Origin of the sequence: Rhizobium sp. BE258 (assembly GCF_031457345.1) — a bacterium.
Classification (GTDB): Bacteria; Pseudomonadota; Alphaproteobacteria; order Rhizobiales; family Rhizobiaceae; genus Rhizobium.
The window spans coordinates 56,883-171,895 of the sequence record NZ_JAVDWL010000006.1; the positions used below are offsets into that span (position 1 = coordinate 56,883).

Annotated in this window: 102 protein-coding genes (2 of these 102 cut by a window edge); 48 read left to right on the plus strand and 54 right to left on the minus strand. The window is 61.3% G+C overall.

The window, feature by feature from the left end; genetic code table 11:
• Nucleotides 1-210, plus strand: partial view of a TetR family transcriptional regulator gene (locus J2X43_RS20870; protein ID WP_310296805.1) — the 3' portion only. It extends 366 nt beyond the left edge of the window; only the last 210 of its 576 coding nucleotides appear in the window; its start codon lies beyond the left edge, outside the window; it ends in the stop codon at nt 208-210.
• On the opposite strand, the gene nth is transcribed toward J2X43_RS20870, so the two are convergent.
• Entirely contained in the window at nt 175-954 is a 780-nt protein-coding gene (nth, locus tag J2X43_RS20875; protein ID WP_310296806.1) for an endonuclease III, read from the minus strand. The two genes, J2X43_RS20870 and nth, sit on opposite strands and share 36 nt — an antisense overlap.
• 22 nt (nt 955-976) lie before the next feature.
• On the opposite strand from nth, the gene J2X43_RS20880 reads away from it, so the two are divergent.
• Nucleotides 977-1,474, plus strand: coding sequence for a DUF2244 domain-containing protein (locus J2X43_RS20880; RefSeq protein WP_310297524.1), 498 nt, complete (start codon nt 977-979; stop codon nt 1,472-1,474).
• A 70-nt stretch (nt 1,475-1,544) separates the two neighbouring features.
• A complete protein-coding gene (locus tag J2X43_RS20885) occupies nt 1,545-2,417 on the plus strand; it encodes a bifunctional helix-turn-helix domain-containing protein/methylated-DNA--[protein]-cysteine S-methyltransferase (protein ID WP_310296808.1) in 873 nt (290 codons plus the stop codon).
• Nucleotides 2,418-2,423: 6 nt separating this feature from the next.
• On the opposite strand, the gene J2X43_RS20890 is transcribed toward J2X43_RS20885, so the two are convergent.
• Nucleotides 2,424-3,404 (minus strand): sugar-binding transcriptional regulator, encoded by a 981-nt coding sequence (locus J2X43_RS20890; protein WP_310296810.1) that lies wholly within the window; start codon nt 3,402-3,404, stop codon nt 2,424-2,426.
• 434 nt (nt 3,405-3,838) lie between these two features.
• On the opposite strand from J2X43_RS20890, the gene tal reads away from it, so the two are divergent.
• Entirely contained in the window at nt 3,839-4,804 is a 966-nt protein-coding gene (tal, locus tag J2X43_RS20895; protein ID WP_112385645.1) for a transaldolase, read from the plus strand.
• Nucleotides 4,805-4,897: 93 nt separating this feature from the next.
• The gene (locus tag J2X43_RS20900; RefSeq protein WP_310296813.1) at nt 4,898-5,563 is read left to right on the plus strand and encodes a DUF1345 domain-containing protein; all 666 of its coding nucleotides are present in this window, start codon (nt 4,898-4,900) and stop codon (nt 5,561-5,563) included.
• An 18-nt stretch (nt 5,564-5,581) separates the two neighbouring features.
• On the opposite strand, the gene J2X43_RS20905 is transcribed toward J2X43_RS20900, so the two are convergent.
• The gene (locus J2X43_RS20905; RefSeq protein WP_112385643.1) at nt 5,582-5,755 is read right to left on the minus strand and encodes a DUF1328 domain-containing protein; all 174 of its coding nucleotides are present in this window, start codon (nt 5,753-5,755) and stop codon (nt 5,582-5,584) included.
• A 275-nt stretch (nt 5,756-6,030) separates the two neighbouring features.
• On the opposite strand from J2X43_RS20905, the gene J2X43_RS20910 reads away from it, so the two are divergent.
• A complete protein-coding gene (locus J2X43_RS20910; RefSeq protein ID WP_310296816.1) occupies nt 6,031-6,663 on the plus strand; it encodes a YjbE family putative metal transport protein in 633 nt (210 codons plus the stop codon).
• Here J2X43_RS20910 and J2X43_RS20915 read toward each other — a convergent pair.
• The 7 genes from J2X43_RS20915 to J2X43_RS20945 all read right to left on the minus strand — a co-directional run bounded on the left by J2X43_RS20915 (nt 6,660) and on the right by J2X43_RS20945 (nt 14,537).
• Complete coding sequence (locus tag J2X43_RS20915; RefSeq protein WP_310296818.1) at nt 6,660-7,757, minus strand: helix-turn-helix transcriptional regulator; 1,098 nt, start codon at nt 7,755-7,757, stop codon at nt 6,660-6,662. The two genes, J2X43_RS20910 and J2X43_RS20915, sit on opposite strands and share 4 nt — an antisense overlap.
• Before the next feature lie 173 nt (nt 7,758-7,930).
• Nucleotides 7,931-9,358, minus strand: a complete 1,428-nt coding sequence (locus J2X43_RS20920; protein WP_310296820.1) for a gamma-aminobutyraldehyde dehydrogenase — start codon at nt 9,356-9,358, stop codon at nt 7,931-7,933.
• Nucleotides 9,359-9,406: 48 nt separating this feature from the next.
• Nucleotides 9,407-10,222 (minus strand): ABC transporter permease, encoded by an 816-nt coding sequence (locus tag J2X43_RS20925; RefSeq protein WP_112385640.1) that lies wholly within the window; start codon nt 10,220-10,222, stop codon nt 9,407-9,409.
• On the minus strand, nt 10,212-11,174 hold the full coding sequence (locus tag J2X43_RS20930) for an ABC transporter permease (protein WP_310296823.1): 963 nt from the start codon (nt 11,172-11,174) through the stop codon (nt 10,212-10,214). Before J2X43_RS20930 ends, J2X43_RS20925 begins: the two co-directional genes overlap by 11 nt.
• Nucleotides 11,171-12,154 (minus strand): ABC transporter ATP-binding protein, encoded by a 984-nt coding sequence (locus tag J2X43_RS20935; protein WP_310296824.1) that lies wholly within the window; start codon nt 12,152-12,154, stop codon nt 11,171-11,173. Before J2X43_RS20935 ends, J2X43_RS20930 begins: the two co-directional genes overlap by 4 nt.
• Before the next feature lie 189 nt (nt 12,155-12,343).
• Complete coding sequence (locus J2X43_RS20940; protein ID WP_310296826.1) at nt 12,344-13,504, minus strand: ABC transporter substrate-binding protein; 1,161 nt, start codon at nt 13,502-13,504, stop codon at nt 12,344-12,346.
• A gap of 121 nt (nt 13,505-13,625) precedes the next feature.
• Nucleotides 13,626-14,537, minus strand: a complete 912-nt coding sequence (locus tag J2X43_RS20945; protein WP_112385636.1) for a LysR family transcriptional regulator — start codon at nt 14,535-14,537, stop codon at nt 13,626-13,628.
• 179 nt (nt 14,538-14,716) lie between these two features.
• On the opposite strand from J2X43_RS20945, the gene J2X43_RS20950 reads away from it, so the two are divergent.
• Nucleotides 14,717-15,466, plus strand: a complete 750-nt coding sequence (locus tag J2X43_RS20950; protein ID WP_310296828.1) for a hypothetical protein — start codon at nt 14,717-14,719, stop codon at nt 15,464-15,466.
• Nucleotides 15,467-15,553: 87 nt separating this feature from the next.
• On the opposite strand, the gene lysS is transcribed toward J2X43_RS20950, so the two are convergent.
• The 4 genes from lysS to J2X43_RS20970 form a co-directional block, all read right to left on the minus strand.
• Nucleotides 15,554-17,050, minus strand: coding sequence for a lysine--tRNA ligase (lysS, locus tag J2X43_RS20955; protein ID WP_310296830.1), 1,497 nt, complete (start codon nt 17,048-17,050; stop codon nt 15,554-15,556).
• 16 nt (nt 17,051-17,066) lie between these two features.
• Nucleotides 17,067-18,524: a glutamate--tRNA ligase gene (gene gltX, locus J2X43_RS20960; protein ID WP_112516845.1), complete on the minus strand. Its 1,458-nt coding sequence runs from the start codon at nt 18,522-18,524 to the stop codon at nt 17,067-17,069.
• 194 nt (nt 18,525-18,718) lie between these two features.
• Entirely contained in the window at nt 18,719-20,488 is a 1,770-nt protein-coding gene (locus tag J2X43_RS20965; RefSeq protein ID WP_310296833.1) for an SLC13 family permease, read from the minus strand.
• Between the two features lie 91 nt (nt 20,489-20,579).
• Complete coding sequence (locus J2X43_RS20970; protein WP_310296835.1) at nt 20,580-21,335, minus strand: hypothetical protein; 756 nt, start codon at nt 21,333-21,335, stop codon at nt 20,580-20,582.
• A 134-nt stretch (nt 21,336-21,469) separates the two neighbouring features.
• Between J2X43_RS20970 and J2X43_RS20975 the strand changes: the two genes are divergently transcribed.
• A complete protein-coding gene (locus tag J2X43_RS20975; RefSeq protein WP_310296837.1) occupies nt 21,470-22,015 on the plus strand; it encodes a glutathione peroxidase in 546 nt (181 codons plus the stop codon).
• Here J2X43_RS20975 and J2X43_RS20980 read toward each other — a convergent pair whose 3' ends face one another.
• Entirely contained in the window at nt 22,016-22,849 is an 834-nt protein-coding gene (locus J2X43_RS20980; protein ID WP_310296838.1) for an AraC family transcriptional regulator, read from the minus strand. It abuts the gene before it with no gap.
• Nucleotides 22,850-22,942: 93 nt separating this feature from the next.
• Between J2X43_RS20980 and J2X43_RS20985 the strand changes: the two genes are divergently transcribed.
• A complete protein-coding gene (locus J2X43_RS20985; RefSeq protein WP_310296840.1) occupies nt 22,943-23,866 on the plus strand; it encodes a phytanoyl-CoA dioxygenase family protein in 924 nt (307 codons plus the stop codon).
• A 33-nt stretch (nt 23,867-23,899) separates the two neighbouring features.
• Here the strand turns inward: J2X43_RS20985 and J2X43_RS20990 are convergent, their stop codons facing one another.
• A complete protein-coding gene (locus J2X43_RS20990) occupies nt 23,900-24,649 on the minus strand; it encodes a TerC family protein (RefSeq protein ID WP_112537067.1) in 750 nt (249 codons plus the stop codon).
• 158 nt (nt 24,650-24,807) lie between these two features.
• A complete protein-coding gene (locus J2X43_RS20995) occupies nt 24,808-25,485 on the minus strand; it encodes a TetR/AcrR family transcriptional regulator (RefSeq protein ID WP_310296842.1) in 678 nt (225 codons plus the stop codon).
• A gap of 155 nt (nt 25,486-25,640) precedes the next feature.
• Here J2X43_RS20995 and J2X43_RS21000 point away from each other — a divergent pair, with 155 nt between their 5' ends.
• From J2X43_RS21000 to xylA, 6 genes are all read left to right on the plus strand, one after another.
• Complete coding sequence (locus tag J2X43_RS21000) at nt 25,641-26,861, plus strand: HlyD family efflux transporter periplasmic adaptor subunit (RefSeq protein WP_310296844.1); 1,221 nt, start codon at nt 25,641-25,643, stop codon at nt 26,859-26,861.
• Between the two features lie 22 nt (nt 26,862-26,883).
• Complete coding sequence (locus J2X43_RS21005; RefSeq protein WP_310296846.1) at nt 26,884-28,473, plus strand: DHA2 family efflux MFS transporter permease subunit; 1,590 nt, start codon at nt 26,884-26,886, stop codon at nt 28,471-28,473.
• Nucleotides 28,474-28,564: 91 nt separating this feature from the next.
• Entirely contained in the window at nt 28,565-29,557 is a 993-nt protein-coding gene (locus tag J2X43_RS21010) for an alpha/beta hydrolase (protein ID WP_310296848.1), read from the plus strand.
• Between the two features lie 100 nt (nt 29,558-29,657).
• Nucleotides 29,658-30,683 carry a LacI family DNA-binding transcriptional regulator gene (locus J2X43_RS21015; RefSeq protein WP_310296850.1) on the plus strand — a complete coding sequence of 342 codons (1,026 nt, stop codon included), beginning with the start codon at nt 29,658-29,660 and terminating at the stop codon, nt 30,681-30,683.
• Nucleotides 30,684-30,701: 18 nt separating this feature from the next.
• Nucleotides 30,702-32,156, plus strand: coding sequence for a xylulokinase (gene xylB / locus J2X43_RS21020; RefSeq protein ID WP_310296852.1), 1,455 nt, complete (start codon nt 30,702-30,704; stop codon nt 32,154-32,156).
• Nucleotides 32,157-32,352: 196 nt separating this feature from the next.
• Nucleotides 32,353-33,663, plus strand: a complete 1,311-nt coding sequence (xylA, locus tag J2X43_RS21025) for a xylose isomerase (RefSeq protein WP_112516837.1) — start codon at nt 32,353-32,355, stop codon at nt 33,661-33,663.
• A gap of 75 nt (nt 33,664-33,738) precedes the next feature.
• Here xylA and J2X43_RS21030 read toward each other — a convergent pair whose 3' ends face one another.
• The 3 genes from J2X43_RS21030 to J2X43_RS21040 all read right to left on the minus strand — a co-directional run bounded on the left by J2X43_RS21030 (nt 33,739) and on the right by J2X43_RS21040 (nt 37,486).
• On the minus strand, nt 33,739-34,122 hold the full coding sequence (locus J2X43_RS21030) for a response regulator (RefSeq protein ID WP_310296855.1): 384 nt from the start codon (nt 34,120-34,122) through the stop codon (nt 33,739-33,741).
• A 3-nt stretch (nt 34,123-34,125) separates the two neighbouring features.
• Nucleotides 34,126-36,132 carry a GAF domain-containing protein gene (locus J2X43_RS21035; protein ID WP_310296857.1) on the minus strand — a complete coding sequence of 669 codons (2,007 nt, stop codon included), beginning with the start codon at nt 36,130-36,132 and terminating at the stop codon, nt 34,126-34,128.
• Between the two features lie 322 nt (nt 36,133-36,454).
• Complete coding sequence (locus tag J2X43_RS21040; protein ID WP_310296859.1) at nt 36,455-37,486, minus strand: LacI family DNA-binding transcriptional regulator; 1,032 nt, start codon at nt 37,484-37,486, stop codon at nt 36,455-36,457.
• Between the two features lie 165 nt (nt 37,487-37,651).
• Here J2X43_RS21040 and J2X43_RS21045 point away from each other — a divergent pair, with 165 nt between their 5' ends.
• From J2X43_RS21045 to J2X43_RS21070, 6 genes are all read left to right on the plus strand, one after another.
• Nucleotides 37,652-39,175, plus strand: coding sequence for a sugar ABC transporter ATP-binding protein (locus J2X43_RS21045; RefSeq protein ID WP_310296861.1), 1,524 nt, complete (start codon nt 37,652-37,654; stop codon nt 39,173-39,175).
• Nucleotides 39,176-39,255: 80 nt separating this feature from the next.
• Nucleotides 39,256-40,260, plus strand: a complete 1,005-nt coding sequence (locus J2X43_RS21050) for an ABC transporter permease (RefSeq protein WP_310296863.1) — start codon at nt 39,256-39,258, stop codon at nt 40,258-40,260.
• An 87-nt stretch (nt 40,261-40,347) separates the two neighbouring features.
• Nucleotides 40,348-41,295, plus strand: coding sequence for a substrate-binding domain-containing protein (locus J2X43_RS21055; protein ID WP_112385616.1), 948 nt, complete (start codon nt 40,348-40,350; stop codon nt 41,293-41,295).
• Between the two features lie 249 nt (nt 41,296-41,544).
• Complete coding sequence (locus J2X43_RS21060; RefSeq protein WP_112385615.1) at nt 41,545-42,597, plus strand: sugar phosphate isomerase/epimerase; 1,053 nt, start codon at nt 41,545-41,547, stop codon at nt 42,595-42,597.
• Between the two features lie 171 nt (nt 42,598-42,768).
• Nucleotides 42,769-43,956, plus strand: a complete 1,188-nt coding sequence (locus tag J2X43_RS21065) for a Gfo/Idh/MocA family protein (protein WP_112385614.1) — start codon at nt 42,769-42,771, stop codon at nt 43,954-43,956.
• A 113-nt stretch (nt 43,957-44,069) separates the two neighbouring features.
• Nucleotides 44,070-44,435: a hypothetical protein gene (locus J2X43_RS21070; RefSeq protein ID WP_310296866.1), complete on the plus strand. Its 366-nt coding sequence runs from the start codon at nt 44,070-44,072 to the stop codon at nt 44,433-44,435.
• Between the two features lie 46 nt (nt 44,436-44,481).
• On the opposite strand, the gene J2X43_RS21075 is transcribed toward J2X43_RS21070, so the two are convergent.
• The gene (locus tag J2X43_RS21075) at nt 44,482-44,886 is read right to left on the minus strand and encodes a DoxX family protein (protein WP_310297526.1); all 405 of its coding nucleotides are present in this window, start codon (nt 44,884-44,886) and stop codon (nt 44,482-44,484) included.
• 239 nt (nt 44,887-45,125) lie between these two features.
• Here J2X43_RS21075 and J2X43_RS21080 point away from each other — a divergent pair, with 239 nt between their 5' ends.
• From J2X43_RS21080 to J2X43_RS21090, 3 genes are all read left to right on the plus strand, one after another.
• Nucleotides 45,126-46,724 carry an ABC-F family ATP-binding cassette domain-containing protein gene (locus J2X43_RS21080; protein ID WP_310296868.1) on the plus strand — a complete coding sequence of 533 codons (1,599 nt, stop codon included), beginning with the start codon at nt 45,126-45,128 and terminating at the stop codon, nt 46,722-46,724.
• 164 nt (nt 46,725-46,888) lie between these two features.
• Nucleotides 46,889-48,262 carry a GH1 family beta-glucosidase gene (locus J2X43_RS21085; RefSeq protein ID WP_310296870.1) on the plus strand — a complete coding sequence of 458 codons (1,374 nt, stop codon included), beginning with the start codon at nt 46,889-46,891 and terminating at the stop codon, nt 48,260-48,262.
• 320 nt (nt 48,263-48,582) lie between these two features.
• Complete coding sequence (locus J2X43_RS21090) at nt 48,583-50,790, plus strand: EAL domain-containing protein (RefSeq protein ID WP_310296872.1); 2,208 nt, start codon at nt 48,583-48,585, stop codon at nt 50,788-50,790.
• Here J2X43_RS21090 and J2X43_RS21095 read toward each other — a convergent pair.
• The 3 genes from J2X43_RS21095 to J2X43_RS21105 all read right to left on the minus strand — a co-directional run bounded on the left by J2X43_RS21095 (nt 50,787) and on the right by J2X43_RS21105 (nt 53,153).
• Nucleotides 50,787-51,716: a rhodanese-related sulfurtransferase gene (locus tag J2X43_RS21095; RefSeq protein ID WP_310296874.1), complete on the minus strand. Its 930-nt coding sequence runs from the start codon at nt 51,714-51,716 to the stop codon at nt 50,787-50,789. The two genes, J2X43_RS21090 and J2X43_RS21095, sit on opposite strands and share 4 nt — an antisense overlap.
• A 62-nt stretch (nt 51,717-51,778) precedes the next feature.
• On the minus strand, nt 51,779-52,687 hold the full coding sequence (locus J2X43_RS21100) for a CHAD domain-containing protein (protein WP_310296876.1): 909 nt from the start codon (nt 52,685-52,687) through the stop codon (nt 51,779-51,781).
• The gene (locus J2X43_RS21105; protein ID WP_310296878.1) at nt 52,665-53,153 is read right to left on the minus strand and encodes a CYTH domain-containing protein; all 489 of its coding nucleotides are present in this window, start codon (nt 53,151-53,153) and stop codon (nt 52,665-52,667) included. The genes J2X43_RS21100 and J2X43_RS21105 overlap by 23 nt, the downstream gene beginning before the upstream one ends.
• Nucleotides 53,154-53,304: 151 nt before the next feature.
• Here J2X43_RS21105 and J2X43_RS21110 point away from each other — a divergent pair, with 151 nt between their 5' ends.
• The 4 genes from J2X43_RS21110 to J2X43_RS21125 all read left to right on the plus strand — a co-directional run bounded on the left by J2X43_RS21110 (nt 53,305) and on the right by J2X43_RS21125 (nt 55,726).
• The gene (locus J2X43_RS21110) at nt 53,305-53,943 is read left to right on the plus strand and encodes a 2-dehydro-3-deoxy-phosphogluconate aldolase (protein ID WP_112385606.1); all 639 of its coding nucleotides are present in this window, start codon (nt 53,305-53,307) and stop codon (nt 53,941-53,943) included.
• 104 nt (nt 53,944-54,047) lie between these two features.
• A complete protein-coding gene (locus J2X43_RS21115; RefSeq protein ID WP_112385605.1) occupies nt 54,048-54,770 on the plus strand; it encodes a tellurite resistance TerB family protein in 723 nt (240 codons plus the stop codon).
• A gap of 63 nt (nt 54,771-54,833) precedes the next feature.
• A complete protein-coding gene (locus J2X43_RS21120) occupies nt 54,834-55,523 on the plus strand; it encodes a GNAT family protein (RefSeq protein ID WP_310296880.1) in 690 nt (229 codons plus the stop codon).
• Nucleotides 55,520-55,726 (plus strand): hypothetical protein, encoded by a 207-nt coding sequence (locus tag J2X43_RS21125; RefSeq protein ID WP_112385603.1) that lies wholly within the window; start codon nt 55,520-55,522, stop codon nt 55,724-55,726. The genes J2X43_RS21120 and J2X43_RS21125 overlap by 4 nt, the downstream gene beginning before the upstream one ends.
• 3 nt (nt 55,727-55,729) lie before the next feature.
• Here the strand turns inward: J2X43_RS21125 and J2X43_RS21130 are convergent, their stop codons facing one another.
• The 5 genes from J2X43_RS21130 to J2X43_RS21150 all read right to left on the minus strand — a co-directional run bounded on the left by J2X43_RS21130 (nt 55,730) and on the right by J2X43_RS21150 (nt 58,999).
• Nucleotides 55,730-56,776 (minus strand): nickel/cobalt transporter, encoded by a 1,047-nt coding sequence (locus J2X43_RS21130; RefSeq protein ID WP_405049633.1) that lies wholly within the window; start codon nt 56,774-56,776, stop codon nt 55,730-55,732.
• A gap of 20 nt (nt 56,777-56,796) precedes the next feature.
• On the minus strand, nt 56,797-57,438 hold the full coding sequence (locus J2X43_RS21135; RefSeq protein WP_112385601.1) for a DUF1007 family protein: 642 nt from the start codon (nt 57,436-57,438) through the stop codon (nt 56,797-56,799).
• A 102-nt stretch (nt 57,439-57,540) separates the two neighbouring features.
• On the minus strand, nt 57,541-58,434 hold the full coding sequence (locus tag J2X43_RS21140) for a LysR family transcriptional regulator (protein WP_310296884.1): 894 nt from the start codon (nt 58,432-58,434) through the stop codon (nt 57,541-57,543).
• Between the two features lie 26 nt (nt 58,435-58,460).
• Nucleotides 58,461-58,787 (minus strand): type II toxin-antitoxin system PemK/MazF family toxin, encoded by a 327-nt coding sequence (locus J2X43_RS21145; protein ID WP_310296885.1) that lies wholly within the window; start codon nt 58,785-58,787, stop codon nt 58,461-58,463.
• A complete protein-coding gene (locus J2X43_RS21150; protein WP_310296888.1) occupies nt 58,784-58,999 on the minus strand; it encodes an antitoxin MazE-like protein in 216 nt (71 codons plus the stop codon). Before J2X43_RS21150 ends, J2X43_RS21145 begins: the two co-directional genes overlap by 4 nt.
• Nucleotides 59,000-59,551: 552 nt before the next feature.
• On the opposite strand from J2X43_RS21150, the gene odc2 reads away from it, so the two are divergent.
• Together odc2 and J2X43_RS21160 are read left to right on the plus strand one after the other, a co-directional pair.
• Nucleotides 59,552-60,685 carry an ornithine/lysine decarboxylase gene (gene odc2, locus J2X43_RS21155; protein WP_310296890.1) on the plus strand — a complete coding sequence of 378 codons (1,134 nt, stop codon included), beginning with the start codon at nt 59,552-59,554 and terminating at the stop codon, nt 60,683-60,685.
• A 188-nt stretch (nt 60,686-60,873) separates the two neighbouring features.
• Nucleotides 60,874-61,464: a GNAT family N-acetyltransferase gene (locus J2X43_RS21160; protein WP_112385598.1), complete on the plus strand. Its 591-nt coding sequence runs from the start codon at nt 60,874-60,876 to the stop codon at nt 61,462-61,464.
• 45 nt (nt 61,465-61,509) lie between these two features.
• Here J2X43_RS21160 and J2X43_RS21165 read toward each other — a convergent pair whose 3' ends face one another.
• Nucleotides 61,510-62,466: an NAD(P)-dependent oxidoreductase gene (locus J2X43_RS21165; RefSeq protein WP_310296892.1), complete on the minus strand. Its 957-nt coding sequence runs from the start codon at nt 62,464-62,466 to the stop codon at nt 61,510-61,512.
• Between the two features lie 179 nt (nt 62,467-62,645).
• Here J2X43_RS21165 and J2X43_RS21170 point away from each other — a divergent pair, with 179 nt between their 5' ends.
• Nucleotides 62,646-63,611, plus strand: coding sequence for a serine hydrolase domain-containing protein (locus tag J2X43_RS21170; protein ID WP_405049634.1), 966 nt, complete (start codon nt 62,646-62,648; stop codon nt 63,609-63,611).
• Between the two features lie 23 nt (nt 63,612-63,634).
• On the opposite strand, the gene J2X43_RS21175 is transcribed toward J2X43_RS21170, so the two are convergent.
• The 3 genes from J2X43_RS21175 to J2X43_RS21185 form a co-directional block, all read right to left on the minus strand.
• The gene (locus tag J2X43_RS21175) at nt 63,635-64,624 is read right to left on the minus strand and encodes a WD40 repeat domain-containing protein (RefSeq protein WP_310296896.1); all 990 of its coding nucleotides are present in this window, start codon (nt 64,622-64,624) and stop codon (nt 63,635-63,637) included.
• Nucleotides 64,624-65,733, minus strand: coding sequence for a GTP-binding protein (locus J2X43_RS21180; RefSeq protein WP_310296900.1), 1,110 nt, complete (start codon nt 65,731-65,733; stop codon nt 64,624-64,626). Before J2X43_RS21180 ends, J2X43_RS21175 begins: the two co-directional genes overlap by 1 nt.
• A gap of 127 nt (nt 65,734-65,860) precedes the next feature.
• Nucleotides 65,861-66,652 (minus strand): creatininase family protein, encoded by a 792-nt coding sequence (locus J2X43_RS21185; RefSeq protein ID WP_310296903.1) that lies wholly within the window; start codon nt 66,650-66,652, stop codon nt 65,861-65,863.
• A gap of 72 nt (nt 66,653-66,724) precedes the next feature.
• Between J2X43_RS21185 and J2X43_RS21190 the strand changes: the two genes are divergently transcribed.
• The 3 genes from J2X43_RS21190 to J2X43_RS21200 all read left to right on the plus strand — a co-directional run bounded on the left by J2X43_RS21190 (nt 66,725) and on the right by J2X43_RS21200 (nt 69,357).
• Complete coding sequence (locus J2X43_RS21190; RefSeq protein ID WP_310297528.1) at nt 66,725-67,237, plus strand: MarR family transcriptional regulator; 513 nt, start codon at nt 66,725-66,727, stop codon at nt 67,235-67,237.
• Nucleotides 67,238-67,356: 119 nt separating this feature from the next.
• Nucleotides 67,357-68,379 carry a LacI family DNA-binding transcriptional regulator gene (locus J2X43_RS21195; RefSeq protein WP_112385593.1) on the plus strand — a complete coding sequence of 341 codons (1,023 nt, stop codon included), beginning with the start codon at nt 67,357-67,359 and terminating at the stop codon, nt 68,377-68,379.
• Nucleotides 68,380-68,394: 15 nt separating this feature from the next.
• Nucleotides 68,395-69,357, plus strand: a complete 963-nt coding sequence (locus tag J2X43_RS21200; protein WP_310296906.1) for a 2-hydroxyacid dehydrogenase — start codon at nt 68,395-68,397, stop codon at nt 69,355-69,357.
• On the opposite strand, the gene J2X43_RS21205 is transcribed toward J2X43_RS21200, so the two are convergent.
• Nucleotides 69,354-70,124, minus strand: a complete 771-nt coding sequence (locus J2X43_RS21205) for a gamma-glutamyl-gamma-aminobutyrate hydrolase family protein (protein WP_112538061.1) — start codon at nt 70,122-70,124, stop codon at nt 69,354-69,356. The two genes, J2X43_RS21200 and J2X43_RS21205, sit on opposite strands and share 4 nt — an antisense overlap.
• Before the next feature lie 293 nt (nt 70,125-70,417).
• Between J2X43_RS21205 and J2X43_RS21210 the strand changes: the two genes are divergently transcribed.
• Entirely contained in the window at nt 70,418-71,524 is a 1,107-nt protein-coding gene (locus J2X43_RS21210) for a TRAP transporter substrate-binding protein (protein ID WP_112385590.1), read from the plus strand.
• 57 nt (nt 71,525-71,581) lie between these two features.
• Here J2X43_RS21210 and J2X43_RS21215 read toward each other — a convergent pair whose 3' ends face one another.
• Nucleotides 71,582-73,120 carry a TRAP transporter large permease subunit gene (locus J2X43_RS21215; RefSeq protein WP_310296910.1) on the minus strand — a complete coding sequence of 513 codons (1,539 nt, stop codon included), beginning with the start codon at nt 73,118-73,120 and terminating at the stop codon, nt 71,582-71,584.
• Between the two features lie 21 nt (nt 73,121-73,141).
• On the minus strand, nt 73,142-73,681 hold the full coding sequence (locus J2X43_RS21220) for a TRAP transporter small permease subunit (protein WP_112385588.1): 540 nt from the start codon (nt 73,679-73,681) through the stop codon (nt 73,142-73,144).
• A gap of 321 nt (nt 73,682-74,002) precedes the next feature.
• On the opposite strand from J2X43_RS21220, the gene J2X43_RS21225 reads away from it, so the two are divergent.
• The 6 genes from J2X43_RS21225 (at nt 74,003) to J2X43_RS21250 (ending at nt 80,647) form a co-directional block, all read left to right on the plus strand.
• Nucleotides 74,003-76,300 (plus strand): EAL domain-containing protein, encoded by a 2,298-nt coding sequence (locus J2X43_RS21225; protein ID WP_310296913.1) that lies wholly within the window; start codon nt 74,003-74,005, stop codon nt 76,298-76,300.
• Between the two features lie 143 nt (nt 76,301-76,443).
• Nucleotides 76,444-77,196, plus strand: coding sequence for an N-acyl amino acid synthase FeeM domain-containing protein (locus J2X43_RS21230; RefSeq protein ID WP_310296916.1), 753 nt, complete (start codon nt 76,444-76,446; stop codon nt 77,194-77,196).
• A 178-nt stretch (nt 77,197-77,374) separates the two neighbouring features.
• Nucleotides 77,375-77,599: an aa3-type cytochrome c oxidase subunit IV gene (locus J2X43_RS21235; protein WP_112385585.1), complete on the plus strand. Its 225-nt coding sequence runs from the start codon at nt 77,375-77,377 to the stop codon at nt 77,597-77,599.
• A 96-nt stretch (nt 77,600-77,695) separates the two neighbouring features.
• The gene (locus J2X43_RS21240; RefSeq protein WP_310296920.1) at nt 77,696-78,844 is read left to right on the plus strand and encodes a Re/Si-specific NAD(P)(+) transhydrogenase subunit alpha; all 1,149 of its coding nucleotides are present in this window, start codon (nt 77,696-77,698) and stop codon (nt 78,842-78,844) included.
• Nucleotides 78,844-79,242 carry a proton-translocating transhydrogenase family protein gene (locus J2X43_RS21245; RefSeq protein ID WP_112385583.1) on the plus strand — a complete coding sequence of 133 codons (399 nt, stop codon included), beginning with the start codon at nt 78,844-78,846 and terminating at the stop codon, nt 79,240-79,242. Before J2X43_RS21240 ends, J2X43_RS21245 begins: the two co-directional genes overlap by 1 nt.
• Before the next feature lie 10 nt (nt 79,243-79,252).
• The gene (locus J2X43_RS21250; protein WP_310296923.1) at nt 79,253-80,647 is read left to right on the plus strand and encodes an NAD(P)(+) transhydrogenase (Re/Si-specific) subunit beta; all 1,395 of its coding nucleotides are present in this window, start codon (nt 79,253-79,255) and stop codon (nt 80,645-80,647) included.
• 117 nt (nt 80,648-80,764) lie between these two features.
• Here the strand turns inward: J2X43_RS21250 and J2X43_RS21255 are convergent, their stop codons facing one another.
• From J2X43_RS21255 to rpsU, 5 genes are all read right to left on the minus strand, one after another.
• Nucleotides 80,765-81,247, minus strand: a complete 483-nt coding sequence (locus tag J2X43_RS21255) for a DUF992 domain-containing protein (RefSeq protein WP_310296926.1) — start codon at nt 81,245-81,247, stop codon at nt 80,765-80,767.
• A gap of 62 nt (nt 81,248-81,309) precedes the next feature.
• A complete protein-coding gene (locus J2X43_RS21260; protein ID WP_310296929.1) occupies nt 81,310-82,968 on the minus strand; it encodes a sensor histidine kinase in 1,659 nt (552 codons plus the stop codon).
• 210 nt (nt 82,969-83,178) lie between these two features.
• On the minus strand, nt 83,179-84,243 hold the full coding sequence (locus J2X43_RS21265) for an FAD-dependent oxidoreductase (RefSeq protein ID WP_310296932.1): 1,065 nt from the start codon (nt 84,241-84,243) through the stop codon (nt 83,179-83,181).
• Between the two features lie 24 nt (nt 84,244-84,267).
• Entirely contained in the window at nt 84,268-85,140 is an 873-nt protein-coding gene (locus tag J2X43_RS21270; protein WP_310296935.1) for a tetratricopeptide repeat protein, read from the minus strand.
• A 137-nt stretch (nt 85,141-85,277) separates the two neighbouring features.
• On the minus strand, nt 85,278-85,490 hold the full coding sequence (gene rpsU / locus J2X43_RS21275; protein WP_003585885.1) for a 30S ribosomal protein S21: 213 nt from the start codon (nt 85,488-85,490) through the stop codon (nt 85,278-85,280).
• Nucleotides 85,491-85,768: 278 nt separating this feature from the next.
• Between rpsU and J2X43_RS21280 the strand changes: the two genes are divergently transcribed.
• A complete protein-coding gene (locus J2X43_RS21280; RefSeq protein WP_310297586.1) occupies nt 85,769-87,946 on the plus strand; it encodes an adenylate/guanylate cyclase domain-containing protein in 2,178 nt (725 codons plus the stop codon).
• Here J2X43_RS21280 and J2X43_RS21285 read toward each other — a convergent pair.
• On the minus strand, nt 87,943-88,992 hold the full coding sequence (locus tag J2X43_RS21285) for a FecR domain-containing protein (RefSeq protein WP_310296938.1): 1,050 nt from the start codon (nt 88,990-88,992) through the stop codon (nt 87,943-87,945). The genes J2X43_RS21280 and J2X43_RS21285 overlap by 4 nt on opposite strands.
• A gap of 244 nt (nt 88,993-89,236) precedes the next feature.
• Between J2X43_RS21285 and J2X43_RS21290 the strand changes: the two genes are divergently transcribed.
• The 6 genes from J2X43_RS21290 to J2X43_RS21315 are packed head-to-tail and all read left to right on the plus strand — an operon-like array spanning nt 89,237 to nt 95,206.
• Nucleotides 89,237-90,490 (plus strand): sarcosine oxidase subunit beta family protein, encoded by a 1,254-nt coding sequence (locus J2X43_RS21290; RefSeq protein ID WP_112516807.1) that lies wholly within the window; start codon nt 89,237-89,239, stop codon nt 90,488-90,490.
• Nucleotides 90,490-90,891 (plus strand): hypothetical protein, encoded by a 402-nt coding sequence (locus J2X43_RS21295; RefSeq protein WP_310296941.1) that lies wholly within the window; start codon nt 90,490-90,492, stop codon nt 90,889-90,891. Before J2X43_RS21290 ends, J2X43_RS21295 begins: the two co-directional genes overlap by 1 nt.
• Before the next feature lie 12 nt (nt 90,892-90,903).
• Nucleotides 90,904-91,263, plus strand: a complete 360-nt coding sequence (locus J2X43_RS21300; protein WP_310296943.1) for a sarcosine oxidase subunit delta — start codon at nt 90,904-90,906, stop codon at nt 91,261-91,263.
• Nucleotides 91,260-94,253 carry a sarcosine oxidase subunit alpha gene (locus tag J2X43_RS21305; RefSeq protein WP_310296946.1) on the plus strand — a complete coding sequence of 998 codons (2,994 nt, stop codon included), beginning with the start codon at nt 91,260-91,262 and terminating at the stop codon, nt 94,251-94,253. Before J2X43_RS21300 ends, J2X43_RS21305 begins: the two co-directional genes overlap by 4 nt.
• Nucleotides 94,246-94,794 (plus strand): sarcosine oxidase subunit gamma, encoded by a 549-nt coding sequence (locus tag J2X43_RS21310; protein ID WP_310296948.1) that lies wholly within the window; start codon nt 94,246-94,248, stop codon nt 94,792-94,794. The genes J2X43_RS21305 and J2X43_RS21310 overlap by 8 nt, the downstream gene beginning before the upstream one ends.
• Before the next feature lie 13 nt (nt 94,795-94,807).
• A complete protein-coding gene (locus tag J2X43_RS21315; RefSeq protein ID WP_310296951.1) occupies nt 94,808-95,206 on the plus strand; it encodes a VOC family protein in 399 nt (132 codons plus the stop codon).
• 14 nt (nt 95,207-95,220) lie between these two features.
• Here the strand turns inward: J2X43_RS21315 and J2X43_RS21320 are convergent, their stop codons facing one another.
• From J2X43_RS21320 to J2X43_RS21375, 12 genes are all read right to left on the minus strand, one after another.
• A complete protein-coding gene (locus J2X43_RS21320; RefSeq protein ID WP_112385570.1) occupies nt 95,221-95,706 on the minus strand; it encodes a MaoC family dehydratase in 486 nt (161 codons plus the stop codon).
• 90 nt (nt 95,707-95,796) lie between these two features.
• A complete protein-coding gene (gene glgX / locus J2X43_RS21325) occupies nt 95,797-97,767 on the minus strand; it encodes a glycogen debranching protein GlgX (RefSeq protein WP_310296957.1) in 1,971 nt (656 codons plus the stop codon).
• Between the two features lie 10 nt (nt 97,768-97,777).
• Nucleotides 97,778-99,409, minus strand: a complete 1,632-nt coding sequence (locus J2X43_RS21330) for an alpha-D-glucose phosphate-specific phosphoglucomutase (protein ID WP_112385568.1) — start codon at nt 99,407-99,409, stop codon at nt 97,778-97,780.
• Between the two features lie 6 nt (nt 99,410-99,415).
• Nucleotides 99,416-100,858 (minus strand): glycogen synthase GlgA, encoded by a 1,443-nt coding sequence (gene glgA, locus J2X43_RS21335; protein ID WP_310296961.1) that lies wholly within the window; start codon nt 100,856-100,858, stop codon nt 99,416-99,418.
• Nucleotides 100,859-100,862: 4 nt separating this feature from the next.
• A complete protein-coding gene (glgC, locus tag J2X43_RS21340) occupies nt 100,863-102,125 on the minus strand; it encodes a glucose-1-phosphate adenylyltransferase (RefSeq protein WP_310296965.1) in 1,263 nt (420 codons plus the stop codon).
• A 22-nt stretch (nt 102,126-102,147) separates the two neighbouring features.
• Nucleotides 102,148-104,355, minus strand: coding sequence for a 1,4-alpha-glucan branching protein GlgB (glgB, locus tag J2X43_RS21345; protein ID WP_310296968.1), 2,208 nt, complete (start codon nt 104,353-104,355; stop codon nt 102,148-102,150).
• Nucleotides 104,352-106,814, minus strand: a complete 2,463-nt coding sequence (locus J2X43_RS21350; RefSeq protein WP_112516797.1) for a glycogen/starch/alpha-glucan phosphorylase — start codon at nt 106,812-106,814, stop codon at nt 104,352-104,354. The genes glgB and J2X43_RS21350 overlap by 4 nt, the downstream gene beginning before the upstream one ends.
• 277 nt (nt 106,815-107,091) lie before the next feature.
• Nucleotides 107,092-108,318, minus strand: coding sequence for a pilus assembly protein TadG-related protein (locus J2X43_RS21355; protein WP_310296972.1), 1,227 nt, complete (start codon nt 108,316-108,318; stop codon nt 107,092-107,094).
• Between the two features lie 193 nt (nt 108,319-108,511).
• The gene (locus J2X43_RS21360; protein WP_310296975.1) at nt 108,512-109,567 is read right to left on the minus strand and encodes a pilus assembly protein; all 1,056 of its coding nucleotides are present in this window, start codon (nt 109,565-109,567) and stop codon (nt 108,512-108,514) included.
• A 22-nt stretch (nt 109,568-109,589) separates the two neighbouring features.
• The gene (locus tag J2X43_RS21365) at nt 109,590-110,471 is read right to left on the minus strand and encodes a transglutaminase family protein (RefSeq protein ID WP_310296978.1); all 882 of its coding nucleotides are present in this window, start codon (nt 110,469-110,471) and stop codon (nt 109,590-109,592) included.
• Between the two features lie 4 nt (nt 110,472-110,475).
• Complete coding sequence (locus tag J2X43_RS21370) at nt 110,476-112,890, minus strand: circularly permuted type 2 ATP-grasp protein (protein WP_310296981.1); 2,415 nt, start codon at nt 112,888-112,890, stop codon at nt 110,476-110,478.
• 11 nt (nt 112,891-112,901) lie between these two features.
• Nucleotides 112,902-115,013, minus strand: partial view of a transglutaminase family protein gene (locus J2X43_RS21375; protein WP_310296983.1) — the 3' portion only. 1,212 nt of this gene lie beyond the right edge of the window; 2,112 of the gene's 3,324 nt are visible here — the last part of the coding sequence; its start codon lies off the right edge, out of view; its stop codon occupies nt 112,902-112,904.

Below are 115,013 nucleotides of genomic sequence, written 5' to 3' on the forward strand. Positions count from 1 at the left end.
ATCGACCGGGAGAATGCGGAGGAAAGCCTGCGCCGGGGTTTGGCGGCGATGCTGCCCGCCGCGGCGGCGCAGCTGGGACCGCTGACGGCATTGTTGTCGGCCGCCTTCGACCGTGCTGCGATCGAGATCGAGCAGGGTGGGGTGCGGGCAGATTACGAACAGGCGATCGCCGGCCTAGTCGACGGCCTCGCCGATCATCTGCGGCGGTAGCTCGACGAGCGGCGCGGGGATGTCCCACGTCTTCTCGGCAGACTTGCAGATATCGGCGATGACGCAGCGCTCGCATTCGGGGCGTCTCGCCTTGCAGGTATAGCGGCCATGCAGGATCAGCCAGTGGTGCGCGTGGTAGAGATATTGCTTCGGCACCACCTTCATCATCCGCTCTTCGACCTCATCGGGCGTCTTGCCGGGCGCGAGCCTGATGCGATTGGCGATACGGAAGATGTGCGTATCGACGGCCATCGTCGCCTGGCCGAATGCCATGGAGAGGACGACATTCGCGGTCTTGCGGCCGACGCCCGGCAGGCGGATCAGCTCTTCGCGCGTCTGCGGCACGACACCGCCGAACTCATCGACCAGCATCTGCGACAAGGCGATGACGTTCTTCGCCTTGTTGCGATAGAGGCCGATCGTCTTGATGTAATCGCGGACCTTTTCCTCGCCGAGGGCAAGCATCTTTTCCGGCGTATCGGCGGCCTTGAAAAGCGCCCGTGTCGCCTTGTTGACGCCGGCGTCGGTCGCCTGCGCCGAGAGCGCCACGGCAACCACCAGGGTGAAGGGATTGCTATGCTCCAGCTCGCCCTTCGGTTCCGGCCGCTGGATGGAGAAGCGGCGGAAAATCTCCTCCCGTTCGGATTCGGAATAGGCGCTGCGGACCGCTGCCGTCTTGCGGCGGGCGATCACTTTTGAGTTTTGCGAAATGCGGGAAGCGGATTTGAGTTTCGGTTCGGCCATCGACAATCTATACTCACCAGCCATGACGGAAAGCAACGCCGACAGCGCGGTCGAACAGCCTGTTTTCGCCGCCGAACTCTTCCCCTACCGGTCACTCGGCCGCAAGGGATTTCGTGTGCTGCTGGTGCTCTCTGGCGCCGTCTGCTTCATGCATGCAATATTCTTCGTCGTGACGGGCGCTTGGCCGATCGGCTTCTTCTTTGGGCTCGATTTCGCGCTTCTCTACGGTGCTTTCTGGCTGAACTACCGCTCCGGACGTGCGCGGGAGGAAGTCACCGTTTCGCGAAGCGACGTGGCGATCCGCAAGTTTGCCCCTTCAGGCAAGATGATCGAACACCATTTCAATCCGTTCTGGACCCGCTTCCTGGTGCGGCGTCATGAGGAGATCGGCATTCTCTCCATGCATGTTGCGGCGCAGGGGCGGCGCACGGATATTGGCTCGTTTCTCAATCCCGACGATCGCGAAAGTTTCGCCAAGGCCTTCAAGGGCGCGCTGGCGACGGTGAAGCAGCGGATCTGAAAAGCCGCGCAAGAAACGGGTGGTTTCGCAGATCCCGCTTGATTATCTCCTTGATACAAGGAGAAATACGATGAACATGATCGCAAATCTGAACAGAGACATCACGCCTGATGGTCCCGATTACGAGACCGTTCGCCGGGTCATTGAATTGATCACCGAGGATTATCGCGACCAGCCCTCGCTGGAAGACATCGCCGCGCGCCTCAACCAGTCGCCGACGCAACTACAGAAAACCTTCACGCGCTGGGCCGGGCTTTCGCCCAAGGCCTTCCTGCAGGCGGTGACGCTCGATCACGCCAAGCGGCTGCTGCGTCAGGAAGAGCTGCCGTTGCTGGAGACCTCTTTCGAGGTCGGTCTCTCCGGCCCCAGCCGTCTGCACGATCTGTTCGTCACCCATGAGGCGATGTCTCCGGGCGAGTGGAAGGCAAGGGGCGGCGGGCTGACCATTCGCTACGGTTTCCACACCTCGCCCTTCGGTGTCGCTCTTGTAATGGCCACCGATCGCGGGCTGGCCGGGCTCGCCTTCAGCGATCTCGGCGACGAGGCGGCCTGCCTGGAGGATATGACCTGCCGCTGGCCGAATGCCGAGTATGTCGAAGACCGGCAGGCGACGGCGCCTTATGCCGAGCGGATCTTCCAGCCGGGCAAATGGTCATCCGAGCAGCCGCTTCGCGTCGTGCTGATTGGTACCGATTTTCAGGTGCGGGTCTGGGAAAGCCTGCTGAAGATCCCCTTCGGAAAGGCCGTGACCTATAGCGACATCGCCAACGACATTGGCAGCCCGAAGGCCATGCGCGCCGTCGGTGCGGCTGTCGGCGCCAACCCGATCTCCTTCGTCGTGCCGTGCCACCGCGCACTCGGCAAGAGCGGAGCGCTGACGGGATATCACTGGGGGCTGACGCGCAAGCGGGCGATGCTCGGCTGGGAGTCGGCGCACGCCTGAGGGCGTTCAGGCTTCGGCCAGTTCCAGCAGTGCGTTGGCGGCGCTCTCGTCGGTGATCAACGTATTGCAGCCGATCCGCTTGATCGTGGCGCGGATGGCGGTGGCGCGGTGTGCGCCGCCGGAGGAGAGCACGATGTGCTTTGCCTTTTTCAACGTGTCGAGATCGACCGACATGACGCGGCTGTTGATCGAGTGATCGATGGTATTTCCATCCTTGTCGAGGAAATTGAACATCGTGTCGCAGACGCAGCCGGCGTCGATAAGCTCCTGCAGCTCGGCCTTCGAAATCCATCCCTCGGAGAGCGAGGTCGAATGCGGGCCGATATCGCCGCAGGAGACGATCGCCAGATCGAGGTTCTCGGCGAGCCGGTAGATCGAGTCCAGGCCGCATTTATCGATCAGGTTGCGTTTGGTCTCGATGGAATCGACCAGTAGCGGAGCCAGGAACATGTAGCACTCGGCGCCGAGCTGGCTCGCCAGCCGCCAGGTGTAATCGATCGGATTGGTTTGATGCACGGCAACGACGCCTCCAAGCAGCGAGACGACTTTGCAATTGTCGCGCCGGGGCGAGCGGAAGCTGGAGAGCGAGGCGGTCATCGTCCGCCCCCAGCCGACGCCGATCGTGTAATTGTCGGGGATCGCTTCGGAGAGAAACTGGCCGAGCGCCAAGCCGACGCTTTTCGCCAGCGCATTGACGTCGCTGTTTGCGGGGGAGGGCACGACGATTGCCTCGTCAAGGCCGTAGGCACGCTCGAGCTTGACCGAAAGCTCGACACAGTCGCCGATCGAATCGTTGATCCAGATCTGCACTTCGCTGCGCTTCATCGCTTCGTCGAGGAGGCGGATGACGGTGGTGCGGCTGATGCCGAGCTGCTCGGCAACGTCCTTCTGCGTGAGGCCCTGATTGTAGTAGAGCCACGCCGCCCTGAGCCTCAACGAGGAAGCTTCGGAATAGGCGGTGTGCGTGCCGCGCTTCAGCTTGACCACATCTTCTCCCGCGAGAATTTCACCCTAATTTCCTGCAGCAAGCGAAAGGCGCTCGGGCATCGCATTGTTCCTGCCGATAATGACGGGTGTGACACTTATGTCAATTGAAATGCACAAATGTCCTTGACTTTCGATGAACGGAATTGCGATATTATCCGCGAGAGACGTCGTTCTTGTCCGTCCGAGGAGGACAGTGTGCGGGCATACGGAAAGTCAGGACCGGCCTTGGTGCCGCAGGCATTGCCTGCGCAGAATTATCGCGCCATTCTTTCCGCTCCGGCCCGGAACATTGCCGGTGCAACTCCCGTTAGCTCAACAGCCGTGATGGAGCCGCGCTTCTTCGCCTGCAACACGAACGTCAGCATTCCGTAGATCACCTCTTTTCCGGGCGAAGGTCGCGCCGGTTCGCAGCTCAGTCACAAAGGATTTTGACCATGACATCCAAGCTTGACCAACTCCGCGAGATAACCACGGTGGTTGCCGATACCGGCGACATCGAGGCGGTGGCGCGCCTGAAGCCGGTCGATTGCACGACCAACCCGAGCATCGTACTGAAGGCACTCGGCACGCCGATGTTTGCCGATGCGATCAAGGAAGGCGTTGCCTGGGGCAAGAAGCAGGGCGGCAACGCCGAGGCCGTTTCGGCTGCCGTTGCCGATCGCCTGGCGATCTCCGTCGGTGCCGCGCTCTCGAAGCTGGTGCCTGGCCGCGTCTCGACGGAAGTCGATGCCGACCTTTCCTTTGATACCAAGGCTTCGATCGACAAGGCTCACAGCATCATCGCCGGCTACAAGGAACGCGGCATCGAGAAGGACCGCATCCTGATCAAGCTCGCTTCCACCTGGGAAGGCATCCGCGCTGCCGAAGTGCTGCAGAAGGAAGGCATCGACTGCAACCTGACGCTGCTCTTCTCGAAGGCACAGGCTGTCGCCTGCGCTGACGCCAAGGTGTTCCTGATTTCGCCCTTCGTCGGCCGCATTCTCGACTGGTACAAGAAGTCGACGGGCAAGGACTACACGCCAGAGGAAGATCCGGGCGTCGTTTCCGTTCGCGATATCTACAACTACTACAAGGCCAACGACATCAAGACGATCGTCATGGGTGCTTCGTTCCGCAGCGCCGGTGAAATCGAAGCGCTGGCCGGTTGCGACCGCCTGACGATTGCGCCGAACCTGCTCGACGAACTGTCGAACGACCAGGGCAAGCTCGAACGCAAGCTGTCGCCGGAGACGGTGAAGCCGGCCGCGAAGATCAGCGTCGATGAAAAGACGTTCCGCTGGATGATGAACGAAGATGCGATGGCGACCGAAAAGCTCGCCGAAGGCATCCGCGCGTTCGCCAAGGATCTCGGCACGCTGCGCGGCATGGTGCAGAAGGAACTGCAGCTCGCTGCTGCCTAAGGCCTTTACACAAGTCCTTGAAAAGGCCCGGACGCCGATGGTGTCCGGGCCTTTTTCATGTTTCATATCAGCAGCTGAGACGGGAGAAGCGGAATGGCAGGCGGGAAGCGCTCCGGGTTTATGACCTACGCAATCAGGCATGGCAGTTTCATCATCGCCTTCGCTGCCGGGTTTGCCGTCTTCCTGCTGCTGACGTCGCGCGATGTGAATGCCAAGAATGTATTGGTCGGCTGGAATGTGACGGCGATCGTCTTCATCGCCATCAGCTGGCGCAAGATGCTGCGGGCGACCGTTTCGGATATCCGCCGCCGCTCCGAAGATCTCGATTTTTCCGATACGTTCGTGCTGTTCCTGTCGATCGCCGCCGCAGTTGCGAGCATTGCCGGCATCGGTCTTGAGCTGCATTCGGTGAAGGACGCGCCAGCCGATGTGGCGCTGGAACGCGCGATGGCGGCGATCGTCACCATCCTGATTTCCTGGGTTTTCCTGCACACGCTTTTCACCATTCACTATGCCCATCGCTTCTACGGCGGGCGGGGCAAGGCTGAAGGTCTGGTTTTCCCCGATAAGATAGAGGAGCCCATCTATTGGGACTTCCTCTATTTCTCCTTCACCATCGGCGTCGCCGCGCAGACGGCCGATATCGGCCTGTCGTCGCGCACCATGCGCAAGATCGCGCTGCTGCATGCCGTGCTGTCGTTTCTCTTCAACACGACAATCCTGGCGCTGGCGATCAATGTCGGGGCGAGCCTGCTCTGAGGCTCGCCGCTTTTTGCGCTAGAGGATCGCCTGTCCTGCCATCAGTGCAAGAACGAGGAAGATCAGGAAGATCACCAGGGCAATGCCGAAGAGGACGCGCGCGATCGTCGCGGTCGCAGCGGATATGCCCGAGAAGCCGAAGAAGCCGGCGATCAGCGAAATGACGAAAAATATGAGAGCCCACTTAAGCATGGAGGTTTCCTCTGTGTTGGACGCAGAAGAAGACGCGGAAGACAGCAATTTGTTCCCGTCGCATAATAAAATCGATTGAAATAACAGGCGATTTTCCAATCTGCCTTCATCGGCCGGTCGCAGGGCTTTTCAACCGGGCCTTGATCTGTTTCAAACTTTTTCCAGGAAGAGCCCCCAATACCTAAGGGTCACGATCTGCCGCGTATCTGCGCTGCAGGCGCGCTGAAGGCGTGGGGATTTTTTCATCGATTTGCCCCATCGACGAAAGTGCCTTGATGTCCTCCTTCTTTGATCCCGCCGTCATTTCCATCTATCTCGAAGTCATCATGATCAACATCATCCTCTCCGGGGATAATGTGATTGTCATCGGCATGGCGGCGGCCGGTCTGGCGCCGGAGCTGCGCGGCAAGGCGATCGTGGCGGGCATTGCCGCGGCCGCGGTGATCCGCATCGTCTTCGCCATCATCGCCGCCGAACTGCTCGTCATCAAAGGGATCAACCTGATCGGCGGCTTCCTGCTGCTCTGGATCTGCTGGACGATGTTCAAGGAACTTCGGGAGGCGGGCGAAGAAGAGGGTGGCGATGACGCGGCCGGGCATCATGCCCACAAGCCGAAGCTTCTGCGTCAGGCGATCGGGCAGATCATCTTCGCTGATCTCTCGATGTCGCTCGATAACGTTCTGGCGGTGGCGGGTGCCGCGAAATCGAACATGACGGCGCTGGTTTTCGGCCTCATTCTCTCGGTCGTGCTCATGGGTGTCGCGTCGAATTTCGTCGCCAAGCTGCTCAGCCGCTTCCGCTGGATCGGCTGGATCGGTCTTGCCATCATCGTCTATGTGGCGCTCGACATGATCTGGGAAGGCGGCTGGGAGCTATGGGCGCTCTATGGTGCCCAGGTGGTCACCTAAGACTTCAGGCCTGAAAGCAGGGCGATCAGCTGCGCCTGCCGTTGAGTGCCCGTCTTGGCGAGTACGCGTTTGACGTAGCCGCGCGCCGTTTCATATTGCAGTCCGCAAATGGTGGCGATCTCCCGCGGCGAGGAGCCGTCAAGCAGCAGTTTTGCCACCGTGGCTTCCTGCGGTGTGAGTGCAAAGGTGCTGCGCAGCAGCTCAATGCTCGGCCCCTCGCGTTCGGCGAGGTCGGTGATCAGGACGACAACGCTGGAATGGGCAAAGAGGTCTGCGGCGAGGCCCTGAAGCTTCTGGACGCGGGCGACCAGCGGCGGCTTTCCGGTTCGGGATATGCGGACAGAGGGAAGATCGATGAACAGCGCACCATCGGCCGCCGACAGGACCTGCCGCTGCAGCTGCGCCGCCTCGCTCTGCTTCACCGAGAAGAACTCGCCGCCTGCGACGCGGACTTCGTCATCGAGTAGCTTTTCGGCCCGGCTGTTGAGATAGGTAATCCGTCCTTTGCGGTCGAAGAAGATTGCTGCGGCGGCAGTGAGGTCGAAGGCGTCTCCCATGCCGCCGACCTTTGCCGCATCGAGGGTCCGGACGATTTCCGCGGCGGCAGAGAGCCGGGATTGCATGGCGAGCAGCAGCGGTTCATCAGAGCGGTCGAAGGGCGTGTCGTTCATGCCCCGCTGCAGATTGATGCTGAGGGTGCTGCCCCTGATTTCGAAGAGGACCATTGCAGAATAGCGCAGGCCGAAGCGCGCCAGGAAATCGGTGTAGAAAGCCTGGCGCTCGAAATCGGCGCTGTTTGCGATGTCGTGCTCGATCACCACGCCCTTGCTGAGGCCGATCGGCAGACCGCGCTCGCGAAAGTCGCGCTTGTACCAGCCTTCGGCGAAATAGACGTCGAAGGCCTCCAGAAAATTGGGGGTGGTGAGCACGCCAGCTTCGAACTTTCCGCGCACGGGCATGATGTGCGCGCCGGCCGAACCGGTGGCGCGGCTGATCGCCTCCAGCGTGCCGGCCCAAGTCTCCGGCATCAATGCGGAATCCATCAAGCCGGCAAGTGCGCGCTCGAGTTCTGCAATATTAATTACCGATGCCATTGAAACTTATCAGCCTTCGTAGCCCCCCGCGGCCATTGCCAAGGCTTTGCTCAAATATGGAGCAGATGTTCGTTCAGCGCAATATTGAAATATATCAACAAAAAGACCGCCGTAGTTGTTCACGGCGGCCTGGTATCACAAATATGTTATTGCAATAACCCCTTCGGGTTATTTCATCCGTGGTTGATCATTACGTGGCGGACCGCCGTGTAGTCTTCCAAAGCATAGACCGACATGTCCTTGCCGTAGCCGGATTGCTTGACGCCGCCATGCGGCATCTCGTTGACCAGCATGAAATGCGTGTTGATCCAGGTGCAGCCATATTGCAGGCGGGCAGCCGTCTTCATGCCGCGGCCGATATCCTTGGTCCAGACTGAAGACGCGAGGCCGTAGTCGCTGTCATTCGCCCAGGTGACGGCATCCTCGACATCGCTGAAGCGAGTGACCGAGACGACGGGGCCGAAGACTTCGCGGCGGACGATCTCATCGTGCTGTGTCGCGCCGGCGATGACCGTCGGGGTGAAGAAAAAGCCCTTGTCGCCGGACGCCTTGCCACCGGTGGTGACTTCCATGTGCTTGTGCTCGGAAGCCCGCGCGACGAAACTTTCGACGCGGTCGCGCTGGCGCTTGGAGATCAGCGGGCCGATCTCGTTTTCGGTGTCGTCGGCTTGGTTGAACTTGATTGAGGACACTGCGGAGGAGAGGTCGGCGACGAATTTGTCGTAGACCTTGGCGTCGGCATAGATGCGGCAGGCGGCGGTGCAGTCCTGACCGGCATTGTAGTAGCCGAAGGTGCGGATGCCGGCGACGACGGCGTCGATATCGGCATCGTCGAAGACGATGACCGGCGCCTTGCCGCCGAGTTCCAGATGGGTGCGCTTGACGGTCTTGGCGGCGGCCTGCAACACCTTTTTGCCGGTGGCGACATCGCCGGTGATCGAAACCATGCCGATCTTCGGATGGTTGATCAGCGCATTGCCGACGCTCTCGCCGCGGCCGAGGATGACGTTGACGACGCCTTCGGGCAGGATTTCCGAGAGCAGCTTGGCCATCTTCAGCGCGGTCAGCGGCGTCTGTTCGGAGGGCTTGAAGACGACGGTGTTGCCGCCGGCGATCGCCGGTGCCAGCTTCCAGGCCATCATCATCAGCGGATAGTTCCAGGGCGCGATCGAGCCGACGATGCCGATCGGATCGCGGCGGATCATCGAGGTGTGACCGGGCAGGTATTCGCCGGCGGCGGGTGTGTGCAGATTGCGCACGGCGCCCGCAAAGAAGCGGTAGCAATCGACGATCGCCGGGATTTCATCGTTGAGCACGGCGTTGATCGGCTTGCCGCAGTTCAGCGCTTCCAGCGCCGCGAAACCCTGCGCATCCCGCTCGATCGCGTCGGCGATCTTCAGGAGGTAGGAGGAGCGCTCGCCGGGCGTCGTCTGCGACCAGCTCTTGAAGGCCTTTTCGGCGGAATCGACGGCGGCGTCGACCTGGCCGAGCGACGCTTCCGGCAGATCCAGCACCTTTTCGCCCGTCTTCGGGTTCAGGACGTGTTCTTCCGTTTCCGTGCCGACTTCGAAGCGCGAGCCGATCAGCATTTGGGTGTCCATGATGTTCTCCCTTTTGTTCAGCGAGCGGATGGGGGCATCCCACTCTGGTTATTTTCCGGCGCCGGCAATCTGGTCGCCGTCGCGGGTGAGGTAATAGGCTGCGAGGATCGGCAGGAAGGTAACCAGCACGACGACCATGGCGACCACGTTGGTGACGGGGCGCTGGCGCGGGCGGATCAGCTCTTCCAGCATCCAGATCGGCAGCGTCGATTGCTGCCCACCGGTGAAGGTGGTGACGATGACTTCGTCGAAAGACAGTGCAAAGGCAAGCATGCCGCCGGCCAAGAGCGCCGTGCCGATATTCGGCAGCACGACATGGCGGAAGGTCTGGAAGCCATCGGCGCCGAGATCCATCGAGGCCTCGATCAGCGAGCCCGACGTGCGGCGGAAGCGGGCGACGGCGTTGTTATAGACGACGACGACGCAGAAGGTGGCGTGGCCGAGCACGATCGTCCAGACGGAGAACGGGATATCGAACAGGCTGAAGGCCGAGCGCAGCGCAATGCCGGTGATGATCCCGGGAAGGGCGATCGGCAGGATGACGAGCAGCGAGATCGCCTCACGGCCGAAGAATTTCGTCTGGCTGACGGCTGCGGCGCAGAGCGTGCCGAGCACCAGCGCGATGGCGGTGGCGATGCACGCGACCTGAACGGACAGCCCCAATGCGGACCAGACGTCCGGGCGGTTCCAGGCGATGCCGAACCACTGCAGCGTCAGGCCGGGCGGCGGCCACTGATAGCTCTTCTCTTCCGTCGTGAAGGCATAGACGAAGATCAGCAGGATCGGCAGATGCAGGAAGAGCAGCCCGCCTGCGGCGGCGATCTTGAGGATCAGAGGGGATCGTTGTCCGCGATCAGAGCGCATCGAAAGCTCCCTGTTTTTTGGCAAGCCAGAGATAGATAGCCATGATGACGATCGGCACGACGGAGAAGGCAGCTGCGAGCGGGACGTTTCCGGCCGTGCCCTGCTGCGTATAGACCGCCTGGCCGATGAAGAGCCGCGAGGAGCCGATGATCTGCGGGATGATGTAATCACCGAGCGTCAGCGAGAAGGTGAAGATCGAACCGGCGACGATGCCCGGCAGCGCTAGCGGGAAGAGCACGGTGCGGAAGGTCTGGCGCGGGGTGGCGCCGAGATCCGACGACGCCTCGATCAGGTTACCGGGCACGCGCTCGAGGGCGGCCTGCGTTGGCAGGATCATGTAGGGCAGCCAGATATAGACGAAGACGATGAAGGTGCCGAGATAGCTGACGGAGAGCGAGTTGCCGCCGATGACGGGCAGGTTCAGAATGCCGTCGAGCAGCCAGGAGAGATAGAGCTTGTCGAAGAACCAGGTGAGGATGCCTTCCTTGGCAAGGATAAGCTTCCAGGCGTAAATCTTCACCAGATAGCTCGACCAGAGCGGCAGCATGATGCCGAGATAGAAGAGCGCCTTCCATTTTCCCTGCGCGTAACGCGCCGCATAATAGGCGATCGGGAAGGCGATGAAGGCGGAGGCGACGGTGACGAGAGCCGCCATGACCACCGTGCGGACGATGATGTCGAAATTGGTCGGGTTCAGCAGCTGCGCATAGGTGGACAGCGTGAACTCGTAGCTAATCATGCCCGAGAAATCGTCGATCGAGAAGAAGCTCTGCAGCAAAAGGGCGATCAGCGAGCCGATATAGATGATGCCAAGCCAGAGCAGCGGCGGTGTCAGCATCAGGAACAGAAGCAGTTTCGGGTGCCGCCAGAAGGCGTCGGAGAGGCTGCCGAAGAAGCCGCCGCGGCCGGGCAGGATCGACGTGTCCTTGCCTGCAATCGCAATGGCGCTCATGCCGCGTCATCCATGTAGTGGACGTCGCCCGGCTGCCAGCCGAGGCGGACGCTGGAACCAACGTCGGGCACATCGGCGCCGGCGGGCAGCATCACATGCAGGCGGGTGCCGGGGATATCGACGGTCAGCCGCGTCGCGGCGCCGAGGAAGCTGGCATTCTCGACCCTTGCCTCGGCTCCGTCGCCGAGGCGGATCGCTTCGGGGCGAAGGCTTGCCCAGCGCTTTTCGCCACCAAGCGAGGCCATGAATTCAGGGGCGATGACGTTCGACGAGCCGACGAAATCGGCGACGAACCGGGTCTTCGGGCGGCGGTAGATATCGTGCGGCGTGCCTTCCTGGACGATGCCGCCATCGTTGAAGACGGCGACACGGTCGGCCATGGACAGCGCCTCGCCCTGATCGTGGGTGACGAAGACGAAGGTGATGCCGAGGGCGCGCTGCAGGCTCTTCAGTTCCTCCTGCATCTGTTCGCGGAGTTTGAGATCGAGCGCGCCGAGCGGTTCGTCGAGCAGCAGTACCTTCGGCTTGTTGACGAGGGCGCGGGCCAGCGCCACGCGCTGGCGCTGGCCGCCGGACAGCTGACCGGGGCGGCGGGCGCCGTAGCCGGGGAGCTTGACCAGTTCCAGCGCCTTCTCGGCTTCCCGCAGGCGCTCAGCCTTGCCGACGCCCTTGACCATCAGCCCGTAGGCGACGTTGTCGAGAATGTTGAGGTGCGGGAAGAGCGCATAGTCCTGGAAGACGGTGTTGACGTTGCGCCGGTAGGGCGGAACGCCCTCGGCCGTTTCGCCGAAGATCTGGATATGGCCGCTGGTCGGCTGCTCGAAGCCGGCGATCAGCCGGAGGCAGGTGGTCTTGCCGGAGCCGGAGGGGCCGAGCATGGCGAAGAACTCGCCTGGCGCGATCTCGAGATCGACGCCATCGACGGCGCGAACCTGGCCGAAGTGACGCGAGACCTTCTGGAAACGGACGGCGGGTGTCATGTGGGGGCTCCGGATTTTGATGTTTTTTCCTTCTCCCCAGCGGGGAGAAGGTGGCCCGAAGGGTCGGATGAGGGGGCCACGGGCCGGGAGCGTCTTCGCTTGCCGCTCAGACGTTCGCTCCTTCGTCGCTCACCCCCTCATCTGTCCTGACGGACATCTTCTCCCCGTTGGGGAGAAGCGGGAATGCGGTTACCGCCCGCCGATCACGCCGACATAGTCGGATACCCAGCGATGGTACGGCACGCATTCGCTCTGCGTCGTGCACTTGGCAACCGGGGTCTTCCAGAACTTGATCTTGTCGAAATGGTCGAAGCCGTTGGTGGCGCAACCGGTGTCGGTCATCAGCTCGTTGCCCTTGCAGGCTGCCGGAACCGAGGGAACGGCGCCGAACCAGGCAGCCGCGTCGCCCTGAACCTTGGCGGACAGCGAATGTTCCATCCACATATAGGCGCAGTTCGGATGCTCGGCGTCGGCATGCAGCATCGTCGTATCGGCCCAGCCGGTGACGCCCTCTTCAGGGAAGGTCGAGGCGATCTTCTGCTTGTCTGCCTGCATCAGGTTGACCTGGAACGGCCAGGAGCCGGAAGCGACAACGCCTTCGTTCTTGAAGTCGTCGATCTGGATCATCGCATCGTGCCAATAGCGGGAGACGAGCTTGCGCTGGCCGCGCAGCAGGTCGAGCGCTGCCTTGTACTGGTCTTCGTTGAGTTCGTAGGGATCCTTGATGCCGAGCTCCGGCTTGTGGGCCATGAGATACATGGCGGCATCGGCGATATAGATCGCGCCGTCATAGGCCTGGACGCGGCCCTTGTTGGACTTGCCATCCGGCAGGGTCTCTTCCTCGAAAACGACCTTCCAGCTGGTCGGCGCCTTATCCTTGAAGGCGTCGGTGTTGTACATCAGCACGTTCGGTCCCCAGAGATAGGGAACGCCATAATGAACATCGCCGACCGTGTACCACGGACCCTGCTGCAGGCGCGGATCGACATTCTTGAAGCTCGGGATCAAGTCGGTGTTGATCGGCTGGACGCGCTTGCCGGCGATGAGGCGAAGCGAAGCGTCGCCGGAGGCGGTGACGAGGTCGAAGCCGCCTTCGTTCATCAGCGAGACCATTTCGTCCGACGTCGCGGCGGTCTTTACGGTGACCTTGCAGCCGGTGTCCTTTTCGAAACCGGTGACCCAGTCGTAATTCTTGTCGGTTTCGCCCCGCTCGATATAGCCGGCCCAAGCAACGATGCTGACAGCACCTTCACCCTTGCCCAATGTCTTCAGCGGTTCTGCGGCAATAACCTGCGTTGCGAAACTCAGGCACGCGAGTGCGGCCGTGCAGGATTTCAAGAGATTCGTCATCGTCTGTCTCCCGGTTTGAGCCGCTTGTTGCGGCATTTTGTTCCCGGTTGAAAAGTTGCGATGAAAAATCCGCTTTCGCAAATTCATTTATCAGAAAGGTGATATCGGAAATTCCGATAGATCAGGAGCGTATGCGGCCGGAGCGCATGCTTTCGGCGATGCCGACGAAATCCCGCGCTGCCTGCGGCAGGCTCGATCCCTTCCGCCAGACCATGCCGACCTGCACCACGGGCAGAGAACCCGAGACATCGCGGCTCTCGATACGGTCGCCTTCCAGCGACCAGGGCCGGTAGACGAGGTCGGGCAGCAGCGCGACACCGGCGCCTGTCGCAACCAGGCTTCGTACCGCTTCGACGGAGCGTGTGCGGAAGGCGACGTGCGGGCGGGCGCCGAGCGCCGAGAGCAGCTTGCCGGTATTCTCTTCGATTTCATCGACCGTCAGCATGATGAGTGGTTCGCGGGCGATATCGGCGACGGAGATGATGTCGGCGGAGACGAGCGGATGGCCCATCGGCAGCCAGAGGCGGTAGGGCGAGGTCTCAAGAATTTCCGCCTGAAGCGCCATGCGGTCGCGCAGGTTGGAGATCACCATGACGGCCACATCGAGCTCGCCGCCGACAAGAAGATGTTCGAGATAGCCGCCATTGTCCTCAATGGCGCTGACATCGACACCCGGGCAGGCGCGGCGGTACCGGGCCAGAAGATCGGAGAGCACATAGCCGGCGACAAGCGAGGTCACGCCTATATTAAGCGTTCCCGACAGCGCGCTTTGCTGACCAGAAAAACTGGTGCGGGCATCCGAGACCGTTGCCAGGATTTTCGTCGCATGGCGGAGAAACTGATGGCCATTATGCGTGATGGTCAGTCCACGCGGGTGGCGATCGAAGAGGGTGACGCCGAGATCCGTTTCCAGCTCTTTCAGGGCTTCGGTGACCGACGATTGCGAGATCGAAAGGTTCTGCGCGGCGCGCGTCACCGAACCCTGTTCGGCAACGGCGACAAAATATTGGAGCTGACGAAGCGTGAAGGCCATGCGGCTTTAGAGCATGCCGAAATACAGCCTGACAAGTCTGTGAATATCCGGACCTTTTTTGGTGTTTTATTCTCACCGATGCGTTTTTACTGATGCCACTTAAGCATTCCGAAACGTCGTTTCACTAGCTTTCCGAACATGTATCGAGTTGGAGTCTTGTCGATGGCGGAGCAGTTGGCGTGAAGGCCTTACTGCGCATATTCCGGCCTTCCCGGAAGCTGGCAATCGTTATCGGCGGCATGGCGCTTTTCGCGGGCGCTTCCGGCGGCGCAGCGCTTTATATTGGCAAGGACAAGATTCTCGGCCCTCCGGCAGAGGAGGTCAACGGCGTTTCCTGTACCGATGTGACGCTGGTGACAATCAAAAAACAGGACCATGTCTGGCTCCGCAAATACATCAAGACCGAACCGACCGATGGCGTGACGCGTGTCCGCACCGCGCTTCGCGTGGCGCAGGCACTCTATAACGATAGCAAGCCCGATCTGGTGCAGGTCGTGGTGCTGGACCAGAACGGTCCGACCGTGCGTTCGGATATTCGCGGCCGGGCGATCGGCGCCGATGTCGTCTATATTCCGCATCCGGAAAAGATGATCGAGGGTATCGACGACAAGCCGTTCACGGCGCGCTACTACGACGGCCAGGCAAGTGCCAACGGGCTGTTCTTCGGCGAGCGCGTCGATCTTCCCGAAACCGAAATCCAGGCGCTGAACGCCTCGTTCAACGAGCATTCCGATTGCATCGACCCGACCGCTGTCGCCTCGACCGAAGGCGGAGAGGGTGGCGGTAAGAAGGGCGACAAGGGCCAGAAAGCCAAGGGCGGCGAGGGCGAGGGCGAAGCACCTGCGGCCGAGGGCAAGGAAGGCGAAGCACCAGCAGCCGAAGGTGGCGGCGAAGGCGGCGAGGCCGCGCCTGCCAAAAGCGGGCACTGAGATTTTCGACAGTTTAGCCGGTGACGGCAAAGAAAAAGCGGAGCGTCCTTTCGGGCGCTCCGCTTTTGTCGTTTAGGATGGCTGTTCTCAGTCTGCCTTGGCGCGGCGGGCCGGGAAGAGAATGACGTCGCGGATCGAAGGTGCGTTGGTGAGCAGCATGATCAGGCGGTCGATGCCGATGCCGAGGCCACCCGCGGGCGGCATGCCCTGGTCGATGGCGTCGAGGAATTCGTCGTCCAGCTGCTTTTCCTTTTCGCCGCGGGCATGAGCCTGTTCCAGCTGCTCGACCATGCGGCGGCGCTGTTCTTCGGGATCGTTGAGTTCCGAGAAGGCATTGCCCAGTTCCCAGGCATTGCAATAGGTCTCGAAGCGTTCGACGAGACGCGGCTCGCCCGGCACTTCCTTGGCGAAGGGCGAGATGTCCTTCGGGAAGTGGGTGACGTGGCTCGGCTGGATCAGCGTGGCCTCGACCTTCTCTTCGAAGATGAAGGCCAGGCATTCGCCCCAGGTCCAATCCTTCTCGACTTCGAAACCGGCAGCCTTGGCGGCAGCGCGTGCTTCTTCGTCGGTCTTCATCGCCAGGAAATCGATGCCGGTCACTTCCTTGACGGCGTCAGGCATCGGCACGCGCTTGAATGGACCCTTGAAGGACAGCGTCTTGTCGCCGAACGGGAATTCGGTCGAGCCGTGGATTTGCAGTGCGAGGGTTTCGAACAGCCGCTCGACGAGGTCCATGATGTCCTCGTAGTCGGCGTAGGCCCAGTAGCACTCCATCATGGTGAATTCAGGATTGTGCCGGGTGGAAACACCTTCGTTGCGGAAGTTGCGGTTGATCTCGAACACCTTGTCGGTCAGGCCCGAAACCAGCGTACGCTTCAGAAACAGTTCCGGCGCAATGCGCAGGTACATGTCGAGCTTCAGCGTGTTGTGATGCGTCTTGAATGGCTCGGCGGTGGCGCCGCCATAGACCGAATGCAGCATCGGCGTCTCGATTTCCATGAAGCCGTCATTTTCCATGAAGCGGCGCACGCCCGAAACGATCTTCGAGCGCTGCTGGAAGCGGAGCTTGGACTCTTCGTTGGTCATGATGTCGAGATGGCGCTTGCGATAGCGGATCTCGATGTCGGAAATGCCGTGCCACTTCTCCGGCATGGGGAGAAGCGACTTGGTCAGCATGGTGATTTCGCGGGCGTTGATCGACAGCTCGCCGCGCTTGGTGCGGCGCACGGTGCCGGTGACGCCGATGATGTCGCCCATATCGATCATGCCAAGCATGTTGCGGGCTGCTTCCGGCGTCACGTCCTTGTGGCTGAAGATCTGGATCTTGCCGCCGGCGTCATGAATATCCATGAACATGCCCGAGTTGCGCGAGGAATAGACACGGCCGGCAACGGTGACGACATCCTGCGTCTCGACGTCGGATTCCAGATCCTTGTACTTTTCCGACAGCTCGGCGTTGGTCATCGTCCGGTGGAAATGCGCCGGATAGACGTCGCCGATCTGCTCGCGTAGCAGCTTGAGCTTCTGGGCGCGCACTTCAGTGGCGTCGGAGGAAAGGGTCGCTGTTTCGGTCTTTTCGGTCATGGTGCAAATGTCCGGTTCAGTTCTTCGGGCCGACGAGAGAGGCGACTGCCTGGGATGCGAGCTTGAGGCGCTGGCGCACGACCGAGCGGCCGAGGATCGCCATGGAATCGAAGAGCGGCAGCGAGCGCGACGAGCCGGAGACGGCGACGAAGAGAGGGGCTACCACGACCTTCAGCTTCTTGCCCATGCGGTCTGCGATGGCGCGCAGTTCGGCTTCGATCGTCTCGACATTCCATTCGAGGATTTTTTCGAGATCCGGCTGAACGGTGTTGAGGATCTCGAGAATCTCTTCCGGCGGCGACTTGATCTTGGCAAAGGCCGAGGGATCGAGGCCGAGATCAGACTTCAGCAGGAAGCCGGCGAGCTCCGGCAGTTCGCCGAGCTTGGAAATGCGCGACTGCGACAGGCGAAGACCGGCCTTCAGGCGGTCGTTTTCCATGGCCCAGGTCAGGACGCGGGCCTGGAATTCCTCTTCCGACATCTTCTCGCGGATCCAGCGGCCGTTCAGCCAGTCGAGCTTCTGGATGTCGAAAATGGCGCCGGCCTTGGAAAGGTTTTCAGGGTCGAACTTGGCGGCGAGCTCCTCGATATCGAGCAGCTCCTCGCCTTCGGCGATTTGCACGAAGAACAGGCCGAGGAAGTTCATCAGCGCTTCCGGGATATAGCCGAGAGCGGAGTAATAGGAGATGGAGGTCGGGTTCTTGCGCTTCGACAGCTTCGACTTGTCGGCATTGCGCATCAGCGACAAGTGCATGAAGACGGGCGCTTCCCAGCCGAAATAGCGGTAGAGCAGGATGTGCTTCGGCACGGAAGCCAGCCACTCTTCGCCGCGGGCGACGTGGGTGATCTTCATCAGATGGTCGTCGATGACGTTGGCCATGTGATAGGTCGGCATGCCGTCGCCCTTGATGAGGACCTGCATGTCGACGCTGTCCCACGGGATCGACACGTCGCCGTAGACGCCGTCGTTGAAGTCGCAGGAGCCTTCCGCCGGGATCTTCATGCGGATGACCGAGCTTTCGCCGGCAGCCATCTTGGCGCTGACTTCCTCGGCCGAATATTTCAGGCAGAGACCGTCATATTTCGGCGCCTTGCCGGCGGCGCGCTGGGCTTCCCGCATCTGCTCCAGACGCTCGGGCGTGCAGAAACAGCGGAAGGCATGGCCCTTGTCGAGCAGTTCCTGGCCGTAGGGCGTGTACATGTCCTTGCGGTCGGACTGGCGATAGGGACCGTAGGGGCCGCCGACGTCCGGGCCTTCCGACCATTCGAGCCCGCACCACTTCAGCGCGTCCAGCACCTTCTGCTCAAATTCCGGGGTCGAGCGGGTGGCATCGGTATCTTCGATGCGCAGGATGAACTCACCACCGTTCTTCTTGGCGAAGAGATAGTTGAAGAGTGCAATATATGCGGTGCCGACATGCGGCTCGCCGGTCGGCGAGGGAGCAATGCGGACGCGGACGCCGGAAGCTGTCATTTGTTTTGTGCCCGTCAAATGAATGCCGACGGCTTTTGCTGTGAAAAGCGGCGTGCGGCAGGAAGAATGCAGATAACTGGATCAGGAACCCGGCCGGATAAGGGCAAGTTGCGCACTTCGCCCGGCGATTGTCCGTTTGGCTGGCCTTAAGGCCATATTCGACCGCGGACGTCAAGAAAAATGGGCGCTTCGGCTCATTGCAGCGGCCAGACGTAGAGCAGCATGGGGACGCTGACGAGGATGATGATGAAGGAAAGCGGCAGGCCGAGACGGGGGTAGTCGCTGAAGCGATAGCCGCCCGGGCCGAAGACCAGCGTGTTGCACTGGTGGCCGATCGGGGTGAGGAAATCACAGCCAGCACCGATCGCCACCGCCATCAGGAAGGCCTCCGGCTTGTAGCCGAGCGTCTGGGCAAAGCTGGCGGCAATCGGCGCCATCACCAGCACGGTGGCGGCGTTGTTGAGGAACGGCGTCACCGCCATCGCGGTGATCAGGATGAGCGCCAGCGCCCCGAACGGCGGCATCTGTGCCGCGAAATGGCCGAGCCAGCCGGCGATCAGCTCGCTGCCGCCCGTCGTCCGCAGCGAATCCGAGACCGGAATGAGGGCGGCGAGCATGATCAGGATCGGGCCGTCGAGCGCCTTGTAGACATCGGCCAGCGGGATGACGCGGAAGACCACCATAGCCAACGCGGCGCAGAAGAAGGCGGTTGCGACCGGCGCAAGGCCTGCTGCGGTGGCGCCCATGGCGGCCGCCAGGATCAGCAGCGGAACATAGGCGCGGCGCTGGGTGCCGAGCAGGATATCGCGCTGGGCAAGCGGCAGGCAGGCGAATTCCTGCAGGAAGGCCGGAAGGCTCTTGCGGCTGCCCTGGAGCACGAGGACGTCGCCCGATTTCAGCGTGACTTCGCTCAGCCGCTCGGTGAGCCGGTGACCCTGGCGGCTGACGGCCAGCAGATTGATGCGGCGGCGGTTGAACAGCGAAAGCTGCCGCGCCGACCAGCCGATGAGCGTCGATTCCGACGACACGACGGCTTCGATCGAGGTGACGTCGCCTTCTTCCTTCGCTGCCGGTATCTGCTTTCCTGATAGTTTGAGCTTGGCGTTGGAGACCACCCGGTCGAGTGCCTCCGGGCCGCCTTCGAGCAGGATCGTGTCGCCTAATTTCAGCGTCACATCGGGAAGGGGCGACAGGCGGGAATGTCCCCGCAGGATGGCCGTCGCCACCACCTCGCCATCGCCGAGTTGGAGGATATCGCGGAGCTTCTTGCCATCGAAGCCGGAGTCATCGACGACGGTGGCTTCCGAGAAATAGGTCTTCAAACCCAGCGCTTCTTCCAGCGACGGGTTTTCGTTTTCTCGCTCCGGGACAAGCCAGTGAAAGAAGATCAGGAAGAGCACGCCGACGACGGCCAGTGTCGCGCCGACGGGGGTGAAGTCGAACATCGTGAAGGATGTGCCGGTGATTTCCTCCCGCAGCCGGGAGACGACGATGTTCGGCGAGGTGCCGATCTGCGTCATCAGGCCGCCGAGCAGGGCCGCAAAACTCATCGGCATCAGATAGAGCGATGGCGACTTCCCTGTCTTCTTCGAGAACTGGAAGGCGACCGGGATCATGATCGCCAATGCGCCGATATTCTTGATGAAAGCGGAGAGCACGGCGACGACGATCAGCAGCAGCGCCAGCTGCGTATGCAGCGAATTGAGGTTCGGGAAGAAGCGCTTGATGGCGCTATCCACGATGCCGGATCGCGCGACACCCGCACTGACCACCAGGGCGCTGCCGACGATGATGACGATGTCATCGCTGAACCCCGAGAAGGCCTTGTCGAAGGGGACGATCCCGACGCAGATCGCCAGCACCAGCGCGCAGCAGGCGACAAGATCATAGCGGAAGCGGTCCCAGATGAAGACGGCCATCATCAGGCCAATGACGCCGAAGGCGAGAATCTGCGGGGTGGTCATGCTGCTCCAGAGGCTGGAATTCCGAACGCGAAGAAGCTCCGCGACAGGAGTAACTGTAACGCCGCCTGCGCTTATCAATCCCGCCCGTGCATCATTGCTGCAGTTCGGCGAGCGCCCGGCGAAGCGGCGCGTCGGAAATCTGGATCATGCCGGCAAAGGGGATATCCATATCGAGCACGAGGTAGATCGACGCGGAAATCAGCAAGGCAGCAATCAGGAACATCGACAGCACGATGATATTCTTGGGCGCCCGGAACCCGAAACTCGCGAAGATCAACGTCAGCCAGGCCATCAGCATGAAGACCAGCGGCATCGGAATGACGCCTTCCGACTGCTCGACGATCACCCATCGCCGCTCGACGATGGTCTTGTATTGTTGCCGGGCGTCGGTCCAGAGCGCCATGTGATTGGGATCGGTCGGGTTCATGACGGCGATGTTGTTGCCGATGGCATTCAGTGCCATTTCCGATTTGCGATCGCTCTGGAGCACCGGATCCACGAGGCGCATCGGGCTGGCCAGGGCCTGCTCGACATAGTGGATCAGGCTGGCGCGGGTATCATCGGCTTCCAGGCCATAGGTTCGCAAGGTGCGGTCGAGCAGGATGATTTCGGTGGCGAAGGAATGGACGCTGTCGTCGATGCCGGCAAACGTGTTCTTCGAGGAATTGATCATCAGACCGAAGACCAGCGAGGTCATGACGACGAAGATGTTGGCGACGAGGCGGACAACGGTATTGGTTTCTTCTTCGCGGTGGCGCGCCGGCAGCCGCGGATAGGCGACCATGGTGCCGATCGAGGCGATAGTCAGGCAGACGAACACTGATCCCGCAACAATGATCTCACGCACCCGAGATTTCCCCTCTCTTCTCTCCGTGGGGCACGTTAGCGCATGCGGAGGATTTTGGCATCAGGGCGGTTTTGAAGGCTGGACAAAGCGCGGCACGGGTATAGCTTCACCGCCCGACGTGAATGGAGACTGATATGACCGAGATCCTCGACATCGCCGTAAAGCTTGCAGATGGCCGCGAGACAAGCCTCAACGAACATCGCGGCAAGGTTATGCTCGTCGTCAATGTTGCCTCGAAATGCGGGCTGACGGCGCAGTATGAAGGTCTGGAAAAGCTTTACGAGGACAAGCGTGAGCGCGGCTTCGTCATTGCGGCCTTCCCGGCCAACAATTTCAAGGGTCAGGAGCCCGGAACCGATGCTGAGATCGTCGAGTTCTGCCAGCTGACCTATGACGTGAAATTCCCGATCTATTCGAAGATCTCCGTCAAGGGTGACGACAAGCATCCGCTCTATCGCCAGCTGACGGCTGCACCTTTGCCGACCACCGGCGAAGGGCCGATGCGCGAGCGGTTGCGCGGCAACGGCCTTGCAGGCGATGCTGACGGCGAAATTCTCTGGAATTTCGAGAAATTCCTGATCGGCCGCAACGGCGACATCGTTGCGCGTTTTGCGCCCGATGTGACCGCCGACGATCAGCGGCTGGTGACGGCGATCGACAAGGAATTGTCCAAGGCCTGATTACTGCCTGCGAAAGCGGCTGCGGAAAGCGGTCGGCGCCATGCCCTCGCGGTTCTGGAAGAGCCGCGAGAAATAGAAGGCGTCACCGATGCCGATCTCCCGGGCGATCGCTTCGATCGGGAGATCGGACGTGGTCAGCAATTGCTTGGCATGGTCGATCCGCAGCCGGAGCTGGAATGCTTTCGGCGAAAGTCCTGTTGCCGCCATGAAGCGGCGGCGGAACGTTGCCGGTGACATCGCGAATTCGGCGGCGAATTTCTGCATGTCGAGCTCCTCGAAGGCGCGCCCGGCAAGGACGGAAACGGCTGCCTCGATCCTGGCGCCATTCACAGTGTCGTTTGTGGCTGAATCCACCTGCCTTGCGGCCTGGATGACGATGCGGTGAAGCGTGGCGGCGGCCGAGCTCAGCGCCAATGTGCTGCCATCGGTGAAATCCGCGCGGAGCGCCGCAAAGAGCTGCTGCATCTCGTGCAGATTGTTGAGTGCCACATGCGGTGCCGTCTCGGAGATCAGACGCTGGCGGAGCAGGCTCGAAGCGAAAGGGCCTTCGAACAGCGCCCATTGCTCCTCCCAGCTTTCGCCCTCGGCCGGGCCATAAGAATGCCGGCTGCCCGGCGTCAGCCAGAAAAGCGCCGGCGCTTCGATTGCGAGCCTGCCTGCCTGTTCGGTTTCCAGCGTGCCGTGCCCCGACTCGACAAGCACCACAGCATGGCAAAGCAGGCGTCGCTCCCGGACGTGCACGGCGATCCGCTGCCGCCCGAAGCCCGTCACCGACAAGGCGGGCGGGTTGATCGATGGCGGCGAGCGGTAGAGCGCGAGCGGCGCGGATTTCATGAGCGAAAAGTCCAGCTGTGAATTCTGTCCATGGCCATCTGCGTTTCATCGCTGCAGCATTGCGGCCTGAATTCGGAGAGGAGGACGATCGAAATGTCAAGTTTGGCCATGAAGACCATGTCTGAGATGCCGGTGCTGAGGGCCGGTGGCAAGGTGCTCTCAACGGACGGGAACAGGCTTGGCTATCTCGTTCCGACCGATCCAGCGATCGGCATCGCAGCGATCCGCGAGCGCTACGAAGAGCATGGTTATGTCTGGCTGAAGCGGTTTCTCGATCCTGATGCCGTCAATGCGTTTCGCGGCTGGGTGTTCGGTCATCTGGCAGGGGCGGGGTTGATCGAGCAGGAATCAGATCCGCGTCTTGGTCTGGCGGCCGCTGCGGAGAGCGATCCGCAGCGGGCCAACCGCATCCTCATGTCGCTCGTCCGTTCCGTTGCCTATGAAGGTTTTTGCGCCCAGCCGCGGCTTGCGGCTTTCATGGACGAATTCCTGTCCGGCATTTCCTATCTGCATAAGCGCAAGATCATGCGTCACACGCTGCCTGGCAGTTCTACTACGACGCCGGCGCATTACGATCTCGTTTATCTGCGCGGCGGGACAAGCCGCATCGTCACCGCCTGGATTCCGCTCGGCGATGTTCCCGTCAATATGGGCGGGCTCGTCTATCTGCAGGGGTCGCATGCGATCGGCAGGCAGATGGAGAAGGAGTTTGCCGCCGGGAGCGCCGGGCTTTCGGCCGAAGAGCGGATCAGCGCGTACAATCGTAACATGACCGAGGGCGGCTGGGTATCGAAAGACCTGCCCGATATGGCCGAGCGCTTCGATACGCGCTGGCTGATCGCCGACTACGAGGCCGGCGATGTGATGCTGCACAGCCCCTACATGATCCATGCCTCGACGGCGAATGAAAGCCCCGGGCGGCTGATCCGTCTATCGACCGATATCCGCTACCAGAATGTCGACGACGAGATCGATGCGCGCTGGGGCAATCACTGGAGCCTGGGCGACATGCTCTAGGCGCGGCCGGGGCCGCGCCCGTTGCCGAGCTAGCTAGTGGCTCTCGCCCTTCTTTCGTTTTCGGGCATTTCTCGCAAACATGTTCAGCACCTCGACCAGCGCCGAGAAGGCCATGGCGGCGTAGACGTAGCCCTTCGGAACATGGAAGCCCATGCCTTCGGCGATCAGCGTCGTGCCGATCATCATCAGGAAGGCAAGCGCCAGCATGACGATGGTCGGGTTCTTCTCGATGAAGTTTGCGAGCGGCGTTGCGGCAACCAGCATGACGGTGACGGCGGCCAGAACGGCGATGACCATGATCGGCAGATGCGGCGTCATGCCGACGGCGGTGATGATGCTATCGACCGAGAAGACGAGGTCGAGGATCAGGATCTGCACGATCGCCGAGCTGAAGGTCGTCGTCGCCGAATTGGCGATGAAGTCCTCGTTGTGATCGGCGGGATCGACGCTGTGGTGAATTTCCTTCGTCGCCTTCCATAGCAGGAAGAGACCACCGGCGATCAGGATCATGTCCTTCCACGAGAAGCCGTGGCCGAAGACCTCGAAGACCGGCGTGGTGAGCTTGACGATCCACGCAACGGTGCCGAGCAGCGCCAGACGCATGATCAGCGCCAGACCGATACCGACCTTGCGGGCCTTTTCACGGTGTTCGGGCGGCAGCTTGTTGGTGAGGATGGAGATGAAGATAAGGTTGTCGATACCCAGAACGACTTCCATGACGACCAGGGTCACCAGCGCCACCCAGGCGGCCGGATCCTGAACCAGGATCATGATATCTTGCATGAATTGTCTTTCCCTTGCGCCACAGACAGCTGACGCCGAAATCTAGAGTGAAGGCGCAGAGATGCAAGCGCCGCAAGGGGTATACGAAAGCGGGACGGTATTTATTCCGTGAGGAATATGAAGAATGACGCAGTTCCGATGTCGCGAGGCACGCTTCGTCAGGCGGGCTCGCTCTGCCTGGCGCCATAAGCGGCCATGAAGACGCGGATAGCACCGTCGATAACGCGCTTCCTCTCGGCCTCGGATGGCGGCTCGGGCATGCTGCCGAACAGTCGGAACTTGAAGAAACTGCCGCTGGCGAGATCAAGGAATTGTCCGGCGGCAAGATCGACGTCATCGATATTGAGCTCACCCGCCTTCACATATCGCGTGAGATAGTCGTGCAAGACCGTGCGCAGATTTTCCGGGCCGTTGAAGAAGCGCTGACAGAGCACCGGCATCCGATCTCGAACGCCGAGAACGGTGCGCATGGCGCTAATGACCTTCTCGCTGGTCACGTGAGCAATGAAGCTCAGGCCGAAATCGTAAAGGCCTTCCTCGATGTTATCATGGTGCTCGAGAGCGACACGCAGCGCGGCCACGAAGGCGGCGCGCTCGGTCTCGATCATTGCGGTGAAGAGCTCTTCCTTGTTGGCGAAGTAGACATAGAGAGTGCCTTTCGAAACGCCGGCTTCGCGGGTCACGTCGTTCATGCTCGCCGCGTCGAAGCCCATCTTCATGAAGACGTGCTTGGCGCCCTCGAGGATTTGCGTGCGCTTGGCCGGATCTTCTCCGGCTGCCCAGCGGCCAGTGGCTGCTGATGTTTCGGCGGCTGAAACCTTGGACACTTCTGTCATCTTCTCCTTAACCATTTTTCGCACTTGCGAAGATTCTTTACTAAAATCGAACCGCTCGGTTCGATATGACTTGATATGGATGTAAAAAGAGCCTATGTCAACTGAACCGAACCGTTCAGTTCGATTAAATCTACTCCATTATCCGGTGTCCGTCTATGTCCACTCAGAAAACCAATGTCGCACGCATTGTTAGCGATTCCGCCGAAGCCGAAGCGGCTAAGCCGGAAACTGCAGCCTCCGCGGACACCCCCACCGCGGAGGCTCGCAGTGCTCCTCAGCAGGCGCCTGCACCGGAAGTGAAGGCTGCCGAGCAGCCGCCGGTCAAGAAGAAGCGCAGTCTCGTTCTGCCGATCGTTGCGCTCGCGCTCATCGCAGGTGGCGGCTGGTATGGCTACGAATGGTGGACCAACGGCCGCTTCATGGTCTCGACCGATGACGCCTATATCGAAGGCGATATCGCGACGATCTCGCCGAAGGTCACCGGCTATGTTGCCAAGGTCAATGTCGTTGCCAACCAGCTGGTGAAAGCCGGCGACGTTCTGGCGACGCTCGACAATGGCGACTATCAGAACGCTCTCGATCAGGCCGAAGCGCAGATCGCCACGGAAAAGCTGTCGCTGAGCCGTATCGATGCACAGGTTGACGGTGCCAAGGCGGCTCTCGCCCAGGCCCAGGCACAGAAGGTGTCTCTCGATGCCGCCGTTCGCGGCGCCGAGATCACCCAGAAGCGCCAGAGCGACCTGCAGGCGAAGTCGGTCGGCACCGCTGCCGATCTCGATACCGCCAACATCGCGCTCGATCAGGCCAAGGCAAACCTCGTTGGCGGTGACGCCAACATCAAGTCGGCCGAAGCCAACATCACCATCCTGGAAGCGCAGCGCAAGGAAGCCGAAGGCTCTGTCCGGACGCTGGAACTGCAGCGCGACAAGGCCGCCCGCGACCTGTCCTTCACGGTTCTGAAGGCGCCCTATGACGGCGTTGTCGGCAATCGCTCGGTTCAGGAAGGGGATCTGGTTTCTCCCGGTCAGCGCCTGATGGCGCTTGTCCCGACCCGTCAGCTCTATATCGACGCGAACTTCAAGGAAACGCAGATCCAGCATCTGGTTCCGGGTTCGAAGGTCAATGTCCATGTCGACGCTTATGACGATCATGCGATCGTCGGCACCGTCGAGTCGATCTCGCCGGCCTCCGGCTCGGTCTTCTCGCTGCTGCCGCCTGAAAATGCGACGGGCAACTTCACCAAGATCATCCAGCGTGTGCCGGTTCGTATCGCGCTCCCGCAGGATGCACTGGATACCGGCCGTCTGCGTGCAGGCCTGAGCGTCGTTGTCGATGTCGACACGCGCACGGCGCCGGACGCACAGCAGGCAAAGTAATCAGCCAGGCGGAGTAAGGCCAATGGCCGCAGCTACCACTGCAGGAACCGTTCCCGGCGTCGGTGCCGAGGAACGGATGGACCCGCGCAAGCTCATCGCATTCTTTGCGATGGTGCTCGGCATGTTCATGTCGATCCTCGACATTCAGATCGTCTCGGCTTCGCTGGCTGAAATCCAGGCCGGCCTTTCCGCCGGCTCGGATGAAATCGGCTGGGTGCAGACCTCGTATCTGATCGCGGAAGTCATCATGATTCCGCTGTCGGGCACGCTCGCCCGCATCGTCTCGACGCGCTATCTCTTCGCCGTTTCGGCGGCGGGTTTCACGCTGTCGAGCGTGCTCTGTGCTACGGCGACGAATATCGACCAGATGATCGTCTACCGTGCGATCCAGGGCTTTATCGGCGGCGGCATGATCCCGTCGGTGTTTGCCGCTGCTTTCACGATCTTCCCGCCGTCGAAGCGCAGCGTCGTCTCGCCGATCATCGGCCTGATCGCGACGCTGGCGCCAACCATCGGCCCGACCGTCGGCGGTTATCTCAGCCACGCCTTCTCTTGGCATTGGCTGTTCCTCGTCAACGTCATTCCCGGCATCATCGTTGCTACCGTGACCTGGAACTTCATCGACTTCGACAAGCCTGAGCTTTCGCTGTTCAAGAAGTTCGACTGGTGGGGTCTGATTTCGATGGGCGTGTTCCTGGGCGCGCTGGAATATGTTCTCGAAGAGGGCAATTCGAACGACTGGTTCAACGACAATTATATCGTCATCGGCGCCATCGCCTCGGCGATCGCCTGTGTCGTCTTCTTCTACCGCGCGTTCACCGTCGATTTTCCGGTGGTTGATCTCAGGGCCTTCGCCAACCGGAACTTTGCCTTCGGCTCAGTTTTCTCCTTCGTCATGGGCATCGGTCTCTACGGCCTGACCTATATCTATCCGGTCTATCTCGGGCGCATCCGCGGCTATGACTCGCTGATGATCGGTGAGACGATGTTCGTCTCGGGTCTGGCGATGTTCTTTACCGCGCCGATCGCCGGCAAGCTGTCGACGAAGATGGACTTGCGCCTGATGATGGTCATCGGCTTCGTCAGCTTTGCGGCCGGTACCTATATCATGACCGGCCTGACCGACGACTGGGACTTCTACGAGCTTCTCGTGCCGCAGCTGTTCCGTGGTTTCGGGTTGATGATGTGTATGGTGCCGATCAACAACATCGCGCTTGGCACGATGCCGCCGGCCCGCATGCGCGGTGCCTCCGGTCTCTTCAACCTGACGCGTAACCTTGGCGGTGCCGTTGGTCTTGCGATCATCAACACGGTGCTCACCAATCGCCAGGACGTTCACTATGAGCGTCTGCGCGAGAATATGGACTGGGGCCATCCGGCCGCGATCGACCAGCTGAACAATCTCACCGCCAACTTCAATTCCTACGGGATGGATGGCGCGTCGGTGGCGATCAAGCAGATGGTCGGGCTGGCGACGAAGCAGGCGGTGATCCTGTCCTTCAGCGATATTTTTCTGATGCTGACGGCGCTGTTCCTGGCCATGGTGTTGGGCGTTGCGATGATTGCCAAGCCTGCGCCGCAAGGCGGCGGTGGCGGTGGCGGCGGTCACTGATCTCAGGTGTCTGAAAATAACGGCCGGCTTGGGAAACCAAAGCCGGCCGTTTTGCGTATAGGCTGCAGATCTCTCCAGCGGATGCCGCCTTATGTTTCAGTCTTCCGCCAGGGCAATTGCCTGGCTCTGCATCGTCCTGCCCCTGTTCGCATCCGCGCCTGCCAAGGCGGCCGTCAAGGAAGAGAGAATAGATGTCGGCGGCTACAAGCTGAACAGCGTCTTCATTCCGGCGTCCGGCAAGTCGTCGCTTCCACCCATCGTCTTCATCCATGGCGCCAGCGCCAATCTCTATGACCCGATGTTTTCCTTCCGTGAAAAGCTGGAGGGCAAGGCGGATCTGCTGTTCGTCGATCGTCCGGGTCATGGCCACTCCGATCGGGGCGGGCCGCAGAATGCCTTTCCGGATGGGCAGGCGGATGCGATTGCAGCGTTGATGAAGAAGCGCGGGATCAGCCGTGCGATCATCGTCAGCCATTCCTTTGGCGGCGCCGTTGCGGCGGCTTTCGCGCTTGATCATCCCGATATGGTTGCCGGTCTCGTGTTCCTGTCGCCCGCTGTTTATCCGTGGCCAGGTGGGATCGCCTGGTACTACGACGCAGCGACCGCGCCGGTGACCGGGCCGCTGTTTAGCGCGCTGGTCGTGCCGCCGGTCGGGCTGGCGATGGTCAACGGCGCGACAAATGGCGTGTTTGCGCCGAACAAGCGGCCGCCCGGCTATATTTCCAAGGCGCGAACGCTTCTGGCGCTGCGTCCAGCCGAATTCTACAACAATGCCACGGATGTCGCAAACCTGCTGGAGTGGACCAAGAAGGCCTCGCTGCGCTACCGGCAGATCAAGGCGCCGACGATTATCATCACCGGCGATACCGATAGCGTCGTCTCGCCAACTATCCACTCCACCCATCTGGCCAGGGATATCAGGCGCGCGCGGCTGATCGTCGTGCATAATCTCGGGCACAAGTCGGATTATGTCGCCCGCGACCTTGCCGTTGCCGCGATCGAAACGCTTGGCGGAAAGCGTCGGAATCTAGGGAAGATCGCCTTGGCGATCGAGGCGCGTATCGCCGGGGACGGCAAGAAATAGTCAATCTTTTCAAAGGCTGGTATCGACACTTCCGCTTCGATGAGATTTTTTGATTTACGTACATCAGAATTGGCGCTAAAGGGTTTCGTCAGGAGGAGTGATGAAGCCTACTGTCCACGATATCGCCGCCCATGCGGGGGTCAGCCTTGCGACTGTCGATCGCGTGCTGAACCAGCGTCCGGGCGTGCGCCACGTGACCCGCGAGAAGGTGGAAAACGCCATCCGCGAGATCGGTTATGTCAGGGACGTGGCAGCCGCCAATCTCGCCAAGGGCCGCACCTATTCCTTCGTTTTCATCCTTCCGGCCTCCGACAATTCCTTCATGCATGGACTGACGGCCGAGATCCGCGACGCTGTCGCCCGCTCGCCTATCGAGCGGACGCAAATCCGCACGGTCGAGGTTCCGGCGTTCGATCCCGATGCGCTGGTCAAGGCGCTGCAGGCGCTTGGCGCCGAGCGTCCGGCGGGCATTGCGCTGGTGGCGACTGATGCGCCCGAAGTCGTTGCTGCCGTCGATGCGCTGGTGCGCGATGGCATTCCTGTCGTCACCCTCGTTTCCGATCTGACGGGCTCCTTGCGCCACCACTATGCTGGTGTCGACAACATCGCTGCCGGGCGCACGGCAGCGCGTTTGCTGGGGCGCTTCGTTGGCGGCGCGAAGGGCGAGATCGCGGTGCTTGCCGGTTCCATGCTGGTGCGCGACCATCGCGAGCGGCTGGAAGGCTTTGCGGCGCTGATGGCGCAGGAATTCCCGGGTCTTTCAATCCTCCCCGTCATCGAAGGGCGCGACGATCCGGAGATGGCGCATATGCTGGTTTCCGACGCGCTTTCGAAGAACGATCGCATCGTCGGCATCTACAGCCTCGGCGCCGGTAACCGCGGCCTGATCAAGGCTTTGAAGGCCAAGGGCGCGGGGCGGCAGGTGACTGTCGTGGCGCATGAGCTGACGCCGAATACACGCGCCGCGCTTCTCGACGGAACGATTGACGCAATCTTGAACCAGGATGCCGGACATGAGGTGCGCAGCGCCATCCGTGTTCTGAAGGCAAAGGCGGACGGGCTTTCGCTGATCGATGCGCAGGAACGCATCCGCCTCGACATATTCTTGAAAGACAATCTGCCGTAACGGCAAAGGGAGAATGACATGTATCTGGGTCTCGATCTCGGAACCTCCGGCGTCAAGGCGATGCTGATCGACGGTGATCAGAAGATCATCGGTTCGGCCAATGGCGCACTCGATATCTCGCGTCCGCATTCCGGCTGGTCGGAGCAGGAGCCGTCGCACTGGATTCGCGCGACCGAAGAGGCGGTGGCTGGTCTGAAGGCCAAGCATCCGAAGGAGCTTGCCGCCGTCAAGGGCATCGGCCTGTCCGGCCAGATGCACGGCGCGACCTTGCTCGATGCTGACGACAAGGTGCTGCGCCCCTGCATTCTCTGGAACGATACCCGCAGCTATCATGAAGCCGCTGCACTCGATGCCGATCCGCGCTTCCGCAAGTTGACCGGCAACATCGTCTTCCCCGGCTTCACCGCGCCGAAGCTCGTCTGGGTCGCCAAGAACGAGCCGGAGATTTTCGCCAAGGTCGCCAAGGTTCTGCTGCCGAAGGATTATCTGCGCCTCTGGCTGACCGGTGAGCATATTTCCGAAATGTCGGATTCTGCCGGTACCTCCTGGCTCGATACCGGCAAGCGCACCTGGTCGTCCGAATTGCTCGCGGCAACCGGCCTCGATGAAAAGCAGATGCCTTCGCTGGTCGAAGGCACCGAGCAGGCCGGCAAGCTGCGCGGCGAACTCGCGTCCAAGTGGGGCATTGCAGGTACCGTCGTCGTCGCCGGTGGGGCAGGGGACAATGCGGCCTCGGCCTGCGGCATGGGTACGGTCAGCCATGGTGCTGCCTTCGTGTCGCTCGGCACGTCTGGTGTGCTCTTTGCGGCCAACGGCTCCTATCTGCCGAAGCCGGAAAGCGCCGTTCACGCCTTCTGCCACGCGCTTCCCAACACCTGGCATCAGATGGGCGTCATTCTCTCCGCCACCGACGCGCTGAACTGGCATTCACATGTGACGGGCAAGTCCGCCGCCGATCTGACCGGCGAGCTTGGCGACACGCTGAAGGCACCCTCGGGTGTTACCTTCCTTCCCTATCTCTCCGGCGAGCGCACGCCGCACAACGATGCGGTCATTCGCGGTGCCTTCATCGGCCTCGAGCATGAGAGCAGCCGTGCCGTTCTCACCCAGGCGGTGCTGGAAGGCGTGTCCTTCGCGATCCGCGACAATCTCGAAGCCCTGCGGTCTGCAGGCACCGATATTGCCCGGGTCACGGCGATCGGCGGGGGCTCGCGTTCGCGTTATTGGCTGGCCTCGATCGCGACGGCGCTCGGTGTGCCGGTCGATCTGCCGGCGGATGGCGATTTCGGCGCTGCCTTTGGTGCTGCGCGTCTCGGCCTGATCGCAGCGACAGGGGCAGACCCGGTTGCCGTCTGCACGCCGCCGGAGACGGATGGCACGATCGAGCCCGAGACGGCACTGACCGGCGCCTACGAGGATGCCTACAAGCGCTACCGTGCGCTCTATCCGGCGATCAAGTCGCTGGCGCATTGAACTCCATTCGACGGGAGGTGCGTTGAAAGACCCCTCCCCAACCCCTCCCCACAAGGGGGAGGGGCTTTGCCCCGAGTTTCTGCTTTGCCGATTGGGCAAGGCAGTGCCACCAGCTTTCTCCCCCCTTGTGGGGGAGATGCCGGCAGGCAGAAGGGGACTTTTGACACTCGCGATCGTTCCATAGGAGGAAACAACCATGAGCACCGGATTTTTCGGCGACATCCAGAAGATCAAATACGAAGGCCCAGACAGCACCAATCCGCTGGCCTTCCGTTACTACCAGCCGGACGAAATCGTTCTCGGCAAGCGGATGGAAGACCATCTGCGCTTCGCCGTTGCCTATTGGCACACGTTCACCTGGCCGGGCGGCGACCCCTTCGGTGGTCAGACCTTCCTGCGTCCGTGGTTCGAAGACACGATGAAGGCTGCGAAGCTGAAGGCTGATGTTGCCTTCGAATTCTTCCAGCTGCTCGGCGCACCCTATTACTGCTTCCACGACGCCGACGTGCGCCCGGAGGGCAATAACTTTGCCGAGAACACCAAGAACCTCAACGAGATCGTCGATTACTTCGCCGAAAAGCAGGCCGCGACCGGCACCAAGCTGCTCTGGGGTACGGCGAACCTCTTCTCGAACCGCCGCTACATGTCGGGTGCCGCGACCAACCCGGATCCTGAAGTCTTCGGCTTTGCCGCTGCGACGGTGAAGACCTGCCTCGACGCGACGCAGAAGCTCGGTGGCGAGAACTACGTTCTCTGGGGTGGCCGCGAAGGCTATGAGACGCTTCTCAACACCGACCTGAAGCGCGAGCTCGACCAAATGGGCCGCTTTCTCAACCTCGTGGTCGAGTACAAGCACAAGATCGGCTTCAAGGGCACGATCCTGATCGAGCCGAAGCCACAGGAGCCCACCAAGCACCAGTACGACTACGACGTCGCGACGGTTTACGGCTTCCTCAAGAAGCATGGCCTAGAGAACGAAGTGAAGCTCAACATCGAGCAGGGCCACGCGATCCTCGCCGGACATTCGTTCGAGCACGAGCTGGCGCTGGCCAACGCGCTCGGAATCTTCGGCTCCATCGACATGAACCGCAACGACTACCAGTCTGGCTGGGATACCGACCAGTTCCCGAACAACGTTCCGGAAATGGCGCTTGCTTACTACCAGGTTCTGCAGGCAGGCGGCTTCACCACCGGCGGCACGAACTTCGACGCCAAGCTTCGCCGCCAGTCGCTCGATCCGGCAGATCTGCTGATCGGTCATATCGGCGGCATGGATTGCTGCGCCCGTGGCCTCAAGGCTGCTGCCAAGATGGTTGAGGAAAAGGCTCTCTCCAAGCCGCTCGCCGACCGTTATGCCGGCTGGGATTCGGCCGAAGGACAGAAACTTTTCCGCGGCGAATACTCGCTGGAAGAGATCACCGGCTGGGTCGAAAGCAAGGACATCAACCCGCAGCCGCGTTCCGGCAAGCAGGAACTGCTCGAGAACGTTGTCAACCGTTACGTTTGATTGCGTCGATCGTCTAAACAGAAAGCCGGGAAGCGAAGGCTTCCCGGCTTTTTTCATGAGACAACAACAGACCGATCAGTGCGGTGCGCCGAACTCGACGAGTTTCTGCGTCACCCGGCGGGTATCGTAGGGCTTCGGGAAAAACACGCCGCGCACCGGAAGGACCACTTCCTCTTCGCGGATATGGCCAGAGGTGATGATGATTTCGATCGGCGGCCAGCGGTCGCGGATCGCGACGGCCAGCATCATTCCGTCGATGCTTCCCGGCATGTCGATATCGGTGAAAACGATACGGATATCGCTGCGCGCTTCCAGAATGCGAACCGCTTCCTCTGCATCGGCCGCGCCGATCGCCTCGAAACCGGCGTCTTCAACAAGGTCGATGGCCATCATCCGCTGCAGCGGCTCGTCTTCGACAACGAGAACGTGTAGTCTCGTGCCTGTGTGATCATCTCCCATAACTCAGTCGCTCCTTTGCATTTGCGAGAGCGACGCGGACATTTTGACCGAGTAGCCATCCGGGCTGTAACTGGTTTCCGTCCCGCCGGACCCTATGAGGCCCATTTTTATAAGCTTGGAACCGAAGCCCTTTTTGGTTGGTTCGAAAGCGGTCGGGCCGCCTTCTTCACGCCACGATAGGTGGAATGTAGCCTGTTCACCTCGACCTTCAATGGTCCAGGCCACATAAGCTGCGCCGCTTTCGGCCGAAAGAGAGCCGTATTTGACAGCGTTGGTGGCGAGCTCGTGCAGAAGCAGGGAAATCGATAGCGAGCCCTTGGGGCCAACAGCGGTTTTCGGCCCGGCTATCGTCACGCGATCGATGACGCCCAGCGATTCGATCGCCTTGACGACGAGATCGTGGACATTGGCGCTCAGCCAGTTGTCCTGCAGCAGGATATCGTGGGCGCGGCTCAGCGCATGCAGGCGGCGCTCGAAATTCTCGACATGCTCCCGCTCGGCCACTGGCTTGAGGGTCTGGGTGGCGATGGCCTGGATCATCGCGAAGGTGTTCTTCAGCCGGTGATTGATCTCGCGATTGAGAATATCCTGCTCGGCATCTGCCCTAACGCGGGCAATGGCGAGCTGAATGCGATCGCCGAAGCTGCGCACGAAGGCGAGCTCCTCGTTCGACCAGTCGTAGGGGTGGTTATGATGGACGAAAACCACCAGGCTGAAATGTCCGTGGTCGAAGATCGGCACATTGACCAATACCCGGATGTCCAGATCCAGGAGCGCTCTGGCATGATCGCTGGTTCGGGGATCCGAGCTGACATCCTCGATGATCACGGTGTCGCCAAGTTTCAGATCGTCGATGAAATTTCCGTAGTCGCGGAAACTATGGATGCCTGCAAGTGAGGCAATGCCGGGTGCCTGCCATTCCGGTTGCACCGACACTGTCTCGTTACCGGCATCAACAAGACCGAAGCCCGCCCGCGTGGCATCCAGCGCCTTGGCCATAAGATCAGCCGCAGCGATTGCCATCGATTCGATATCGTCAAGATTTCTCAGCCGGTCGCCGAGATCGAGCAGGGCCTGCGCGCGGGCGCTGGCCCGCTTCTCGGCGGTAACGTCCTGGACAGTTCCGCGAAGAGCCGTCGGTTTGCCGTCTGCGTCGGTCGTGAAGGCGGCATGCCGGGATATCCAGCGCACGCTTCGATGCTTGGTGCTGATGCGGTATTCCACATCCAGCAGCGCCGTGCCGTCCATCCGGGTCGAGGCACTCGTCTTGACGGACTGGTCGTCGGGAATCACCATGTCTTCGAATGTCGATGCCGGATAGGTTTCGGCGATCGGCACGTCGAAGATCCTGCAAAATTCGGGTGATACGCGCATCTGGCTGGTGGCGATATCGAGATCGAACGTTCCGATACGGCCGGCTTCCTGCGCCGCCATGTTCTTGTTGACGGACGAGCGCATCGCCGAGCTGATGCTTTTCTGGCGGCGGAACAGTTCATCCTTCCGGCTCGAAATGCGCCGCGCCTCCAGCAGCGCCACCACCTGCCGGGAGAGTGCCTGGAGGATCTTCAGCTGATCCGGGACCAGGCCTTCAGGGCGTGGAACCGTGTCGATGACGCAAAGCGTGCCGATGATCGTTCCGTCAGCGGTCACCAGCGGCGCTCCGGCGTAAAAACGAATGCCGGGCGGTGCTGTCACAAGCACATTGTCTCTGGTTCGCTCGTCTTTCGTCAGATCGGGGATGATGAGCGGCTGGGGACTCGATAGCGCATGAGCGCAGACGGACTGGTCGATCGGCGTCTCGCAGCTCTCAAGCCCGACTGCGGCCTTGAACCATTGCCGGTCGATCTCGACGAGGCTGATCAGCGCTACGGGCGTATGGCAAACCGAGGAGGCAACGAAGACGATGTCGTCGAATTCCGGTTCCGGAGCCGTGTCGAGAATGTCGAAGGCTTCAAGCGCATCAAGTCGCTTCTGATTTTCGGCATGGTGTCGATCGGGTATCGGCGGCACAGAATTCCCAGGTCCTATGTGGCTGTTTCAATTCTTGAATGTAGGCGGGTGGCGGAATTTTCTAGCGGAAACATCAGAGAGTCCAAAAAAGATCTTTGGCCTCGACAGATTGCTACTCAATGGAAGTGAGCCGGAACGAGCGCCCGGCATTAAGGACAACGAATGCCTGACCGGCTTTCGCATTTTGATTGGACGCCAGCCGCTGGGTGCAAACCACAATATCGACTGATGCAGCCAGCGTCCGGGTCAGCAAACGGCTGAACCTCGAAATTGTTCCCGCGGCCTTCGCCGATTTCCGGATTTCGGCAGCAATGCTGCGCGATTATCGCCTCTGCCAGTTCTTCGGCGGCGATGAGACGGAGTTGCGCACGACGAGATCCGGGCGCAGCAGGATTTCCGTCTCCGAGGGTTGGCCATCGCCCAGGAGTTCTAGCAGCAGCGCCATCGCCTGCTTGCCGATTGCCGTGCGCGGCTGGCGGATGGTGGTCAGCGACGGGCTCATGAACACGGCCTGCGGCACGTCGTCGAAACCGGTGACCGAGAAATCGCGCGGGATATCGTAGCCGCGGGCGTCGAGGCCGATCATCACGCCGATCGCCGTCTGGTCGTTGACGCACATGAAGGCGGTCGGCAACGTATCGCGCATGAACAGCTGCTCGACAGCATGGCGGCCGCTTTCGATCGTGCCGTCGCCTTCGAGAACGATGCGCGTTTCCTTCGGCACGCTTGCAGCGTCCAACCCTGCGTCATAGCCCTCGCGGCGGCGCGTGTAGGCGAGGCGGGTGCGGGAATCGCCGATGAAGGCGATCTTGCGGTGGCCCTCGGCCAGCAGGAGATCGACGGCCTTGCGCGCACCTTCTGTGTCATCGACGCCGACATAGGGAATGCCGCCATTGAAAACAGGTTCGAAGACGCCGACGCTCGGCGGCAGCCGGGCGGTCATCGTCTGGTGGCCGAAGGGCAGGATGCCGGTGAACAGGATGAGGCCGGCCGCCTGGTTCGAATTGAAGAACTTCAGATATTCGAGGCCGCGCTGGGCGTCGTTCTGCGTATGGCCGATCAGCACGCCGTAGCCATGGGCACGGGCCTCGTTTTCCAGGCCGACGAGAATGTTGGAGAAATTCGGGTCGCCGATATCCGGCGCGACCACGAGAATCATGTTTGACCGGCCGAGGCGCAGGCTGCGCGCCATCGCATTCGTCGTGTAGCCGGTGATGGCGATTGCCTGGTTGACCTTCAGGCGCGTCGAGTTCGCAACCTTTTCAGGCATGTGGATCGCGCGCGATACGGTCGCGATGGAAACCTCGGCAATCCGGGCGACGTCTTCGATCGTTGCGGGCGTGGAATTCGACACTGGGGGCTCGCCATAGGCTGTCTTCGCCGCGACACTACACAGACTTGCCGACAGGTCAAAGGCAGCCAGTCACAGATCTGTGTAAATCAATGATGTAAACCTTTACATCCCATATGTAAAGGTTTACATCATTCTCAAGCGGTGGGGAGCCGCAGGGAGGAAATGATGGTTGTGGAGCCTGCAGAGGCTGCGCCTTTGGTGCTGTCCGCGAAGCGAATTTGCAAATCCTTCAATGGGGTACAGGTTCTCTTCAGCGTCAACTTCGATCTGCGTGCCGGTGAGGTCCATGCGCTGATGGGCGAGAATGGCGCGGGCAAGTCCACCCTCGTCAAGGTTCTTTCCGGTTTCGAGCAGCCGACATCAGGCGAGATCCTTCTCGACGGTCAGCCGATCGTTCTGCCGCCCAATGGCGGCGCCGAAGCGCTCGGCATCGTCATCATTCACCAGGAATTCAATCTTGCCGACCATCTGACGGTCACCGAAAGCCTGTTTCTCGGCCGCGAAGTGACGCATTTCGGTGTGCTTGACCGGCGCTACATGCGCAAGGAAACGCGCCGCGTGCTCGATATGCTTGGTTCGCATGTCGATGAAGATGCGCTGATCAGCACGCTGTCGATCGCCGACAAGCAGATGGTCGAAATCGCCAAGGCGATCAGCCGCGATGCGCGCGTGGTCTTCATGGACGAGCCGACTGCGGTTCTGTCGCGCGAAGAAACCAGCATTCTCTTCGAGCAGGTCCGCAAGCTGCGCGACAAGGGGACAAGCTTCGTATTCGTCTCGCACAAGCTCGACGAAGTCATGGAATTGACCGACCGGGTCACGGTTCTGCGTGACGGGCAGTGGGTCAAGACGGCGCCGACCTCCATTCTTGATGGCGAATCCATTGCGCAGCTTATGGTCGGCCGTGAGCTTTCCAGTCTCTACCCGGCCAAGGTCGAGCCCAATGTCGATGAAGAAGTGGTGCTGAGCGTCAGCGGCGTTTCGACCGGTTACGTGCAGGATGCCAGTTTCGAGGTTCGCAAGGGCGAAGTCATCGGTTTCTCGGGCCTGATCGGCTCCGGGCGGACCGAGTTAATGGAGGCGATCGCCGGACTGCGTTCGCGCGTTTCCGGCGATGTCGTGATCAAGGGGCAAGAGGTTGCGTCCGGCGACGTGCATGCCGCCAATCGCGCCGGTCTCGCCTATATGACCAAGGACCGCAAGTCGAAGGGGCTGCTGCTGCGCTCCAACATGGTGACGAACCTGACGCTGCAGTCGCTCGGCCAGCATGTCGCCCACGGTTATCTCAGTCCCAACAGCGAGGCTGCGGCGCTGGCCAAGGCAAAGCGCCGTTTCGATATCCGCGTCCGCGACGCCAATATCGTTGCCGGCCGCATGTCTGGCGGCAACCAGCAGAAGCTGCTGCTCGCCAAAGTGATGGAGACTGAGCCTGACATCATCATCATCGACGAGCCGACGCGCGGCATCGATGTCGGCACCAAGCAGCAGATTTATCATTTCATTTCGGCGCTGGCCCGCGATGGCCGGTCGATCATTGTCGTCTCGTCGGAAATGCCGGAGGTTATCGGCCTCTGCACCCGGGTCTGTGTGATGCGCGAGGGGCGCATTGTCGGCGTGCTGGAGGGCGACGAAATCTCCGAACAAGAAATCATGCGCTATGCCGCGGGCCTGAAGAGGAAGGCCGCCTGACAATCCGGCAGGCGCCGCTTCGGCACGCGTTTCAACGATAAGATGCCCACAGGGTTTGGGTCGGGAGGTTGGTTTTGACAATGAGCATCAACGAGGAGACCAGAGAGATCCGGCGCCGCTCCTGGCGGGACGTCGATCTGCGCGCCGTGGCACCGTTCGCCGCGCTTTTCCTGCTTTTGATCGTCGGCGCCCTGGTCAATCCGAATTTCATCGGCATCACCAATCTTGCCAATGTCGCGACACGCTGTGCCTTCATCGCCATCATCGCAGTCGGTGCCACCTTCGTCATTTCCGCCGGTGACCTCGATCTGTCCGTCGGCTCGATGGTGGCCTTCGTTGCCAGCCTGATGATCCTTCTGCTCAACTCCGGCGTCATCGCCGATCCGACGATGATGCTTGCCGTCGCCGTCGTGTTCGCTGTCGTTGCGGGCGCGCTCTGCGGTCTGGCAAACGGCCTGATCACCACCATGGGCAAGATCGAGCCGTTCATTGCGACGCTCGGCACGATGGGCATCTATCGCGGCCTGACGACGTGGCTGTCGCAGGGCGGCGCCATCACGCTGCGCTCGCCCGAAATCCAGACGCTTTACCGTCCGGCCTATTTCGGCAGCTTCCTCGGCGTCCCGGTTCCGATCGTCGTCATTCTGGCGGTCACCGCCGTTGCCGCCTTCATTCTTTACCGCACGCGCTATGGCCGCCATGTGGTTGCCGTCGGTTCGAACAGCGATGTCGCCCGCTATTCGGGTATCGCAGTCAACAAGGTGCGCACCATTGCCTTCGTCATCCAGGGGCTCTGCGTGGCGATCGCGGTTCTGCTGTACGTGCCGCGTCTCGGTTCGACCTCGGCCACCACCGGCATTCTCTGGGAGCTGCAGGCAATCACGGCCGTCGTCGTCGGCGGCACGGCGCTGAAGGGTGGAGCAGGGCGCGTCTGGGGCACGATCTGCGGCGCCTTCATTCTTGAGCTCGTCGGCAATATCATGCTGCTGTCGAATTTCATCAGCGAATATCTCATCGGTGCGATCCAGGGTGCGATCATCATTATCGCCATGCTGGTGCAGCGCTCGCTGGTCCGGAAGGGATAACGGACCGCAACAACAATTGGCCGGGCTCACAGGGCGTCCGGTTTACGGGTAGGAAAGTCCCTGAAGTTATGTTGGGAGGAGAATAGCATGCGCAAACTCATGTTGGGTCTTGCGGTTGCGGCCGTCGCAGTGGCGGGTTCCGCATACGCACAGGACAAGAAGTTCACCATCGGCGTGTCCATTCCGGCCGCCGACCACGGTTGGACCTCTGGTGTGGTGTTCCATGCCGAACGCGTCGCCAAGAAGTTGATGGAAGAGCATCCTGGCCTGAACGTCATCGTCAAGACCTCGCCGGACGCTGCCAGCCAGGCAAACGCCGTGCAGGACCTCGATACGCAGGGCATCGATGCCCTCGTCATCCTGCCGTCGGATCCGGATCCGTTGGTCAACGCCATCAAGGAAGTCAAGGGCAAGGGCAAGTATGTCGCTCTCGTCGACCGTGCTCCTTCGACCAACGACGATTCCGTCCGCGACCTCTATGTTGCCGGTAACAACCCGGCACTCGGCGAAGTCGCCGGCAAGTATATTGCCGCTCAGACGCCGGACGCACAGGTCGTCGTTATCCGCGGTCTGCCGATCCCGATCGATCAGCAGCGCCAGGACGGCTTCGACAAGGGCATTGCAGGCTCCAACGTCAAGGTTCTCGACCGCCAGTACGGCAACTGGAACCGCGACGATGCCTTCAAGGTCATGCAGGACTACCTGACCAAGTACCAGAAGATCGACGTCGTATGGTGCCAGGACGATGACATGGCTGTCGGCGTACTCCAGGCCATCGAGCAGGCCAAGCGCACCGACATCAAGTATGTCGTTGCCGGTGCAGGCTCCAAGGACATGATCAAGAAGGTCATGGACGGCGACAAGATGATTCCGGTCGATGTTCTCTATCCGCCGGCAATGGTCGGTACGGCCATGGAACTGACGGCTGCTGGTCTTTACGATCAGGTTCCGGTTCGCGGCACCTTCGTTCTTGATGCGACGCTCGTCACCAAGGACAATGCCAAGGATTTCTACTTCCCGGATTCTCCGTTCTGATCATTCGCTTCAGATGCGCCCATTCGCAAGGATGGGCGCATTTTTCATGTCTCGATTTCGCATGCGGACGAATTTGCGGCACGTACCTCTTGCAGCTGCCGGTGAGGCGTGTTTAGTTCGCTCACCATTTGACTTCCGGCTATCCAGCCACATTTGCCGCAAGTGCGTGGAGGCGCCTTGCTCCCGCCAGAATGCGTGTGACAGATTATCATAAACGTTTACGGTCGCTAATCAGGGAGGATTTCTGACATGAAGACGATCAAGGGGCCGGGCCTGTTCCTCGGCCAGTTCGCAGGCGATACAGCGCCTTTCAACTCATGGGATGCGATCACCAAATGGGCGGCCGACACAGGCTATAAGGGCGTCCAGGTTCCGACCTGGGCAAGCCAGCTCATCGACCTCAAGAAGGCCGCATCCTCCAAGGATTACTGCGACGAGTTTGCCGGTGTGGCGCGCCAGAACGGCGTCGAGATCACCGAGCTTTCGACGCATCTGCAGGGCCAGCTGGTTGCCGTTCACCCGGCCTATGACGAAGCCTTCGATGGCTTTGCGGCGCCTGAAGTGCGCGGCAATCCGAAGGCGCGCCAGGCATGGGCCGTCGAGCAGGTGAAGATGGCGCTGACGGCGTCGAAGCATCTCGGCATCAAGGCGCATGCGACCTTCTCGGGCGCGCTCGCCTGGCCGTTCATCTATCCGTGGCCGCAGCGCCCGGCAGGTCTGGTCGAAACCGCTTTCGACGAGCTCGCCAAGCGCTGGACGCCGATCCTCGATCACGCCGATTCCTGCGGCGTCGATGTTTGCTACGAAATCCATCCGGGCGAAGACCTGCATGATGGCGTCACCTTCGAGATGTTCCTGGAGCGCGTGAAGAACCATCCGCGCGCCAACATGCTCTATGACCCGTCGCACTACGTCCTGCAGTGCCTGGACTACCTTGAGAACATCGACATCTACAAAGACCGGATCAAGATGTTCCACGTCAAGGATGCCGAGTTCAATCCGACCGGACGCCAGGGCGTCTATGGCGGCTATCAGGGCTGGGTCGAGCGTGCAGGCCGCTTCCGTTCGCTGGGCGATGGCCAGGTCGATTTCGGCGCCGTCTTCTCGAAGATGACCGCCAACAATTTCGACGGCTGGGCCGTGGTTGAATGGGAATGCGCGCTGAAGCATCCGGAAGACGGTGCCCGTGAAGGCGCCGAATTCGTCAAGGCACATATCATCCGCGTCACCGAGAAGGCGTTCGACGACTTCGCCGCGGGCGGCACCGATCAGGCCGCCAACCGGCGGATGCTGGGGATTTAACGAAAATACCCCTCCCTAACCCCTCCCCACAAGGGGGAGGGGCTTCTCGCGGCGTTGCTACGACCTGTTATTGGTGCGGGGCAGCGCGGCGAGTTTTCTCCCCCCTTGTGGGGGAGATGCCCGGCAGGGCAGAGGGGGACTTTCGCGAGATTTGATTTCGAGGAGGATACAATGGCAATCGAAGCATCAAACGAACAGACGCGCGAACCGCGCATTCGCCTCGGCATGGTCGGCGGCGGGGCTGGCGCATTCATCGGCGCCGTGCACCGCATGGCGGCCCGTCTGGACGACCAATACGAACTGATCGCTGGGGCGCTGTCCTCGACGCCGGAAAAGGCGCAGGCCTCCGGCCGCGATCTCGGTCTCGATCCGTCGCGCACCTATTCCAGCTATCGCGAGATGGCGATCCGCGAAGCGAAGCTGAAGAATGGCATCGAAGCGGTGTCGATCGTGACGCCGAACCATGTGCATTACGATGCCGCCAAGGAGTTTCTTCGCCGTGGCATCCACGTCATTTGCGACAAGCCGCTGACGTCGAATCTTGCCGATGCCAAGAAGCTGAAGAAGATCGCCGATGAGAGCGGTGCGCTCTTCATTCTGACGCATAACTACACCGGCTATCCGATGGTCCGCCAGGCGCGTGAGATGATCGCCAATGGCGAGCTCGGCGATATCCGCCTGGTGCAGGCGGAGTATCCGCAGGACTGGCTGACGGAAGCCGTCGAGCAGCAGGGCGCCAAGCAGGCGGTCTGGCGCACCGATCCGGCCCAATCCGGCGCCGGCGGCTCGACCGGGGACATCGGCACACATGCCTATAATCTCGGCTGCTTCGTTTCCGGCCTGGAACTCGACAGTCTTGCTGCAGATCTCGACAGCTTTGTCGAGGGACGCCGTCTCGACGACAATGCGCATGTGATGCTGCGCTACAAGGCGAAGGGCAAGGAAAAGCCGGCCAAGGGCATGCTCTGGTGCAGCCAGGTGGCGCCGGGCCATGAGAACGGTCTGAAGGTTCGCGTCTATGGCACCAAGGGTGGTATCGAGTGGGTCCAGGCCGATCCGAACTATCTGTGGTTCACGCCGTTCGGCGAGCCGAAGCGGCTGATCACCCGCAATGGTGCCGGTTCGGGTGCCGCCGCCGCCCGCGTCTCGCGCGTTCCATCCGGCCATCCCGAAGGTTATCTCGAAGCCTTTGCGACGATCTATACGGAAGCGGCTCATGCCATCAACGCTGCCAAGAAGGGCAAGCCCGTCGACAAGGCCGTGGTCTACCCAACGGTCGATGACGGCGTGAAGGGTGTCGCCTTCGTCGAAGCCTGCGTCGCGTCTTCCAAGAAGAACGGCGGCTGGGTCAAAGTCTGATCCGAGGTCGGTTCGTTTCGAATGAGCGTATTCCCTTCAATCTTAGGGAATGCGCTCATTCGCGTTTAAGGGGATTGTGAAAGAAGAGGGCCGCAACCATATGGGGAGGCCCGATGACATTCTCTTTCCGCATCATGACATGCATTCTGGCGCTGGCAGCCATTCCGGCATCGGCGCAACAGCTCATTCCTGGCGGGCAGCGTGTGCCCGGAACCGTCAATGTTCAATCGACGATGTCGATGTCGGTTCCGGCTGACGCGACGCAGAACCCTTCCGAACAGATCGAACTGGCGCAGAAGACCTTCTATGCTATGGCCGGGCGGCAGCGCTCGCTGGTTCTGGAGACGGTGGGCGAGAGCTGCCAGATCACCAATCTCAGCAACAATGCCGATCTTAATCGCGGCAATGGCAGTTTCATCACGGTGCGTGGCACCGTTACGATGGCCGTCAAGCTCAAGGGGCAGGCCGACAAGCCTTGAGACCCCAAGGCTGAAGCGGATAACCGCTTCAGCCTTACCGTTTGGTTCAGACGGCTGTGGCCTGCTTGCGCTTCAGCAGCGCATCGACGCTGAAGGGGCCGGCGCCCGCGGCGACAAAATAGAGCATGACGAAGCAGAACAGGATCGCGGCGACACCACCGTTCTGCGCCGGATAGAAGCTTTTCGGCGCATGAGCGATGAAATAGGCGAAGGCCATCAGGCCGGAGAGAACGAAAGCTGCGGCCCGCGTCTTGAAGCCGATCAGCACCAGGAAACCGAGCACCAGTTCCAGCATGCCGGCAATCCATGACATGGAGCCAACCGGCGGCACGCTTGCCGCGGCGGGGAAATGCAGGATCTTCTGCGTCCCGTAGCTGAAGAGTACGAGCGACGAGACGATGCGCAGCAGGCTGAGAAGATGCGGCTGCAGCAGGTGGATGGAAGCGAGCATCGGGTTCCTTTCGTTGTTATCTCCCATTCCGCTCTCACCCGGCGCATCGCCGATCTCAAGTCACGACTTCTGACATCAGCGTTATCACGCTGCGAGCGCGCCATCCGCATGCGCCTTGATTTGACCGCCTTGCCTGCCTAGATTGCCGTCATCCCGCAATACCAACAGGATGTGTGCCACCATGGATTTCACCCAGATCGCAATGCCGTCTCGCCTTGCCATCCGGGAGTTCTCTATCCATGCCTGCCTCCATCACTCTTTCCAATCTTTCGTGGTCGACGCCTGACGGGCGGCCGCTTCTTTCTGGTCTCGATCTGAGCTTCGGTGCCGAGCGCACAGGACTTGTCGGGCGCAATGGCGCCGGCAAGACGACGCTGCTGAAGTTGGTGACCGGCGAGCTGCAGCCGCTGTCCGGCAACATTGCCTTCGACGGGCGCCTCGGCGTTCTCCGCCAGTCGGTTCAGGTCGAAGCCAGGGCAACAATCGCCGATCTCTTCGACGCCAGCGATGCTCTCGCCGTCCTTATGAGGGCCGAGCGTGGCGAGGCGAGTGGCGAGGAGCTTGCCCACGCCGACTGGACGCTCGAGTCCCGCATGGCTTCGGCCCTCGAACGCGTCGGCCTCGATGCTCTGCCGGAAACGGTGCTGGCGTCACTTTCCGGCGGTCAACGCACCCGAGCGGGTTTGGCGGCGCTGATTTTTACCGAACCCGATTTTCTGATCCTTGATGAGCCGACCAACAATCTCGACCGCGAGGGCAGGGATGCGGTGATCGCGTTGCTGCGCGATTGGCGCGGCGGCGCGCTTGTTGTCAGCCATGACCGCGAGCTGCTGGAGACGATGGATGCGATCGTCGAACTGACGGCGCTGGGTGCCGGGCGCTATGGCGGCGGCTGGAGCGCTTTTCAGGAGCGCAAGGCGATTGAGCTTGCCGCTGCCGAACATGGTCTCGCCGACGCCGAGAAGCGGATCGACGAGGTCAATCGCAGCGCCCAGCTGGCGGCCGAGCGGCAGGCGCGAAGCGATCGCGGCGGGCGGATCAAGGCGGCGCGTGGTGACATGCCCCGGATTGTCGCCGGTGGGCTGAAACGCAAGGCTGAGAATACCCGCGGCGAGCGGGTGCGGCTCGGCGAGAAACGGCGGGAGCACGCACTTGGCGAGGCTTCGGTGGCGCGCGGCAAGATCGAAGTCCTGCAACCTTTTGCAGTCAGGCTGGAACCGACCGGCTTGCCGCCGTCCCGTGTGGTGCTGCGGCTCGAAGGCGTCACGGCCGGATATGCGCCGGGGCGGCCTATCATCCACGATCTGTCTCTGGCGCTGACAGGGCCGGAGCGTGTGGCGATCTCAGGCCCGAACGGCTCCGGCAAGACGACGCTTCTGGCGCTGATCACCGGTGTGCTTGACCCGTGGGGCGGCACGGTTTCGGTTCCTGCCGGGTATGCGTTCTTCGATCAGAGCGTCAGCCTGCTCGATCCCGGGCTCAGTGTCCGGGAGAATTTCCGTGCCCTCAATCCGGGCGCGGATGAGAATGCCTGCCGGGCGGCGCTGGCAAGGTTCATGTTCCGCGCCGACGCAGCACTGCAGCAGGTCTCGACGCTGAGCGGCGGGCAGCGGTTGCGGGCCGGGCTCGCCTGCGTGCTCGGCGGACCGAAGCCGCCGCCGCTGCTCATCCTGGACGAGCCGACCAACCATCTGGACATCGACTCGATCGCTGCTGTCGAAGCGGGGCTCGCTGCCTATGACGGCGCGCTTCTGGTCGTCAGCCATGACGAAGTGTTCCTCGGCAATATCAGTATCACGAGACGGGTTCTGATGCCGTCGGGCGCAACCATGCTCTGATGGCCGGACGAAGCGTAGCGGGAAGCCGGTCCTGAAGCCGGAATCTATCTGCAACGTTACAGTTTTGACATTCGGGGCCTGTACAAGACATTCCGGCTTGGCTAAACCGCCGCCAACGATGGCCGCGCCGGCCGACCTGAACAGCACTAAGACGGGAAAACATCATGATCGATCCGAAGCTTCTCGCAGCCCGCTTCCCGGGCGACTTCACCTTCGGCGTGGCGACAGCCGCCTTCCAGATCGAAGGCGCCTCCAAGGCCGATGGCCGCAAGCCCTCCATCTGGGATGCGTTCTGCAACATGCCCGGCCGCGTCTATAACCGGGATAACGGCGATGTCGCCTGCGATCACTATAACCGCCTCGACGAAGACCTCGACCTGATCAAGGAGATGGGCGTTTCGGCATACCGCTTCTCGATCGCCTGGCCGCGCATCATCCCCGACGGTACCGGCCCGGTGAACGAGGCTGGTCTCGATTTTTACGACCGTCTCGTCGATGGCTGCAAGGCGCGCGGCATCAAGACCTTCGCGACGCTTTACCATTGGGATCTGCCGCTGCTGCTCGCCGGCGACGGCGGCTGGACGGCGCGCTCGACCGCCTATGCATTCCAGCGCTATGCCAAGACGGTTATGGCCCGCCTCGGCGACCGCCTCGATACGGTCGCAACCTTCAACGAGCCGTGGTGCATCGTTTGGCTCAGCCACCTCTATGGCATCCATGCTCCGGGCGAGCGCAACATGCAGGCAGCGCTCCATGCGATGCACTACATGAACCTCGCCCATGGTCTCGGTGTCGAAGCGATCCGCTCCGAGGCGCCGAATGTTCCTGTCGGTCTGGTGCTCAACGCCTCGTCGATCATTCCGGGTTCCGACAGTCCGGCTGATCTCGCCGCCGCCGAGCGCGCGCATCAGTTCCACAACGGCGCCTTCTTCGATCCGGTTTTCAAGGGCGAGTATCCGAAGGAATTCGTCGAGGCACTCGACGATCGGATGCCCGTCATCGAAGACGGCGACCTGAAGATCATCAACCAGAAGCTCGATTGGTGGGGCCTCAACTACTACAAGCCGGACCGCGTCCGCGACGATGCCTCGAAGAAGGGCGATTTCCCCTGGACTGTCGAGGCGGCACCGGCGAGCGACGTGAAGACCGATATCGGCTGGGAAGTCTATGCGCCCGGTCTCAAGCATCTGGTCGAGGATCTCTACCGCCGCTACGAACTGCCGGAGTGCTACATCACCGAGAACGGTGCCTGCGACAACACCGATGTTGCGAATGGCGAAGTCGATGACACGATGCGCCTCGACTACGTCAGCGATCACCTCGATGTCGTCGCCAACCTGATCAAAGATGGCTACCCGATGCGCGGCTACTTCGCCTGGAGCCTGATGGACAATTTCGAATGGGCGGAAGGCTACAAGATGCGCTTTGGCCTCGTTCATGTTGATTACAACACACAGGTCCGCACCGTGAAGAAGAGCGGCAAGTGGTATCGCGAGCTCGCCGGCCAGTTCCCGAAGGGCAACCACAAGACAGCCTGACCGGAGCTTCGCCTCTACTCTGGAGTTCAGCAAAAATTGCGGAAAATCAGCCCTGGGTTTCGGGGGTGATTTTGGTAACCCGAATCGGGACCGGAAATCGGTTTCTGCTCCGATTTTTCCGCGTCACGGCACTGAATAAGCAGCATGGTGCGGCCGCGAAATATGCAGCAAAGTCAGCCGCTTCCGGTGTTCTGGGGGCGGTTTTTGCATAGATAGCGAAATTTATCTTTAAAACACCCGCTGATTAATCGTTTTGCCGTGATTTTTAACAGTTTCTTGAACTCTTGACTGGCACAGTCCCTGCCATCGGGGAGCAATAAATGCCTAAGTTATTCGGGCAGAAAAATCAGGCCTTGGGGATAGGCCGGCACACGACCGTCACGGGCGTGTTGCTGACCTTCGCCGTCATCGTCGCGATCGTCACTGTGATGATCCTGACCGCAATTTCGCGCGTCGCAGACAATGCCAACGTGCTCGACGACGAGCGCTCGCGGGAGACCACCGCTGGAGCGCTGAAGACTTTCGAAGAGCAGCTTGGCGCGACCCTCAACGATTATGCCGCATGGGACGATGCCGCCGCCAATGTCTATGCCGATGGCGGCATGGCGTGGACGATCAGCAATTACGGCGAGATGTCCGTCAACAGCTCGCTGTTCGACATGGCCATCGTCATTGATGACAACAAGAAACCGCTGATGGCCTTTCGCGATGGCAAGGCGATGGAGGGCCATCTCGACGACTTCTTCGCACCATCGCTCTGGACCCTGTTCGACAAGGTTCGAGCGGCAGATCTTACTGATCCGGAGGCTGTCGGTTTTGTCGGGACGAAGTCGGGCATCGCCGCTGCGGGCATTGCGCTGGTGCGTGAGAAATCCGGCGCGTTGGACAAGCCAGCGGGCAGTCGCCGCTACCTGATATTCGCGCGGCATCTCGATGATGCCAAGGTGACCGGTCTTGGCGACACCTATGTGATCCATGGCATGAAGCTTGTGCCCGCGGACTACGCCGCAAAATATTCCGTCAAGATCGATGATGCTGCGGGTGTCATGCTCGGCAAGCTCGTCTGGACGTCGCGGTCGCCGGGAGACATCGGCTATGATCAGGTGCGGCCGACCGTGGTGAAAGCCTTGGGCCTGGTGGGCTTGTTCTTCGCCGTGCTTCTCGTGATCGGCTGGATGGCCGGACGGCGTCTCAAGGCGGAAGAAATCACCGCCCGCGAGGAGGCGCTTCGCGACCGGCTGAGTGGTCTCTGGAACCGCGAGGGGCTGGGGATCGCCATCGACGCGATGGTCGAGGAAGCCCAGCAAAACAAGAAGAACATCCTCATTCTCTACCTCGATCTCGATGGCTTCAAGGAAGTCAACGACAGCTACGGCCATGGTACCGGCGATCAGCTGATCCGTGCCGTTGCGGCCGGGTTGAAGGTTCTGATCCCGCCGCATGCGGTTCTCGCCCGTATCGGTGGCGACGAGTTTGCCATTGCCTTCCATTCCGAAGGCGGCAATGCCGAAGCTCTGCAGCTCTCGGAACAGATTCTCGACTTCCTCGCCGAGCCGCTGGAAATCGGCCGCCGCGTCGTCGTTATCGGCGCCAGCATCGGCATCGCGATGTCGCCCGAAGGTTCTGCTGACCGCGAAGAGCTGGTGCGTCGTGCCGATCTCGCGATGTACAAGGCCAAGGAAGCCGGCCGTGCCCGGATGATGCTTTATGATCCGGAGATGGATGCAGACCGCGAAGAGCGCAACGCGCTGGAGATCGATCTGCGCGCGGCGATCGAGAGCGGCGATCTGACGCTTGCCTATCAGCCGCTGATCGATGCCGAGACCTATGAGATGAACGGGGTGGAAGCGCTGGTGCGCTGGAACCGCCCCGGCTTCGGTCCTATTTCGCCCGATGTTTTCATTCCGGTTGCTGAGACCAGCGGGCTGATCGAAGCGCTCGGCCTGTTCGTCTTGCGAAAGGCATGCGAGACGGCCAAGCAGTGGCCGGACCTGCGGATCTCGGTCAACGTCTCACCCGGTCAGTTCCGCAATCCAGCATTTACCGATTATGTGCGCTACGTTCTGAAGCAGACGGAGATCGAAGCGCGCCGGGTGACGCTCGAGATCACCGAAGGCTACATGATCCAGAACCCGCAGCGCACGCGCCAGTCGATCGAACGGCTGAAGACGCTTGGCGTGAAGATTGCGCTCGACGATTTCGGCTCTGGTTTCTCGTCGATCGGTTATCTGCGCCAGTTCGGTTTCGATCGCATCAAGATCGACCGTTCGCTTGTCGATGGTGTTACCGAGAGCGAGAGCCAGCGCGAAATGCTGCAGGCAACTGTCGCCCTTGCACGATCGCTCAATATTCCGGTGACGGCCGAGGGCATCGAGACGGAAGCCCAGGCGGTCGCCGTCCGTCTCTTCGGTTGCGACAGCCTGCAAGGCTATCACTTCAGCCGGCCCGTGACGGCCGACAAGATCACCGAAATGCTGGAAGAGCGGCGCGAGCAGCGCCGCCCGCCGCGCCGGACGAGTGCAGCCTAGGTTCCGATGTGCTTCTGGCCGCGCTTCCTGGCAAGCGCGATCTGATGCTGGCGCTGACGGTAGCGCAGGCGATCTTCCTCGCTGCGCGTGCCGTAGCAATGGCTGCAGGAAACGCCTTCCTCATAGTGTGGTGAGGTAATCTCTTCCGCGGTGATCGGGTTGCGGCAGGCGTGGCAGAGCTTGTGCTCACCTTCCTTCAGGCCATGCTCCACGGACACGCGCTCATCGAAGACAAAGCAGGCGCCTTCCCAGAGGCTTTCTTCCTGCGGCACTTCCTCAAGGTATTTCAGGATGCCGCCCTTGAGGTGATAAACCTCGTCGAAGCCCTGTTCCTTCATGAAGGCGGTCGCCTTTTCGCAGCGGATGCCGCCGGTGCAGTACATGGCGATCTTCGGCTTGTTGTGCAGGCCGGGATTGTTGCGCACCCAATCCGGAAACTCGCGGAAGGTCTTGGTCTGCGGATCGACGGCGCCGCGGAAAACGCCGATGGCCGTCTCGTAGTCGTTGCGGGTGTCGATCGCGATGGTGTCGGGATCGGAGATCAATTCGTTCCAGTCCTTTGCCGCGACATAGGTACCAACCACCTTGTTCGGGTCGATGTTTTCGACGCCCATGGTGACGATCTCTTTTTTCAGCTTCACCTTCATGCGCAGGAACGGCATCTTCGATGCGCGGCTTTCCTTGTGCTCCAGTGTCGCGAATTCCGGCTGGGCGCGCAGATAGGCCAGCACCGTCCTGACGCCCTCATCCGGTCCGCCGATCGTGCCGTTGATGCCTTCGTGGGCAAGCAGCAGCGTGCCCTTCACGCCGTTGTCCTGACAGAGCGCCTGGAGCGGCTCGCGCAGGCTTTCGAAGCGCGGCACGGAAACAAAATGATAGAGCGCCGCCACGAGGAACGAGCTTGAGCTATTGATGCTGTCGGTCATGGGCGGTGGAAATACAGCTTTCGGCCCGTCAGTGCAATTGCCTGTTGGCCGGCGCGCTCAAGTCACTTTGCCGCTGCGCGCCAGAGGAGCCGGATGCGCCTGGCCTCTTCACCGGGATCGTCGGCAAAGATGGTCTCTGCCATGACCAACGCCTCGCGGCGGTCGTCCTGCTGGCGGTGGATGATCGCATCGAGCAGGCGCGCAAGATCGTCGTTGCGGGTGAAGAGCTGCGGCTCGGCCTCTACCAGATCGCTGAGCACGGACAGATCGTGGACATGTCCCAGACGATCCACCAGCGCCTTGGCCGCATCGCGCTTGGCTTTCATCGCAGTAGGCCAGAGGACGGTCAGGAGTTTATGGTTGGCGCGGTAATCCTGCGTTCGCTTGCGCAGTTCATGGAAGGCGCTGTCGGAGGCCTCGCCATGGCAGGCGTCAAGCGCGGCTCGTGCTTTCGCCGCCGTCCGCTCCCATCCCTTGGCAATCAGTTTCGCAGTCCTGTCGCGTTTGCCCGGAAAAGAGAGACCGTCCAGCGCTGCGATCGCCTCTTTCAAAATGCCGCTGGTTTCCAGAAGCTTCGGCTCGATCCCCGCCTCTGCCTCTGTCATCCAGTTCCGGCGGGTTTCGAGAATGACTGCTATCCGCTCGAGTGAGGCGCGCTCGTCTTCATCGCGCGCATGAGATTGCAGATAGCGGACGGTTTCGATCAGCGCTTCGGCATCGCGAATGGTGGAGAGCGCCCTGGCGGCATCCCTTAGCCGGATATTCTCGCGTTTCCGGATTGCGCCCATCTCGCGGGCCACCAGCCTGTAGAGCGAGCGCACCTTTTTCAGGTTCTTGCGGAAGGCATGAATCGCCTCGTGTGTGCCATCCGGCCGCTGTTCGAGCATGCGGATCGCTTCCAGCAGTTCGCCGGCCGCAGCATCCTTGAAACTCTCGGTAAAATCCGCGTCAGGCCGAATGCGGAAGGGCATGGCGGTCGTACTGGTATTCGGTCGCCAGCGCCTGGTTCGAGTAGTGGAAATCGCCGGTGACCTCGCGGCCTAGCCACGAGGGCAGGGAGGGGCTGTCGGTTTCCGCCTTCAGTTCGACTTCCGCAATCACGAGTCCGCGATGGGGACCGCCGAAGACATCGACTTCCCAGATGAAGCCTTCGTGGGGCACGCGGTAGCGGGTCTTCTCGATGACGATACCGATGGCGTTTTCCATCAGTTCCTCGGCATCGGAGACGGGGATATCATATTCGAATTCGTCGCGCGTCAGGGCGCTACGGCCGATCTTCATCGTCAGCCGGGCGCTGCTGTCATCGAGGATACGCACCCGGACGGAACGGTCGTCCATCGAGGCGACATAAGCCTGCTTGAGAATTGCCTTCGATACGGCCTTGGCGCGCCATCCATCGGTGCGTACCAGAAACTTCCGCTCGATTTCCTTCGCCATTGCCAGTGACCTTTCGTGACGAGGGGCTAAGCTAGCGCAAAAAAATAATGGTTCAAACCCATTTATGCCAAAGATCGGTTTGGTCTCGACAAAGTGTACCCTTGGGCGTATCTCGGAGCCCGAATTTCAATCGTTTCAAAGGATCTTGGCCATGGGCGAAAAGACACAGAAGCTCCTTTCCATCCTCAAGCTTCAGCCGGTCGTTCCGGTGCTCATCATCGACGACGTGAAGTCCGGCGTTTCTCTGGCGCGTGCGCTGGTCGCCGGCGGTCTGAAGGCCATCGAGATCACCATGCGGACCCCGGTCGCGCTCGAAGCCGTGCGCGCCGTTGCCGACGAAGTGGAAGGCGCTGAAGTTGGTGCCGGGACCATCCTTAATGCCGCCCATTGGGAAGCTGCCGTTGCAGCAGGCTCGAAGTTCATCGTCAGCCCCGGCGCGACGCAGGAACTGCTCGATGCCGCGGCCCAGTCTCCCGTTCCGCTGCTGCCAGGCGCAGCAACGGTGAGCGAAGTGATGGCGCTTCGCGAAGAGGGCTACCAGGTCCTCAAGTTCTTCCCGGCCGAACAGGCAGGTGGCGCTGCCTATCTCAAGGCTCTGTCTTCGCCGCTCGCCGGCATGCTGTTTTGCCCGACCGGCGGCATCTCGCTGAAGAACGCCAATGATTACCTGTCGCTGCCGAACGTTGTCTGCGTCGGCGGCTCCTGGGTTGCGCCGAAGGAGCTGGTTGCCGCGGGCGACTGGGCAGGCATCACCAAGCTTGCAGCCGAAGCTGCAGCGCTGCAGGCCTGACATTTAAGTGATCGCTATTGATGCAGGCGCCTTGCGCCTGCATTTGTATTTACAGTTGCACTTCCTATCTTCATCCCAGCCTTAAAACAGGGAGACGACGGGGAATGTTCGACGCAAAGAAGCTTCTTGATCAGTTTTTGGGATCGCAGATCCCGGGTGTTGGCGGCAGTGTTCGCGATCGCGCGGGCGGTGCGGTGCAGCTTGCCAAGGACAATCCATGGAAGGCCGGAGCGCTGGCGACAGCCCTTCTCGGCACCAAGACCGGCCGCAGCATTGCCGGCAATGCGCTGACGATCGGCGGACTGGCCGCTATCGCCGGCCTCGGCTATCAGGCCTACAAGAATTATCAGGCCGGGCAGACGCCTGCCGCTCCTGCGGCGCCCTCACAGCAACCATCGACGCCGCTTGTTCTTGCTCCGCCTGTCGATTCCGGTTTTGGCCCGCAGTCGCCTGCTGCCAGCAATGAGTTCGTGCTGGTGCTGATCCGTGCCATGATCGCCGCTGCCAAGGCCGACGGGCATATCGATGATGCCGAACGTGCACTGATCATGGGCAAGATGAAGGCCGCTGATGTCAGCGGCGAAGCTGCCGCTTTCATTGAGAAGGAATTGGCCTCGCCAACCGATCTCGACGCGCTTGTTGGCGCTGCCCGGACTGAGGAGCAGAAGGTGGAACTTTATACCGCCTCGCGCCTGACGATCGAGCCGGATTCCCGTGCCGAGCGCGGCTATCTCGATCTGCTGGCGGGCCGTCTCGGTCTTGCCGATGCGCTGGTCGATCATATCGAGGCAACTGTGTCTTCCGCGAAGGTGACGCTGTCACAGTGACAAAGGGGCCGGTTGCCTTTCCGGGGCGGCTGGCCTATCCACTCTTCCACCAGAGGAGTGACCATGCGCGATCTTTCCACCTACAAGGTTTCCGCCCCCGGCTATGTGACGCTGAAGGGCCGCTATGTGACGGTTGAGCCGTTCGTCCGCGAACAGCATCTGCAGGCCTTGTGGGATGGGCTTGGCGGCATGGGCATCAATCCACTGCTTCTCTATTTCGCACAGGACGATTTCGGCGGTATCGAGGATTTCGGTACGTGGCTCGACAACGCCAAGAAAGGCGGCTGGCTGACGCATATCTTCCGTGACAATGCGACGGGCGAAATCGTCGGGATGGCGAACTATATGCGCGCCGATCCCGCGAATGGCGTTGTCGAAATCGGCGGTGTTGCTCATGGCGCCGCGATGAAGCGTTCACCGCTGTCCACCGAAGCGCATTACCTGATGGCCAAGCATGTGTTCGAGGACCTCGGCTACCGCCGCTACGAATGGAAGTGCGACAACAACAACGAGCCGAGCAAGACAACCGCGGCCCGCTATGGCTTCACCTTCGAAGGCGTCTTCCGCCAGCACATGATCTCGAAGCGCCGCAACCGCGATACCGCCTGGTTTTCGATGATCGACAGCGAGTGGCCGCTGCTCGACGATGCCTTCAAGGCATGGCTGTCGCCTGATAATTTCGATGGAAACGGAGACCAGAAGCGCAAGCTGCAGGACATTCGCGCCGATCTGGAAAGGGAGCGGCTGGCATGAGCCCCGAAAGCCGTTCGCAGGCCGTTGCCGCAGCCGTCATTCTCCTGGTTGCAGGGCTGGTCATCTATTTCCTGCCAACCCTGGTTTTGTGGATCGGCCAGTATTCGCCGCCGCTCGCCTTCGCGGTCGGTGCGATCCTGCTGCTTGGTTTCTTCGCGATCTTCTGGTTGCGCGCCCGCTATCAGCGAAACAAGAGCCGCTGAGCGTCAGCCCTGCAGGGAGGCGCCGAGAAGCAGGGCGCCGAAGCAGATGACGAGTATGGCGCCGAGAATCTCGATCGCATTGCCGATCCAGACAGATGTCACCGAGCCCCGGCCGGCGATGCGAACGGCAGCACCCTTGGCTGTCACGGCAAGCGTTGCGAGGATCGCGACGGTGATCGCCGTGCCGAAGGACATGGCGAGCACGGAAAGCATGCCGCCGAGATAAAGCCCGTTCAGCAGCGAAAAAGTCATGACCAGCAACGCGCCGGAGCAGGGACGCAGTCCGACGGCGATGATCGCCGACCAGGCTTCGCGGATGCTGAACGTATCGGAGCCAAGCAATGACGGATCCGGCATATGCGACTGGCCACAGGTTTCGCAGGCCATGCCCGATATGAAATTATGGCCGGCGCTGCGAGCCTGGGTCTCGCCGAATGCGTAGGCGTTCTTTTCCGTCTCGTTATCTTTCCAGTCGAGCATCATGCTGACCGGCCCTTCCGGCGTCGCCACGACTTCGCGTTTCGGCATGCCTGAGATCATCGAGCGTAGCTTGCGGAAGAGAAGCCAGCCGCCGAAGGCAATCACCATGACGAAGCTGGCGATCTCCATGGCATGCGTTGCCTGAGTCAGCGTGATCCCGCTGCCGCGCAACACCAGCCACGCTCCGCCGACGAGCGCGACGGCGACGATGCCCTGGATGAAGGCCGAGATGAAGGAGATGACGACGCCGCGGCGAAGCTCGACTTCGTTGGCAATCATATAGGACGAGATGACCGCTTTGCCGTGACCGGGGCCGGCCGCGTGAAAGACGCCATAGGCAAAGGACAAGCCGATCAGTGACGTCAACTGCCAGGGATCCTGGCGCATCGCCTTCAGGGCGCCGGTCAGCGCCCGGTAGAAGGCCTGCTGTTCGTAATTCACATAGGCAAGAAGAGGTGCAAGCGGGCCGCCGATAGGCTGGAAGCTCGGCTCTGCGGTTCCAATCCCGAGTGGAGACTGCGCGTGCGCGGCGCTGACGGCCACGGCCATCATCAGGGCCGCCGCGGGCATGAGGAACGGGATGGATCGTTTCAGCATGAGATCTCAAGCCTGGTGGCAAAGAGTTTCGACATGTTGGTGCCGGTCGGGTCGTTAAAGAAGGCGTCGGTCAGGGATTGCTTGTTTTCTGAAATGACCTGGTCGGGGTCGGGGCGCAGAACGTCATGCTTGCAGCCCTTGAAGCCATCGCCGACCAGCACGAGTTCGTTGTCGGACGGAAAGTCGATCGAAGTGTAGAGCGTTGGATCGTAGACGCCGAAGGTCAACTTGCTTTTCAGCGGCATCGGCTGCGAAGGCTTGACTGCAAAGAACATCAGCAGCTGGCCCTCCTTGTAATCGACATGGATGATGTCGGGCTTCTCGACCGTGACGTTTTTCCCATCGACGGTCATGTTCATGTAGTAGTCGTAGTCGGCCAGCGAATCCCGCACTGTCTTGCCGACTTCGGCAAGTTCGTTCGGCTCAAGCTTCAGGTCGGTGTTCTTGTCGAAATCCATGACGACGGACGATGAGAAGACCTCGTCGAAGCGCCAGATGTTTCTCAGCTCCTGGATCGTGCCATCCGGTGCTGCGACCACCTCGAGCCGGGCTTCCACGAAGATGTGCGGATGCGCCATGGCTGCGACGGGCGCGAGTGCCAGCAGGCCGGCGATCGGAAGCGTGGATTTTTTCATGCGTCGGCTTATCGCTCTGCCCAAATCGGTTGGAGTTTTCTTGCCTGACAATGGGACGGAATTGGGACCGGTCTCAAGGTGGCAAAGTGAATCAGCCGTGGCTCAGCTATGCTTCTTGAACCAGCCGTGCAGGTAATCGACGAAGATGCGGACCTTGGCCGGGAGATAGCGCCGGTGCGGATAGACGGCGTAAATGCCGCGATCGGTGGGGATATAGTCGTTGAACAGCGTCACCAGACGGCCGTCCTCGATCGGCTTGCGGGCGATGAAATCAGGGATCAGCGCGATGCCGAGGCCTGACAGCGCTGCGCGTAATGTCGCATGCGGGCTGTTCACCTCCATTGGCCCGGAGACGGTGACGGTAAACGTCGTGCTGTCCGGATTGTAGAAGTGGATGCTCGCCTGTGTGCGCGAGTTCCGGTCGACGATGAACGGTACATTGGCGAGATCGGACGGATGCTCGATATCAGGATAGCGCTCCAGAAATTCCGGCGTCGCGCAGATATGGACGCGGAAGTCCGAAATCTTGCGGGCGATCATGCCGGAGTCTTCGAGCTTGGTGACGCGGATCGCCAGGTCGAAGCCTTCCTCGATCAGATCGACGAAGCGGTCATCGGCGGCGATCTCTAGCTGCAGATCCGGGTTCTCCTTGGCGAAATCAATCAGGCACTGGCCGACATCGGCATCGACGAAGGTGCGCGGAACCGAGATCTTCAGGCGCCCCTTCAGCTGCGCGTTATTCTCGCGGACGAGATCGGCGAGATTGTCGATCTCCTTCAGGATGTCGGATGCCGTCCGGTAATAGGTATGACCGGCCTCGGTCATCGAGAACTGGCGGGTGGTGCGGTTCAGCAGCAGAGCGCCGAGCTCGTCTTCCAGTTCCCGGACATATTTGGACAGCAGCGCCTTGGAGCGGCCGGTCCGGCGCGCGGCGGCGGAAAAGCCCTCGGCTTCGACGACATCGATGAAGGCACGTATGCGGGTGAGCGTGTCCATATGTCTTTTATCCAGGTTCTAGGAGGTCAATCTACGAGACCGAGAAGGAATGCAAGCGCGGCATCGAGCTGGCGCAGCTCGGTTTCGGTCATGTGTCCGATGATCTTTCCGACTTTCTCTCGCGGCACGCCGATAATCTTGTCGGTCATAATCTGAGAACGAATTCGCAAACCCATTCCTTCGGCCACATCCAGAATCGGCCGGAAATCAGATTCCACGATTGTTGAACTGATCGGACAGACGACGACAGAGGCATGTTCCTGGGAAATGGCGTTGGTTTGCACAACGACAGCGGGCCTAGGCTTTCCATAATCGCCGGATATCGCGATCGTGACGATGTCGCCACGTTTCATTCCGGCCATGTCCAGCCACGGAGGTCGGCAGCTGCCTCAATCCACTCCAGAACTTCCCGCTCATCATCCTTGTTAAGAGCGGCGACCTGCTTTGCAATGCGCCTTCTCACTTCGGGAGAGCGGGCATCGAGCGCAACGATGCGGACTTCGCGAAGGTGGTTGGCCTTCCGTCGCTCTCTCATCGCCTTCATGCGCTCTGCGGCGGCCGACATTGGCACTTCCTCCGATTTTTCCAAGGATAAGTGTAACGCGTGACGCCTCGGCACGCAATTCGGCGCATTTTTCGAGGCTTTGATTTTTTGCGGCAGGGGTCAAAAAAATTCTTGATTATGACGACGAATATTCTTATCTCGTCCTCAGCCCAAAGTCGCACGTGCCCATGGGTGTCCGCCGAACCCTCGAATTGGTGAGGAAATCGGTAAGGTACCTGGAATTAACCCCTCCAGTCGCTATTCCGGCCAACCGGAAAATGCGAGGACGCCTGAAGCAACGACGGTGCGGGCCTTTTTGTTCTCTCCCTGCTTTCCATCAGCGGGGGTTACTGAAGAGGCACACCTTCATTGCCGGAAGTGCGGTAGGGAACCCCCTCCAATCCATGGCAGACAAAGCCGAATCCATGTCGCGTATGCGGCGTCGATTCATCATTTGCGCATCGAGCGCTTGCTATGGTTCCGGGGTCTCCACCGGCTGGTTCCAATGCGAGTTCCCGTATGCCCTTTGTCCTCCGGTTTTTACCGGAGCTCTGGAATTGAAAAGGGATTGACATGACCACTCAGCGCATCCGCGACTTTCTCGCAACCCGACGTCCCGACGGTCCCTGCCTCGTGGTCGACCTCGACGTCGTGCGCGACAACTTCTCCGCTTTCCGTCATGCCATGCCGGATAGCGCCATCTACTACGCCGTCAAGGCAAACCCGGCTCCGGAAGTTCTGAAGCTGCTCGCCGACATGGGCTCCAATTTCGATTGCGCGGGTGTCGCCGAAATCGAAATGGCGCTGAATGCCGGTGCGACTGCTGCCCGTATCTCCTACGGCAACACGATCAAGAAGGAACGCGACGTTGCCCGCGCGCATTCGCTCGGCGTCAGCCTCTTCGCTGTCGACAGCCACGAGGAAGTCGAGAAGATCTCGCGTGCCGCTCCCGGCGCCCGCGTATTCTGCCGCGTTCTGACCGATGGTGAAGGCGCCGAATGGCCGCTGTCGCGCAAGTTCGGCTGCGTTCCGCAGATGGCCGTCGACGTTCTCGTCTACGCTCACCAGCTGGGTCTGGAGTCCTACGGCGTATCGTTCCACGTCGGTTCGCAGATGACCAAGGTCGATGCCTGGGATTCGGCTCTTGCCGATGCCAAGCGCGTCTTCGTTCAGCTGGCCAAGCAGGGTATCCACCTGCAGATGGTCAACATGGGCGGCGGTTTCCCGACCAAGTACCTGCGTGACGTTCCGACGGCGGAAGCCTATGGCCGTGCGATCTACCAGAGCCTTCGTGACCACTTCGGCAACAACCTGCCGAAGACGATCATCGAGCCGGGCCGCGGCATGGTCGGCAATGCAGGCGTCATCAAGACGGAAGTCGTACTGATCTCCAAGAAGTCGGACAACGACGCTGCCCGCTGGGTGTTCCTCGACATCGGCAAGTTCGGCGGTCTGGCCGAAACGATGGACGAAGCCATTCGCTACCCGATCCGCACCGAGCGCGACGGCGACGAAATGGAGCCTTGCGTGATCGCCGGCCCGACCTGCGATTCCGCTGACGTACTGTACGAAAAGAATCTCTACCCGCTGCCGCTCACTCTTTCGATCGGCGACGAGATCCTGATCGAAGGTACCGGCGCCTATACGACGACCTATTCGGCGGTCGCGTTCAACGGCTTCGAGCCGCTGAAGGCCTACATTATCTGATCTAGCTCGCCCCGTAGCCAGCCGGGGCGGCAAACTCACAATTCCTTTTCATCGCCGCTAACTACGGTATTGGAGCCGCGCGCGGGCCGAGGCCCGCGCAAAGCTTGGCTCCAAAAACCTTTAGTGGCGCATGTTCGTACAATTCAGGCTTCGCCTGAATTCGACATGCACAGGTACGGGAGGCCACGATGGCCGCTGTTCTTGATTCTGTCCGCGCATTCTTTGCGCCCTCTGTTTTCACCATCGACGCCGAAAATCCCTCGGATGTCGTGGCCCGCGAGAATTTGCTCGATCGCGCCATGGGTCCGAACCGCCGCAAGAAGTCGTCGGAAAAGATCCGCCGCGGCCGTATTCCGGCCGAAGGCCTGGCTCTCGTCGCCCGCGATGGCGACGGCCATGTCATCGGCACTGTCCGTCTCTGGAATGTCGAAGCCGGCGTTAACAGCGAAGGCACGCCGATCAATGCGCTGCTGCTCGGACCGCTTGCCGTCGATGCCGCCTTTGAAGGCAAGGGCATTGGTGCGGCGCTGATGCGCGCTGCGATCCTTGAAGCCAAGAACCGTCAGCACGGCGCGATCCTGCTGGTCGGCGATGCGGCCTATTACGAGCGCTTCGGCTTCTTTGCCGAAGGCGCCTGCCATCTCGTCATGCCCGGCCCGTTCGAACGCTCGCGCTTTCTGGCGCTTGAACTCGTCGAAGGCTGGCTTGACGGCGCAGCCGGCATGATCGTTCCCACGGGGCGTATGCTGACGAGCGCGCCGGTCCGGAAGGCGGCCTGACCGGCAACAAGCCTCTCTCCCGAAAGGAGAGGGGCTTCTTTTGTTTCAGCCCTTGATCTTGCCCTTGTCGATCAGCCAACCGACTGACTCCTGGACGGCTTCAAGCGAGCTGTAGCGCGGCCGGAAATCCAGAGTATGCCCGGCCTTTGCCATCGAGCAGTTCGGGCTGCGGGCGATATGTTCCCATGTCGCCTTGGCATCCTCGGGCGTCTCATCTGCCTTCCACGCATCATACGGTTTGTAGGCCAGGTTCGGCTCATGGCCGAACCAGCGATACATCGCTTCGGCATAGCCGCGCAGTGTCAGCGCCTGTTCGGAAACGGCATGGAAAGCCTCGCCGGTCGAAGCGCGCCAATTGCCGATCGCCGCCATGAAGAGTGCCGCGATGTCATCGGCGTGAACATGGTGCACCGTTTCCAGGCCGAAATTGACAAGCGTCAGCTGTTCGCCGCGGGCGATCGTCTCGAAGGCTGCGAGGTTGAAATGCCCGGCCGGATTGAGCGGCGCCCAGCCGCGGCCGACGATATGGCCCGGATGAATGAGCGTCACGGGCAAACCGCGAAGCTTCGCCGCTTCCAGTAGATAGTCTTCGATCGCCTTCTTCTGGATGCCGTATTCGCCGAAGGGAGCTTTCGGCGCGTCTTCGCGTGTCGGCACGGCAAGCGAATGGCCATGCGTCCAGATCGTGCCGGTGTGCAGCAGGTGGCCGACATGGCCATTCAGCGCTTCGCCGAGTTCGCGGGCGCTATCAAGGGTGAAGCAGATCTTGTCGATGACGATATCCGCCTTCAGCGCACGGATTGCCCGGCCGAAGCTGCCGTCGCGCTCCATCACAGCGCGGTCCATCTGCTTGGTCTCGACACTCTTCCAGGCCGCGTGGGGCAGATACGGCTCTGACCTGCCGCGGCTGATGGCGATGACCTCGTGGCCCGCCTCGACAAGCCGCGGCACCAGATAGGTGCCGACGTGACCCGTTGCTCCGATAACGACGACGCGTGCCATGAACTTCTCCTCCATCCGTCCGGCCGGGACTATGTCGTGCCGGGCATGCTGGGGGCAAGGGGCTTCATAACGTTTCACGTCCACGTGAGAGCGCTCGGCTCGGTGGTGATTTTCTATCCTGATGGCCCTAGGTGAGGGGCATGCTTAGAATTATCGCCGCCGCCCTCATTGTCATCGCCATGCCGCTTGCCGCTTTAGCGGAGGACAAGCCGCTCGCGGGACTGCTCGATAGTCTCGGTCGCCGTCAGGAACTGGTGCCGTTGAAGACGGTCGTGATTGCCAGAAATGGTGAGATCGTTGCCGAGCAGGGCTATCGTGGCCACACGACCTCCGAGTCCGCAAATATCAAGTCGGCTTCGAAGTCGATCATCTCGGCTCTAGTGGGTATCGCCATTTCGAAGGGCCTGCTGGAAGGACCCGATCAGAAGATCGCGCCGATCCTTAAGGCCGATCTCCCTGATAATCCCGATCCGCGGCTCAAGGACATCACCATCGGCAATCTGCTCTCGATGCAAGCAGGGCTTGGGCGCATGTCGGGGGCGAACTATGGGCGGTGGGTCTCCAGCCGAAACTGGGTCCGATTCGCGCTCGCCCAGCCTTTCGATGACAAGCCGGGCGGCCAGATGCTCTACTCGACGGCGTCAACGCATCTGCTTTCGGCGATCCTCACGAAAGTTGGCGGCAAGTCGACTTTGGCCTTGGCGCGTGAATGGCTGGAGCCCGTTCAAGGTTTCCGCATCGGCGCATGGGAGCGCGATCCGCAGGGCATCTATCTCGGCGGAAACCAGATGGCGATGAGTGCGCGATCGCTGCTGGCTTTCGGCGAGCTGTACCGCAATAGCGGCAAGGCGGCCGGCGGTGTGCAGGTCGTACCCGCGGAGTGGATTGCCCAGTCGTGGCAGAACCGCACCAATTCGCGCTTCTCCGGTGACGGTTATGGCTATGGCTGGTTCGAGCGGCAGATCGGCGGCGAGACGGTACATTTCGCCTGGGGCTATGGTGGCCAGATGCTTTACATCGTTCCATCGCTAAACCTGACGGTGGCCATGACTTCCGCGGAAAGCGGCCCGTCAGCGCGCAACGGTTATCGTGACGCGCTGCATGATCTGCTGGCGGATATCATCGAGACGGCAAAGACGTCATGAAGGCGGCCGATGCCGCCATCAACTCAGGCCGAGATGTCGACCAGGCCGCAATCGCCGGCTTCGGAGGCGAAGGCCAGCAGCTTGCCGTTCTTGCTCCAGCTCATGGCGGTGATGGCACCCTTGCCGGGGCGTCGGATCAGGGCTTCCTTGTTGTCGGCAAGACGAACGGCAAGGATCATGCCGTCGATGAAGCCGATCGCCAGGATATCCTCGGCCGGGTGAAACTTGACCGCAGTCGCCATGATGTTGGCGCGGGTGCCGAGTTCCAGCGGCGATTTCCCCATCGGGCCGTCCTTGCCCTGGAACGGCCAGACAATGGCGGCAGGGGCACCAGACGAGGCAAGCCACTTGCCCTTGGCCGACCAGGAGAGCGACTTCACCTTGGCCGGATAGCCGGTCATGCGCATGTGTCGGGCCTCGGTGCCGGGCTTGATATCCAGCTTCCAGCCGTGCAGGGCGTTTTCCTGCATCGAGGTGACGAGGAAGTTGCCATCGGGCGAGAAGGTGACGCCTGTATGGGCGCCCTTCCATTCCAGATCGACAGGCTTGGCTGTCGTCGAAACCCAGTGCAGCGACACGCCGTTATAGCGGGCAGCGGCAATGCGCAGGCCTTTCGGCGCGAAGGCCAGGCCTTCGACGGTGCGCTCTTCGGTGAATTCCTTGGTCTCACCATTGGCGAGGCGCACGAAGGCGCTCCTGCCATAGGAATAGGCAATGGCGCCCTGCGGGCCGGCGGCAAGCTGCGAGATCCACTTGCGCGGCGCGCTGGCAATTTCGGTCACGGAGGCATCGGCGCCGATGCGCAGCACCTTGCCGTCTTCGCCGCCTGAAATCAGGCTTTCGCTATAGGGGTCGCGGATGCAGGTGAGCATGCCCTGGTGGGCTTCGGAAACCTTCTCGGCGCCATCCAGCCGGTGGAACGTGCCATTGGCATTGGCGAAGAACGGGGTGTCACCTAAAAATTCGACGCCCAGGATGTGGCCGTCGAGATCAAGCGGAGCAACTGTTGGCATCAGGCCGCGGCCTCGCATGCCTTGAAGGAGGCTTCGAGCTTTTCGCGGTCGAGTTCACGGCCGATGAAGACGAGACGGGTCTCGTGCTTCTCGCCGTCCTTCCACGGACGCTGGTGATCACCTTCGACGATCATGTGGACGCCCTGAACGACATAGCGCTCGGCATCGTCCTTGAAGGCGATGATGCCCTTCAAGCGCAGGATATTCGGGCCCTGCGTCTGGGTGATCTTCTGGATCCAGGGGAAGAAGCGCTCGGCAATCATTTCGCCGCCGCGCAGCGACACCGACTGCACCGTCACGTCATGGATCGGCGATACGGCGTCATGGTGATGATGGTCGTGTCCGTGATCGTGGTGGTGATGATCGTGGTCATGGTCATGACCATGCGCGTGATGATGGTGATCGTGATCGCAGTCCGGGCCGCAGACGTGGTCGTCATGGCCATGCTCGAGGAAATGCGGGTCGTTTTCCAGCGCACGTTCGAGATTGAAGGCGCCCTGATCGAGCACGCGGGCGAGATCGACGCCGGAGCGGTTGGTCTTATAGACGCGGGCCGACGGGTTGATAGCGCGAACGATATCCTCGATCTGCGCCAGTTCTTCGGCGGTCACGAGGTCGGTCTTGTTGATGAGCACGACGTCGGCGAAAGCAATCTGGTCTTCTGCTTCGCGGCTGTCCTTCAGGCGCAGAGGCAGATGCTTGGCATCGACGAGAGCGACGACGGCGTCGAGTTCGGTCTTGGCGCGGACGTCGTCATCCATGAAGAAGGTCTGGGCGACCGGAACCGGATCAGCAAGGCCCGTCGTTTCGACGATGATGCCGTCGAAGCGGCCGGGACGGCGCATCAGGCCTTCGACGACGCGGATCAGGTCACCGCGCACCGTGCAACAGACACAGCCGTTGTTCATCTCGTAGATCTCTTCGTCGGATTCGACGATGAGGTCGTTGTCGATGCCGATCTCGCCGAATTCGTTGACGATGACAGCATATTTCTTGCCGTGATTTTCGGACAGGATGCGGTTCAGCAGCGTCGTCTTGCCGGCACCGAGATAACCGGTGAGCACGGTGACGGGAATGGGCTTCTGCTGGGTGGAGATTGCGTCGGTCATGAGAACCTCGAAGAAATGGGCGTGCGGCCGCAGGGGCTAAAAACGGTCGGTTTCATATAAGGATTTGGGAGCGGCAGTTCAAAGGGTTTTATAATGTTATAAGATCACATTCTGCCGCTCTAGCGCCTTAGCGGAGTTCGGATGCGTCGAAGGCATCGATATCCTGCAGCAGATCAATCAGGCCTTCGACGGAATGGGCGATCAGCGCCTCGCCTTTTTCTGCCGTCGCAGCCGAAGCATTGCCCGCCACGCCTGCGGTACCGAGATCGGACATCTTCCAGCCGAAAGCATGCGGACCATAGGCGCGCAGGTGCTTGAAGCGGCGCGCGAATTCGCTCTGGCGCGACGGGAAATCCGCCGCTTTCTGCATCTTCACCTTGCCTGGGTGCAGAGCCAGCATCACCGATGTCTCGATATCGCCGCCATGAATGTCGATCGCCTTCGCCTCCGGCGCAATCACGCCCTCGGGCACGCCGAAGCGTGTCCAGCTGGTTGCCACCGCGAGCATGTTGAAATGGATGCGGGCCTCAGTCGAAACGATTGCCGTCAGCGGCGAGTTGCCGCCATGAGCATTCAGCAGAACCAGCTTGCGGATGCCGAGATCATGCAGCATCCCCGATATGCCCAGCCAGCGATGGATAGCCTCGCCATAGGTCAGCGTCTTCGTGCCCTCGACATCCATATGCTCGATCGAATAGCCGATCGGCTCGGCCGGAAGAAAGGTCACGGGCAAGCCCGCCGGCAGCGCCGCTTTCAGGCGCTCGACAATGCCTTCGGCGATCAGCGTATCTGTGTCGAAAGGCAGATGCGGGCCATGCTGCTCATAGGCGCCAAGCGGCAGCACGGCAATCCAGCCCTTTCTTTCGTCAGGCGTGAGCGACGGATCGTTTTCCGCGAAGTTTAGAGAGGGGACTGTCATGCGGTTTCAATGCCCCTTGTTTATGACGTGAAGCTGCGCAATGTCATAATGCAGAAGATCAAAGGGATGGCGATGGGCAAGAAGCACAAAGACGGTAAGAAAAACAAGTCCAAGAAGAAGGACCAGACCGAATATACGCTTGCCGATCTCTCGCCAGCCCTGACGCAGGCGGCGCGCTCGATGCGCACCGTGCTGTCCCGCAATCTGCTGGAGAGCGGCCTCTATGCCGGGCAGGACGGCGTCATTCTTTCGCTTTCGGAAACGGATGGCATGACCGCCGGCGGGCTTGCCCAGCGCCTCGGCGTCAAGGCGCCGACGATGACGCGGACGATCGGGCGCATGGAGGCGCAGGGTTTCGTCGAGCGCAAGCCGGATGCCGAGGACGCGCGTCTGACCAAGGTCTATCTGACGGAGCTCGGCCGCGGCAGCGTGCAGTCGATCGAGACGGCGGCATCGCGCTGCGATGGAATGGCGACGCAGGCCTTTTCCGACAAGGAGATCCGCAACCTCGTGCGCTTGCTGAAGGCGATCGACAACAATCTACAGGCTGAAGCTGCGCATTTCGAAGAGCCGGACGAAAACTGAGATCCATTGAAATTTAGGTTTGCCTCCCTGCGTTTAATCTTTTAATTAAATATTTTAAGGGGCGCGCCTACCCGTTCGCACAAGCGCTCCATATCTAGCGCGTTGCCTGGGGAGGATGCGTGGCTCAGAAGATCAAGCTTTCGACGATTGCCGAGACACTCGGTATTTCAACGGCAACCGTCTCTCTCGCCTTACGCGATAGCCCGCTCGTTGCGGGCAGCACCCGGGACAAGATCAAGGAACAGGCGAGAGCGCTCGGCTATATCTATAACCGCCGTGCCGCCAGTCTCCGCACCTCGCGATCGGGCATCATCGGTGTCGTCGTCCACGACATCATGAACCCGTTCTACGGGGAAATCCTGAAGGCGATCGAAAGCGAGCTCGACCGCAGCCGCCACACCTTCATTCTCTCCAATCACTATGACTCGGTCGAGAAGCAGCGAACCTTCATCGAGACGCTGCTGCAACTCGGCGGCGATGGCGTCATCATGTCGCCGGCGATCGGCACGCCGCCCGAAGACCTGCAGCTGACCGAAGACAACGGCATGCCGGCGATCCTCGTCGCCCGTTCGATGGACGTGATGGATCTGCCGACCTATCGCGGCGACGACAGCTACGGCATCTCGCTTGCCACCAACCATCTGATCGGCCTCGGCCACCGCTCGATCGCGATGATCGGCGGTACGGACCAGACCTCGACCGGCCGCGACCGCTACCAGGGCTATGTCAATGCGCTGCGCAAGGCAGGGATCGAGGTCGATCCGAACCTTCGCATTCCGGGCCCGCGTTCGAAGCAGGGCGGTTTCGAAGCTGCCGTTCACTTCCTGTCGCTGCCGCAGAAGCCGACGGCTGCCGTCTGCTGGAACGACCTCGTCGCCATCGGCCTGATGAACGGTATCGCCCGCGCCGGACTCGTCCCCGGCGGCGATATCTCGGTAACCGGCTATGACGATCTTGAGGAAGCATCAATTGCAACGCCGGCGCTGACCACCGTCTGGAACGGCCAGGCCGAAGTCGGACGGCTTGCAGCGCGCGCGCTGCTTGACCGTCTTGCCGGCAGTCACGAACCCGATGGCATCCATCTCATCAAGCCTGAGATGCGGATCCGCCAGTCGACCAGCCCCTACAGACCCCGCACGTAATCAAGAGGAAAAGCCATGTCCCGCATCGCCATTCTCGTTCCCGGGAAGATACACGAACGCGTTCCCGCCAGGCTGCGGGAGCATTTCGAGCTGGTCACCGCCGAACGCGATGCGCATGGCGCGCTCGCGATCGATGCGGAGACGGCGGCGCGCATTCGCGGCGTGGCGGTATCGGGTTTGATCAAGGCTGAAGATATCGACCGGCTGCCTGCGGTCGAGGTGATCTCGAGCTTCGGTGTCGGTTATGATGGCGTCGATGTGAAACATGCGGCGTCGAAGAATATCGTCGTGACCAACACGCCCGACGTGCTGAACGACGAAGTCGCCGATACGGCGCTGGCGCTGCTTCTCAACACCGCCCGCGAATTCCCGCGCGCCGAAAACTGGTTGCGCGACGGCAACTGGAAGCCCGGCGTGAACTATCCGCTGTCGCGCTTTTCGCTAAAGGGCCGGCATGTCGGCATGTTCGGCCTTGGCCGCATCGGCCAGGAAATCGCCGCGCGGCTGGAGCCGTTCAAAGTCAAGATCAGCTACCATACACGCACGCGCAATCCTGATGTCGCCTACGACTATTACACGTCGCTGAAGGAGCTGGCGGTTGCCGTCGACACGCTGATCGCCATCGTTCCGAAGACGCCTTCGACGCACAAGATCATCGATGCCGACATCCTTTCAGCGCTTGGGGCCGACGGGATTTTCATCAATGTCGGCCGCGGCTGGAGTGTGGATGAGGAGGCGTTGTTCTCGGCGCTGAAGAGCCGCACGATCGGCGCAGCCGGTCTCGACGTCTTCTACGACGAGCCGAATGTGCCCGCCGGACTGATCGCGCTGCCGAACACCGTGCTGCTGCCGCATCTGGCCTCCGGTTCGGTGCCGACGCGCAATGCCATGGCCGATCTGGTAGCCGATAATCTGATCAGTTGGTTCCAGCAGGGGGCGCCGCTGACGCCGGTACCGGAAACGCCCGTCAAATCCTAGGCGATTGCCTTTGAGGCGGTCCGCGCGGCGACATAGTCGCGCACCGCATCGCCGAAAGCTTCGAAGATCTGGTTCGAGGGCTTGTCGGTTTCGGCCCAATACTCCGGATGCCATTGAACGCCGACGGCGAAGGCCTTGGCATCGATGACGGAGACGGCTTCGACCGTGCCGTCTTCGGCCAATGCCTCGACCTGCAGCCGCGGCGCCGTCTTGGCGATCGCTTGGCGGTGCAGCGAGTTTACCTGAACCTCGCCGGAACCGATGATCCCGGCGATGCAGGAGCCTTCCTTGACGAAGACGCTCTGGCGGATCGCATACATGCCGTCACGGTCGACGCCGTCTGGCTTGCGGTGATCCCAGATGCCCGGCTGTTCCTGGATCTCGCCGGCGAGAGAGCCGCCGAGCGCGACGTTCAGTTCCTGGATGCCGCGGCAGATGGCCAGCAGCGGGATGCCGCGGTCGATGGCGCGGCGGATCAGCGGCAGGCTGGTGGCATCGCGCGCCGGGTCGAACGGGCCGTCGCTTTCTTTCGCCTCGGCGCCGTAGAGCGAGGGGTGGACATTGCTCGCCGAGCCGGAAACCAGCACGCCATCGACACGGTCGAGCACGGCGTCGATATCATAGCCCTTCTCGAAAGCCGGAACGATCAGCGACATCACGCCGGCTGCGTTCAGTGCGGCGCGGACATATTGATGCTGGGCGGCGTGCCAGACGGCGCCATCGAGAGTTCGGATGTCGGCGGGAACGGCAACGATCGGCTTGGTCATGGTCTGTCCGGAAGATCTCTTGGTGATGTCTATTTGAGAGCCGAGAACGGCTTCAAAGTCAACTTCTCGGCGCAGTGGCTGGCCAAATTGGGGCAGTGGCCGATATCGGCCGCGAAGAATAGGCTAAACTGCTGATTTTGATGGAAAGGCCGGTCGCGCCGCATTGCTGCCGTGATGCCAAAGTCTCATAGACTAAAGCTTGAAACGCGAACGGCTGCATGCTTAGCTCGGCGCCATTGCGACGGGTAGGGAAGAGTTTAGCCGCGCATTGCCATCTATACGGGAGGTTTTTGATGGATCGTCGTTCATTTATCAAGAAGGCGGGTGCTACGGGGGCAGGCGCCGTCGCGGCTGGCGCATTGGCAGCACCGGCGATCGCGCAGGAAAATCCGAAAATCTCCTGGCGCATGACTTCTTCGTTTCCGAAGAGCCTGGATACGATCTTCGGCGGTGCCGATGATGTCGCCAAGCATGTTGCCGCTGCAACGGACGGCAACTTCCAGATCCAGACCTTTGCCGCGGCCGAAATCGTCCCGGCGCTCGAAGCGGCCGATGCTGTCAGCTCCGGCACGGTCGAAGCGGCGCACACCTGCTCCTATTATTTCGTCGGCAAGGATCCGACCTACGCTATCGGCACGGCGATCCCCTTCGGTCTCAACGGCCGCCTGACCAATGCCTGGTATTACGAAGGCAACGGCAACACGCTGATGAACGAATTCTACGCGACGCAGGGCATCTACGCGCTGCCCGCCGGCAATACCGGTGCCCAGATGGGTGGCTGGTTCCGCAAGGAAATCAACACGCTCGACGATCTCAAGGGCATCAAGATGCGTATCGCCGGCATCGCCGGTCAGGTCATGTCCAAGGTCGGCGTCATCCCGCAGCAGATCGGCGGCGGCGACATCTATCCGGCGCTGGAAAAGGGCACGATCGATGCGGCTGAATTCGTCGGCCCCTATGACGATCTGAAGCTCGGCCTGCACAAAGTGGCGAAATATTACTACTATCCGGGTTGGTGGGAAGGTGGCCCGACGGTCCACGCCTTCTTCAACCTCGAAAAGTGGAACAGCCTGCCGAAGCACTATCAGGCAGCACTGACCGATGCCTGCGCTTACGCCAACACCAACATGATGGCGAAGTACGACATGAAGAACCCGGGCTCGCTGAAACAGCTCGTCGCCGAAGGCGCGACGCTGCGTCCGTTCAGCCAGGAAATCATGGAAGCCTGCTTCCAGGCGTCGATGGACCTCTACAAGGACCTGTCGTCGAAGAACCAGTATTTCAAGAAGATCTATGAGGATCAGGCCGCGTTCAAGCGTGATGCCTATCTCTGGATGCAGCTCTCGGAATACACTTTCGACACGTTCATGATGATCCAGCAGCGCGCCGGCAAGCTGTAAGCCTTCAGCCGAGACAAATAAGGAAAGCCCCGGATTTCTCCGGGGCTTTTTGTTTGCTTACTTGATGACAGGCGGCTGGCTGAGGTCGGGCTGCGCCGGTGCTGCCGGGGCAGGGACTGCTGGCGGTTGGCCGGGGGTGCCCAATGGCGGCAGGGTGAGGCCCGGAATTTGCGGCGATGCGCCACCGGGAGCGCCCATCGGTGGCAGGCCGAGCTGGCCGCCGAAGCCGGGCACTTCGATCTTGATGGTGTTCGGGTCGACCTGCGGACCCTTGTCCAGCCAGTAGGTGACCGACTGTGGCCAGAAGATAATGATCGCCACCAGGATCAGCTGCATGCCGACCCAGGGGATCGCGCCCATGTAGATGTCCTTGGTCTTTACGTCCCTGCTGGCGATCGAGCGCAGATAGAAGAGCGCGAAGCCGAACGGCGGGTGCATGAAGCTCGTTTGCATGTTGACGCAGATCAAGACGCCGAACCAGATCAGGTCGATGCCGAGGCTGTGGGCCACCGGCGCCAGCATCGGGATGACGATGAAGGCGATCTCGAAGAAATCGAGGAAGAAGGCGAGGATGAAGATGAAGATGTTGACGAAGATCAGGAAGCCGACAGGACCGCCCGGAATGCCCGACAGCATGTGCTCGATCCAGCGCGAACCGTCCATTCCCTGGAAGACGAGGCTGAAGCATGTCGAGCCGATCAGGATCATCACCACCATCGAGGTGATGTGCATGGTCGAGGTCATCGCCTCGCGGATCAGCGGCCAGGTCAGCCGGCGGTGCAGGGCGGCAAGCGCAATGGCGCCGACGACGCCGAGGGCGCCGGCTTCTGTCGGGGTGGCGAGTCCCATGAAGATGGTGCCGAGCACCAGGAATATCAGGACGATCGACGGGATCATACCCCAGAGAACGGTGGCGAGCAGCTTCCAGTCGAAATCACCGCGAACCTCCTTCGGCAGTGGCGGCATCGACTTCGGGTTGATGATCGACAGGATCAGAATGTAGCCGACGAAGATCGCCACCTGCAGGATCGAGGGCCCGATGGCGCCGAGATACATGTCGCCTACCGAGCGTCCGAGCTGGTCGGCGAGGACCACGAGGACCAGCGAGGGCGGAATGACCTGGGTGATCGTGCCGGAGGCGGCGATGACGCCGGTCGCAAGCCGCGGGCTGTAGCCGTAGCGCAGCATGATCGGCAGCGAGATGACGCCCATGGTGATGACGGAAGCCGCGACCGTGCCGGTGATGGCGCCAAGCACGGCGCCGACCAGAATGACGGCATAGGCAAGACCGCCCGGGATGGCGCCGAACAGCTTGCCGGTGCCTTCGAGAAGGTCTTCCGCCAGCCCGCATCGCTCGAGCACGGCGCCCATCAGCGTGAAGAACGGGATGGCAAGCAGCAGGTCATTGGAAACGATGCCGAAGAAGCGCAACGGTAGGGCTTGCAGGAACACTTCGCTGAAATGGCCGGTGATAATGCCGATGATGCCGAAAAACAGGCCGACAGCGGCCAGCGAGAAGGCGACCGGAAAGCCATAAAGCATGAAAATGATCATGCCGACGAACATGGCGGGCGGAATGATACCGTAATCGAACACGTGCTTTCTCCCCCGGATGTCTTACTGCAGCGGCTTTTCGTATTTCGTGTCGATCTGGATACTGCCGGCGAGTGCCGCGATCCTCTTGATCAGCTCCGAAATGCCCTGAAGGCTGAGAAGCGTGAAGCCGGCAAACAGCATGAACTTCACCGGCCAGCGGATCAGGCCGCCCGCATTGGCGGAGACTTCGCCCTGTTGGAACGAATGCATGAAATAGGGCCAGCAAAGAATGGAAAGGAAGATGCAGGCCGGGATCAGGAAGACGATGAGGCCGATGATATCGATCCAGAGCCGCGCGCGATCCGAGACCGAGCCGTAGATTAGATCGACGCGCACATGCTCGTTGTTCCGCAGCGTGTGGGCGGCGCCGAGCACGACGACATAGGCGAAGAGATACCATTGGATCTCCAGCCAGCCATTCGAGCTGTAATTGAACGTGTAGCGGACGATGGCATTGCCTGCGCTGATCAGGCAGCAGAAGAGCACCATGTAGTCTGCAATCTTGCCGATGACTTGGCTGAATCGATCGATCAGCCGGCTGACACTCAACAGAGCCGCCATCTCTTCTCCCCGTATTGCCTTTGCGGCAAGTTCTCCTCGTTGGAATTTGTGTAAACGAGGGTTCCCTAAAATGAAAGATGAAATGGCCCGTCTAGGAGTTTAGTCGTAGGCGCCATGGTTGTGGCCGCTGAGGGCTCGCCGGTATGCGGCCGATGCTGGCCCTAATATAAGTCAAGAATAATGCATCTCCCGGATGTGTATTCGCACTCCGTTTTTGAAATACGCCCCGGAGTTTTAGAAAAACCAGCCAAATACATAGGGTTCATGCAATCAAATTTTAAAGGGTTCTGAGTATCGTGCCCGCGCACAGGGAAAATATGGATGAAGCCACATAACCCGAACCGGGTCCCGAAGGATGTGTACCTGTCGTTCGTGAGTTCCCTCTTCGGGAACCGCATGACGCTTGTGGCCGGTGTCGTGGTTCATGCTGTCGCTTTCGCCGCAGTGGCGGCAAAAGCCGATGCCCCGCTTTATTATCTGCTGGCGCTCGCATTTCTCATCATTTTCGCCGGACGCATGTTCAGCTTCCGCCAGTTCGACAAGCTGGACAAGCAATTGCTGACCCGCGCCGATATCGAGCGCTGGGAGACGATCTACGTCGCCGGAGCGACCTCGACTGCCGCCATTCTCGGCATCGGCAGCGGCTACGCCATTTTCATCCTCAAGGAGCCCTTCGCCGAACTCGCCTGCATCGCTGTGACGATGGCGTCGATGGTATCGGTGGTCGGGCGCAACTATGGTTCTCAGCGGGCGATCGACCTGCAAACGCTTGCCTGCTGCCTGCCGATGATCGTCTGCAGCCTGATGGCGCTGGATTTCTATCGCGCTATCCTGTCGGCCTTTCTCATTCCTTTCGGCCTGACGACGCGGGCGATGGCAAACGGTGTGCGCGAGTTTCTCTACGAGAATGTCATCGCCCACCGGCAGATCTCGCTGATTGCCGACCGGTTCGACACGGCGCTCAATAACATGCCGCATGGCCTTGTGATGGTCGATCCCGGCAACCGGATCCAGGTGATCAACCGCAAGGCCTGTGAGCTCCTGAAGATCGGCGACCCTGACAGACTGAAGGATCGGGATCTCGGTGCGGTGCTGCGCTATGGCGCCCGCTACAGTTTCATGGATTCCTCGCAACCCGATCTCATTCTGCGCCAGCTGTCGCAGGTGGCGGAAGGCAGCATGTCGCGGGTGCTGATCCACTTGCCCGAGGATTTGTCGCTGGAGTTCTCGGCCAAGCGGCGCGTCGATGGCGGCGCAGTGCTGATCTTCGAGGATGTGTCGAGCCGGGTGAAGGCGGAGCAGAAGATCCTGCACATGGTCCGCTTCGATGCACTGAGCGGCCTGCCGAACCGCGAATATTTCGGCCAGCTCGTGCAGGATTATCTTGGCCGCCATCCGCGCCGCAAAGGCCCGCTCGGCTTCATGGTCATCGATATCGACGAGTTCAAGCATGTCAACGACATGCGCGGCCACATCACCGGCGACAAGCTGCTCTGTGCCATTGCCGAGCGGGTGAAGGAGAAGGCCGGAAGCGCGATCGTCGGGCGCCTGATGGGCGACCAGTTTGTGATCTTCTTCCCGCATGCCAAGAGCCGGGACGCGCTCGAAGGCGAAATGCGGGGCGTGCACGCCGCAATCCAGGGGCACTACGAGGCCGACGAGGTGACTTTCCTCATCTCGCTCAGCGCTGGTTATGCGGTGCTGGAAGGCAACACGTTCGCAATGGATGAGTGGAGCATCAAGGCCGATCTGGCGCTGTTCGAGAGAAAGTCGCGCGGACGTGGCGGTATCGCAGGCTTCGAGCACGAGATGGATGGCCGCTATGTCGAGCAGCAGAAGCTGAAGGCCGATCTTCGCGATGCCGTGACGGCGGGCGCGTTGAACGCCGTCTACCAGCCGATGTACAAGACCGACGGAACGCGGATCGAATGCGCCGAGGCGCTGGCGCGCTGGGTGCATCCCGAACGGGGTTCGATCCCGCCCGATGTGTTCATCCGGCTTGCCGAGGAGATGGGCATCATCTCCGATATCACCCGCTTCATCCTGCTGCGCGCCTGCGCCGACTGCATGACCTGGCCGGAGCATATCGCCGTCTCCGTCAATCTTTCGGCGCGTGATCTGCGCGACAACGATATTCTATCGCTGGTCTCCGAGGCGCTGTCGCGAACCGGTCTGCCACCCGCGCGCCTGCATCTGGAAGTGACCGAAAGCTGCCTGATCGACGAGCCGGCGGCGGTGCGCGCCATCCTTGCGGAACTGCGTTCGCGCGGCATCACCATCGCCATCGACGATTTCGGCACCGGGTTCTCCAGCCTCAGTTATCTCGACACGCTGCCGCTCGATATCGTCAAGATCGACCGTTCCTTCGTGCGCAACATCGTGCAGGATACCCGCAGGCTGAAGCTGCTGCGTGGCACGGTCAATCTGGCGCGCGAGCTTGGTTTGAAGATCGTTGTCGAGGGTGTCGAGACGGCAGATCAGCTTGCCATCCTCAACAAGCAGCGCAGCGCCGATCTGATCCAGGGCTACGTCTTCTCGCAGCCTGTTCCATCGCAGAACATCGGCATTCTTTCCGCGAATCTGCGCCCCGCGTCCCGCCGCAAGACCGGCGCCGCCTGATTTCCCCTCAGAATTCAGGGGTATAGCGGCCGTATTCCGGGTGACCGTTAACCTTAACGATTCAAATGTGATTAACATTGTCTGCAATCATTGCGCGAGAACGGGCGGTATGCTTAATGATCCGTTAACGAGCGGTGAGCACGATGGCAGACGGTTTTTCGACGACCAGCGATTTCAGCAGGAAGCTGATGGAAATACTCGACCACGTCGAGTACCGGCGCATTGAAAGCACCGAGGACATGGAAGACGTGGAGCGCCTGCGCTTCCGAGCCTATAAGGCGCGCGAAGTGCTGCCGGTCGCGGCCACCACGCTGATCGATGACGTCGATTTCGACCGTCAAGCCTATGTTTTCGGGCTGTATTATTATGAAGAACTGGTCAGCACGATCCGCATTCATCACGTGACGCCCGATCATCGCGTGTCGCAGTCGGGCGGCATCTTTCCTGGCGAAATGGATGCCTTTCTCGATGCCGGAATGACGCTGATCGATCCGGCCCGGTTTGCGGCCGACCCCGAAGCGGCCGCTGAGCTTCCCTGGCTGCCTTATCTGACACTGCGCCCGAACATCGTTGCGGCTGCGCATTTCCGCGCCGACCGCGTATTGCAGCATGTGCGCCCGGCCCATGCTGCCTTCTACAAGCGGGTTTTCTACGCCGATACCGTCGTCGCGTCGCGGATGGCCGATATCTACGGCTTCGACCTGACGCTGATGGCAACCAATGTACTCGAAGTCGGACGCAAGCTGCTGACGCGCTATCCGTTCTTCATGTCGAGCGCCAGCGAGCAGCGCATGATGTTCGGCCGGGTCGCGGATCACGGGCCGCCGGCGCTGACCATCATCCCAACGGCGCGCTTCGTGCCCGAGGGCGAGCTTGGCACCGATCTGCCGCTCTGAGGCTATGGCGCAAGAAAGCCGTTTCCGCGTACTGCATGCGGCATTGTCATGCATTGCGCTTTCCCGAAGCTTTGTGTAAGCCCTGAACAGGGATTGATCCGCTGCAAGCGCTGCTGATCATGGCATTCAGGCGGTCTGCCGCACTGTGCGGACCGGGCATTTGAGGGAGACGATATTCATGGCCGAACATCACACCGGACCCGTCGAAGTTGGCGCGCCGATGGACTACAAGGAACATGAGGCCACTTACAATACGTTCATCGCTGCCGCAAAGTACGGCACGATGTTCCTCGTCGCCCTGCTGCTCGGTATGACGGCTGGTTTTTTCACCGGTGGCGGCCTGCTCGGCGGCATCCTGGTTTTCCTTATCATTCTCGTCGCCGGTCTGGTCCTGCTGCGTTGATCGCGACAGGGAGGGGCGATTTTCCAAAGATTTTCTGACGCTTGGCCATAAGCGGGGAGACCCGCGGCGGTCTGGCTGACCCGGAGGAGGGGGCAGTTGGGCACTATCGTATTCGTCGCGCGTGAAGCGGCGGACTTGGAGACGCGCGTATCGGCGTCGCCCGAGACCGTCAAGAAGATGAAGGGCCTCGGCTTCGACGTGATCGTCGAGGCGGGGGCGGGTGGCCTGTCACGTATCCCGGACGGGGAATTCGAGGTTGCCGGTGCCAGGATCGGCACGGCTGCCGATGCCGCTTCGGCCGACGTTGTCCTGAAGGTACGCCGCCCGGCTGCGGCCGAGATTGCCGGATACAAGAGCGGTGCCGTGGTCATCGCCATCATGGATCCCTACGGCCATGACGAGGCGATTGCCGGCATGGCAAGTGCCGGGCTTTCCGCCTTCGCCATGGAACTGATGCCGCGCATCACCCGCGCCCAGTCGATGGACGTTCTTTCCTCCCAGGCCAATCTCGCCGGTTATCAGGCTGTCATCGAGGCAGCTGCGGTCTATGACCGCGCCATGCCGATGATGATGACGGCCGCAGGCACGGTGCCGGCTGCCAAGGTCTTCGTCATGGGCGCCGGTGTTGCCGGTCTGCAGGCGATCGCCACGGCGCGCCGTCTGGGTGCCGCGGTTTCGGCCACCGACGTTCGCCCGGCCGCCAAGGAACAGGTCGCCTCGCTCGGCGCCAAGTTCATCGCCGTCGAGGACGACGAGTTCAAGGCTGCTGAGACGGCTGGCGGTTACGCCAAGGAAATGTCGAAAGAATACCAGGCGAAGCAGGCAGCACTGGTTGCCGAACATATCGCCAAGCAGGACATCGTCATCACCACGGCGCTGATCCCCGGCCGTCCGGCACCGCGCCTCGTGACGCGCGAGATGCTGAAGGCGATGAAGCCCGGCGCCATCGCCGTCGATCTCGCGATCGAACGCGGCGGCAATATCGAGGGTGCTTTGGCCGATCAGGTGGCCGAGGTCGAAGGCGTCAAGGTCATCGGCTATGCCAACATGGCAGGCCGTGTCGCGTCCAGCGCCTCTGCGCTCTATGCCAAGAACCTCCTGACGTTCCTGGAGACCATGGTCAACAAGGACACGAAGACGGTGGTCATCAATCTCGACGACGAGCTGATCAAGGCGACGATGCTGACTTATGCCGGCGATGTCGTGCATCCGGCATTCGGCGGCGCCAAGAAGGGGGATAACTGATGGCCAGCGAAGCAATGGACAAGGCCCTCGAGCAGCTCGACCAGGCCGTCACGGCCGTGGCAACGGCTGCGGCGCACGCCCCTGAGGTCGCCAGTGCTGCGACAGGCGGGGCGATCGATCCCTTCGTCTTCCAGCTGGCGATCTTCGTGCTGGCGATCTTCGTCGGCTACTACGTCGTCTGGTCGGTGACGCCGGCGCTGCACACGCCGCTGATGGCGGTGACCAACGCCATCTCCTCGGTCATCGTCGTCGGCGCACTGCTCGCGGTCGGCATCTCGGCCAGCGGTCTGGCAACCGGTTTCGGCTTTGTCGCGCTGGTTCTCGTCTCGGTCAATATCTTCGGCGGCTTCCTCGTCACGCAGCGCATGCTGGCGATGTACCGCAAGAAGGACAAGTGAGGCCGGACGCATGACCAATATCGCAGCTTTCCTCTACCTCGTCTCCGGCGTGCTGTTCATCCTGGCGCTCCGCGGTCTTTCCCATCCGGCCACCAGCCGCAAGGGCAATCTCTACGGCATGATCGGCATGGGGATCGCCATCCTCACGACGCTGGTGCTGGCCACACCGTCCTTCATCGGCTTCGTCCTGATCGTGCTCGGTCTGGCGATCGGCGGGGGCGCAGGTGCTTATATCGCCCGCGTCATTCCGATGACCTCGATGCCGCAGCTGGTTGCAGGCTTCCACTCGCTGGTCGGCCTTGCCGCCGTGCTGGTTGCAGCATCGGCACTCTATACGCCGCTCTCCTTCGGCATCGGCGATATCGGCTCGATCCATACCGAAGCGCGTGTCGAGATGGCGATCGGCGCGGCGATTGGCGCGCTGACCTTCACCGGCTCGATCATCGCCTTCCTGAAACTCGACGGGCGGATGTCGGGCAAACCGATCATGCTGCCGTTCCGCCACGTCATCAACGCCGCGCTGCTGGTGCTGATCGTCTTCTTCATCATCGGTCTCGCGGTCACCGAAAGCCATTTCGATTTCTGGGCGATCATCGTGCTGGCGCTGGCGCTCGGCGTGCTGCTGATCGTGCCGATCGGCGGCGCCGACATGCCCGTCGTCGTCTCGATGCTCAATTCCTATTCGGGCTGGGCGGCTGCCGGCATCGGCTTCACGCTCGGCAATCTGGCGCTGATCATCACCGGCGCGCTGGTCGGCTCGTCGGGTGCGATCCTCTCCTACATCATGTGCAAGGGCATGAACCGCTCCTTCATCTCGGTCATTCTCGGCGGCTTCGGCGGCGAGACATCGGGCGGTGCGGCCGACAATTCCGACAAGACGGTCAAGCTCGGCTCAGCCGAGGACGCGGCCTATCTGATGGCCAATGCCTCGAAGGTGATCATCGTGCCGGGCTACGGCATGGCGGTGGCACAGGCCCAGCATGCGCTGCGCGAACTGGCCGACAATCTCAAGAAGGCTGGTGTCGAGGTCAAGTACGCGATCCATCCGGTCGCGGGCCGCATGCCCGGCCATATGAACGTGCTGCTTGCCGAAGCCAATGTTCCCTATGACGAGGTCTTCGAGCTCGAGGACATCAATTCGGAATTCGCCCAGGCCGACGTTGCCTATGTCATCGGCGCCAACGACGTCACCAACCCGGCGGCGCGCGACGACAAGACCTCGCCGATCTACGGCATGCCGATCCTCGACGTCGACAAGGCCAAGACCTGCATCTTCGTCAAGCGCTCGCTCGGCTCCGGCTATGCCGGCATCGACAACACGCTGTTCTACAAGGACGGCACGATGATGCTGCTCGGCGATGCCAAGAAGGTCACCGAAGAGATCAACAAGTCCATCGGGCATTGATTGGTTTGAACGCTACTGTGCGGAAAGAGCCCGGTTTCGCCGGGCTCTTTGCTTTTGTAGCCCAGGCACAGAAAAGGCCTGCCGCGGCAAGCCTTTTCCTCGCCGCTGACCCCTTGATCAGGTAGCAGCGGGCGCCAGCGTCATTTTCTCCACACCGACAGCGAGATTGAGCCCCTCTTGGGCTTGGACGTTCAGCGGCTGCAGCATGAAGGATTGGTTGGTGCCACCGGCGATCACCTTCGCGCCGGCCCCAGCGCCGAAGCTGGCATCGGCGCCGACGCCGTAATATTCGCCGGCAAGCGCGAATTGCGGGAAGTCTGTGCCGGTCTTGGCCAGCACCTGCCAGATCATCACGCTGTTGCCGGTTTGGCCGATATCGATGCCGTATTTTTCGATCTTGCCTGCGTAAACGGCCTTCGCGCCGCCGCCTGCCGGCGTGTAGGTGCAGATCAGGTTCTTCTCGGACTTGATGATGAGACCCTGACCGCCGTCCGAACCGCACACGAGGCGGCCGAGGCTGACATAGTCGGCAGCTGCCGCCGGTGTGGCGCAGGCTGCAGCGGTCAGCGCGGCGGCTGCGATCATCGCTTGCTTGAACATGGTCCTTCTCCTTTGGATGACCTGTTCGAAACGGGCGGCGCTTTTGATTGTTCCCGCCGGCTCTAATCGCGGGCCAGCGTGCTGCGCGTTGCCGTCAGCACCCAGAGCAGGCCCTCCGCCAGGTAATCGACCTGAACGGTGCCGCGGAAGGCCGCTGCCGCATGCATCTTGATGACCGTCGTGCCGAATCCGGAGCGCTCCGGCGCTTTCACCGCCGGTCCGCTCAGTTCCCGCCAGATGAACCGCAGCATCGGTTCCGTCTGGTTTTCCACTTCGACCTCCTGCCATGAGAAGGTCACGCGTCCCTCGGGGATCGATAGGGCGCCGTATTTCACCGAGTTGGTCGCCAGTTCATGCAGCGTCAGGCCGAGATTCTGGACTGCCTCGGGCTTCAGCATGAAGTCCTTGCCGATGATCTCGATCTGCTCGACGGCCTGCGGGAAGGCGTCGAGATGGATATCCACCACTCGCCGCAGCGAGGCGCCGGCCCATTGTTCGCTGGTCAGGAGCTCGATCGACCGCACCAAGCCATCCAACCGCTCGGCAACGGCTGCCTGGAAACCCTCGACGCTGTCGGCCTGCTTCGCAAGCTGGCGCATCATCGCCTGGGCCAGCGTTAGCAGGTTCTTGGTGCGATGAACCAGCTCGTTCATGACGAAATGCAGGCGGTCCTCGGTCTGGCTGCGATCAAAGGAGGCGTTGGACAGCGCCACGGCCACCTGGTTGGCTTCGACGACGCTAGTGTCGATCGGCGCGACGATGTGGCCCTCGCCCATGCGATTTGCCATCTCGGCGATATCGCGGATTGTCGTGCGGACCTGACGGGCCACGGCATAGGCGGCGAAAACGGCGACGGCGAGGAGGGCAATGCCGCCGATGATCAGAAAGCGCCAGGTAGTCAGGATGGATGCCTGCGCTGTGGAGATCGGCCCCCAGATTACCGTCTTCCATGACCAGCCGGGGATCTGCGCGTAGCCGAGCAACTGGTCGGGCAAAATCTTGCGGTCCTCGAAGACGCCGCGGGACGCGATGAGCGAAGGCAGGATGCGGGGGTCGAAGGCGGTGCCGGGCTCGATGGCGAAGGGCCCGCCCGAGGCGACGACGTGCCCGGACTGGTCGATGACGGCGGCCGACCATCCGGCCGCAAGGCCTTCCGGCTGCAGCATCTTCGCCAGGTCCTTGGCGTTCTGGGTGATGATCAGCGCCGCTGCGTTGCCGGTCTGGACCGGCATGGTCACGTTGTAGACCCACTCGCCGCTGGTGCTGCCCTGGAAAACGTTGGAGGCCTCGATCCGGCCGCTATCCATGGCGTATTTGAGCGCCGTGAGATTGCTCATCTTGCCGAGCTGCGTGCCGAAATCGCGACGGGTATTCAGCAGCTGCTGGCCGTCCTTGTCGGTGGCGATGACATAAAGCGTATCGCCGCGCAGCGCCGTTTCGGTGCGCTGGTGGAAGGATGCGTAATCGCTGTGCTCAAGCTCAGGCGAGGTGGCGAGCAGGCGGAGCGTGGTGGCCATGTCCTGCAATTGCCGGTCGACGGAGCGAGAAAGCGCAAGCGCATCCTGGGCTGTCTCGCGGCGCAGCGTGTCGCGCTGGTTGTCCTCGAGCTGCAGCAGCAGAAGCGTCACGAAGGCGAAGATCGGCACGGCGATGGCGACGGCCATCGCAACCAGATAGGTGCCGATCGTGGCCTTTGGAAACATGCGGGAACGCAGGCTCATCGGCAGGCTCTTCCACCTGACCGGCACAGACGGAATCCGGAACTTTTTCCAACAGATAGGAAAGCAGAAAACTGCATTGCCGCCATCGCCCTGAACGCGTTCTGATTCCCGATAGCCTGCTATCGATGCGGGGTCATGTTAGGGGGTGGGGGATGGGGTTGCAACCTCCTAAATGAAGGTGACGGGCTTTGTCGCATTTCGTACCAACGCTCACGCAAAACGCGCCAAGCGGAACGGCTCAAGGTCGCTTTCGGTCTCGCCGGAGAGAATTTCCTCTGCGGCCAACAGACCGGCCAGCGGTGCCAAGGTCACGCCCGAATGCATGACCGCCACATAGAGCCCAGGGCAACCGCCGTTGCCGATGATCGGAAAGCCGTCCTTCGGCGTCGGACGGTAGCCGACGGTGAAGAGTTCCATGGTCAGGTTCTCGCTGCTTGCGAGATTGGCCTTCACCTTGGCGAACAATGTGGCGGCGGTCGATTTGTGATCCGCGCCAGGCTCGCTGCCGCCGAAGTCGCTGCCGGCGATGATGCGGCCCTCGGCGGTCTGGCGCATGTGGAGCTCGGGCGCGATGACCAGGCCGTTCAGGCGCTTTTCGAATGGCCGGGAATGAACGATCAATCCTGCAGGTGCATCGATCGGCAGCGTGATCCCTGCCGAAGCTGCAATCGGGACAGCGCCTGCTCCGGCGGCCAGAACGACGTGGTTGGCCTCAACGATGCCTGTCGACGTGACGACGCCGGCAATGCCTTCACCACGCCGCAGAAGACCGCGCACGGCGGCGGTGACGAATTTTGCGCCGCGCGCCCCGGCATCGGCCAGCATCAGGCGGGCAGCGGCGACCGGCTCGACGGCGCCTTCTTCGGCAATGTGGAGCGCGGTCTCGGGCAGCTGTGTCAGGAAGGGTTCGCGCGCGGCGATCCCGGCTTTGCCGATTCGCTCGATGCCATAGCCCCATTGCGTATGCTGGGTCTCGTAGGCGCGCAGCTCGTCTTCAGGCAGATCCCAGCATATGCCGCCACACCAGGCAAGCGGCAGGCCGGGTAGTTCGGTGGCCAGACGCTTCCACTCTGTCATCGAGCGGCGGCGGAAGCGGAAATAGAATTCGGGATTGCCCCAGCTGGCATTGATCCAGCCGAAAGAATTGGGAGTTGCAACACCGCCGGTATCTTCGGCGATCACGGTGACTTCGGCGCCGTCGCGGGCGAGATGCCAGGCGATGGAGGCGCCGATGATGCCGGCACCGGCGACGATCACATGCTGTTTCGCCGCCATGGTGCCGTCTCCAATGCTTCAGGATCAGCCGTTGCTGCTGGGAGCGCCGAGCCGGGCCATGCCGTCTCGCGCCGGCTGGTATTTCGGGTCGAGGCCGACAGCGTGGCGATAGCTGCGCATCGCCTTGTCCTTGTCGCCGCGGCGTTCGTAGACCAGCGCCTGGTTGGCCCAGGATTCGGCAACGTTGCCGTTGAGCTCGATCGCATGATTGAAATCGGCAAACGCGTTGTCGTCGTCGTTCAGCGCGATGTAGGAGATGCCGCGGCCGTTATACGGCTCGGGCGAATTCGGAGAAAGCGAGATCGCCTTCGAGAAGTCGTCGATCGCCTTGTCCTGCTGATTGCGCTTCTGGAAGATCAGGCCGCGATTGTGATAGGCGCGCCCGTCGGTGGTGCCGAGCTGGATCGCCTTGGAGAAGTCGTTGAAAGCCGGATCGTCCTGGCCGGCCTGACGGTAGACATTGCCGCGGCCGATATAGGCGACATCGTAGTTCGGGTTGATCTGCAGCGCGGCATTGTAGTCGCCGATTGCCTGCTGCTGCTGGCCCATGTTGCGGTATACCAGCGCGCGGTTGGCATAGGCCTGATAGAAGCGCGGGTTGATCTGCAGGGCCGTGTTGAAGTCGTTCAGTGCAGCCTTGAACTGGCCGGCGCGGCCATAGGCCGAACCACGGACGTTGTAGCCTTCCGGATCGCGTGGATTAGCGTTGATGACCGAAGTCAACGAGGCGATGTTCCCTTCCGAGCCCTGGGCCTTGTCGATGCGGATTACGGCATCGGAGGTGTTTTCGGTCTGGCAGCCGGCAAGACCGACCGCGGCAAGAACCGCCAACATCGGCAGCAGCGGCGCCTTGGGCGCGCGCAAGGACCGGGACGAAGAGAACAAGAAATCAGCCATTCGTGCGCTTTCCCCATGCGTCATGTCCGAGGGCGAACGGACATGCGATCTTCAGCGGCAAATTAAAAAGGCGGCGGCGACACCAATCGCCCCCGCCAACATGCATCTGAAAACGTCGAAATAACGACGGACACGCCTTAGCGTGCAACCAGACCTTCGCGCTGTGCCCGCTTGCGAGCCAGCTTGCGAACGCGGCGAACGGCTTCAGCCTTTTCGCGAGCGCGCTTCTGCGACGGCTTTTCGTAGTAATCGCGCATCTTCATTTCGCGGAAAATACCTTCGCGCTGCATCTTCTTTTTGAGAGCGCGGAGAGCCTGGTCAACATTGTTATCGCGGACGAGTACCTGCACGAGAATCACGTTCCTTTGGTTTTGGTTGCGCCATGAGGCGACGCAGCGCCAGAGGCAAAAACATAACGTTCGCGCGGCGAGAGCCTTGCGATTGGTGATGCGGGATATCAGATCGCTTTCTGGAAGTCCAGCCGGGATGTGGACTGGTGTGGAAAAAATGGCGGATAGAGCCGCCAGCCACACCACCTACCCATCCATAAGGGCGAGTGGCCATCTGCGCCAAAGCGTCGTAAGTTCGCTGCCGCCGCGTGGCTCCATCTCAAGAGCGCTGCATGTTCATGACGCGTACGCAGCAAATCGGCGTTCTCATCGGTCTGTTGATCGTCGCGGCGCTGACGGCCCTTCGGGCGGGCGACCCTTCGCTGCTGCGGCAGGCGCGGGATGTCACTTTCGATGAGTATCAGCGGATCGCGCCGCGGCCATTCGAGCCGGTGCCTGTGCACGTGATCGATATCGACGAGGCGTCGCTCAAGGACTTCGGGCAATGGCCCTGGCCGCGCGACCGGCTCGCGCATCTGGTCGAGCGTCTTTCCGAAATGGGTGCCGCCGCGATCGCTTTCGACATGCTGTTTGCCGAGCCGGACCGGCTTTCACCGCGGGCGATCGCCGCGGACGCCGAAGGCATCGACCCGGCCGTTATCGCGAAATTGCCCGACAACGACCAGATCTTCGCCGCTTCGATCGCTTCCAGGCCCGTCGTGCTCGGCTTCGGTCTTTCCAACGAAGGTGACTACCGTCCGCCGGTGAAGGCTGGTTTTGCCTTTACCGGTGAAGATCCGGCGGCGGCACTTCCGCATCTTGCGGCGGCAACGCCGCTTCGGCCGGGGCTGGAGAAGAATGCCGCCGGGATCGGCCACATCAGCCTCAATCCGGGCAATCCTTCGCCGGTGGTGAGGGCCGTCCCGCTGTTCCTCAGCGATGGCAGCCAGTTCTATCCCAATCTCGCCATGGAAGCGTTGCGGGTGGCGCAGGGCGCATCGACCTATGTGCTGGCCGGGGCTCCTGGGGTTACCGGGGTGATGACGTCGGCGAAGATCGGTGATTTCGTCGTGCCGGTGACGGCCGCAGGCGAACTCTGGCTTTACGTCACGCCCGACAGAGCAGAACGCTATATCTCCGCGCGGCTGATCCTCGATGGCACCGGGCCGCCAGCCGCCGTCGCCGAGGCGATTAACGGCAGCATTCTCTTCATCGGCACATCTGCCGCCGGCCTGCAGGATATCCGCACCACGGCACTCGGAGAAAATGTGCCGGGCGTCTCGCTGCATGCGCAGACGGTGGAGCAGATCCTCTCTGGTCACTTCCTGTCGCGGCCGGATTGGGCTGACGGGTTGGAGATCCTGGCGATCGCCGTACTCGGGACGCTGCTGGTATTCATAACCACCTTCGTCAGCCCGGCCGTTGCGCTCGCCTGCGGGCTGGCGATCACGGCGCTGGCGCTGGTCGCGTCCTGGTTCTGCTTCTCGGCGCTCGGCCTGCTGCTTGATCCTCTGGCGCCGATTCTCGGCGGCTCGATCACGCATTTCGCGGCGACATCGTTCCGTATTCTCGTCATCGACCGGGAGAGGCGGGAGGTGCGCCGCGCCTTCGGTCATTATCTCTCGCCGTCGCTGCTTTATAGAATAGAGCACACGCGTGATGCGCTGCGCCTCGGTGGCGACGACCGGGAGCTGACCGTGATGTTCGTCGATGTCCGCGACTTCACGGAGATCAGCGAGCGGCTTCCGCCGACCGCTGTCGTCCACTTTCTGAATACGCTGCTCGATGCCCTGAGCCATCATGTCATCGCAAATGAAGGCACGCTCGACAAGTTCATCGGTGATTCGATCATGGCCTTCTGGAATGCGCCCGTCGATGTCGCCGACCACGAGGCGAAGGCGGTGCGTGCGGCGCTGGCGATGCGCGAGACGCTGGCCCGGCTGAACGCCGACGATGCCTTCGGTTTCGGCCCTGATCAGAAAGTCGGGATAGGCATCGGCATCCACACCGGTGTCGCCTGCGTCGGCAACATGGGGGCGGAAACGCGTTTCAACTATTCGGCAGTCGGCGACGCGGTCAATGTCGCGGCGCGTATCGAATCCTCCTGCAAGGAGGTCGGTTTCGACATTCTGATTTCGGAGGAAACCGCCAAGCGCCAGCGCGAGATGGCGCTGCTGGAGGCTGGCGCGGTGGGGCTGAAGGGGAAAAGCACGCGGACCGAACTCTTCGCCGTCGTCGGCGGCCCGACGCTTGCCGGGTCGGCCGAGTTCACCGAATTGCGTCTGCTGCATGCGGAACTGCTCTCGGCGTTACGGAGCCGCTCGCCAGCGCTCCGGCGGATCGCCGGCGCGATCAGGCTGAAAGCCAGGGCCGTGTCGCCGCATCTGCCGGATTTCTACCGCAAGCTCGCCCGCCGTGCCGATCATTTCCGTGATGCGCCACCGGCGCCGCATAAACGGCAGATCATCCAATCCTAACGGCCGCGGCTCCAGTTGCCGCGATCCCTTCCGTCCCGGTTGCCGCCCCTGTCACCGCGATCGCCATCATGGTCGCGGGTACCGTGTCCGCGGCCGTGACCGTGATCATCGCCGCCGTGATCGTGACCACCCGGGCTATTCGGTCGATCCGGCCTATCGGGTCTGTCTGGCCGATCTGGCCGATCCGGTCTGTCGGGTCTGTCCGGCCGGTGCGGTTTGTCAGGCTTGTCCGGTTTGTGGGGCCTATCCGGCTTGTCCGGCTTATGGGGCTTGTGAGGCTTATCCGGTTTTGACGGTTTCTCCGGTGGAACCGGCGGAGGCGGTGGCGGCGGCGCCAGGCGGGGAGCGGGGGCCACCGGGTCGCGCCGGTCCTGCAATGCGGCGCTCATGCCGCAGCTGGTGCCCAGCATGCCCGAGAGACGCTGACTGCCGGACAGAAACGGAAGGGCGCGATTGGTGCCGAGCGTCTGCAGCACGCTGCGATCGACATGCTTGACGTCGGTCATGCCGCCGCTGCGATCGGCGATCACGCAGTCGCAGCGCCGCGTCAGCTGCCGGCAGCCGCCAGGTCCGCAGAATTGCGCCGCGCCGTTCAGAAGCACGACAGCCGTTGTACCATCCGGACCGACGAAGAAATCGAAGGCGGTGCCCCTGACGCCGATCGTTCCGGCAGGGGTTAGGATCTGGTAGGCCGAGGACTTGGAGCTGCCGCTGATCCAGCGGAAGGTGCCTTTTGCAGCCTTGATGCTGAGACGCTTCACGGAATCGCTGTCGTCGAAGACATAGCGGTCGATGACGACGGATGAGCCCCAGCCGACAGCAAGTTTCGTTCCGTCGCGGAAGACGAACTGCCCCAGGCCCGATTGCGAGGTGCGGATGCGATCGTCGCGATAGACGGCGGAGTTGACTTCGAGTGGCCCCTGTTCGCCGGTCACTGCGGTCTTGATCTCCACAGCTTCGCCCACGGCTTCTGCCGCCGCGGCCGTTACCGGGATCAATGACGCAAAACCGAGTGCCGCAATTGCGGCACATCGCAAAAACCACATGAAATATCCCTCACATATATGGATATTAGCATGTGCTTCGCCGCGCGGTCTGCCTGCCCTCTTGGGTTAACCCCAGGCAGGGACTGCATTTACGCGCAACTGGATGGTGTCAGGCACGCGGCACGATCTTGCGCATGTCAAACAAAAGCCGTTCCACGTCGCAAAAGAAACGTTGTGCCGCTTTTGGATTTGCGATTTGTATGGCCACGAAGAAGAATGCCTGTCCCTAAGGAGATGATGGCGGATGCGGAAATACTCGGTCTTTGCCGTTGCGAGAGAAGCCCTCCGAGCCCACAAGGGTTGGGAAAAGCAGTGGACTTCTCCGGAGCCGCGGTCGGAATACGACGTCATCATCATCGGCGGTGGTGGCCATGGTCTCGGCGCCGCCTATTATCTCGCCAAGGAGCACGGCATTACCAATGTCGCGGTGCTCGAGAAGGGCTGGCTCGGCGGCGGCAATACCGGCCGCAACACGACCATCATCCGCTCGAACTATCTCTATGAAGAGAGCATGCACATCTACGAGCATTCGATGAAGCTCTGGGAGAACCTCTCCCAGGACCTCAACTACAATGTGATGTATTCGCCGCGCGGCGTGATGATGCTCTCGCACAATGTTCACGACCAGCAGTCCTTCAAGCGGCACATTCACGCGAACCGCCTCTACGGCATCGATAATGAGTGGCTGACGCCGGAGCAGGCCAAGGCCTACTGCCCGCCGCTCGATATTTCGGCGAGCGCCCGCTACCCGATCAACGGCGCCGCCCTGCAGCGCCGCGGCGGTACGGCGCGTCACGATGCGGTTGCCTGGGGCTATGCGCGCGCCGCCTCGGACCGCGGCGTCCACATCATCCAGAATTGCGAAGTCACCGGCATCCGCCGCGGTCCTGATGGCCGTGTCACCGGTGTCGAGACGAACCGTGGCTACATCGGCGCGAAGAAGATCGGTGTATCCGCCGCCGGTCACTCCACCGTCGTCATGAACATGGCCGACGTGCGCGTGCCGCTGCAATCGAGCCCGCTTCAGGCCTTGGTGTCCGAGCCGCTGAAGCCGATCTTCCCCTGTGTCGTCATGTCCAACACCGTGCATGCCTATATTTCGCAGTCGGACAAGGGCGAGCTGGTCATCGGTGCCGGTACGGACCAGTACAATTCCTACTCGCAGACCGGTGGTCTGCAGATCATCACCCATACGCTGGATGCCATCTGTGAACTCTTCCCGATGTTCCGCCGCGTCAAGATGATGCGCCAGTGGGGCGGTATCGTCGACAACACGCCGGATCGTTCGGCGATCCAGTCGAAGACGCCGGTACCGGGGCTCTACGTCAACTGCGGCTGGGGTACGGGCGGCTTCAAGGCGACGCCGGGTTCGGCGAACCTCTTTGCGCATCTTATTGCTCGCGACGAGGCGCATAAGTTCAATGCCGGGCTGACGCTTGACCGCTTCCGGACCGGCCGCCTCATCGACGAGGCAGCGGCTGCCGCCGTGGCGCACTGATGATTGCGGAAGTCCTCCTTTCGGCGGGACTTGTCATGGGGGCGGTGCCCGCTGGCAATGTCGTGCCGGAAACCGGGGATTTCCGGCTTCAGAAGATAGAGCGGGCAGGGGGCGAAAAGGATTGGCGCTTTGTGGCGGATAGCGGAATGCTGGCCTGCGCCTTCGTTTTCCACCAGCCGGCGGTCTATTTCCTGCCGTCGGAGGGCGGTTCGAAAGACAGGGCTTGCGTGATCGACACGGACTTATACGGAATGGCTTTCGCGAATATCGGCATAACGGATGTGTTGAAGCCCTACGAGAATTTCGAGCAGCTGCTCAAACGGATCGGCCCCTATGTCGCGCTTGGCAGGCGGCTTTGCAATCAACCTCCCGGAACCATCGTTTCCGGATCGGAACTCTAAGACAGGTATCACATGCTACTGATCTACTGCCCTTACTGTCAGGAAGAGCGCTCCGAGCTCGAATTCCGCGGCGCCGGCGATGCGCATATCGCCCGCCCAACCGACATCGCGTCGATCTCCGACGAGGCGTTTGAAGAGTATTTCTTCCTGCGCAACAATCCGAAGGGGCTGATCTTCGAGCGCTGGCGGCACATGAACGGTTGCGGCCGCTTCTTCAATGCGGCGCGCGACACGATCAGCGACAAATTCATCAAGACGTACAAGGCAGGCGAGCCGAAGCCTGAGATCGGCGCTGCCGCCGTTCCGCACGCCCCCGTCGAAACCTATGAAGCCGTGGTTGTCGAAGACAACCGAGATGGAGACGCAAAATGAGCGGCGCGAACCGTATTGCAGGCAAGGGGCGTCTGACGCCAGCCAAGACCGCCCGCTTCACCTTCGACGGCAAGAGCTACACGGCGCTTGAGGGCGACACTGTCGCTTCGGCGCTGATTGCCAATGGCGTGCATCTGGTCGGTCGTTCCTTCAAGTACCACCGTCCGCGCGGCATCCTGTCTGCCGGTGCGGAAGAGCCGAATGCGCTGATCGACGTTGCGCGTGACAGTGCCCGCAAGCAGCCGAACGTGCGCGCCACGGTTCAGGAAGTCTTCGACGGCATGATCGTCAAGTCGCAGAACCGCTTCCCGTCGCTCGCCTTCGATATCGGCGGCGTCAACAATCTGATGTCGCCGTTCTTCGCGGCCGGTTTCTACTACAAGACCTTCATGTGGCCGAAAGCTGCCTGGAAGCATGTCTACGAGCCGATGATCCGCCGGGCTGCCGGTCTGGGTGTCGCGCCGGCCGAAGCCGATCCCGATCACTATGCCAGCCGCTACGCGCATTGCGACGTGCTGGTCGCCGGTGCCGGCGTTGCCGGTCTTTCGGCAGCTCTTGCTGCGGCCGAAGCCGGCGCAAGCGTCATCCTCTGCGATGAGCAGGCGGATGTCGGCGGCGCGCTGCGTTATGACAGCGGCGTCAGGATCGATGGCGTCGATGGCTATACCTGGGCGCAGCAGACGGCTGCCAAGCTCCGGGCGATGGACAATGTCCAGGTGCTGACCCGCACGACCGCCTTCGGCTACTACAACCACAATTTCGTGGCACTTGCCGAGCGCGTTACCGACCACGTTTCCAACCCCGGCCGCGAATTGCCGCGCGAGCGCCTCTGGCAGGTGCGTGCCAAGCGGGTTATCCTCGCCAATGGTGCGATCGAGCGCCACATGGTGTTCCCGAACAACGACCGCCCGGGCATCATGCTGGCATCTGCCGCGCGCATGTATCTCAACCAGTACGGCGTGGCCGTCGGTGCGAAGGTCGGCGTCTATACCGCGCATGACTCGGCCTATGAGGCTGCCTTCGATCTGAAGCGCGCCGGTGTTGCGATCGCGGCGATCGTTGATTGCCGCCCGCAGCCGGGTGCCGCGGTTCTGGCCGAAGCCCGTTCGCTCGGCATCGAGGTGCTGGCAGGCCATGCGGTGCTCGATACCGCCGGCAAGCTGCGCGTCTCCTCGATGACCGTTGCCCGCAATGGCGGCAGTTCGCCGCGCAAGATCGCCATCGACGCGCTGCTGGTGTCCGCCGGCTGGACGCCCTCGGTGCATCTGTTCTCGCAGTCTCGCGGCAAGGTGAAGTTCGACGTGGAGACCGAGCGGTTCCTGCCGGGCACCTATGCGCAGGAATGCCTCTCAGTCGGCGCCTGCAACGGCACCGACGATCTGCAGCAGACGATCGAAGAATCGCTTGCCGCCGGTGAACTGATGGCGCAGGCGTCCGGCAAGCAGGGCAGCGGCAAGATCAGCATCGCTGCCGAGCAGGCCTTCCAGTGGACCGGCGGAATGATCGGCGCTGCCGAAGGTGCCGGACCCGATACCAGCGCCAAGGCCTTCATCGATTTCCAGCACGACGTTTGCGCCAAGGACATCCGCCTTGCCGTTCGCGAAGGCATGCATTCGATCGAGCATATCAAGCGCTTCACGACGAATGGCATGGCATCCGACCAGGGCAAGCTGTCCAACATGCACGGTCTGGCGATTGCAGCCGAAATGCTGGGCAAGGATATCCCGCAGGTCGGCCTCACCACCTTCCGTGCGCCCTATACGCCCGTCACCTACGGTACGCTGATCGCGCATTCGCGTGGCGAGCTGTTCGACCCTACGCGCAAGACGCCGCTTCACCAGTGGGAAGAGGCACAAGGTGCGGTGTTCGAGGATGTCGGCAACTGGAAGCGCGCCTGGTTCTATCCGCGCGCTGGCGAGACCATGCATCAGGCCGTCTCGCGCGAATGCAAGACGGCGCGTGAGGTCGCGGGCCTATTCGACGCTTCGACCCTCGGCAAGATCGAAGTCGTCGGCCCTGACGCCGCCCAGTTCATGAACCTGATGTATACCAACGCCTGGGATACGCTGAAGCCCGGCAAGTGCCGCTATGGCATCATGACCCGCGAAGACGGCTTCGTTTATGACGACGGCGTCGTCGGCCGCCTGAGCGAGGATCGCTTCCATGTGACGACGACGACGGGCGGCGCGCCGCGCGTTCTCAACCATATGGAAGACTACCTGCAGACGGAATTCCCGCATCTGAACGTCTGGCTGACCTCGGTCACCGAACAGTGGGCGGTCATTGCGGTTCAGGGCCCGAAGGCACGCGAGATCATCGCTCCGCTCGTCGAGGGCGTCGATATCTCCAACGAAGCCTTCCCGCATATGAGCGTTGCCGAGTGCAAGGTCATGGGCGTTCCGGCACGTCTGTTCCGCGTTTCGTTCACCGGTGAGGCTGGTTTCGAAATCAACGTTCCTGCCGATTACGGTCAGGCCGTGCTCGAAGCCGTCTGGGCCAATGCAGAGCCGCTCGGCGCCTGCGCCTACGGTACGGAAACCATGCACGTGCTGCGCGCCGAAAAGGGATACATCATCGTCGGCCAGGACACCGATGGCACTGTTACCCCTGACGATGCAGGTCTTTCCTGGGCGGTTTCCAAGAAGAAGACCGATTTCGTCGGCATCCGCGGCCTGAAGCGTATCGACCTCACGAAGGAAGGCCGCAAGCAGCTGGTCGGTCTCGTGACCAAGGATCCGAACGTTGTTCTCGAGGAAGGTGCGCAGGTCGTTGCCAATCCGAACGAACCGAAGCCGATGACCATGCTCGGGCATGTCACCTCGTCCTACTGGTCGGAAAATTGCGGCCGCTCGATCGCCTTCGCGCTCGTTGCCGGCGGCAGGGCGCGGATGGGCGAGACGCTCTACATACCGATGCCCGATAAGACCATTGCCGTCGAGGTGACGGATATGGTGTTCTTTGACAAGGAAGGAGGCCGGATCAATGGCTGAGACCGCAATTCGTAGATCCGTTCTCGCCGGCCGTCATGGCGGCTCCTCGGCCGTCCGGCTGACTTCGGCTGCGCCCGCAACGCGGGTGGCGCTACGCGCGCCGCAGGCTTCGCTACAGGCGCTGACGGCAGCGCTTGGCGTCACCATCCCGAACGCGCCGAAGACATCCGGCCGTTCCGGTGGACGCTCGGTGCTGTGGATCGGCCCGGACGAATGGCTGGTCATCGACGAAAGCGGTGCCGACCTGATGGCCGCTCTGTCCGGTGTCTCTGAGATGCATTCGGCAACCGACGTCTCGCACCGCAATGTCGGCATTATCGTCTCGGGTCCGGGTGCCGAGCTGGCTCTCGCCTCCGGCTGCCCTCAGGACCTGTCGCTCGCAACCTTCCCTGTTGGAGCCTGCTCGCGCACCATCTTCGGCAAGGCCGAAATCATCCTCTTCCGCACGGAAGACGATACGTTCCGTGTCGAATGCTGGCGCTCTTTTGCGACCTTTGTCTTCGGTCTTCTCAGCGAAGGTGCCGAGGACGCTGGGCACTAGGGGCGGATTGCCGATGCTGCATCATATCTCCCTCGGCGTCTCGGACATCGAACGTTCGGCGGCATTTTATGATGCTGTGCTTCAGCCGCTCGGCTACGTTCGGGTTTGGGAAGATCTCCGGCCGGGGGAGGCCGGGCAGGCAGTTGGCTACGGTGTGCCGGGTGGTGGCGACAAGCTGGCGCTGAAGCATGTCTCTGAACGGCAGCGTTCTCCTGGTCCAGGCTTCCACCTGGCGGTTGCAGCACCCGATCGCAACGCCGTCGCGCTATTTCACGCGGCGGCCTTGGCGAACGGAGGCAGCGACAATGGACGCCCTGGCCTCAGACCCGACTATGGCGAGCATTACTATGCAGCCTTTATCGTCGACCCTGATGGCCATCATCTGGAAGCTGTATTGAATTCAGCTGAGTAAGAGCCGCGCCGGCCTTACGCCGCCGGTCGGTCCTTCGGGTCGAACTGGGCAATGGTGATCCAGTTGGCCGTCAGCGCCGGTTTCTTCTCGTTTTCGATTTCGACCGATACTTCGTAGGTCGTCATCATCATCGCTGCGCCGCGCAGGCGCGCGTCGGCGAGGGTGAAATGGCCGCGGATGCGCGCGCCTGTCTTCACCGGCGACATGAAGCGGATCTTGTCGAAGCCGTAGTTGATGCCCATCGTCTGTTCGCGGATCTTCGGCAGAGCGTCGAAGTTCATCGCCGAGAGCAGCGACAGCGTCAGGAAGCCATGGGCGATCGTTCCGCCGTAAGGGCTTTCGGCGGCTGCGCGTTCGGGATCGGTGTGGATGAACTGGTGGTCGTTGGTGGCGCCGGCAAAGGCATCGATCATCGTCTGGTCGACCGTGATCCAATCGGAGATCCCGGTCTTGGTGCCGACGAGACCTTTCACGTCGGCGAGCGCAATTTCCTTACCCATACAATCCTCGTCAAAACAGCCGCGAGCATCAAGCCTTATCGCGCCTTTGTGACGGTTGCGACAAGGATTCGCGCCTGATGACCGGCCAGCTCAATTTTCCAGATAGAACATAGCGCTACGAGCCGGAAGCGATACCGTCTGATCGACTTTTTTGCTGCCGGAACGCGTTAGTTCGCGCCATGCGGCCCCAGCCGGAAGTGTGAACGATACGGGTGCGCTTGCACGGTTGAACAGCACGGAAAGCCGGGTGGTCTTTCGCGCGGTGCCGTCGCGGGTCGCAACCATCATGCCGAAAGAAGAGAGGTTGGGTGTCTCCCATTCCCCTGTGGTCATCGGCTGACCTGAAGGAGACAACCAGGCGACGTCACCATTGCCGGTGAAGAAGCCGTTTTCGGAAAAGACCGCGAAACGCTTCCTGAGCGCGGAGACAAAGGCAGTGTGGGCGATCAACTCGTCATCGAGCGTCTTCCAATCCACCCAGGTGATCTCGTTGTCCTGGCAGTAGGCGTTGTTGTTGCCGCGCTGGCTGCGGCCGCCCTCGTCGCCGGCGGTCAGCATGACGCTGCCGCGGCTGGCAAAGAGCGTTGCAATCAGCGCCATCAGGTCGGCGCGGCGCCTCGCGATAATGTCAGGATATTTCGTCTCGCCTTCGACGCCGTTGTTCCAGGAATGGTTCTCATTGTGGCCGTCGCGATTGTCCTCGCCGTTTGCCTCGTTGTGCTTGCCATTATAGGAGACGAGGTCTTTCAGCGTGAAGCCGTCATGGGCGGCGAGGAAGTTGACGCTGCGGGTCGCCTGACGGCCGTCGCGGCCGAAGATATCGGAGGAGCCTGCAAGTGCGGTTGCCAGTGGCCCGGTCTTCCAGTCGTCGCCACGCCAGTAGCAACGGATATCGTCGCGGACGCGGTCGTTCCATTCGAGGAAGGGTGCCGGGAAATTGCCGAGCTGATAGCCGCCGGGACCGATATCCCAGGGCTCGGCGATCATGACGCGATCAGCGAGCACGTCGTCGGCTAGAATCGCCGACAGTGTCTCACCGTGACCCTCGAAGCCGGAGGCCGTGCGGCCGAGTACGGGAGCGAGATCGAAGCGGAAGCCATCGATTGCAGCGCCGAGAACGAAATGCCTGAGGCTGTCGATGATCAGCTGGCGGATATAGGGGTGATCGCAGGCGACTGTGTTGCCGGTTCCGGTATCGTTGACGAGCTCGCCCGGGCGGCCCGGCAGGTGGCGGTAGAAGGAGAGGTTGTCGAGCCCGCGCATCGACAGCGTCGTGCCGTAGCGGTCGCTTTCGCCGGTGTGGTTGAAGACGAGATCGAGGATAACGGCGATGCCTTCGGCATGCAGCCTGGCGACGGTGTCGCGTAGCTCGGCCATGCCGCCGGGGCAGAGGCGGGGATCGAGCGCCATGAAGGCAACGGGATTATAGCCCCAGCCGTTGGTCAGCCCGAGCGGCGGCAGGTGACGTTCGTCGATCCAGGCGGTAATCGGCATCAGCTCGACGGCATCGACGCCGATCCGCTTGAGATGCGCAATAATGGACGGGTGGGCGAGGGCGGCAACGGTGCCGCGCTGCTTCTCAGGCACATCCGGATGCAGCATGGTGAAGGGCTTGACCGCGACTTCATAGATGAAGCTGCAGGGGCGGAAGAGCGGTTTTCCGGGCTTTGCCTTCTGATCGCGGGTGACGATCGCCTTGGGCATCAAGTCCTGGGTCTCTTCACCAAAGGTGCCGAGGCGCGGATCATGGCGGAACGGACGGTCGAGTTCCTTGGCGTAGGGATCGACGAGCAGTTTCGACGGGTCGAACCACAGGCCGTTATCAGGCGCATAGATACCGTCGGCCCGCAGGCCGTACCGTGCGCCTTCCTTCAGATTATCGACGAAGAGGCGGTGGATGTAGCCATCCTCACGCGCCATCGGCAGGCGCGCGACTTGCTTATTGCCGCTCTTGTCGAAGAGGCAGAGCTGGATCTCTGCGGCATGTTGCGACCAGACTGTGAACTCGACGCCGGTCTCGAAAAGAACGGCGCCGCCTTTTGCCCTGTTGTCCGCCCGCATGTGCCCCCGGTCAGGTGATGACGGAAGGTGCGTCCCGGCCCGTGCGTTTGCGGATGTCTGCGATGGCTTCCGCGGCGGCGATCAGGTCGGCCAGCGCCTCCTGCGTTTCGATGTTGTGCCGGCTCGAATCCGGCTCGTAACGTTCGATATAGACGCGCAGGGTTGCGCCAGACGTACCAGTGCCGGAGAGACGGAAGACGACGCGGGAGCCGCCCTTGAACAGGATACGGATGCCCTGATGCTCGCTGACCGACTTGTCGACCGGATCGTGATAGGCAAAATCGTCGGCCTTCTCGGCAGTCAGGCTGCCGAAGACCTTGCCGGGCAAGGTAGGAAGCTGGGCGCGCAGATTGTCGATCAGACCATTTGCGGCATCGGTATCGACGGCTTCATAGTCGTGGCGCGAATAGTAGTTGCGGCCGTATGTCTGCCAATGCTGGGTGACGACGTCCTGAACGCTTTCACCGCGCACAGCGAGGATGTTCAGCCAGAGCAGCACGGCCCACAGGCCATCCTTTTCGCGAACATGGTTCGAACCGGTGCCGGCGCTCTCTTCGCCGCAGATCGTGGCCATGCCGGCGTCGAGCAGATTGCCGAAGAACTTCCAGCCGGTCGGCGTCTCATACATGCCGATGCCACGCTTTTCGGCAACGCGGTCTGCCGCGCCCGATGTCGGCATGGAGCGGGCGATACCGGCGAGGCCGCCGGAGTAACCGGGCGCCAGGTGCGCGTTGGCCGCGAGGATCGCCAGGCTATCTGACGGCGTCACGAAGATACCGCGGCCGACAATGAGGTTGCGGTCGCCGTCGCCGTCGGAAGCTGCGCCGAAATCGGGCGCATCGTCGCCCATCATCTCGTCGTAGAGTTCCTTGCAGTGAACCGGGTTCGGGTCCGGATGGTGGCCGCCGAAATCAGGTAGCGGCATGAAATTGCGGACAGAGCCCAGCGGCGCCCCGAGACGGTTTTCGAAGATTTCCTTGGCGTAGGGGCCGGTGACGGCGCTCATCGCATCGAAGGCGATCCGAAAACCGAGGCTGATCAGATTGCGGATGGCGCCGAAATCGAACAGCTCTTCCATCATCGCGGCATAGTCTTCGACCGAATCGATGACCGAGAGAATCATGCCACCCGGAAGCTCTTCCTTGCCGATGCGGTCGATATTGACGTCGCCGAAGTCGGCGATCTTGTAGCTATCGATCACCTTGGTGCGGGCATAGATCGCGTCAGTGATCTTTTCGGGCGCCGGGCCACCATTGTTGACGTTGTATTTGATGCCGAAGTCTTCGGTCGGACCGCCGGGATTGTGGCTGGCGGAGAGAATGATGCCGCCGAAAGCCTTGTACTTGCGGATGATGTGGGACGCCGCAGGTGTAGAGAGAATGCCACCCTTGCCGACGATGACTTTGCCGAAGCCATTGGCAGCAGCGAGCTTGATCGCCTTCTGGATGACTTCGCGATTATAGTAACGTCCGTCACCACCGATGACGAGGCTCTTGCCCTGGTATCCCTCCAGCGAATCGAAGATCGACTGGATGAAGTTCTCAGCATAGTTCGGCTGCTGGAAGACCGGGACCTTCTTGCGGAGACCCGAGGTGCCGGGTTTCTGATCCTGGAAGGGCGTGGTGGATACGGACTTGTTCATTTTCTGTCACTTGCCTTTCGGGGCGAGGCTTGAATACAGGGCAGCGTAGCGTTCGGCGCTCTTCTCCCACGAGACATCCGATTTCATGCCCTGCTTTTGCAGTTGGGTCCAGACTTTTTGATCCGCATAGAGTGTCATCGCGCGGCGGATGGCCTGTAGCATACCCTCAGCCGTGACGGGAGAAAACTGTATTCCTGTCGCAGCTTTAGCCGCAAGCGCGGCATGGTTAGCATCGATTACCGTGTCGTTGAGGCCGCCTGTGCGCGCAACGATCGGCACGCAGCCGTAGCGCAGGCCGTAAAGCTGCGTCAGACCGCAGGGCTCGAATCGCGAGGGGATGATGATGGCGTCGCAGCCGGCCTGCATGAGATGCGACATTGGCTCGTTATAGCCGATCGAGATGCCGATGCGGCCGGGATGGCGGGCGGCGGCAGCCAGAAGCGAGCCTTCAAGCGCCGGATCGCCGGAACCGAGAATCGCGAGTTTGCCGCCGAGTGCGACGATTTCGTCGGCCGTTGCGGCGATGAGATCCATGCCCTTTTGCCAGGTGAGGCGGCTGATGATGCAGAAGATCGGCGCGCCGTCGTCATGCAGCCGGAAGAATTCGGCTATCGACTTGCGGTTCTCTTCCCGGTTCTTCAGCGTCGTTGGGCCGTAATGGGTGTGGACGACGGGATCGGTGGCGGGGTTCCAGATATCGGCGTCGATACCATTGACGATGCCATGCAGCGCATCGCGGCGGCTGGCGATGACACCCTCGAGCCCCATGCCGAATTCCGGCGTCAGGATTTCGTCGGCATAGGACGGGCTCACCGTGGTGACTGCCCAGGCGGTCTGCAGCCCGCCCTTCAGGTAGCCGAGATGACCGTAATACTCGATGCTCTCGGTCGAGAACGCATGGGGCGGCAGGCGGAGGCCGGGGAAGACTTCTGCGCCGAACTGGCCCTGGAAGGCGATGTTGTGAACAGTCAGGACACTCGGCAGTTCGGGTGTCGGGTAGTAGCGCATATAGACAGGCGTCAGCGCCGCCTGCCAGTCATGGGCGTGGACGAGATCGGGACGCCAGTCCGGCATCAGTCCTGCGGCGATTTCAGCGCCGGCCAGAGACAGGGCGGCGAAGCGCCGCCAGTTGTCAGTGTAGTCCTTGCCGGTCTGGTCCAGATAGGGACCACCCGGGCGATCGTAATAAGCGGGAGCGTCGAGCACGAGGATATCGAGACCCTCATGCTGCACTTCCAGAACCGTCGCTGGCTCTCCCAGGAGATCATCGAACTGCAGGCGGACGACGGGATCGCGAATGGCCTTCATGACGGCGGGGTAGCCGGGCATGAGGGTTTTCGTTTCGACGCCGTACCGCTTGAGGGCGATGGGAAGGGCGCCCGCCACATCGGCGAGCCCCCCTGTCTTGATCAAAGGGAAGACTTCGGACGAAACCGAAAGGACTTTCATATGTTTAAAGATCCAACTTATCGATCATCGGCTGCGTAATCAGGCAAATGCCGCTCTCGGTGCGCCGGAAGCGCTTGGTATCCAGGATCGGATCCTCACCGACGATGAGGCCTTCCGGAATGACGACGCCATGGTCGATCACGACATTCTTCAGTTGCGCGCGGCGGCCGATCTTGACGCTCGGCAGAACGACGGCACCTTCGAGTTTCGAATAGGAGTTAGCGCGCACGCCTGTGAAGAGAAGGCTCTTGTTGAGGCTGGCACCGGAGATGATGCAGTCGCCCGCAACCACCGAGGAGGTTGCCGAGCCGCGGCGGTTTTCGTCGTCATGGACGAACTTCGCCGGCGGGGTGATTTCCGCATAGGTCCAGATCGGCCAGGACTTGTCGTAGATATCGAGATCCGGAACGATCGCCGTAAGGTCGATATTGGCCTGCCAGTAGGCTTCGATCGTTCCGACATCACGCCAGTAGGGCTCGTTCTCGAAGTCTGAGCGGACGCAGGAATTGGCGAAGCGATGGGCGACGGCCTTACCGTTCTTGACGATGTAGGGGATGATGTCCTTGCCGAAATCCTTGCTGGAATTCGGATCGGCCGCATCGCGCTTGAGAGCATCGATCAGGAACTTCGTGTGGAAGACATAGATGCCCATCGAGGCAAACGAGCTGTCCGGCTTGCCGGGAATGGCTGGCGGATCGGCCGGCTTTTCGACAAAGTCGATGATCCGGTCGGTCTCATCGACATGCACGACGCCGAAGCCCGTGGCTTCCATGCGCGGCACTTCGAGGCAGCCGATAGTCACGTCAGCGCCGCTGTCGACATGCTGCTGCAGCATGTATTCGTAGTCCATCTTGTAGATATGGTCGCCGGCGAGGATGACCATATACTCAACGCCGTAATCCTGGATGATGTCGATGTTCTGGTAGACGGCGTCGGCCGTGCCTTCATACCATTGCGTTTCTGAAACGCGCTGGGAGGCCGGCAGGATGTCGAAGCTCTCGTTGCGTTCCGGGCGGAAGAAGTTCCAGCCGCGCTGCATGTGGCGGATCAGGGAGTGCGCCTTGTACTGCGTCGCGACGCCGATGCGGCGGATACCTGAATTCAGCGCATTGGACAGCGCGAAGTCGATAATACGGGCCTTGCCGCCGAAATACACCGCGGGCTTGGCGCGGCGGTCGGTGAGTTCCTTCAGACGGCTTCCTCTACCGCCCGCCAGAACGTAAGCCATTGCATCGCGGGCAAGTGGCTGAATGCGCTTCTCTACCATAGTCTACTCCTCCCACCAGTCTTCAAGTCTCAGGTTCAAGCATGATCGTCGCCAATGGCGGCAAGGTAATCGTGGCGGCGATGGTGCCGCCGGCATTGACGGCTTGCACGCGCCCGCCATTGCCCTTGCCGCTGCCGCCGTAGATGTCGGCATCGGTGTTCAGAACTTCCCGCCAGCGCCCCTCAAGCGGCAGGCGGATAGCGTAGTTTTCGCGATAAACGGGTGTGAAGTTGGTGATCACAGCAACAGGCTTCTGTCCCGGCGCCTTTCGCAGCCAAGCGAAGACCGAATTTTCCTGGTCGTCGGCGATCAGCCACTCGAAACCTTCGCCCTCGCAATCGCGGGCATGCAGCGCCGGCTTCGAGCGGTAGGTGAAGTTGAGATCGCGGACGAGGCGGCGCATGCCCTCGTGCATACGGTATTGCAGGAGATTCCAGTCGAGCGACGTCGCCTCGCTCCATTCGCTCCACTGCGCGAATTCCTGGCCCATGAACAACAGCTTCTTGCCGGGATATCCCCACATGAAAGCGTAATAGGCGCGCAAGTTCGCAAATTTCTGCCAGTCGTCGCCCGGCATCTTGGCGATCAGTGAGCCTTTGCCGTGCACCACTTCGTCGTGCGACAGGGGCAACACGAAGTTTTCGGAATAGGCATAGAGCAGGCCGAAGGTCAGCTCGTTGTGGTGGAACTGGCGATGAACCGGCTCGCGCTTCATGTAGCTCAGCGTGTCGTGCATGAAGCCCATGTTCCACTTGAACCCGAAGCCGAGGCCGCCCTCATGGACAGGCTGGGAGACTTTTGGCCAGGAGGTGGACTCCTCGGCGATGGTCATGACGCCTGGATGTTCGGCATAGATGCGGGTGTTCATATCCTGGAGGAAGCGAACCGCCTCGAGGTTTTCGTTGCCGCCATATTCGTTGGGAATCCATTCGCCGTGCTTGCGCGAATAGTCGAGATAGAGCATCGAGGCGACCGCATCGACGCGCAGGCCGTCGAGGTGGAATTTCTCGGCCCAGTAGAGCGCATTGTTGACGAGATAGGACAGGACTTCGGTGCGGCCGAAATTGTAGATCGCCGTGTTCCAGTCCGGATGGAAACCCTTGCGCGGATCCTCATGCTCGTAGAGCGCCGTGCCGTCGAACCAGCCAAGGCCGTGTTCGTCCGTCGGGAAATGGGCCGGGACCCAATCCAGAATGACGCCGATGCCGACCTTGTGGCAGCCGTTGACGAAGCGGGCAAAGCCTTCGGGCTCGCCGAAGCGGGCGCTGGGCGCATAGAGGCCTGTCGTCTGGTAGCCCCAGGAGGGGTCATAGGGATGTTCGGTGATCGGCAGAAACTCAATATGGGTAAAGCCCATATCGACGACATAGGGGATCAGGGTGTTAGCAAGCTCGTCCCAAGACAGGAACGTACCGTCCTGGCGAAGCTGCCATGAACCGGCATGAACCTCGTAAATGGAGATCGGCTGGCGGCGCTTGTCGGTTTCGCGCCAGTGCTTGAGATGGGCTTCATCATCCCAATCCTGGAGCAGCTCCGGGGCGGTGACGGAAGCCGTCTTCGGACGCAGCTCGCTGCGGCGTGCGAAGGGGTCAGCTTTCAGCGGCAGCAATACGCCGTCGTTGCCGCGGATTTCGAACTTGTAGGGAACGCCTGTCGGTACGTCGGGCGCAAAGATTTCCCAGATGCCGGCGCCTGAGCGGAAGCGCATGACGTGGCGCCTGCCGTCCCAGTTGTTGAAATCGCCGACGACCGAGACACGCTGCGCATTCGGTGCCCAGACCGCGAAGTGGATGCCCTGCGCGCCTTCATGCTTGATCCAATGCGCGCCCATCTTGTCGAAAAGTCTCAGATGCGAGCCTTCGCGGACATAATAGTCGTCCATCGGCCCGAGCACCGGGCCGAAGCTGTAAGGATCGGTCACCGCCCATTCGGCATCGCCGCGGCGGGCGCGATAGCGGACCGGTTGCTGCTTGGTGAGCTTCACCGGTCCGGCGAAGAAGCCGTCCGGATGAAGCTGCTTGAGATCGCCGACGGCGGTGCCGTCGAGTGTCATTGCCGTCACTTCTTCCGCACCGGGAATGAAGCAACGGGCTGCGAAACCATCGCCGGCCTGATGGACGCCGAGCGCGGCGAATGGATTTGCGTGCGAACCAGCGAGGATCGCCGCGATTTCGTCTGCCGAAATTTCCCAGGGACCCTTTACCTCAGGGGCAGTTTTCGGCGTTTTCATCCAGCTCTCCAGATTTCCTCGGCATATTGCCGAATCGTGCGGTCAGACGAGAACCAACCCATCCGCGCCGTATTGTTGATCGTCTTGGTGTACCAGGAGGACTTGTTGTTCCAGATCTGGTCCACCTCGCGCTGAGCGGCGGCATAGGCATCAAAATCGGCAGCGACCATGAACCAGTCGTGCGAATAGATGCCGTCGATCAACTGGGCATATCGGTTCCGGTCGTCCGGCGAGAACACGCCGCCGGCAATAGAGGCAAGCGCCTGCGACAGCTCGCGCGAGCTTTCGATGATCGCACGCGGATTGTGGCCGTCGCTGCGCACCTTCGCCACTTCATCGGCCTGGAGGCCGAAGATCACGATGTTGTCTTCGCCGACATTGTCGCGCATCTCGACATTGGCGCCGTCAAGCGTGCCGATCGTCAGTGCGCCGTTGAGGCCGAACTTCATGTTGCCGGTGCCGGAGGCTTCCATGCCGGCGGTGGAGATCTGCTCGGACAGATCGGCCGCGGGAACCATGACTTCGGCCAGCGAGACGTTGTAGTTCGGCACGAACACGACCTTCAGCAGGCCGCGGACTGCCGGGTCGTTGTTGATCGTGCGGGCGACGTCGTTGATCAGCTTGATGATCAGTTTGGCGTTGTGATAGCTCGGCGCCGCCTTGCCGGCGAAGAGCTTGACGCGCGGCGTCCAGTCCATCTCGGGATGCGAGCGGATCTGGTCGTAGAGTGCCACGGCTTCGATGACGTTGAGCAGCTGGCGCTTATATTCGTGGATGCGCTTGATCTGGATGTCGAACATCGCAGACGGATCGAGCTTCACGCCCATGCGGCTCGCAACAAGGTTGGATAGAGCCACCTTGTTGGCGCGCTTGACGGCCGCGAACTTCTGCTGGAATGCCGGATCGGTGGCAAACTTTTCGAGCGGTTTCAGCTTTTCGGCATCATCGAGGAACTCGTCGCCGATCGCTTCGCGGATCAGGCCTGTCAGGCCCGGATTGCACTGCTGCAGCCAGCGGCGCGGCGTGATGCCGTTCGTCTTGTTGTTGATACGATCAGGATAGAGCTTGTGCAGATCTGCAAAGACCGTGACCTTCATCAGGTCGGTATGCAGGGCCGAGACGCCATTGATCGAGTGCGAGCCCACGAAGGCGAGGTTGCCCATGCGCACCCGGCGGTCGCCGCTTTCGTCGATCAGCGAGATCGAGCGGATTTCCGTGTCGGAGAAGTTCTTCTCGCGGCGGGCCTCGCGAAGAACCTTGGCGTTGATCGCGTAGATCAGCTGCATGTGGCGCGGCAGAAGGCGCTCGAAGAGCGGGATCGGCCAGGTTTCCAGCGCCTCCGGCAGCAGCGTGTGGTTGGTGTAGGAAATCGTGCCGCGGACGATCTCGAAAGCCTGCTCGAAATCTAGGCCATGCACATCGCACAGCAGACGCGTCAGCTCGGCCACCGAGACGGCAGGGTGCGTGTCGTTCAGCTGGATCGCCACCTTGTCCGGCAGTGACGTGAAATCGTCATACTGCTGAAGATGGCGGCGCAGGATGTCCTGCAGCGAAGCGGAGGAGAAGAAGAACTCCTGGCGCAGGCGCAGCTCCTGTCCCGCCGGCGTGCCGTCGGCCGGGTAGAGAACGCGGGTCAGGCTTTCGGCCTTGTTGCTTTCGCGGAGCGCGCCGATGTGATCGCCGGCGTTGAAGGCATCGAGCAGGATCGGATCGATCGGCTGGGCCGACCAGAGGCGCAGCGTGTTGACGCGCTTGCCGCGCCAGCCGACGACCGGCGTGTCGAAGGCGGCGGCGATGACACGCTCTGCTGGCTTCCAGACATAACGCGGCTCGCCGTCATGATCGCCGACGACGTCAACGGTGCCGCCGAAGCCAATTTCGTAAGCGCTTTCGCGGCGCTCGAATTCCCACGGATTGCCGTGGGCGAGCCAGCTTTCCGGAAGCTCGACCTGCCAGCCGTCTGCAAGCTGCTGGCGGAACAGGCCGTGGACATAGCGAATGCCGTAGCCGTAGGCAGGGACATCGACCGTTGCCATGCTTTCCATGAAACAGGCAGCGAGACGGCCGAGGCCGCCGTTGCCGAGTGCGGCATCCGGTTCCAGCCCGGCAATGACGTTGACATCGACGCCGAGCGAGGTCAGCGCGTCGCTGACTTCCTCCATCAATCCCATGTTGGAAATGGCATCGCGCATCAAGCGGCCGATCAGGAATTCCAGGGATAGGTAATAAACGCGCTTGTCGCCGGTGGAGTAGACCTTGCGCGTGGATTCCATCCACTTGTCGATGATCCGGTCACGGACGACGAGGATCGTGGCGGTCAGCCAGTCGTGCGGCTTGGCAACTTTGGCATCCTTGCCGATGCGGTAGGTGAGGCGCTCAATAATTTCTTCCGCAAGAATTTCAGGCCGGGAGCTGCGAGGAGCGGGGGAGGGGATGGTCGGCTTGGAAGCTGTTGTCATCGTCAGGTCTCGCCAATTTTGATTTGATTTCAGTATGTTATGCCTGAGGTAATCGCTTTGTCGCACACACGAATACTGTCAGTTTATGCACCGTTACCAAGCACTTGCAACAAAGGATTTAACCAAAGCAAAAATTTGCGGAACCTTCACCTTCGCCCTCACCCCGGGACTTGATTTCAATCGATTTTCCCGATTTGATACAGGGGATTAGCACACAACGAAAAGCCGCCCCGGTTTGTTCCGGAGCGGCTTTTGTAATTTCGGGCGACAGCAGTATCTAGTTGATCAACCGGGTGGTCGTCTTCATTGCGGTCTGAGCGATATTTTGGAAGTCTTTCACGAGTTTTTCCATCGTGTTTGGCTCATAGTAACTGCCAGCCGACGATGCGCAGTACTGTAGCAACTTCTTGCCCTTATCGGGCGCCATGAATGCAACAGTGAAAATGGTGATGCCATCAGACTTGGCAGCATCGCACTTGTCGCGAACTTTCTGGTCAAGGGACGAGTTCCAAGTGTTGCTATAGCCCGTCATCTCGCCATCGCTCATTAGAACCAGATATCTGTCTGACGTCATATTCTTTTTGGCGGCATGCGCCTTGGTTTCGGCATCGCTTCCATCAGTCGGCTTTCTGACAGCGTTGTCGGCAATCACCATCGCGCCGTTGGCATCCGTGCCGCCTGCGGGCACGGAGGGCATGCCTGCTACGTATTTACGTGCGGCTGCCGTGCCCCAGGACATAATCGGTGACGTTTGGCCCATGACAATGTGGGTGTATGAGACGGCGCCCGTTCGGACCAGATCTCCGTCCTTGTCGGCCCCGTCGAGTGCGTCAAAAAGCGCCCCTGCGGCAGATTTGAGAGCCGCTATCTTGGATACGTAGGTCGTCGTGTACTCCTTGCATTCGCCCTTTTTGTTGGTGCGCGTGCAGGTCTTGCTTTCCACGGTGTCGGTGTCCTGCGCCATGGAGCCAGACTCGTCGAGCGCCAAAACCATGGAGAGCGCATTGCGAGCATTCTGGTCCGGACCGGAGCCGCTTTGTGCGGCGCTGGCGGCCCCGATATTGGTGGATTTGACGCCGAAGAAGTTGGCGAGGCCACTCAGGGGTTGATTGTATGTTGTGGTGATGTTGACGTTATAGGTCGTCGATTTGCCGGAGGTTGCCTGATCGACTGTAACCTTCACGCTGTCCTTGATGCCGGTCGCCGCGACGTTGTTGTTCAGCAAGTAGTTCGACATCTGCCCGGCCACGAAATCCTTGGCAAATGCGCTCGCGCCAGTGATCGCAAGCGTTCCATCAGCAAGGGCTGCGGCGGTCGCCAGGGCAGAGGAATCTGCAGCTTCCTGAAGCTGACGCTGAGAATTGACGGTGTTGGATACATCGACCGCGACGCCTGCGGCACCAAGAGCTACCGGAACAAGTATGGCGGTCATCATGCCGAAATTGCCGGACCGGTCGCGTAGCATGCGTTTTGCGCGCGCATGCACTAATGAAATGGGAGACATCATGTCACCTAGAAGCAAGAGGAAAATTATGCTGACCTCATGCTTATCGCCGAATTATTACCGCAGTCCCTAAGATGATCGTTAGAATTATAACGATCTCAAGATTTCGATACATTCGCTACTTCATGAAACGTCTGTTCTTCGCGAAATTGCGGCAGATTGAACTTTGCCGCGTTAATATTTATGGCAGCCTTTATTGCGTCAGCCGTACATAGTCTCCGTCGGCGGCCTTGCACTCGGATGAAACGGTATAAAAGAAATCCTGACGTTCCCAGCCGCCGCCGTCCTCCCATGCATGGCTCTGCGGTTTTGAGCAGCCGAAATAGGACTCAAGCGGTTGAGTAACTCCCTGCGGAAGCTGTTTACCATCGACGAAAAGGTAGTTGGTCGTTTGCGGATTGTCGGTGCGCATGGTGGCATCGTACTTGTTGTAGGTCTGGGCGCTGTCGCTTTCGCATTTGACGTCATTGCCATTGACGACCGCGCGCTTCTTTAGCGGGCAGCCGTCTTTCTTGATATCCATCTGAAGTACCAGCTTGGTGTATTTTCCAAGGTCGATTTGAGACGACGGCTTAACAACCATTGTGCCACTGCCACTATTCGCATGGGTCGTCGTGGTATATTCGACCGTAGCGAGAACGGTTTCCGCGGTACTGCCCTCGCGGACGACGCGCACCGATACCTGCTTATACCAATAGCCTTGGGCCTTTGTCGGCGTGAACGTCACCTTTTCGGGTTTCAATGGACTGATCGCTGCCGAGGTTACGCCAACGGCGGTCGAATTAAAGCCGCCGAATTTCATGAAGGAAGTTGCTGCCGTCCCGGTCATCGCGACCTGCAGCGTTCGTCCGTTAGCTGTGATGTTGAAGGCAACGTCCTTCGGAAGTTTGTCGGCGTAGGACGTAATGAAAGATTTCGCCGCAGCCTGGGCATCGGAGAGGTTGGTACCATCGAAAATCTTGCCGCCGGCCAGTGCCGCTCCATCGGCGATCTGTTGCAGATTTGTTCGTTCCATCGCGGCCATGGAATAATCGACAGCCACGCCGGCCGCGAGTATAAGCGGGACGGCGAGAAGACCGGTCATCATCGCGAAGTTCCCACCCCGGTCGTGGAGCAATTCGTCGATCTTCGAATGCTTGAAATATGATGACGGCTTCATGGTTGCTACCTTGCCAAAAAGGTTGTGGTAGCAAATCTCTGCATCAATTAAGTTGTTAATTGCCTTACGAACTCGGTAAAAATAGAGCAAAGCGTTCTATTTTGTGCACATCTCATTGCTTCAGCGGCACCACATCGACCGCCTGCACCGCCCGCTGCCCGCCATAGCTCTTCAGCACGCCGATCACGGGGGCCACGTCGCTGTAGTCGCGGCCGTAAGCGACGACGATGTGGTCGGTGCTGGCGGGGATGTTGTTGGTGGGATCGAGTTCGACCCAGCCGAGCGTTTCGCCGCACCAGACGCGCACCCAGGCATGCATGGCGTCTGCGCCTTCCAACCTCTCCTTGCCTGCGGGAGGGATGGTGCGCAGAAAGCCGGAGACATAGCCTGCGGGAATGCCGAGGCTGCGGAGCGCCAGGATCATCACATGCGAGAAATCCTGGCAGACGCCGCGTTTCAGCTTGAAGGCGTCGAGCGGCGTCGAGTCCACCGTGGTGGCTTCGGTGTCGTAGGTGAAATCCTTGTTGATGCGGGCGCAGAGCGCGGTGGCGATCTGCAGCACGGTGCGCTCTGGTGCAGCACTCTCGCGGGCATAGTCGGAGATCGCGCGGGTTGCCGTCAGGCGCGGGCTGTCGCCCAGGAAATGATGGGGGGATTCCGGTTCGAGCGACCAGATGCCTGCCACTTCTTCCGGCAGGCCTGACAGCGTCGGCGAGAAATCCGCCGAGATCGAATGGCTTTCCACCTGCACGCGGGCCTGCATGCGGATATCCAGCGTCTCATGCGGCGAGCGCAGCAGGAAGGAGGTCGACGGATGGCGGAAGAAATCGGTGAAATGCGATTGCTCGTCCGGCGACGGAGAGATGGTGATCGAGCCGGCGATCAGACGCTGCCGGTCAGGCAGAGACAAGGGCATCAGGCGCATGATGTGGCGGGCGCCGGAGGCCGGGCTGTCGTAGCTGTAACCCATGTGAAGCGTGAGGTCGTAAAGCACGGCGTCACCCCAGATAGGTTTGTGCGAGAAGATCGGAGAGCGCTTCGAGCTCGCGCTCGAGCTTCTTGTAGACGTCGCCGCTCATCGTCTCGGGCGTCATCACCGCAAGGCCGGAATGGAGGCGCATGGCCTCGCGGTAGAAGGGCGACATCTGGCCGTTGATGAAGGCATTCGGCAGCTGCTCCACCTCGCGGTGGATCTCATTCACCTGGAAGAGGATCGAGCGCGGGTTGAGCGGATCGAGCGCCAGAAGGTCGGTGACGGTCAGGCGCGCGGTGTTGACGTTATAGCGGCGTCGGTGGGTCATGACGCTGTCGCCGATCTCAAGCAGCATGTCGAGGGCGCCGTCGGGCGCCTCAGGGCCGGACATATGGCCGAGCAGCCGGGTCAGATGCAGGCCGCGCTCGATGTAGCGGCCGAGCGACAGGAAGCGCCAGCCGGTGAAGCGGTACATGTTTTCGTGCACCAGACCGGCAAAGCCTGCGAGCTTGCGCAGCAGGATGGTCATCGCGTGGCTGGCGTCGTCGCCGGCGGCCACCGTCATGCGGAAGCGGCGGGCGGTCTTGGCAAGGTCGTTCAGCGCCAGCCAGCCGTCCGGCGAGAAACGGTCGCGGATGTTGCTGGCGGAATAGACGGCGCTGTCGATGTTGCGCAAGAGCGTTTCCGGCACCGGTTCCTCGGTGTCGATGTCCAGCGCCGCCAGATATTCTGAAACATCAGCGAGCAGCGGCTGGTCCGGGTCGGCAGCTTCGGCGTAGCGGGCGTGCCAGGCGCGCAGGATGCGCAGCGCCCCTTCGGCGCGCTCGATGTAGCGCCCCAACCAGAAAAGATTGTCGGCGGCGCGGCTCGGCAGACTGCCCGGCATGTTGCGGGTGAAGCTGCCTTCGGCGGGCAGCAGCGTGTGGCGCTCGACCGGCTTGTCGCTGACGATCCAGACGTCGGCGGCGGCACCGCCGGACTGCATGGCAATCGCCGCGACATCGTCGCTGGCGCCGATGCGGGCAAAGCCACCGGGCATGATCTGCCAGCCATTTGCGGTGCGTGCCGCAAAGACGCGCAGCGACATCGGCCGCGGCGTCAGCTTGCCGCCGACCCAGGCCGGCGTGGTGGAGAGCGTGACGACTTCCTGGCCGACGAGCTTCGGGCCATCGCTGCTCAGCCAGTCGGAGATCGAGTCCTTTGCCGTGGCGCGCAGGGATGACCCCAGCACGGATTCGCCGTCGTCGTCGAAGAAGGGTGCGCGCGAGAAGGCCGGGCCGATAACCATCTTTTCGAGATGCTTGGCCACATGCTCCTGCTCGCTTTTCTGCCCGCACCACCAGGTGGCGATCGACGGCAGCTGCAGGTCCTCACCGAGGATCCGGCGGCAGATGGTCGGCATGAAGGCCAGCAGCGCGCGGGTTTCGAGAATGCCTGTGCCGAGGCCGTTGACGATCGTCACCGTTTCGGCGCGCAGGGCATCGAGCAGCCCGGGGGTGCCGATATGCGAATTCTGGTTTAGTTCGAGCGGGTCGGCATAGGCGCTGTCGAGACGGCGCCAGAGCACGCCGATCGGCTTCAGGCCAGCGACGGTGCGCACCATGATACGGCCGTTGACGACAGTCAGGTCCTCGCCCTCAAGCAGCATGAAGCCGAGATAGCGGGCGATATAGGCGTGCTCGTAGTAGGTCTCGTTTGCCGGGCCTGGCGTCAGGACGGCGATGCGGTCGTCGCCGGAGTGCTTCATCGTCTGTAGTGTATCGCGGAAGGCGCCGAAGAACGAGGCGAGGCGGTGCACCGGTGTTTCGGCATAGACGTCGGAGAAGGCGCGGGTCGTCGCAACACGGTTCTCCAGCGCGAAACCGGCGCCTGATGGCGCCTGCGTGCGGTCTGCCAGTACCCACCAGTTTCCATCCGGGCCGCGGCCGATCTCGAAGGCGCAGAAATGCAGGTAGTGGCCGGTTGCCGGTTTCACGCCCGCCAGCGGCCGCTGGAATTCCGGGTTCGAGGCGATGAGGCCGGGCGGCAGGAAGCCTTCCTGCACCAGCGTGTTCTTGCCGTAGATATCCGCAACGATCGCTTCGAGCAGATCGGCACGCTGGACGAGGCCTGCGGACAATTGCTGCCACTCGCGCTCATCGATGAGAACAGGAATATGCGACAGCGGCCAGGAGCGTTCGCCGGTGCCCTTGCTGCCATAGGCCCGGTAGAAGACGCCGGCATCGCGCAGATAGCGGTCGGCACGGGCAAAGCGTTCGGCGAGCTCTGGCTTGGGCACGCGGCCGAAGGCGGAGAGGAAGCGCTGCCAGACGGGGCGGATCGCACCTGTGTTGTCGACCATCTCGTCGGCAACGCCGGGCAAGGGCGCATAGTCGAGAGCCGCATCGCTGGCGCTGCGGGGATCGATTGCCTTGCGTTCCGTTGCCGGTTTCTTGCCCATTAAAACCTAGCCTAAAGCCCTGCCGGACGCCGGAGATCCAGCGTCAGAGGGAATTCTTGCGAACCCGTTTCGGCACGCGGAATGAAGCCGCCTGCGGTATGTCCCCACGGCTCGAACCGGGCAAGCCGCCGTGCTTCCGCTTCGTTGCCGTTGACTGGGAAGGTGTCATAGTTGCGGCCGCCCGGATGGGCAACATGGTAGATACAGCCGCCGATCGAACGCTTCGACCATGTATCATAAATGTCGAAGGTCAGCGGCGTGTTGACCGGCAATACCGGATGCAGGCCCGACGATGGCTGCCAGGCCTTGTAGCGGACACCAGCGACGGAAACACCCGACGTGCCGGTTGGGGTCAGCGGCAGGGTACGGCCGTTGCAGGTCACGGTGTAGCGGGCGCTGTTGCTGGTTTCGAGACGAACCTGCAGACGCTCGACGGAGCTGTCGACATAGCGGACCGTGCCGCCGATCGCGCCTTCTTCGCCCATCACATGCCAGGGCTCCAATGCTTGGCGAACTTCGAGCTTCGAGCCTTCGTATTCCACCCCGCCGCAGAAGGGGAAGCGGAACTCGAGCTGCGCCTTGAACCATTCCGGGCTGAGATCGAAGCCGTTTTCTCTGAGATCCGCCAGCACATCCATGAAGTCGGCCCAGACGAAATGCGGCAGCATGAAACGATCGTGCAGCGAGGTGCCCCAGCGCACGAAGCCGCCATCGGCCGGGTTCTTCCAGAAGCGGGCGATCAGGGCGCGGACCAGTAGCTGCTGGGCGAGCGACATGCGGGCGTTGGGCGGCATCTCGAAACCGCGGAACTCGACGAGGCCGAGCCGCCCCGTCGGTCCGTCGGGCGAGAACATCTTGTCGATACAGATTTCGGCACGATGGGTGTTGCCGGTCACGTCGATCAGCAGGTTGCGGAAGAGGCGATCGACCAGCCATGGGAGCGGCGTGACGCCATGGCCCGGCATCGGCACCTGCGCCATGGCGATCTCGAGTTCATAGAGGCTGTCGTGGCGGGCCTCGTCGATGCGCGGCGCCTGGCTGGTCGGGCCGATGAACATGCCGGAGAAGAGGTAGGATAGCGACGGATGCCGCTGCCAGTGCAGGACCAGGCTTTTCAGCAGGTCGGGACGGCGCAGGAACGGGCTGTCGCCGGGGTTCGCGCCGCCGACGACGACATGGTTGCCGCCGCCGGTGCCGGTGTGGCGGCCGTCGATCATGAACTTGTCGGCGCCAAGTCTTGTGGTGCGCGCTTCCTCGTAGACGGCAGTGGTGATGTCGACGCAATCCTGCCAGTTCGCGGCCGGATGAATGTTGACCTCGATGACACCAGGGTCGGGCGCGACGCGGATGACGTTGATCCGTTCGTCCTGCGGCGGCGAGTAACCCTCGATATGAACAGGCAGGTTTAGTTCGCGGGCGGCATTTTCCGCCGCGGCGATCAGCTCGAGATAATCCTCGATGCGCTCGACCGGCGGCATGAAGACGCAAAGCCTGCCGTCGCGCGGTTCGACCGACATGGCGGTGCGCACTGCGCCGCCGATCTCGCCGATCGTCTGCTCGACACGCGCCTGGCTGCTGTCATCCGTCTGGCGCGAGGCTTCCGGCATTGCCCGGCCTGCCGGCACCACGACATCCGCCAGCGGCTGGCGCGGGATCGAAGGGTCGGCGGTGTGGATATAGGGATAGCGTGACGGCGGAACGTAGGGCAGGGTGCCGAGCGGCAGCCGGTAGCCGACCGGGCTGTCACCCGGGACGAGGAAGATCTTGCCGCGGCGGGTGCGCCACTTTTCGCTGACCCAGCGCTGGCCCGATGCCTTGGAATTCCAGGCCTGAACCGGGAGGATATAGCCGGTCGCGACCGTCAGGCCGCGCTCGAAGACGCGGGCGATGCGGTTGCGTTCTTCGGGGTCCTTGAGCTTGGAATTGGACGGATCGACATTTTCGGGGAGGCTGCCCTCCTTGACGATCCATTCGGCCGGGTCTTCGTAAGCGGGCAGAACCATCTCCGGCTCGATCGTCAGTTCTCGCGCGATCGCCGTCAGAAGCTTTCCGGCGTCGTCGGCGGTGACGCCGGCATCCGTGCCTTCGGTTGCGATGAGATCGGGATTTTGCCAGATCGGCAG

Coding starts and splice junctions, on each gene's coding strand:
- J2X43_RS21130 (WP_405049633.1), bottom strand. CDS start 56,776: ATGCCCGCGGCGGCCCTGATGATGGCCGTGGCCGTCAGCGCCGCGCAC.
- J2X43_RS21050 (WP_310296863.1), top strand. CDS start 39,256: ATGAGCATCAACGAGGAGACCAGAGAGATCCGGCGCCGCTCCTGGCGG.
- J2X43_RS20980 (WP_310296838.1), bottom strand. CDS start 22,849: ATGAAATCCGCGCCGCTCGCGCTCTACCGCTCGCCGCCATCGATCAAC.
- J2X43_RS21205 (WP_112538061.1), bottom strand. CDS start 70,124: ATGACCAAGCCGATCGTTGCCGTTCCCGCCGACATCCGAACTCTCGAT.
- J2X43_RS21015 (WP_310296850.1), top strand. CDS start 29,658: ATGAAGCCTACTGTCCACGATATCGCCGCCCATGCGGGGGTCAGCCTT.
- nth (WP_310296806.1), bottom strand. CDS start 954: ATGGCCGAACCGAAACTCAAATCCGCTTCCCGCATTTCGCAAAACTCA.
- J2X43_RS21255 (WP_310296926.1), bottom strand. CDS start 81,247: ATGTTCAAGCAAGCGATGATCGCAGCCGCCGCGCTGACCGCTGCAGCC.
- glgC (WP_310296965.1), bottom strand. CDS start 102,125: ATGGTAGAGAAGCGCATTCAGCCACTTGCCCGCGATGCAATGGCTTAC.
- J2X43_RS21000 (WP_310296844.1), top strand. CDS start 25,641: ATGTCCACTCAGAAAACCAATGTCGCACGCATTGTTAGCGATTCCGCC.
- J2X43_RS21315 (WP_310296951.1), top strand. CDS start 94,808: ATGCTGCATCATATCTCCCTCGGCGTCTCGGACATCGAACGTTCGGCG.
- J2X43_RS21095 (WP_310296874.1), bottom strand. CDS start 51,716: ATGACCGACAGCATCAATAGCTCAAGCTCGTTCCTCGTGGCGGCGCTC.
- J2X43_RS21350 (WP_112516797.1), bottom strand. CDS start 106,814: ATGACAACAGCTTCCAAGCCGACCATCCCCTCCCCCGCTCCTCGCAGC.
- glgX (WP_310296957.1), bottom strand. CDS start 97,767: ATGCGGGCGGACAACAGGGCAAAAGGCGGCGCCGTTCTTTTCGAGACC.
- J2X43_RS21230 (WP_310296916.1), top strand. CDS start 76,444: ATGGCAGACGGTTTTTCGACGACCAGCGATTTCAGCAGGAAGCTGATG.
- J2X43_RS21280 (WP_310297586.1), top strand. CDS start 85,769: ATGACGCGTACGCAGCAAATCGGCGTTCTCATCGGTCTGTTGATCGTC.
- J2X43_RS21105 (WP_310296878.1), bottom strand. CDS start 53,153: ATGGCGAAGGAAATCGAGCGGAAGTTTCTGGTACGCACCGATGGATGG.
- J2X43_RS21160 (WP_112385598.1), top strand. CDS start 60,874: ATGGCCGCTGTTCTTGATTCTGTCCGCGCATTCTTTGCGCCCTCTGTT.
- J2X43_RS20920 (WP_310296820.1), bottom strand. CDS start 9,358: ATGGACACCCAAATGCTGATCGGCTCGCGCTTCGAAGTCGGCACGGAA.
- J2X43_RS21190 (WP_310297528.1), top strand. CDS start 66,725: ATGGGCAAGAAGCACAAAGACGGTAAGAAAAACAAGTCCAAGAAGAAG.
- J2X43_RS20900 (WP_310296813.1), top strand. CDS start 4,898: ATGGCAGGCGGGAAGCGCTCCGGGTTTATGACCTACGCAATCAGGCAT.
- xylB (WP_310296852.1), top strand. CDS start 30,702: ATGTATCTGGGTCTCGATCTCGGAACCTCCGGCGTCAAGGCGATGCTG.
- J2X43_RS21270 (WP_310296935.1), bottom strand. CDS start 85,140: ATGGCTGATTTCTTGTTCTCTTCGTCCCGGTCCTTGCGCGCGCCCAAG.
- J2X43_RS21055 (WP_112385616.1), top strand. CDS start 40,348: ATGCGCAAACTCATGTTGGGTCTTGCGGTTGCGGCCGTCGCAGTGGCG.
- J2X43_RS21265 (WP_310296932.1), bottom strand. CDS start 84,243: ATGGCGGCGAAACAGCATGTGATCGTCGCCGGTGCCGGCATCATCGGC.
- odc2 (WP_310296890.1), top strand. CDS start 59,552: ATGACCACTCAGCGCATCCGCGACTTTCTCGCAACCCGACGTCCCGAC.
- J2X43_RS21125 (WP_112385603.1), top strand. CDS start 55,520: ATGAGCCCCGAAAGCCGTTCGCAGGCCGTTGCCGCAGCCGTCATTCTC.
- J2X43_RS21145 (WP_310296885.1), bottom strand. CDS start 58,787: ATGAAACGTGGCGACATCGTCACGATCGCGATATCCGGCGATTATGGA.
- J2X43_RS21075 (WP_310297526.1), bottom strand. CDS start 44,886: ATGCTCGCTTCCATCCACCTGCTGCAGCCGCATCTTCTCAGCCTGCTG.
- J2X43_RS21250 (WP_310296923.1), top strand. CDS start 79,253: ATGACCAATATCGCAGCTTTCCTCTACCTCGTCTCCGGCGTGCTGTTC.
- tal (WP_112385645.1), top strand. CDS start 3,839: ATGACATCCAAGCTTGACCAACTCCGCGAGATAACCACGGTGGTTGCC.
- J2X43_RS21010 (WP_310296848.1), top strand. CDS start 28,565: ATGTTTCAGTCTTCCGCCAGGGCAATTGCCTGGCTCTGCATCGTCCTG.
- J2X43_RS21065 (WP_112385614.1), top strand. CDS start 42,769: ATGGCAATCGAAGCATCAAACGAACAGACGCGCGAACCGCGCATTCGC.
- J2X43_RS21045 (WP_310296861.1), top strand. CDS start 37,652: ATGGTTGTGGAGCCTGCAGAGGCTGCGCCTTTGGTGCTGTCCGCGAAG.
- J2X43_RS21245 (WP_112385583.1), top strand. CDS start 78,844: ATGGCCAGCGAAGCAATGGACAAGGCCCTCGAGCAGCTCGACCAGGCC.
- J2X43_RS20985 (WP_310296840.1), top strand. CDS start 22,943: ATGTCAAGTTTGGCCATGAAGACCATGTCTGAGATGCCGGTGCTGAGG.
- J2X43_RS20915 (WP_310296818.1), bottom strand. CDS start 7,757: ATGGCATCGGTAATTAATATTGCAGAACTCGAGCGCGCACTTGCCGGC.
- J2X43_RS21085 (WP_310296870.1), top strand. CDS start 46,889: ATGATCGATCCGAAGCTTCTCGCAGCCCGCTTCCCGGGCGACTTCACC.
- J2X43_RS21080 (WP_310296868.1), top strand. CDS start 45,126: ATGCCTGCCTCCATCACTCTTTCCAATCTTTCGTGGTCGACGCCTGAC.
- J2X43_RS21110 (WP_112385606.1), top strand. CDS start 53,305: ATGGGCGAAAAGACACAGAAGCTCCTTTCCATCCTCAAGCTTCAGCCG.
- J2X43_RS21060 (WP_112385615.1), top strand. CDS start 41,545: ATGAAGACGATCAAGGGGCCGGGCCTGTTCCTCGGCCAGTTCGCAGGC.
- J2X43_RS20885 (WP_310296808.1), top strand. CDS start 1,545: ATGAACATGATCGCAAATCTGAACAGAGACATCACGCCTGATGGTCCC.
- J2X43_RS21355 (WP_310296972.1), bottom strand. CDS start 108,318: ATGTCTCCCATTTCATTAGTGCATGCGCGCGCAAAACGCATGCTACGC.
- J2X43_RS21260 (WP_310296929.1), bottom strand. CDS start 82,968: ATGAGCCTGCGTTCCCGCATGTTTCCAAAGGCCACGATCGGCACCTAT.
- J2X43_RS20940 (WP_310296826.1), bottom strand. CDS start 13,504: ATGACGAATCTCTTGAAATCCTGCACGGCCGCACTCGCGTGCCTGAGT.
- J2X43_RS20910 (WP_310296816.1), top strand. CDS start 6,031: ATGTCCTCCTTCTTTGATCCCGCCGTCATTTCCATCTATCTCGAAGTC.
- glgA (WP_310296961.1), bottom strand. CDS start 100,858: ATGAAAGTCCTTTCGGTTTCGTCCGAAGTCTTCCCTTTGATCAAGACA.
- gltX (WP_112516845.1), bottom strand. CDS start 18,524: ATGACAGCTTCCGGCGTCCGCGTCCGCATTGCTCCCTCGCCGACCGGC.
- J2X43_RS21285 (WP_310296938.1), bottom strand. CDS start 88,992: ATGTGGTTTTTGCGATGTGCCGCAATTGCGGCACTCGGTTTTGCGTCA.
- J2X43_RS20905 (WP_112385643.1), bottom strand. CDS start 5,755: ATGCTTAAGTGGGCTCTCATATTTTTCGTCATTTCGCTGATCGCCGGC.
- J2X43_RS21150 (WP_310296888.1), bottom strand. CDS start 58,999: ATGTCGGCCGCCGCAGAGCGCATGAAGGCGATGAGAGAGCGACGGAAG.
- J2X43_RS21005 (WP_310296846.1), top strand. CDS start 26,884: ATGGCCGCAGCTACCACTGCAGGAACCGTTCCCGGCGTCGGTGCCGAG.
- J2X43_RS21115 (WP_112385605.1), top strand. CDS start 54,048: ATGTTCGACGCAAAGAAGCTTCTTGATCAGTTTTTGGGATCGCAGATC.
- J2X43_RS20995 (WP_310296842.1), bottom strand. CDS start 25,485: ATGACAGAAGTGTCCAAGGTTTCAGCCGCCGAAACATCAGCAGCCACT.
- J2X43_RS21175 (WP_310296896.1), bottom strand. CDS start 64,624: ATGCCAACAGTTGCTCCGCTTGATCTCGACGGCCACATCCTGGGCGTC.
- J2X43_RS21180 (WP_310296900.1), bottom strand. CDS start 65,733: ATGACCGACGCAATCTCCACCCAGCAGAAGCCCATTCCCGTCACCGTG.
- J2X43_RS20935 (WP_310296824.1), bottom strand. CDS start 12,154: ATGACACCCGCCGTCCGTTTCCAGAAGGTCTCGCGTCACTTCGGCCAG.
- J2X43_RS21100 (WP_310296876.1), bottom strand. CDS start 52,687: ATGCCCTTCCGCATTCGGCCTGACGCGGATTTTACCGAGAGTTTCAAG.
- J2X43_RS21370 (WP_310296981.1), bottom strand. CDS start 112,890: ATGGGCAAGAAACCGGCAACGGAACGCAAGGCAATCGATCCCCGCAGC.
- J2X43_RS21330 (WP_112385568.1), bottom strand. CDS start 99,409: ATGAACAAGTCCGTATCCACCACGCCCTTCCAGGATCAGAAACCCGGC.
- J2X43_RS20925 (WP_112385640.1), bottom strand. CDS start 10,222: ATGCGCTCTGATCGCGGACAACGATCCCCTCTGATCCTCAAGATCGCC.
- J2X43_RS21310 (WP_310296948.1), top strand. CDS start 94,246: ATGGCTGAGACCGCAATTCGTAGATCCGTTCTCGCCGGCCGTCATGGC.
- J2X43_RS21185 (WP_310296903.1), bottom strand. CDS start 66,652: ATGACAGTCCCCTCTCTAAACTTCGCGGAAAACGATCCGTCGCTCACG.
- J2X43_RS21290 (WP_112516807.1), top strand. CDS start 89,237: ATGCGGAAATACTCGGTCTTTGCCGTTGCGAGAGAAGCCCTCCGAGCC.
- J2X43_RS21120 (WP_310296880.1), top strand. CDS start 54,834: ATGCGCGATCTTTCCACCTACAAGGTTTCCGCCCCCGGCTATGTGACG.
- J2X43_RS21220 (WP_112385588.1), bottom strand. CDS start 73,681: ATGGCGGCTCTGTTGAGTGTCAGCCGGCTGATCGATCGATTCAGCCAA.
- J2X43_RS20990 (WP_112537067.1), bottom strand. CDS start 24,649: ATGCAAGATATCATGATCCTGGTTCAGGATCCGGCCGCCTGGGTGGCG.
- J2X43_RS21070 (WP_310296866.1), top strand. CDS start 44,070: ATGACATTCTCTTTCCGCATCATGACATGCATTCTGGCGCTGGCAGCC.
- J2X43_RS21210 (WP_112385590.1), top strand. CDS start 70,418: ATGGATCGTCGTTCATTTATCAAGAAGGCGGGTGCTACGGGGGCAGGC.
- J2X43_RS21200 (WP_310296906.1), top strand. CDS start 68,395: ATGTCCCGCATCGCCATTCTCGTTCCCGGGAAGATACACGAACGCGTT.
- xylA (WP_112516837.1), top strand. CDS start 32,353: ATGAGCACCGGATTTTTCGGCGACATCCAGAAGATCAAATACGAAGGC.
- J2X43_RS21320 (WP_112385570.1), bottom strand. CDS start 95,706: ATGGGTAAGGAAATTGCGCTCGCCGACGTGAAAGGTCTCGTCGGCACC.
- J2X43_RS20930 (WP_310296823.1), bottom strand. CDS start 11,174: ATGAGCGCCATTGCGATTGCAGGCAAGGACACGTCGATCCTGCCCGGC.
- J2X43_RS21295 (WP_310296941.1), top strand. CDS start 90,490: ATGATTGCGGAAGTCCTCCTTTCGGCGGGACTTGTCATGGGGGCGGTG.
- J2X43_RS21135 (WP_112385601.1), bottom strand. CDS start 57,438: ATGAAAAAATCCACGCTTCCGATCGCCGGCCTGCTGGCACTCGCGCCC.
- J2X43_RS21165 (WP_310296892.1), bottom strand. CDS start 62,466: ATGGCACGCGTCGTCGTTATCGGAGCAACGGGTCACGTCGGCACCTAT.
- J2X43_RS20965 (WP_310296833.1), bottom strand. CDS start 20,488: ATGACCACCCCGCAGATTCTCGCCTTCGGCGTCATTGGCCTGATGATG.
- J2X43_RS21235 (WP_112385585.1), top strand. CDS start 77,375: ATGGCCGAACATCACACCGGACCCGTCGAAGTTGGCGCGCCGATGGAC.
- J2X43_RS21170 (WP_405049634.1), top strand. CDS start 62,646: ATGCCGCTTGCCGCTTTAGCGGAGGACAAGCCGCTCGCGGGACTGCTC.
- J2X43_RS21300 (WP_310296943.1), top strand. CDS start 90,904: ATGCTACTGATCTACTGCCCTTACTGTCAGGAAGAGCGCTCCGAGCTC.
- J2X43_RS21225 (WP_310296913.1), top strand. CDS start 74,003: ATGAAGCCACATAACCCGAACCGGGTCCCGAAGGATGTGTACCTGTCG.
- J2X43_RS20975 (WP_310296837.1), top strand. CDS start 21,470: ATGACCGAGATCCTCGACATCGCCGTAAAGCTTGCAGATGGCCGCGAG.
- J2X43_RS21305 (WP_310296946.1), top strand. CDS start 91,260: ATGAGCGGCGCGAACCGTATTGCAGGCAAGGGGCGTCTGACGCCAGCC.
- J2X43_RS21140 (WP_310296884.1), bottom strand. CDS start 58,434: ATGGACACGCTCACCCGCATACGTGCCTTCATCGATGTCGTCGAAGCC.
- J2X43_RS21030 (WP_310296855.1), bottom strand. CDS start 34,122: ATGGGAGATGATCACACAGGCACGAGACTACACGTTCTCGTTGTCGAA.
- glgB (WP_310296968.1), bottom strand. CDS start 104,355: ATGAAAACGCCGAAAACTGCCCCTGAGGTAAAGGGTCCCTGGGAAATT.
- J2X43_RS20945 (WP_112385636.1), bottom strand. CDS start 14,537: ATGGCCTTCACGCTTCGTCAGCTCCAATATTTTGTCGCCGTTGCCGAA.
- lysS (WP_310296830.1), bottom strand. CDS start 17,050: ATGACCGAAAAGACCGAAACAGCGACCCTTTCCTCCGACGCCACTGAA.
- J2X43_RS21090 (WP_310296872.1), top strand. CDS start 48,583: ATGCCTAAGTTATTCGGGCAGAAAAATCAGGCCTTGGGGATAGGCCGG.
- J2X43_RS20880 (WP_310297524.1), top strand. CDS start 977: ATGACGGAAAGCAACGCCGACAGCGCGGTCGAACAGCCTGTTTTCGCC.